At 59.6% G+C, this 115,343-nt stretch carries 101 protein-coding genes, 1 pseudogene and 2 riboswitches (2 of these 104 running past the window's edge); of the genes and pseudogenes, 25 read left to right on the top strand and 77 right to left on the bottom strand.

What is annotated here, in order from left to right:
- Positions 1–454 carry the 5' portion of a TonB-dependent receptor gene (locus ACSQ84_RS04000; RefSeq protein ID WP_436210328.1) on the bottom strand. Its footprint begins 1,910 nt before the window's first position, so 454 of the gene's 2,364 nt are visible here — the first part of the coding sequence; its start codon is at positions 452–454; its stop codon lies beyond the left edge, outside the window.
- Between the two features lie 115 nt (positions 455–569).
- A riboswitch (cobalamin riboswitch) is annotated at positions 570–770 on the bottom strand.
- Positions 771–902: 132 nt separating this feature from the next.
- Between ACSQ84_RS04000 and ACSQ84_RS03995 the strand changes: the two are divergent.
- A pseudogene (locus ACSQ84_RS03995) lies at positions 903–1,467 on the top strand (histidine phosphatase family protein); the annotation flags it as partial.
- Positions 1,468–1,479: 12 nt separating this feature from the next.
- Here ACSQ84_RS03995 and cobT read toward each other — a convergent pair.
- The 8 genes from cobT to cbiE all read right to left on the bottom strand — a co-directional run bounded on the left by cobT (position 1,480) and on the right by cbiE (position 8,521).
- Positions 1,480–2,535 (bottom strand): nicotinate-nucleotide--dimethylbenzimidazole phosphoribosyltransferase, encoded by a 1,056-nt coding sequence (cobT, locus tag ACSQ84_RS03990; RefSeq protein ID WP_436210327.1) that lies wholly within the window; start codon positions 2,533–2,535, stop codon positions 1,480–1,482.
- A gap of 45 nt (positions 2,536–2,580) precedes the next feature.
- Positions 2,581–3,330 carry a precorrin-6A synthase (deacetylating) gene (gene cobF, locus ACSQ84_RS03985; protein WP_436210326.1) on the bottom strand — a complete coding sequence of 250 codons (750 nt, stop codon included), beginning with the start codon at positions 3,328–3,330 and terminating at the stop codon, positions 2,581–2,583.
- A 47-nt stretch (positions 3,331–3,377) separates the two neighbouring features.
- Positions 3,378–4,055, bottom strand: coding sequence for an energy-coupling factor ABC transporter permease (locus tag ACSQ84_RS03980; protein WP_436210325.1), 678 nt, complete (start codon positions 4,053–4,055; stop codon positions 3,378–3,380).
- Positions 4,056–4,157: 102 nt separating this feature from the next.
- Positions 4,158–4,889 carry a uroporphyrinogen-III C-methyltransferase gene (gene cobA / locus ACSQ84_RS03975; protein WP_436210324.1) on the bottom strand — a complete coding sequence of 244 codons (732 nt, stop codon included), beginning with the start codon at positions 4,887–4,889 and terminating at the stop codon, positions 4,158–4,160.
- Positions 4,886–6,196, bottom strand: a complete 1,311-nt coding sequence (locus ACSQ84_RS03970; protein WP_436210323.1) for a cobyrinate a,c-diamide synthase — start codon at positions 6,194–6,196, stop codon at positions 4,886–4,888. The genes cobA and ACSQ84_RS03970 overlap by 4 nt, the downstream gene beginning before the upstream one ends.
- A complete protein-coding gene (gene cobM / locus ACSQ84_RS03965) occupies positions 6,196–6,978 on the bottom strand; it encodes a precorrin-4 C(11)-methyltransferase (protein ID WP_436210322.1) in 783 nt (260 codons plus the stop codon). The genes ACSQ84_RS03970 and cobM overlap by 1 nt, the downstream gene beginning before the upstream one ends.
- Positions 6,975–7,343 carry a cobalamin biosynthesis protein gene (locus ACSQ84_RS03960; RefSeq protein ID WP_436210321.1) on the bottom strand — a complete coding sequence of 123 codons (369 nt, stop codon included), beginning with the start codon at positions 7,341–7,343 and terminating at the stop codon, positions 6,975–6,977. The genes cobM and ACSQ84_RS03960 overlap by 4 nt, the downstream gene beginning before the upstream one ends.
- Positions 7,340–8,521 carry a precorrin-6y C5,15-methyltransferase (decarboxylating) subunit CbiE gene (cbiE, locus tag ACSQ84_RS03955; RefSeq protein ID WP_436210320.1) on the bottom strand — a complete coding sequence of 394 codons (1,182 nt, stop codon included), beginning with the start codon at positions 8,519–8,521 and terminating at the stop codon, positions 7,340–7,342. Before cbiE ends, ACSQ84_RS03960 begins: the two co-directional genes overlap by 4 nt.
- Between cbiE and ACSQ84_RS03950 the strand changes: the two genes are divergently transcribed.
- Complete coding sequence (locus tag ACSQ84_RS03950) at positions 8,520–9,266, top strand: cobalt-precorrin-6A reductase (RefSeq protein WP_436211173.1); 747 nt, start codon at positions 8,520–8,522, stop codon at positions 9,264–9,266. The two genes, cbiE and ACSQ84_RS03950, sit on opposite strands and share 2 nt — an antisense overlap.
- Here the strand turns inward: ACSQ84_RS03950 and cobJ are convergent.
- From cobJ to ACSQ84_RS03915, 7 genes are read right to left on the bottom strand one after another with little or no spacing between them, the layout of a single operon-like run.
- Complete coding sequence (gene cobJ, locus ACSQ84_RS03945; RefSeq protein WP_436210319.1) at positions 9,242–9,976, bottom strand: precorrin-3B C(17)-methyltransferase; 735 nt, start codon at positions 9,974–9,976, stop codon at positions 9,242–9,244. The two genes, ACSQ84_RS03950 and cobJ, sit on opposite strands and share 25 nt — an antisense overlap.
- On the bottom strand, positions 9,973–10,704 hold the full coding sequence (locus ACSQ84_RS03940; protein WP_436210318.1) for a precorrin-2 C(20)-methyltransferase: 732 nt from the start codon (positions 10,702–10,704) through the stop codon (positions 9,973–9,975). The genes cobJ and ACSQ84_RS03940 overlap by 4 nt, the downstream gene beginning before the upstream one ends.
- 2 nt (positions 10,705–10,706) lie before the next feature.
- Positions 10,707–11,336 carry a precorrin-8X methylmutase gene (locus tag ACSQ84_RS03935; RefSeq protein WP_436210317.1) on the bottom strand — a complete coding sequence of 210 codons (630 nt, stop codon included), beginning with the start codon at positions 11,334–11,336 and terminating at the stop codon, positions 10,707–10,709.
- The gene (gene cobG, locus ACSQ84_RS03930) at positions 11,336–12,499 is read right to left on the bottom strand and encodes a precorrin-3B synthase (protein WP_436211172.1); all 1,164 of its coding nucleotides are present in this window, start codon (positions 12,497–12,499) and stop codon (positions 11,336–11,338) included. Before cobG ends, ACSQ84_RS03935 begins: the two co-directional genes overlap by 1 nt.
- Positions 12,496–15,738, bottom strand: coding sequence for a cobaltochelatase subunit CobN (cobN, locus tag ACSQ84_RS03925; protein ID WP_436210316.1), 3,243 nt, complete (start codon positions 15,736–15,738; stop codon positions 12,496–12,498). Before cobN ends, cobG begins: the two co-directional genes overlap by 4 nt.
- Positions 15,738–16,817 carry a cobalamin biosynthesis protein CobW gene (gene cobW, locus ACSQ84_RS03920; RefSeq protein ID WP_436210315.1) on the bottom strand — a complete coding sequence of 360 codons (1,080 nt, stop codon included), beginning with the start codon at positions 16,815–16,817 and terminating at the stop codon, positions 15,738–15,740. Before cobW ends, cobN begins: the two co-directional genes overlap by 1 nt.
- Entirely contained in the window at positions 16,814–17,188 is a 375-nt protein-coding gene (locus ACSQ84_RS03915; RefSeq protein WP_334419655.1) for a DUF1636 domain-containing protein, read from the bottom strand. Before ACSQ84_RS03915 ends, cobW begins: the two co-directional genes overlap by 4 nt.
- 94 nt (positions 17,189–17,282) lie before the next feature.
- Positions 17,283–17,499: riboswitch (cobalamin riboswitch) on the bottom strand.
- A gap of 43 nt (positions 17,500–17,542) precedes the next feature.
- On the opposite strand from ACSQ84_RS03915, the gene cobO reads away from it, so the two are divergent.
- Positions 17,543–18,196 carry a cob(I)yrinic acid a,c-diamide adenosyltransferase gene (cobO, locus tag ACSQ84_RS03910; RefSeq protein ID WP_436211171.1) on the top strand — a complete coding sequence of 218 codons (654 nt, stop codon included), beginning with the start codon at positions 17,543–17,545 and terminating at the stop codon, positions 18,194–18,196.
- A 10-nt stretch (positions 18,197–18,206) separates the two neighbouring features.
- Positions 18,207–19,655: a cobyric acid synthase gene (locus tag ACSQ84_RS03905; RefSeq protein ID WP_436210314.1), complete on the top strand. Its 1,449-nt coding sequence runs from the start codon at positions 18,207–18,209 to the stop codon at positions 19,653–19,655.
- A gap of 4 nt (positions 19,656–19,659) precedes the next feature.
- On the opposite strand, the gene cobD is transcribed toward ACSQ84_RS03905, so the two are convergent.
- Both cobD and cbiB read right to left on the bottom strand, forming a co-directional pair.
- On the bottom strand, positions 19,660–20,625 hold the full coding sequence (gene cobD / locus ACSQ84_RS03900) for a threonine-phosphate decarboxylase CobD (protein WP_436211170.1): 966 nt from the start codon (positions 20,623–20,625) through the stop codon (positions 19,660–19,662).
- Positions 20,626–20,636: 11 nt separating this feature from the next.
- On the bottom strand, positions 20,637–21,578 hold the full coding sequence (gene cbiB / locus ACSQ84_RS03895; protein WP_436210313.1) for an adenosylcobinamide-phosphate synthase CbiB: 942 nt from the start codon (positions 21,576–21,578) through the stop codon (positions 20,637–20,639).
- Positions 21,579–21,704: 126 nt separating this feature from the next.
- Between cbiB and cobU the strand changes: the two genes are divergently transcribed.
- From cobU to bluB, 3 genes are read left to right on the top strand one after another with little or no spacing between them, the layout of a single operon-like run.
- A complete protein-coding gene (gene cobU / locus ACSQ84_RS03890; RefSeq protein ID WP_436210312.1) occupies positions 21,705–22,208 on the top strand; it encodes a bifunctional adenosylcobinamide kinase/adenosylcobinamide-phosphate guanylyltransferase in 504 nt (167 codons plus the stop codon).
- Positions 22,208–22,996, top strand: a complete 789-nt coding sequence (cobS, locus tag ACSQ84_RS03885) for an adenosylcobinamide-GDP ribazoletransferase (RefSeq protein ID WP_436210311.1) — start codon at positions 22,208–22,210, stop codon at positions 22,994–22,996. Before cobU ends, cobS begins: the two co-directional genes overlap by 1 nt.
- A complete protein-coding gene (gene bluB / locus ACSQ84_RS03880; RefSeq protein ID WP_436210310.1) occupies positions 22,996–23,628 on the top strand; it encodes a 5,6-dimethylbenzimidazole synthase in 633 nt (210 codons plus the stop codon). Before cobS ends, bluB begins: the two co-directional genes overlap by 1 nt.
- 1,125 nt (positions 23,629–24,753) lie before the next feature.
- Here bluB and ACSQ84_RS03875 read toward each other — a convergent pair.
- The 7 genes from ACSQ84_RS03875 to ACSQ84_RS03845 form a co-directional block, all read right to left on the bottom strand.
- Positions 24,754–25,059 carry a hypothetical protein gene (locus tag ACSQ84_RS03875; RefSeq protein ID WP_436210309.1) on the bottom strand — a complete coding sequence of 102 codons (306 nt, stop codon included), beginning with the start codon at positions 25,057–25,059 and terminating at the stop codon, positions 24,754–24,756.
- An 11-nt stretch (positions 25,060–25,070) separates the two neighbouring features.
- Positions 25,071–26,354 carry a hypothetical protein gene (locus ACSQ84_RS03870; RefSeq protein WP_436210308.1) on the bottom strand — a complete coding sequence of 428 codons (1,284 nt, stop codon included), beginning with the start codon at positions 26,352–26,354 and terminating at the stop codon, positions 25,071–25,073.
- Between the two features lie 136 nt (positions 26,355–26,490).
- Entirely contained in the window at positions 26,491–26,769 is a 279-nt protein-coding gene (locus ACSQ84_RS03865) for a hypothetical protein (protein ID WP_436210307.1), read from the bottom strand.
- A gap of 253 nt (positions 26,770–27,022) precedes the next feature.
- Positions 27,023–27,262, bottom strand: coding sequence for a hypothetical protein (locus ACSQ84_RS03860; protein ID WP_436210306.1), 240 nt, complete (start codon positions 27,260–27,262; stop codon positions 27,023–27,025).
- A gap of 83 nt (positions 27,263–27,345) precedes the next feature.
- Positions 27,346–28,077, bottom strand: coding sequence for a sulfite exporter TauE/SafE family protein (locus ACSQ84_RS03855; RefSeq protein ID WP_436211169.1), 732 nt, complete (start codon positions 28,075–28,077; stop codon positions 27,346–27,348).
- Between the two features lie 565 nt (positions 28,078–28,642).
- Complete coding sequence (locus ACSQ84_RS03850; RefSeq protein WP_436210305.1) at positions 28,643–30,418, bottom strand: hybrid sensor histidine kinase/response regulator; 1,776 nt, start codon at positions 30,416–30,418, stop codon at positions 28,643–28,645.
- Between the two features lie 56 nt (positions 30,419–30,474).
- On the bottom strand, positions 30,475–31,125 hold the full coding sequence (locus ACSQ84_RS03845) for a response regulator (protein ID WP_436210304.1): 651 nt from the start codon (positions 31,123–31,125) through the stop codon (positions 30,475–30,477).
- Positions 31,126–31,842: 717 nt separating this feature from the next.
- On the opposite strand from ACSQ84_RS03845, the gene ACSQ84_RS03840 reads away from it, so the two are divergent.
- Positions 31,843–32,937 carry a site-specific integrase gene (locus tag ACSQ84_RS03840; protein WP_436210303.1) on the top strand — a complete coding sequence of 365 codons (1,095 nt, stop codon included), beginning with the start codon at positions 31,843–31,845 and terminating at the stop codon, positions 32,935–32,937.
- A gap of 329 nt (positions 32,938–33,266) precedes the next feature.
- Here the strand turns inward: ACSQ84_RS03840 and ACSQ84_RS03835 are convergent, their stop codons facing one another.
- The 3 genes from ACSQ84_RS03835 to ACSQ84_RS03825 all read right to left on the bottom strand — a co-directional run bounded on the left by ACSQ84_RS03835 (position 33,267) and on the right by ACSQ84_RS03825 (position 39,669).
- Entirely contained in the window at positions 33,267–35,759 is a 2,493-nt protein-coding gene (locus tag ACSQ84_RS03835) for a phosphotransferase (protein ID WP_436210302.1), read from the bottom strand.
- Between the two features lie 66 nt (positions 35,760–35,825).
- Entirely contained in the window at positions 35,826–36,530 is a 705-nt protein-coding gene (locus ACSQ84_RS03830; protein WP_436210301.1) for a hypothetical protein, read from the bottom strand.
- Between the two features lie 574 nt (positions 36,531–37,104).
- Positions 37,105–39,669: an MBL fold metallo-hydrolase gene (locus ACSQ84_RS03825; RefSeq protein WP_436210300.1), complete on the bottom strand. Its 2,565-nt coding sequence runs from the start codon at positions 39,667–39,669 to the stop codon at positions 37,105–37,107.
- Positions 39,670–40,079: 410 nt separating this feature from the next.
- On the opposite strand from ACSQ84_RS03825, the gene ACSQ84_RS03820 reads away from it, so the two are divergent.
- The 8 genes from ACSQ84_RS03820 (at position 40,080) to ACSQ84_RS03785 (ending at position 57,241) form a co-directional block, all read left to right on the top strand.
- On the top strand, positions 40,080–41,240 hold the full coding sequence (locus tag ACSQ84_RS03820; protein WP_436210299.1) for a hypothetical protein: 1,161 nt from the start codon (positions 40,080–40,082) through the stop codon (positions 41,238–41,240).
- Complete coding sequence (locus ACSQ84_RS03815) at positions 41,237–43,480, top strand: ThiF family adenylyltransferase (protein ID WP_436210298.1); 2,244 nt, start codon at positions 41,237–41,239, stop codon at positions 43,478–43,480. The genes ACSQ84_RS03820 and ACSQ84_RS03815 overlap by 4 nt, the downstream gene beginning before the upstream one ends.
- Positions 43,455–44,675, top strand: coding sequence for a patatin-like phospholipase family protein (locus ACSQ84_RS03810; protein ID WP_436210297.1), 1,221 nt, complete (start codon positions 43,455–43,457; stop codon positions 44,673–44,675). Before ACSQ84_RS03815 ends, ACSQ84_RS03810 begins: the two co-directional genes overlap by 26 nt.
- Entirely contained in the window at positions 44,672–48,352 is a 3,681-nt protein-coding gene (locus ACSQ84_RS03805; protein ID WP_436210296.1) for a hypothetical protein, read from the top strand. The genes ACSQ84_RS03810 and ACSQ84_RS03805 overlap by 4 nt, the downstream gene beginning before the upstream one ends.
- 176 nt (positions 48,353–48,528) lie before the next feature.
- Entirely contained in the window at positions 48,529–48,741 is a 213-nt protein-coding gene (locus ACSQ84_RS03800; RefSeq protein WP_436210295.1) for a hypothetical protein, read from the top strand.
- Positions 48,742–49,220: 479 nt separating this feature from the next.
- Positions 49,221–53,312 (top strand): HigA family addiction module antitoxin, encoded by a 4,092-nt coding sequence (locus ACSQ84_RS03795; protein ID WP_436210294.1) that lies wholly within the window; start codon positions 49,221–49,223, stop codon positions 53,310–53,312.
- 74 nt (positions 53,313–53,386) lie between these two features.
- Complete coding sequence (locus ACSQ84_RS03790) at positions 53,387–56,392, top strand: GTP pyrophosphokinase (protein WP_436210293.1); 3,006 nt, start codon at positions 53,387–53,389, stop codon at positions 56,390–56,392.
- Between the two features lie 39 nt (positions 56,393–56,431).
- Positions 56,432–57,241, top strand: coding sequence for a hypothetical protein (locus ACSQ84_RS03785; protein ID WP_436210292.1), 810 nt, complete (start codon positions 56,432–56,434; stop codon positions 57,239–57,241).
- Between the two features lie 79 nt (positions 57,242–57,320).
- Here ACSQ84_RS03785 and ACSQ84_RS03780 read toward each other — a convergent pair whose 3' ends face one another.
- Positions 57,321–57,545 (bottom strand): helix-turn-helix domain-containing protein, encoded by a 225-nt coding sequence (locus tag ACSQ84_RS03780; RefSeq protein ID WP_436210291.1) that lies wholly within the window; start codon positions 57,543–57,545, stop codon positions 57,321–57,323.
- A 49-nt stretch (positions 57,546–57,594) separates the two neighbouring features.
- Between ACSQ84_RS03780 and ACSQ84_RS03775 the strand changes: the two genes are divergently transcribed.
- Positions 57,595–58,029, top strand: a complete 435-nt coding sequence (locus ACSQ84_RS03775; protein WP_436210290.1) for a hypothetical protein — start codon at positions 57,595–57,597, stop codon at positions 58,027–58,029.
- 10 nt (positions 58,030–58,039) lie between these two features.
- Here ACSQ84_RS03775 and ACSQ84_RS03770 read toward each other — a convergent pair whose 3' ends face one another.
- The 19 genes from ACSQ84_RS03770 to ACSQ84_RS03680 form a co-directional block, all read right to left on the bottom strand.
- Positions 58,040–58,270, bottom strand: coding sequence for a DUF2274 domain-containing protein (locus ACSQ84_RS03770; protein ID WP_436210289.1), 231 nt, complete (start codon positions 58,268–58,270; stop codon positions 58,040–58,042).
- 4 nt (positions 58,271–58,274) lie between these two features.
- Positions 58,275–59,543: a TrbI/VirB10 family protein gene (locus tag ACSQ84_RS03765; protein WP_436210288.1), complete on the bottom strand. Its 1,269-nt coding sequence runs from the start codon at positions 59,541–59,543 to the stop codon at positions 58,275–58,277.
- Positions 59,540–60,565 carry a P-type conjugative transfer protein TrbG gene (gene trbG / locus ACSQ84_RS03760; RefSeq protein ID WP_436210287.1) on the bottom strand — a complete coding sequence of 342 codons (1,026 nt, stop codon included), beginning with the start codon at positions 60,563–60,565 and terminating at the stop codon, positions 59,540–59,542. Before trbG ends, ACSQ84_RS03765 begins: the two co-directional genes overlap by 4 nt.
- The gene (trbF, locus tag ACSQ84_RS03755; RefSeq protein ID WP_436210286.1) at positions 60,562–61,266 is read right to left on the bottom strand and encodes a conjugal transfer protein TrbF; all 705 of its coding nucleotides are present in this window, start codon (positions 61,264–61,266) and stop codon (positions 60,562–60,564) included. The genes trbG and trbF overlap by 4 nt, the downstream gene beginning before the upstream one ends.
- A 1-nt stretch (position 61,267) precedes the next feature.
- Positions 61,268–62,464 (bottom strand): P-type conjugative transfer protein TrbL, encoded by a 1,197-nt coding sequence (gene trbL, locus ACSQ84_RS03750; protein WP_436210285.1) that lies wholly within the window; start codon positions 62,462–62,464, stop codon positions 61,268–61,270.
- 9 nt (positions 62,465–62,473) lie between these two features.
- Entirely contained in the window at positions 62,474–63,229 is a 756-nt protein-coding gene (gene trbJ / locus ACSQ84_RS03745; RefSeq protein ID WP_436210284.1) for a P-type conjugative transfer protein TrbJ, read from the bottom strand.
- 29 nt (positions 63,230–63,258) lie between these two features.
- Complete coding sequence (gene trbE, locus ACSQ84_RS03740; protein ID WP_436210283.1) at positions 63,259–65,859, bottom strand: conjugal transfer protein TrbE; 2,601 nt, start codon at positions 65,857–65,859, stop codon at positions 63,259–63,261.
- Entirely contained in the window at positions 65,853–66,110 is a 258-nt protein-coding gene (locus ACSQ84_RS03735; RefSeq protein WP_436210282.1) for a VirB3 family type IV secretion system protein, read from the bottom strand. Before ACSQ84_RS03735 ends, trbE begins: the two co-directional genes overlap by 7 nt.
- Complete coding sequence (locus ACSQ84_RS03730; protein ID WP_436211168.1) at positions 66,110–66,385, bottom strand: TrbC/VirB2 family protein; 276 nt, start codon at positions 66,383–66,385, stop codon at positions 66,110–66,112. Before ACSQ84_RS03730 ends, ACSQ84_RS03735 begins: the two co-directional genes overlap by 1 nt.
- 110 nt (positions 66,386–66,495) lie before the next feature.
- Positions 66,496–67,479, bottom strand: coding sequence for a P-type conjugative transfer ATPase TrbB (gene trbB, locus ACSQ84_RS03725; RefSeq protein WP_436210281.1), 984 nt, complete (start codon positions 67,477–67,479; stop codon positions 66,496–66,498).
- Complete coding sequence (locus tag ACSQ84_RS03720; RefSeq protein ID WP_436210280.1) at positions 67,472–68,020, bottom strand: CopG family transcriptional regulator; 549 nt, start codon at positions 68,018–68,020, stop codon at positions 67,472–67,474. Before ACSQ84_RS03720 ends, trbB begins: the two co-directional genes overlap by 8 nt.
- A gap of 11 nt (positions 68,021–68,031) precedes the next feature.
- The gene (locus ACSQ84_RS03715) at positions 68,032–70,062 is read right to left on the bottom strand and encodes a conjugal transfer protein TraG (protein WP_436210279.1); all 2,031 of its coding nucleotides are present in this window, start codon (positions 70,060–70,062) and stop codon (positions 68,032–68,034) included.
- 609 nt (positions 70,063–70,671) lie between these two features.
- Positions 70,672–71,820, bottom strand: coding sequence for a nucleotidyltransferase family protein (locus ACSQ84_RS03710; protein WP_436210278.1), 1,149 nt, complete (start codon positions 71,818–71,820; stop codon positions 70,672–70,674).
- Between the two features lie 132 nt (positions 71,821–71,952).
- The gene (gene rlxS, locus ACSQ84_RS03705) at positions 71,953–73,920 is read right to left on the bottom strand and encodes a relaxase/mobilization nuclease RlxS (RefSeq protein ID WP_436210277.1); all 1,968 of its coding nucleotides are present in this window, start codon (positions 73,918–73,920) and stop codon (positions 71,953–71,955) included.
- Between the two features lie 341 nt (positions 73,921–74,261).
- Positions 74,262–75,218 carry a hypothetical protein gene (locus ACSQ84_RS03700; protein WP_436210276.1) on the bottom strand — a complete coding sequence of 319 codons (957 nt, stop codon included), beginning with the start codon at positions 75,216–75,218 and terminating at the stop codon, positions 74,262–74,264.
- Between the two features lie 121 nt (positions 75,219–75,339).
- On the bottom strand, positions 75,340–75,879 hold the full coding sequence (locus ACSQ84_RS03695; protein WP_436210275.1) for a S26 family signal peptidase: 540 nt from the start codon (positions 75,877–75,879) through the stop codon (positions 75,340–75,342).
- Positions 75,869–76,087: a helix-turn-helix domain-containing protein gene (locus ACSQ84_RS03690; protein WP_436210274.1), complete on the bottom strand. Its 219-nt coding sequence runs from the start codon at positions 76,085–76,087 to the stop codon at positions 75,869–75,871. The genes ACSQ84_RS03695 and ACSQ84_RS03690 overlap by 11 nt, the downstream gene beginning before the upstream one ends.
- Before the next feature lie 154 nt (positions 76,088–76,241).
- The gene (locus tag ACSQ84_RS03685; RefSeq protein WP_436210273.1) at positions 76,242–77,087 is read right to left on the bottom strand and encodes a DNA -binding domain-containing protein; all 846 of its coding nucleotides are present in this window, start codon (positions 77,085–77,087) and stop codon (positions 76,242–76,244) included.
- 82 nt (positions 77,088–77,169) lie between these two features.
- On the bottom strand, positions 77,170–77,493 hold the full coding sequence (locus tag ACSQ84_RS03680; RefSeq protein WP_436210272.1) for a DUF736 domain-containing protein: 324 nt from the start codon (positions 77,491–77,493) through the stop codon (positions 77,170–77,172).
- Between the two features lie 296 nt (positions 77,494–77,789).
- Between ACSQ84_RS03680 and ACSQ84_RS03675 the strand changes: the two genes are divergently transcribed.
- A complete protein-coding gene (locus ACSQ84_RS03675) occupies positions 77,790–78,074 on the top strand; it encodes a DUF736 family protein (protein WP_436211167.1) in 285 nt (94 codons plus the stop codon).
- A gap of 293 nt (positions 78,075–78,367) precedes the next feature.
- On the opposite strand, the gene ACSQ84_RS03670 is transcribed toward ACSQ84_RS03675, so the two are convergent.
- The 8 genes from ACSQ84_RS03670 to ACSQ84_RS03635 form a co-directional block, all read right to left on the bottom strand.
- Entirely contained in the window at positions 78,368–78,520 is a 153-nt protein-coding gene (locus ACSQ84_RS03670; protein ID WP_436210271.1) for a hypothetical protein, read from the bottom strand.
- Between the two features lie 76 nt (positions 78,521–78,596).
- Entirely contained in the window at positions 78,597–78,746 is a 150-nt protein-coding gene (locus tag ACSQ84_RS03665; RefSeq protein WP_436210270.1) for a hypothetical protein, read from the bottom strand.
- A gap of 167 nt (positions 78,747–78,913) precedes the next feature.
- Complete coding sequence (locus tag ACSQ84_RS03660) at positions 78,914–80,665, bottom strand: ParB/RepB/Spo0J family partition protein (protein WP_436210269.1); 1,752 nt, start codon at positions 80,663–80,665, stop codon at positions 78,914–78,916.
- Positions 80,666–80,682: 17 nt separating this feature from the next.
- Positions 80,683–80,895 carry a hypothetical protein gene (locus ACSQ84_RS03655; protein WP_436210268.1) on the bottom strand — a complete coding sequence of 71 codons (213 nt, stop codon included), beginning with the start codon at positions 80,893–80,895 and terminating at the stop codon, positions 80,683–80,685.
- Positions 80,892–81,887 carry an ArdC family protein gene (locus ACSQ84_RS03650; RefSeq protein WP_436210267.1) on the bottom strand — a complete coding sequence of 332 codons (996 nt, stop codon included), beginning with the start codon at positions 81,885–81,887 and terminating at the stop codon, positions 80,892–80,894. Before ACSQ84_RS03650 ends, ACSQ84_RS03655 begins: the two co-directional genes overlap by 4 nt.
- Positions 81,888–82,356: 469 nt before the next feature.
- Entirely contained in the window at positions 82,357–82,893 is a 537-nt protein-coding gene (locus tag ACSQ84_RS03645; RefSeq protein WP_436210266.1) for a hypothetical protein, read from the bottom strand.
- A gap of 58 nt (positions 82,894–82,951) precedes the next feature.
- Positions 82,952–83,590 (bottom strand): acyl-homoserine-lactone synthase, encoded by a 639-nt coding sequence (locus ACSQ84_RS03640; protein WP_436210265.1) that lies wholly within the window; start codon positions 83,588–83,590, stop codon positions 82,952–82,954.
- Between the two features lie 208 nt (positions 83,591–83,798).
- Positions 83,799–84,620, bottom strand: a complete 822-nt coding sequence (locus tag ACSQ84_RS03635; protein WP_436210264.1) for an autoinducer binding domain-containing protein — start codon at positions 84,618–84,620, stop codon at positions 83,799–83,801.
- Positions 84,621–85,169: 549 nt separating this feature from the next.
- Between ACSQ84_RS03635 and ACSQ84_RS03630 the strand changes: the two genes are divergently transcribed.
- The 3 genes from ACSQ84_RS03630 to ACSQ84_RS03620 all read left to right on the top strand — a co-directional run bounded on the left by ACSQ84_RS03630 (position 85,170) and on the right by ACSQ84_RS03620 (position 88,297).
- Positions 85,170–86,048 carry a LysR family transcriptional regulator gene (locus ACSQ84_RS03630; protein WP_436210263.1) on the top strand — a complete coding sequence of 293 codons (879 nt, stop codon included), beginning with the start codon at positions 85,170–85,172 and terminating at the stop codon, positions 86,046–86,048.
- 89 nt (positions 86,049–86,137) lie between these two features.
- Positions 86,138–87,667: a histidine ammonia-lyase gene (hutH, locus tag ACSQ84_RS03625; RefSeq protein ID WP_436211166.1), complete on the top strand. Its 1,530-nt coding sequence runs from the start codon at positions 86,138–86,140 to the stop codon at positions 87,665–87,667.
- 21 nt (positions 87,668–87,688) lie between these two features.
- Entirely contained in the window at positions 87,689–88,297 is a 609-nt protein-coding gene (locus ACSQ84_RS03620; RefSeq protein ID WP_436210262.1) for a flavin reductase family protein, read from the top strand.
- Positions 88,298–88,624: 327 nt separating this feature from the next.
- Here the strand turns inward: ACSQ84_RS03620 and ACSQ84_RS03615 are convergent, their stop codons facing one another.
- From ACSQ84_RS03615 to ACSQ84_RS03525, 19 genes are all read right to left on the bottom strand, one after another.
- Positions 88,625–89,389 carry an ABC transporter ATP-binding protein gene (locus ACSQ84_RS03615; protein ID WP_436211165.1) on the bottom strand — a complete coding sequence of 255 codons (765 nt, stop codon included), beginning with the start codon at positions 89,387–89,389 and terminating at the stop codon, positions 88,625–88,627.
- Between the two features lie 2 nt (positions 89,390–89,391).
- A complete protein-coding gene (locus tag ACSQ84_RS03610; RefSeq protein ID WP_436210261.1) occupies positions 89,392–91,167 on the bottom strand; it encodes a branched-chain amino acid ABC transporter ATP-binding protein/permease in 1,776 nt (591 codons plus the stop codon).
- Complete coding sequence (locus ACSQ84_RS03605; protein ID WP_436210260.1) at positions 91,164–92,207, bottom strand: branched-chain amino acid ABC transporter permease; 1,044 nt, start codon at positions 92,205–92,207, stop codon at positions 91,164–91,166. The genes ACSQ84_RS03610 and ACSQ84_RS03605 overlap by 4 nt, the downstream gene beginning before the upstream one ends.
- Positions 92,208–92,289: 82 nt before the next feature.
- Positions 92,290–93,399, bottom strand: coding sequence for an ABC transporter substrate-binding protein (locus ACSQ84_RS03600; protein ID WP_436210259.1), 1,110 nt, complete (start codon positions 93,397–93,399; stop codon positions 92,290–92,292).
- 108 nt (positions 93,400–93,507) lie between these two features.
- The gene (locus ACSQ84_RS03595) at positions 93,508–94,806 is read right to left on the bottom strand and encodes an FAD-dependent oxidoreductase (RefSeq protein WP_436210258.1); all 1,299 of its coding nucleotides are present in this window, start codon (positions 94,804–94,806) and stop codon (positions 93,508–93,510) included.
- A complete protein-coding gene (locus tag ACSQ84_RS03590; protein ID WP_436210257.1) occupies positions 94,803–95,369 on the bottom strand; it encodes a flavodoxin domain-containing protein in 567 nt (188 codons plus the stop codon). Before ACSQ84_RS03590 ends, ACSQ84_RS03595 begins: the two co-directional genes overlap by 4 nt.
- Positions 95,354–95,920, bottom strand: a complete 567-nt coding sequence (locus ACSQ84_RS03585; RefSeq protein WP_436210256.1) for a CoxG family protein — start codon at positions 95,918–95,920, stop codon at positions 95,354–95,356. The genes ACSQ84_RS03590 and ACSQ84_RS03585 overlap by 16 nt, the downstream gene beginning before the upstream one ends.
- A 2-nt stretch (positions 95,921–95,922) precedes the next feature.
- Positions 95,923–98,316 (bottom strand): xanthine dehydrogenase family protein molybdopterin-binding subunit, encoded by a 2,394-nt coding sequence (locus ACSQ84_RS03580; RefSeq protein WP_436210255.1) that lies wholly within the window; start codon positions 98,314–98,316, stop codon positions 95,923–95,925.
- Positions 98,309–98,818 (bottom strand): (2Fe-2S)-binding protein, encoded by a 510-nt coding sequence (locus ACSQ84_RS03575; RefSeq protein WP_436210254.1) that lies wholly within the window; start codon positions 98,816–98,818, stop codon positions 98,309–98,311. The genes ACSQ84_RS03580 and ACSQ84_RS03575 overlap by 8 nt, the downstream gene beginning before the upstream one ends.
- Entirely contained in the window at positions 98,815–99,693 is an 879-nt protein-coding gene (locus tag ACSQ84_RS03570; RefSeq protein WP_436210253.1) for an FAD binding domain-containing protein, read from the bottom strand. The genes ACSQ84_RS03575 and ACSQ84_RS03570 overlap by 4 nt, the downstream gene beginning before the upstream one ends.
- Positions 99,694–99,713: 20 nt before the next feature.
- Positions 99,714–100,751, bottom strand: a complete 1,038-nt coding sequence (locus ACSQ84_RS03565; protein WP_436210252.1) for a hypothetical protein — start codon at positions 100,749–100,751, stop codon at positions 99,714–99,716.
- A complete protein-coding gene (locus ACSQ84_RS03560) occupies positions 100,751–101,911 on the bottom strand; it encodes an aromatic ring-hydroxylating oxygenase subunit alpha (protein ID WP_436210251.1) in 1,161 nt (386 codons plus the stop codon). Before ACSQ84_RS03560 ends, ACSQ84_RS03565 begins: the two co-directional genes overlap by 1 nt.
- A 134-nt stretch (positions 101,912–102,045) precedes the next feature.
- Entirely contained in the window at positions 102,046–103,281 is a 1,236-nt protein-coding gene (locus ACSQ84_RS03555; protein WP_436210250.1) for an ABC transporter substrate-binding protein, read from the bottom strand.
- On the bottom strand, positions 103,278–104,057 hold the full coding sequence (locus ACSQ84_RS03550) for an ABC transporter ATP-binding protein (protein WP_436210249.1): 780 nt from the start codon (positions 104,055–104,057) through the stop codon (positions 103,278–103,280). Before ACSQ84_RS03550 ends, ACSQ84_RS03555 begins: the two co-directional genes overlap by 4 nt.
- Positions 104,054–104,839: an ABC transporter ATP-binding protein gene (locus ACSQ84_RS03545; RefSeq protein WP_436210248.1), complete on the bottom strand. Its 786-nt coding sequence runs from the start codon at positions 104,837–104,839 to the stop codon at positions 104,054–104,056. Before ACSQ84_RS03545 ends, ACSQ84_RS03550 begins: the two co-directional genes overlap by 4 nt.
- Positions 104,839–105,834 (bottom strand): branched-chain amino acid ABC transporter permease, encoded by a 996-nt coding sequence (locus ACSQ84_RS03540; RefSeq protein WP_436210247.1) that lies wholly within the window; start codon positions 105,832–105,834, stop codon positions 104,839–104,841. The genes ACSQ84_RS03545 and ACSQ84_RS03540 overlap by 1 nt, the downstream gene beginning before the upstream one ends.
- A gap of 37 nt (positions 105,835–105,871) precedes the next feature.
- The gene (locus tag ACSQ84_RS03535) at positions 105,872–106,744 is read right to left on the bottom strand and encodes a branched-chain amino acid ABC transporter permease (RefSeq protein ID WP_436210246.1); all 873 of its coding nucleotides are present in this window, start codon (positions 106,742–106,744) and stop codon (positions 105,872–105,874) included.
- 216 nt (positions 106,745–106,960) lie between these two features.
- Positions 106,961–107,830: an NAD(P)-dependent oxidoreductase gene (locus ACSQ84_RS03530; protein WP_436210245.1), complete on the bottom strand. Its 870-nt coding sequence runs from the start codon at positions 107,828–107,830 to the stop codon at positions 106,961–106,963.
- A gap of 20 nt (positions 107,831–107,850) precedes the next feature.
- A complete protein-coding gene (locus ACSQ84_RS03525; RefSeq protein ID WP_436210244.1) occupies positions 107,851–108,786 on the bottom strand; it encodes an IclR family transcriptional regulator in 936 nt (311 codons plus the stop codon).
- Between the two features lie 130 nt (positions 108,787–108,916).
- Here ACSQ84_RS03525 and ACSQ84_RS03520 point away from each other — a divergent pair, with 130 nt between their 5' ends.
- Genes ACSQ84_RS03520 through ACSQ84_RS03505 form a run of 4 tightly spaced genes read left to right on the top strand, consistent with a single transcriptional unit; the run spans position 108,917 to position 112,896 of the window.
- A complete protein-coding gene (locus tag ACSQ84_RS03520; protein WP_436210243.1) occupies positions 108,917–110,362 on the top strand; it encodes an amidase in 1,446 nt (481 codons plus the stop codon).
- 43 nt (positions 110,363–110,405) lie between these two features.
- A complete protein-coding gene (locus ACSQ84_RS03515) occupies positions 110,406–111,158 on the top strand; it encodes a maleate cis-trans isomerase family protein (RefSeq protein WP_436210242.1) in 753 nt (250 codons plus the stop codon).
- Positions 111,159–111,183: 25 nt separating this feature from the next.
- Positions 111,184–112,467, top strand: a complete 1,284-nt coding sequence (locus ACSQ84_RS03510; RefSeq protein ID WP_436210241.1) for an amidase — start codon at positions 111,184–111,186, stop codon at positions 112,465–112,467.
- Positions 112,468–112,485: 18 nt separating this feature from the next.
- On the top strand, positions 112,486–112,896 hold the full coding sequence (locus tag ACSQ84_RS03505; RefSeq protein WP_436210240.1) for a Fur family transcriptional regulator: 411 nt from the start codon (positions 112,486–112,488) through the stop codon (positions 112,894–112,896).
- On the opposite strand, the gene ACSQ84_RS03500 is transcribed toward ACSQ84_RS03505, so the two are convergent.
- Positions 112,887–114,416 (bottom strand): malonate--CoA ligase, encoded by a 1,530-nt coding sequence (locus ACSQ84_RS03500; RefSeq protein WP_436210239.1) that lies wholly within the window; start codon positions 114,414–114,416, stop codon positions 112,887–112,889. The genes ACSQ84_RS03505 and ACSQ84_RS03500 overlap by 10 nt on opposite strands.
- Positions 114,417–114,429: 13 nt before the next feature.
- A protein-coding gene (locus tag ACSQ84_RS03495; protein ID WP_436210238.1) for a malonyl-CoA decarboxylase crosses the window boundary here: on the bottom strand, positions 114,430–115,343 show its 3' portion. The gene runs 445 nt beyond the window's last position; 914 of the gene's 1,359 nt are visible here — the last part of the coding sequence; the start codon falls outside the window, past its right edge; the stop codon is at positions 114,430–114,432.

Genomic DNA, 115,343 nt, shown 5'->3' with positions numbered 1-115,343 from the left:
AGGGCTCGGCCGGATTGTCGCCGGAGGTCACGCCGACTGCGCCTTGCGCGACGTCAGACACTGTCCGATAGCCCTGCTCGCGGATCGTCTCGGCCGAGATCACCTCCACGGTCGCAGGCACTTCACGCACAGCCAGGCCGAGGCGTGACGCGCTTCCGGCGATGGCGTTCGTGTTGAGCGGTGTCTGCGTCGTATCCCCGGTCGGCTTCGGTGCTGTCGCTGGCGAAGCAGCTCTATTTGCCGCCACGCGACGCGCGCCCCGTTCATCGCGGGCAGACGGCTTGGCCCGCTTGCGCTTCTGGTCGGTGGGCGGAGAGATTTCGATCGGCGGCAACGGCTCGCGGGAGCCCGCCTGTTGCGCGCAGACCGCGGAGATGTCGAAGGCAGCAAAGGAAGAGAGAACGCCGGACGCGAGCAGGAACTTGCGCGGCCGCGCGGCACGAAGACAGGACATGGCTGAAACCTCGGTATGACGTCAGTGGCACGTCACAGCGAACCGGGTCTCAACCTTCGGCCTGTAAAGCCTCAGCTGAAGCCGAATGTCTGTACTCCCCGACCGACATTTTCGCGTGTGACCACGGCTGACGGCAGGTCTCCTGGCTTGCGGGTCGTTACCTTGCGTCGCCTTCCCGGGACCGAGATGCCCAGTGGCGCGTGACGCGAGATTCTCCGCTCACAGTTGCGGGGGCAGCTACGGCATTGAGGAAGTTTCCTCGCACCGCATTCCCTTTTCATCCCCGTAAGGGGAAACCGTCAAAACCATCTAGGATTAAGTCGAACGCAGAGTCAATGTGCAGTCGCTGCCGCGACGTTCGTATCGGAGCGACCACCTGCATTGACAACGGCGCGGACAAAGGTGCTATCGCAAGCATCGCTTGTTCAGGCTTCCCTGGAGACGTGGAATGGAAGGACAAACCTTCCTCTGGCTGGTCCGGTACGCCGTCGTCGACGGCATCGCGGGAACGATCCATGCCTCAGACGCTCCAGCTGATCTCAGCGACCGGTCGCAACTGGACGCGCCGCGACAGCATCTCCCGCAGGGCGCCGCGAGCTACGCAAGCCCGGCGCGGCGGCGCACGGTCGACACGGCGCACGCGCTGGGACTCGATCCGATTCTGGCGAGCGAATTCCGCGAGCAGGATTTTGGCGATTGAACCGGACGGCGCCACGACGTCCTCGCAGCCGCCGGCGGCGAAGGCTATACGAAATTTTGGAGTGACCCCACCCGCTCACGGCCGTCGGGAGAGCTTTGAAGATCAGATCGCAAGAGTCCGGCGCGGACTCGGTCAGATTAAGACAGGTTCGACAACGCTTGTGGTCCACTCCGGCACCATCCGCGCTACGCTCTGCATCGCGCTCGACCTCACGCCAGAGTCCGCCTTGCGCTTCGTGATCCACCCGCTGTCCCTCACTCGGATCGATCGGCTGTCGAAGGGTTGGCGGGTGGTGTCGGTCAAACAGCGGGTTGCTAAACCGCCGTCATCCGGCTGGACGATCCGGCACATTGGCCTGTGCAAAAGTCGCCATGCCGTTGTGCAGGGCGCATGCCAACCGCACCAGCGGCAATGCGATCGCGGCACCCGATCCCTCGCCGAGCCTGAGATCCAGACTGACCAGCGGATGCACATTCAGGGCCCGGAGCACCAGGCGATGCCCCTGCTCCGCCGATTGATGCGAGGGTAGCAGAAACGGCTGACACGACGGATTGAGCCGCGCCGCCGCCAAGGCCGCCACCGAGACGATGAAGCCGTCGATCAGGGTCGGAATGCGACGCTGCGCGGCCGCAATGATTGCACCGCATATGGCTGCGATCTCCAGACCGCCGGCCGTACACAGGACTCTTTCGGCAGAGGCCCCCGTGAGCCCGTGGAGCGCCAGCGCGGCATCGATCAAACGCGCCTTGCGGGCCCGGCCGGCGGCATCGACGCCGGTTCCGCTGCCCGCAAGCTCCTCCGCGCTCACGCCGAGCAAGGCCGAGGCGATCGCGGCCGATGTCGTGGTATTGCCGATACCCATCTCGCCGAGGATGAGAAGATCAGGCCGACCGGCCTCCGCGCGCAACACGGCCCGCCTCCCGCATTCGAACGCAAAGGCCAACTCCGCCGGCTCAAGCGCCGCCTCCACGCTGAAATCGCGGCTGCCGCAGCGCGGCTTGTCGGTGATGATGCCCGCCAGCGGCGATCCCGCCAGCGTGCCGGCGTCGACGACCTCGAGACTCGAACCCAATTCGCGCGCCAGAACCGAGATCGCCGCGCCGCCCGCGGCGAAGTTCGCCAGCATTGCGATGGTCACCTCCTGCGGGTAGGCGGAGACACCTTGCGCCACGATGCCGTGATCACCGGCAAAGATGATGATCGGAACGCGCCCCGCGCGCGGCTGCTCCGTCCGCTGCAAGCCCGCGAGCTCGACCGCAACGTGCTCAAGCCGGCCGAGCGCGCCGGTCGGTTTCGTCAGCTGCGCCTGGCGGGCCAACGCCGCCTCACGATGGACGGCCGAGACGTCGGGGCATTCCTGGTAAACCCACTCGGGGAGCATGCTATGTCGCCTTGGAATGATGTCGTGGCCTCGGCGTCAGCCGTGTCACGATCTGCGTTTGAGAATGTAGCTATCCATGATCCAGCCATGCCGCTCGCGCGCCTCTTGTCGCGCGGCGACGATGCGAGGCCCCACCTCGGCGAGTTCACCGGACATGATGATTTGATCGGGCATGCCGAGATAGGCGCCCCACCAGATGTGCAGTCCCTTCGGCTCCAGCGACTGAAAGGCCGCGCCGCCGTCGAGCATCACGATCACGGTGTCGGTGCCATCAGGCCAGCCGCCTTCGCGCAACCGCCGGCCCGTCGTGACCAGGAAGGGCTCGCCGATGTCATTGAGCGGCAGCGCATGCGCTGCACACAGCGTCTGGATCGACGTGATGCCCGGAACGACTTCGATCGTCGGCAATGGATCGAGCCGACGCGCGATGCGCAGGCTGGAATCGTAGAGCGACGGGTCGCCCCAGATCAGCAGCGCAACGCGCCCCCTGCTACCGAGATGGTTTGCGATCGCGCGCGACCAGGTTGCGGCGACGGCATCGTGCCAGTCGTCGACGCCCTTGCGATAATCCGTCCCGCCGGCGTCGCGCACAGGCAGGTCAAACTCCGCGATGCGCGTCTTGTCGCCGGTCAGCACGTCGGCGCAAATCGTCCGCCGCAATTCCGCAAGATCTGACTTTGCGGTCCCCTTGCGCGGAATCAGGACGAGATCGGCAGCATTGATCGCGCGGATCGCGGCAAGCGTGAGCTGCGCGGGATCGCCGCAGCCGATGCCTATCAGGGAAAGCGTCAGCATGGCTTCAGCGAAGGGCGGCCGTAAAACGACCGCCCCTCACATCGTCTCTATGCAGCGTTGTACAGGCGCGGCGTAACGAAGCCGTCGGCCGTAACGCCGCGCAGTGACTTTGCCAGCGCGAGCACGGCCAGATCCGCCAACGGCTCGATCACGATGACCAGCGCGTAGGACCCCGCGAAGGTCGCAATGCTGGCGAGGTTGGTAGCGCCAAAGCCCGAACCGTAGAGCGCCCAGAACGCGACCCATGCCACGATGCCGGACTGATAGGCGGTGGAAAGCGCCAGCGCCTGGCGATACTGGAGATCAACATAGGCGGTGTTGCGGGGAATGACGCGCTGGGCCAGCGCCTGGATCGCGAACAGCGGCACCAGCACCGTCGTCACGTTCATGCCGTATTGTGGCAGGTCCGTCGGTGCGAAGAACAGGCCTTGCAGCAGAAGACCGAGCGCCAGCCCAAACGCGGCGGGTGCGGCACCGAACAGCAGGAACAGGGTGGAGCCGAGGATGAAGTGCACCTCGGAGACCCCGACCCGGAAGTGCGGAAGGATCTCGAAAAATGAGAACACCAGCGCGATCGTCGCAATCGTACGCACAACGAACGAAGCGACGCCCTGCTCGCGCACGGCATCGACCGCAAGCTTGAGCGCAACGCCGCCCGCGGCAATTCCCGTCGCATAGCTCAGCACGAGTTTTGCGCCTGTCACGATTTCCGGTTCGATATGCATGGCCTTACGTCCTTCCTGCCGTCACATCGGACGGCGTTGGTGAAAAAATTTGCCCCTTCGGAAGAGCATGCGTCAAGGGGCGAGCGAGGTTCGGCAACGGCGTCATGACGGAGACTCTCCCGCCAAGGCACCGAACAGAATGACGGCGGCCGTGGTCGCGGCGCCTCCTCTTGCAAGCTGGTACGCAAGCTCTGCGATCGTCGTGCGGACGAACCGCTCATCGGCGCGGCCCAGGGATTCCGCCAACAGCGCCGGCGTGTTCGGCGCAAGGCCATGCTCGATCAGCTTGGCGGCCAAAGCCGGAAATGTGCGCCGGCCCATATAGACCACCGTCGTCGCGTCCGGATCGGCGAGCGCCGCCCAGTTCAGGTTCGCGGGCAACTCGCCGGTGACATCGGCGCCGGTCACGAACTGCACCCGGCGTGACGTGTGACGCCGGGTCAGGGGAATGCCGGCCCGTGCCGCGGCGACGCAGGCCGAGGTGACGCCGGGGATGATCTCGTAGTCGATGCCCGCCGCGCCGAGTGCGTCGATCTCCTCTTCCAGGCGGCCGAAGATGCCTGCGTCGCCCGATTTCAGCCGCACTACGCGTGCGCCGGTTCCGGCATAGTCGATCAGCAGCCGGTTGACGTGCTGCTGCTTGGTCGAGGGGCGACCGGCGCGTTTGCCGACCGCGATCAGGTTGGCGCCGGGACGAGCAAGATCGAGGATCGCACCGGAAGCCAGATCGTCATAGAGCACGACGTCCGCCTCGCGCAGCCGAGCGGCCCCTTTCATCGTCAGAAGCTCGGGATCGCCGGGACCGGCGGAAATGAAGGACACGAACCCGCTCACCGGTCCTCCGCGATCAGATGGAAGAACGTACCGGAGGTGTTATCGCGCCGCGAGCCCGTCTCTGCGACCACCGCGCCTGTCGCATCGCGCACGACCGCGAGCGGCGCATCGGGCTGCGCAATGATCGTCGAATAGTGAAACTCATGGCCGCGCAGGCGTGCACCGACCCTGTGCCCGGGTATCGGCGCAGCAAGCTCCGCAAGCCGGTAGCCGAGATGCATGCGACGCTTGGCAAAACTCGTCTCAAGGCCAAGCAAGCCGACCATCTCGTGACATGTCCCCTCGGCATCAGTCAGAACGGTGCCCAGCGCCATATAGCCTCCGCACTCGCCATGCACGGGGCGCGTCTTCGCGAAGGCGCGCAATGCACCGCGAAACCGCGCGTTGGCCGCGAGCCGGCCGGCGTGCAGCTCGGGATAGCCGCCGGGCAACCAGCACACGTCGGCGCGCGCATCGGGCCCTTCATCAGCCAGCGGGGAGAAGGGCGAGATCTCCGCGCCCGCGGCGCGCCAGGCTTCCAGCATGTGCGGATAGACGAAGGAGAACGCCGCATCGCGCGCGAGCGCAATGCGCTGCCCCGGCGGAGAGACTTTCAACTCGCGTGCCGGTGTCGGCGGCGACCAGGCAACGGCCGATCGCAGCACGGCATCGAGATCGACATGCTCGCTGACGAAGCGCGCGGCCTCGGCGATCAGGCCATCCACCTCCGCCTGCTCTTCCGCCTGCACCAGCCCTAGATGCCGCTTCGGCAATGCAATTTCAGCGTGGCGGGGCAGCGCACCGAACACCGCAATGCCGGCGTCCATCATCGCGCGCCGCACGAGGTCCTCATGCCGCGGGCTCGCGACGCGATTGAGGACCACGCCCGCAAGCCGGACGCCTGCGCGGAAATCGCGCAGTCCGGCAGCGACCGCCGCGGCCGTCTGCGCCTGGCCGGACGGATCGATCACGAGCAGCACCGGCCAATCCATCATCTCCGCAATGTCGGCCGTTGCACCGGTGCCCGTGACACCGCGTGCAGCGACACCATCGAACAGGCCCATCGAGCCCTCGGCGAGCACGATATCCGCATCCGCGCCGCGGCCGACCAGGCGCGCGATCGTCTCACGATCCATGGCCCAGCTATCGACGTTGACGGAGGCGCGGCCGGTTGCCGCCGCGTGGAAGGCCGGATCGATATAGTCGGGGCCGCTCTTGAAGCACTGCACCGTCAGCCCGCGGTCGCGCCAGGCGCGCGCGAGCGCCAGCGTCAGCGTCGTCTTGCCGACGCCGGATGCGGGCGCCGAAATGAGGAGGCCCGCGGCCATCACGACGCCTCCGGAAAGCGCGGTGCCGGCCCGACCGGCCGGTAGCGGCGGTCGTAGTCGACAGCATAGAGGCGGCTCTCGGCGAACTGCTCTGCGCCCAGCGTCTTGCCGACCAGAATGAGCGCGGTCCGCTCGAGCTCGCTGCCGATGGCCGCATCGATCGTTGCAAGCGTGGCGCGCACGATGCGCTGATCCGGCCAGCTGGCGCGCCAGACGATTGCGACCGCGCAATCTGCGCCATAGTACGGCGTCAGCTCGGCAATGACCTTGTCGAGCAGATGGATCGACAGATGGATCGCGAGCACGGCACCGGTTGCGGCGAAAGCGGCGAGCTTCTCGCCTTCCGGCATCGCGCTCGCCCGGCCCGGCGTGCGTGTCAGCACAACGGACTGGGCAAGTCCCGGTAGCGTGAGCTCGGCCTCAAGCGCTGCGGCCGCGGCCGAGAAAGCCGGCACGCCGGGTGTGACAGTGTAGGGAATGCCAAGCGCGCGCAGGCGGCGCAATTGCTCGCCCATCGCCGACCAGATCGATAGATCGCCGGAGTGCAGCCGCGCGACGTCCTTGCCTTCCGCATGCGCGGCAGCGATCTCGGCGATGATTTCGTCGAGCGAGAGCGGTGCCGTGTTGACGATCCGTGCACCGGGCGGGCAATGCGCAAGCACGCCCTCGGGCACGAGCGACCCGGCATAGAGACACACCTGACAAGCCGCGGTCAGGTCACGTCCGCGCAGGGTGAGCAGATCTGCGGCACCTGGGCCGGCGCCAATGAAATGTACCGTCATTCGCCGTCTCCTTCGGCAATCGCCGCGGTGGCCGTTCGATCCCGCGAAACCGCTCGTGTCGAAATCAGGCGCGCGCGGCGCCCGGCGGCCGCAAGCGCTGCGGCTTCCGCGACCGATCCGGTGCCAAACTTCTCCTTGACGAGCTCCGATTGGGTCGACGTCGCAAAACCAACCAGCAGCTCAGCCGGAACGGACTTGATGGGCACGCCGAGTTCACGCGCCAGGTGTTTCAGCGCATCCGATTCCGCCTTGTCGCTCACCGTGGCGACCGCAGCGATGCCCTTGCGGCCACCGGCAGCGACGAGCGCCTCGCGCAGCGAGGCAAGCGTCACGTCGCGCCTGAATCCCAAACCCGCCACCCTCATCTGACCGCACTCCATTGTACGACCGACCGCGCCGACTCCCAGGAGCGGTACCGACCCAGTGGAGCGGCATGCGCGATCTCGACCCGCATCAGCTCGCCGCCGTGGCGTTGATGAAGGTCCGCGAGAAGCGCCTCGGTCTCCAGTGTCACGGCATGCACTACCAACCGCGTGCCTGTCTCCAGGCGCGACCAGACGGCATCGAACAACGTCGTGTTGAGGCCGCCGCCGATGAACACGGCATCGGGCGTGTCCAGGCCCGAGAGGATGTCCGGCGCCGTTCCCGCCATGACGGTGATCCGGTGCGTCAGGCCGAAAGCTGATGCATTGCTACGAATGTTCGCAGCGCGATCTTCGCGAGCCTCAACCGCAACGGCCGTTCCCCCGCTCAAGGCCCATTCGACGGAGATCGAGCCGGAGCCTGCGCCGATGTCCCACAATCGCTCGCCGGGCCGTGGCGCCAGCGCCGACAGCGCCAGCGCGCGCATCGGCCGTTTGGTGATCTGGCCGTCGTGAACAAAGAGATCATCGGCGAGACCAGCGCTGTGCGCGATGCCTTGCGATCCCCTCGCCTCCAGCGCAACCGCGACGTGACCGTCGCCGGACTCGGCCGCGTAACTATCGGCGCGATGCTGCCTGATGGATTCCCGCGAGCCGCCAAGCGCCGAGAGGCTCCAGATCGTTGACTGGCCCCAACCGTGATCCGTCAGCCATTTTGCGAGCTCACCGCCCGCCTTGCCGTCGCGCACGAGGCAAATGACCCGCGCGCCACGCGTCAGATGCGACACCAGCCGTTCGAACGGCGCGGCGTGGAGTCCGAGACAGATGGCGGATTCGAGGCGCCAGCCCAGCCGCGCCGCGGCGAGCGAAAATGTGGAGGGTGCGGAATGGGCGATCCACTCGCCCACCTCCAGCTTCTCCGCAAGAGTTCCGCCGACGCCATGCCAGAACGGATCGCCCGACGCGAGTACCGCGGTCGGCCGACCGCGACAGCTCAGCACGCCGTTCGCATTGAACGGCGCTGGCCACCGGCGGCCGCGATCGGCAACGCCTGCGAGCGCGAGATGGCGTTCGCCGCCAAAGACGGTTTCAGCGTCGGCAAGCGCCTTTCGACTTGCCTCGGACAGCCCGGCAAGGCCATCTTCGCCGATGCCAATGATCGTCAACCAGGGATTAGCCATGATACGCGCCCTCATTCTGGGCGGAACCGCCGATGCCAATCTGCTCGCGGACAACGTGTCGCGCGCAGGACTCGACGCGATCTACTCCTACGGCGGTCGCACTCGTGCACCCGCGAACCAGCCGCTGCCGACCCGTGTCGGCGGCTTTGGCGGCGCGAGTGGCCTTGCCGATTACATCCGTCGCGAGCGCATTACACATGTGATCGACGCGACCCATCCGTTCGCGGCCGAGATGAGCCGCAATGCGGTTGCGGCGTGCGCAGACTCCGGAACGCCGCTGATCGTGCTCGAACGCGCTCCATGGGCCCGAACGTCCGGCGACAACTGGATCGAGGTTGCCGATATCGCCTCGGCCGTGGCGGCTTTGCCAGAACACCGCGCCCGGGTGTTTCTCGCCATCGGCCGGCAGCATATCGCGCCCTTCGCTGCGAGGCCGCAGCACGCCTACACATTGCGGTTCGTTGATCCGCCCGAGGGTCCGTTGCCGTTTGATGCCGACGTCATTGTGTCGCGCGGCCCCTTCACCCTCGAGGACGAGCTGGAGATGATGCAATCTCGCGGCATCGAATGGATCGTCGCCCGCAATTCCGGAGGAGACGGCGCGCGCGCCAAGATCGACGCCGCGCGCACGCTTGGCCTTCCCGTGATCATGCTCGCGCGTCCGCAACTGCCGGACGGGCCGCGGGCGGAAAGCGTCACCGAGGTGATGCAATGGCTCGGTCATCCTGCCTGCCTCGGTGCATAGACCCAAGGGCCGACGCGGCGTGTCGCCGAATTGCCGACGATCACGAGCGTCCGCATGTCGGCCATCTCGGGCTTGGCGTCACGCAGCCTGACTGTCTCGATCCGCTCGCCTGGCATGCTGACCGCTCGCGCGAAGACCACGATGCGCTCGCCGCAACCTGCTTCGTTCAAAATGTCCAGCGCGCGCCCAAAACCCTCGGGACGGCTCGCCGAGCGCGGATTGTACAGCGCGATCGCAAAGTCGGCCTCGGCGGCAAGCCGCAGGCGCTTCTCGATGATCGCCCACGGCTTGAGATTGTCGGAGAGGTTGATCGCGCAAAAATCATGGCCGAGCGGGGCACCGGCGCGTGCGGCCGCAGCCAGCATCGCGGTCACGCCGGGCAGAACGCGGATGGAAAGACCCTGCCATTTCGGCTGTTCTTCGAGCGCCTCGAACACGGCAGACGCCATGGCAAAAACGCCGGGATCGCCGGACGACACCACGACGACATGATGGCCTTCGGATGCGAGCCGCAAGGCTTCGCTCGCACGCTGCAACTCGACGCGATTATCGGACGGGTGCAGCGTCAGCCCGTCACGCGGGCGTACGCGCGCGACATAGGGCGCATAGCCCACGATATCGGTGGCAGCCGCAAGCGCGGCAGTGACGTCCGGCGTGACCAGTGCGTCGTCGCCCGGTCCAAGTCCAGCTATGGTCAGCGTGCCCGTCATTCGGCTGATACCATGCGCCGCCCGTGCCCGTGCACCAGCACGATCGCGAAGTAGGGACAGTCGGCTTCATCGACATCGATCAGCCGCGCGACACGCTCACCCGGCATCGTCCCGCGCTCGACCAGCCACGCGCCCGCCAGACGGCCGGCGGATGTAAGCGCGCGGCGCACCTTTGTCAGGTTGCGCCCGGTCTTCATGATGACGAGAGCATCGGAATTGCGCATCCGCCGCTCCAGTTCATCCTCAGCCAGCGTACCCATCAGGACCGTCGTCACGTCGTCGCCAAGCGCGATCGGGTGGCCGACCGAATTCCAGCAGCCGGCCATGCCGGGAATGCCTGCGATCACCTCGATTTCGACGCGCCCCCGCAAGCGCGCGTGCAGATGCATGAAGGAGCCGTAGAAATAGGGATCGCCCTCGCAGAGCACGACGACATCGACGGCGCGCGCAAGCCGCGCCAGACGTTCCGCCCATTCATCATAGAAGCCCGAGAGCAGACGGACATAATCCGGACTATCGAAGGCGATCTCCGTCGTGACCGGATATTCCATCGGATATTCCGCTACATCCGCGGCCAACATCCCCTCGACGATGCGGCGCGCCTGGCCGGGCCGGCCCTTCTTGCGGAAGTAGGCGACGTGCTTTGCCGCGCGCACCTCGCGATCGGCACGCACGCTCATCAAGTCCGGATCGCCTGGCCCGAGGCCGCAACAGATGATACGCCCCATCGCTATTCGCTCCGGCTCGCCAGCGCATTCACGGCGGCAACTGTGATCGCAGAGCCACCGAGGCGCCCCTCGACCGTCAGCGCCGGCACTGGCGGATCGGCCATCAATGCGGCCTTTGATTCGGCCGCGCCCACGAAACCAACTGGACAACCGACGATCGCCGCCGGCCTCGGGCAATCGCGGTCCTCAAGCATGTTGAGGAGATGAAACAGCGCGGTCGGCGCATTGCCAATCGCGACGATCGCGCCTTCAAGGTGAGGCCGCCACAGCTCCAGCGCCGCGGCGGAACGAGTATTGCGCATAGACTGCGCGAGCGCGGGAACGGTGGCATCGCCGAGCGTGCAGATGACCGCGTTGCTGGCCGGCAGTCGCGCACGCGTAATTCCCTCCGATACCATCCGCGCATCGCAAAGAATGGGCGCTCCCTTCTGCAGGGCCGCGCGCGCGATAGTCACCATGCCGGGCGTGAAACGGATATGCATTTCGAGACCCACCATGCCCGCAGCGTGGATCATGCGCACGGCCACCGCCTCCTCGTCGGGCGTGAAGCGGCCAACATCTGCCTCTGCCCGAATGGTGGCAAAGGATTGCCGGTAGATCGCCGCGCCGTCGGTCTCATAGACGTGCGGCATCAGTGTGCTCCCACTACGATCGAGGGGTCTTTGACGATGCTCGCACTGCGCAGGCCGCGCCTGATCGGCGTATCGCGCGTGGACCCGTCACGGACGAGATCAAATCCTTCGCTGGTCGCAGCCAGCGTGATCGACGCCGGACCGGAATGGGCGCAGCCCTTGGTGCAACCGGAGACATGAAGCCGCGCACCCGCGGCGATGTGCGGCGCGAGTGCAGCCGCAAGCTCGCGCGTATCGGCATGCGCCTCCCGACACCTCGGAGCACCGCTGCAAGCGATCACGCGAAGCGCCGGGTCGTCGGCCTGTGTGATGACATCATCGCAGCGGGGCATCTCGTGCAAACCCTCGACCAGCATCATCCGCCACGGCGTCATGCGAAGCGCCTGCCCGTAACCGGCCAGATGACGAAGCGCCGAATGGGTCAGTTGTCCGAACGTCGCGCCGACCAGTGCACCCTGCGGATAAAGGCCGGGCAGCGGCGCGACCGTCACGGATGTGGGTCTGGCATGGCCGCGCAGCGCCTCGGGCAGCCGCGTCCCGGCGCGGATATGGGCCATCATCCGCCCTCGCCCGCCCTTGGCTCCGCCCGACGTCACGAACCATCCGGCGAGTGCCAGCGCGACATCGACCACGTCCGTCCGCGCAACGGAGCGACCGAGTTCTGCACCGTCGGCGCGCACGATGAGTCCGCCCGCGGGATCGCGCTCGATGCGCACATCAGCCGACGCTGTCGTGAGCGCACGCTCCTTCCCGTCATCAACCGCAAAGCCAAACTTGGTCGGAAGATCGAGAGAGCTGTTGGCGAGAGCGCGCTCGAGTTCGATGGCAAGCGAACATGTATCATCGCCGGCACGCCAGAACGGCGTCACCAGAACGTTGCGCCGCGATTCGGTCTCTGCATCAGGATCGAGCAACCCCAAGAGCGTGAGCCCGTCGAGCAGCGGCAAATGACCGTCATGACTCACGCCACGGATCTGGAGGTTGGCACGGCTGGTCAGGTCGATCAGGCCGTTGCCGTAGCACTCGGCCAGATCAGCAAGGCCGGCCGCCTGCCCAGCATCCAGCCGCCCGCCAAAGGGGCGCACGCGAACCATCAGCCCGTCGCCCGATAGCATCGGCCGCAAGGCGCCAGGGCACCAGCCCTTGACGGCAACCGCACTCATGACGCCTCCCGCAGCGCGGCCGCAATCGAATTGCGCCGCGTCTTCCACAGCGATGCCTCATGCAGGCGGGTGAAGCAGGTCTCCATCGCAGCGAGCGCCGCCGGATTCTCGCGCGCCATGAAGGCGCGAACATCGTCGTTGCCCAGCGTCGCGTCGTAGTAGAGGTCGAAGAGATGCGGCGGCACGGCACCGGCAAGATGCGCAAAGGCGGCCATATGCTCGAGCGTCGCCGTGATCTCGGCTGCGCCACGAAAGCCATGGCGCATCATGCCCCCGATCCAGGCCGGGTTGGCGGCGCGCACGCGCACCACGCGCGATATCTCCTCGGTCAATTTGCGGGCCCGCGGCTGATCAGGACGCGTAGCATCGAGATGGTAGAGCGCCACCGCCGTGCCTAATCGCGCCGCGGCAGCTGCAACGCCCGCCTCATGCGCCGCATAATCAGCGGCGAGCAGCAGGTCTGTCTCCGGCAGGTCCTGCGTATGGACGAAGGCATCGGCGGCAGAGAGCCGCGCCTCGATACCCGCGCGGTCCGGCTGCATCGCGCCATCGGACGAGAAGGCCCAGGACGATGCCGACAGCCAGGCCTCGCCGGCCGCATCGCGCGATTCCTGCGTGAAGACGTCAGGAATCGACGACAAGCCGACGCCATACTGCCCGGGAGACGGTCCGAACACGCGTGACGCGCGATGACGATATGGATTTTCCTCGCCCTCGTCCTCGCGCCCCGAGAGCGCCTCGGCGGCGGCCTCGAACAATTGCGCCAGACCGGCAAAAACGTCGCGGAACAGGCCGGATACGCGCAGCGTGACGTCGATGCGGGGACGGCCGAGCTCGGCTGGCGCGATGATGTCGTAACCCGTCACGCGGCCCGATCCGTGATCCCAGCACGGTACGACGCCGGCCAGATGCAGGGCCATCGCAAAATCCTCGCCCGCGGTACGCATGGTCGAGGAGCCCCAGAGATCGATGACGAGTCCCTTCGGCCAGTCGCCGTGATCCTGCAAGTGACGGCGCAGCAACTCCTCGGCGAGCTTGATGCCTTGCGCATACGCCGACGGCGTGGGTACGGCGCGAGGGTCGACGGCAAACAGATTGCGGCCCGTGGGCAACACGTCCTGGCGCCCGCGATATGGCGAGCCCGCCGGCCCCGGCGCAACGCGCCTGCCGGCAAGTGCCGCGAGCAGCGCCGCCTTCTCCGCCGCGCCGCAAGCGCCGCGGCCGAATATATGCAGTCCCTCGCCGTACTGGCTTTCCTTGAGATCGCAGACGAAGCGATCGATCAACGGAATGGCCTCGGCCGGCGCAGCCGAAGCATTAAGCCCCAAATCATCTTCCAGCCCGGCGGCACAAGCTTCATCACGGATGGCCGCAATCAGCCGCTGTCGGCGCGCCGGATCAAGGCCCTCGGCCGTCGAATATTCGTCGAGCAGTCGCTCGAGCCGGCGCAGGCCTTCAGGCACCGCAGTCTTGGCCAAAGGCGGCGGCAGATGGCCGATCGTGACCGCGCCAATCCGCCGCTTGGCCTGTGCCGCCTCGCCCGGATCGTTGACGATGAACGGATAGATCACCGGCAGGTCGCCAATCAGCGCGTCCGGCCAGCATGCGGGCGATAGCGCAACGGACTTGCCTGGCAGCCATTCGAGCGTGCCATGCGCGCCCATGTGGATGACGGCGTCGATGCCTTGCTGCCTAAGCCACAGATAGAACGCAACATAGGCGTGGCCTGGCGTGCGCGAGAGATCATGATAGTTGGCATCGCGCTGACCGACCTCGCCGCGCTCGGGCTGAACCGCGATGACGGCCTTGCCGCAGCGGATCGCCGCGAAGTGAAACGCACCGCCGTGGCAGCTCGGATCGTCCTCTGGTGCGCCCCAGGCGCGCGCGAGCTCATCCTGTAACTGGCGTGACAGGCCTGACAGCGCCACACGGTACTCGGCGACGCTCCAGGTCAATTGCTCCCGCAACATAACGTCGCCAAGCACCTCCGCCGCCTCGACATCGAAACCGACATCGCCGAGATCGGAAATCAGCGCTTCGACTGACGCGAGAGCGTCGAGCCCGACCGCATGGGCGATCTGGTGCGGGCGCCCCGGATAGTTCGAGAGCACGATCGCCAGCCGTTTTTCGTTGACCGGCTTGCTCGCGAGCCGATGCCAAGCCGCGACCCGCGCAGCGACGGCGCTCACGCGCTCATCGTCCGCTCCGTGCGCGAGACGGGCGAACTGCAGATCGCGATCGCGCTCGCCCGGTGCTTTGAAGCTCACGACACCGGCGAACAACCGGCCATCGACCTCCGGCAAGACTACATGCATCGCGAGGTCACCTGGCGCCAGGCCGCGAAGCGATTCCGCCCAATCCTCGCGCCGGGCCGTGGACAAGGCGACCTGGAACACCGGACACGCAGCAGTATCGAACGGTGTCGTGCCGTCGTCACCGATTGCCGAGAACGCGGTCGCGTTGACGATGGCCGCTGGAGGATGCTGCGCGAAATGCGCACGCAACCAATCCGCGACGCCCATAGCTTTCAGCGAGGTGACGAACAGGCCGTATGCGTCAAAGCCCTTGTGCCGCAGCGCTGCGATCAGCGCGTCGACCGGACCTGTGTCGGCGGCGGTGAGATAGGAGCGATAGAACGTGACCAGCGCGCGCGGCCGTCCATCGCCTGTCGGCTCTGCCACGACACCGCGAGCGAGGTCATAGAAACCGATCTCGGGAATATCGGTCTCCCCGACAACAGGTCCAGCATAAAGGCCCGACGCCAGTGCAAGTTGCGCAATCGCCGCTTGCGCCGCGACCGGGCCGCCCTTGTCACAGAGAACCTTGAGCCGCCCAAGCGTCGAGACCGGCAGTGTGGAGAAAGCATCCAGCCGTTCATCATCGCGACCGTCCGCCGGCAGCACCGCTAGTGCGATGTTGCGGTCCTTTGCCAACCGGTGCAGGGCAGCCAGCCCGTACGGCCAATAAGACTCTCCCCCGATCAGGCGGACCAGAATGCCCCGCGCCCGCGACAGCGTACGCTCGACATAGGTGTCAACCGATAGCGGGTGACGCAGCTCGGCAAGATTGGCAAGCCTCAGCGACGGCAGGCTGGCGCGCCCGCGCCGCCAGCCCGACGCGAAGGCTGCGAGATCGCTGTCCGAGAACGAGAGCACCACGAGATCGGCCGGATCCTGGCCGATATCCCTTGGCGTCGCGGCCTCATCAAGGCCGCGGCTCTCCCGAAAGACGACGTGCATCAGATGCCAAGCCTCGCAATACCAAGTCGCGTACTAGCAAGTCCCGTAATATCAAGTCCTGCCCTGATCGCGGCTTCATCGATATCGCCGTGTTCACCGATCACAACCAGCTTTGATTGCCTCGGCCGCGTGCCCCAGGGCCCGTCGAACTGATGTCGCACCCGCTCCCCGACCGATTGCAGCAGCAGCCGCATCGGCTTGCCTTCGATCGCGATATATCCCTTGACGCGCAGCACATTCTGCTCGCGCGCCAGCCGCCGGACCGACGCAACCAGCGCATCAATATCCGTGACTTCCGGAAGATCGATGACGACGGAGGCAAAATCATTGTGCTCGTGCCCGTCCTCGCCGTCATGGTGCGAGGGACGCGCGGCAAGATCGTCCTCGGCGGCGGCTTCGAGACCGAGGATCACGCGGGCATCGACGACGCCATCGACGACCGACAGCATCGGCACACGGCGCGGCATCTCGGCCTCGATCGCAGCCTTTGCCGCTTCGAGCCCGACCGAGCCGGCAAGATCCACCTTGGTGAGCAGCACGATATCGGCGCAGGCGATCTGGTCCTCGAACACTTCCGACAGCGGCGTCTCGTGATCGAGACTGTCATCGGCCGCACGCTGCGCTTCCACGGCGCCCGGATTCGGCGCGAAGCGACCGGCAGCTACGGCCTCGGCATCGGCCAGCGCGATCACGCCGTCAACCGTGATCCGCGACCGGATCTCCGGCCAGTCGAACGCCTTGAGCAATGGTTTTGGCAAAGCCAGCCCTGATGTCTCGATCAGGATATGATCGGGCCTCACCTTGCGCGCGAGCAGCTGCTCCATGGCCGGAATGAAATCGTCGGCAACGGTGCAGCAGATGCAGCCATTGGCGAGCTCGACGATATTTTCCGCCGGACAATTGGCATCGGCGCAGGACTTCAGGATCTCGCCATCGACGCCTTCGCTGCCGAACTCGTTGACGAGCACCGCGAGCTTCCTGCCGTTGGCGTTGGTGATCAGATGCCGGATCAGCGTCGTCTTGCCCGATCCGAGAAAGCCGGTGACGACGGTGACGGGGACCTTGGTGAGGGAGTTCATTCAGCGGCCTCCGGGACGACGGCAATGGGCGGAATGCGAGCAAGCGATTGCTTGCGGAAAATTTCGGGGCGGCTGCGCCACGGCACGATGCCATCGGGCGCCGTCGCATAGGCCGATGCGCCGGCAATCACATCGCGCGCGTTGGCATCCGACAGGCGGCCGTAGACATAGGACCATCGTCCCGGCGCGCTGAGCGCGACCGAACAGCCCTGGCTGCACGCGGACAGACATTCGACGGGAACCACGCTGACACCTTCGGGCACGCCGGCGTCGAGAATGGCGGCGTGCAGGCGCTTGCCGGGCGCGGTCTCGCCCTCGGCCAGCGTCTGTCCGGCACGGCAGGTAATGCAGACGTGAAGTGTGACAGTCATCGCCCCTTCCAGGATAGACAGCGGGAGGCGATGAGGCGCGCGAACCCATCCGAAGGAAGGCTCACTTCCCCGTCGCGGAACACCCCGTCCGCCGGTCTCTAACGTTGCGTTGGCAGGTCTCCCGGCTTGCGGAGCAGGATTTTGTCCTTCGATCCCCGCCTTCCCGACCCTGTTGGGGCAGTGGCTTTGGGCATCTCTCCGGTCACGGTCGCGGGGGCGGCTGCTTTTCGAACCCAAACCTCTCGATTTGAGCCCTATCGCATTCCCTCTTCGCCTGTCGTAGGACAGGAACCAACGCAGGCCCACCATTTGCTTTGGGCCGCGACTTGTCAAGCCGAAGGACCACGCCAAATGATGTCTGAACAGGATGCCGCCGAGGACGAGGACGTCGTCGCCTCCGAGGCGTCAGTCGACACCCGCCATGCGGTGAAAATGGCGAAGAAAAAGGTCGCCCGCGACAAGATCATGGCGACCAAGAGTGGCGAAAAGGGGCTGATCATCGTTCACACCGGTGCGGGAAAGGGAAAATCATCCTCCGCCTTCGGCATGATCGTGCGCTGTGTCGCGCATGGCTTCCCCTGCGCGGTCGTGCAGTTCATCAAGGGCGCCTGGGATACCGGTGAGCGCCGCGTGCTCACCGGTCACTTCGGCGAGCTCTGCCAGTTTCATGCGATGGGCGAAGGCTTTACCTGGGAAACGCAGGACCGCGCCCGCGACGTCGCCGCCGCAAAGGCGGGATGGGAGAAGGCCAAGCAGCTGATTCTGGATCCCGGCTTGCGCATGGTCGTGCTTGACGAGATCAACATCGCGCTCCGCTACGACTATCTGGAGATCGCCGAGGTCGTCGAATTTCTGAAAGCCTCGAAGCCACCGATGACACACGTCGTTCTCACCGGCCGTAACGCCAAGGACGAGTTGATCGAAATTGCCGACCTCGTCACCGAGATGACGCTGGTAAAACATCCCTTCCGCTCCGGCATCAAGGCGCAGCCGGGCGTCGAGTTCTGAAGACAATTCGATGGCGCGCGCGTTGATGATTCAGGGAGCAGGCTCGGACGTGGGCAAATCGCTCATCGTCGCAGGCCTCGCGCGCGCCGCGCGGCGCCGTGGCTTGCGCGTGCTCCCGTTCAAGCCGCAGAACATGTCGAATAATGCGGCGGTGACGGTGGACGGCGGCGAGATCGGCCGCGCGCAGGCCTTGCAGGCCTTGGCTGCCGGCGTCGAGCCGCACACCGACATGAATCCGGTCCTGCTGAAGCCGGAGACCGATGTCGGCGCACAGGTCATCGTGCAGGGCAAGCGCATCGCAACGGCGCGGGCACGCGAATATGCTTCCTTGAAGCCATCGCTCATGGGCGCGGTGCTCGAGAGTTTTGGGCGGCTGAAGGAGCGCGCCGATCTCGTGCTCGTCGAAGGCGCCGGCAGCCCGGCCGAGGTCAATCTGCGCAAGTCCGACATCGCCAATATGGGCTTCGCCCGAAAGGCCGACGTTCCGGTCGTGCTGATCGGCGACATCGATCGCGGTGGTGTCATTGCGCAGCTCGTCGGCATCAAGACCGTGATCGACGCAGAAGACGCTGCGATGATCCAGGGGTTCGTCATCAACAAGTTCCGCGGCGACCCCACGCTGTTTGACGACGGCTACCGCCTGATCGAAGCCAGGACATCCTGGCGCGGCTTCGGGGTGCTGCCCTATTTCACCCGCGCGACCGAGCTTCCGGCCGAGGATGCGCTGGGGCTCGGCGAGGCCCGCAAGCCCGGCCAATGCAAGATCGCGTTTCTTGCATTGTCGCGGATCGCCAATTTCGACGATCTCGATCCGCTCAAGCTCGAGCCAGGTGTCGACCTCGTGATGGTCCGTCCCGGAGAAGCCGTTCCCGGCGACGCCAGGCTGGTGATTATTCCCGGCTCGAAATCGACGCGCGGCGATCTCGCCTTCCTGCGCGCGCAGGGCTGGGACATTGATCTGCTCGCCCATCACCGCCGCGGCGGTCACGTGCTCGGTGTCTGCGGCGGGTACCAGATGCTCGGGGGCAGCGTGGCCGATCCCGAGGGGATTGAGGGGCCGGCGGGCCAAACGGCCGGGCTCGCGCTGCTGGATGTAACGACGGTGATGACCGGGGAGAAGACGCTCGCCCTCGTCACCGCGCAGCACGTCGCGACCAGGCAACCGATCGCTGCCTATGAAATCCACATCGGGCGAACCGATGGGCCCGATCGCGCGCGCCCGTTCGCCATGCTCGATGGCGCGCCGGAAGGAGCGATCTCACGTGACGGCCGCGTGTACGGCAGCTATCTGCACGGACTGTTTGCGTCCGACGATTTCCGCAGCTCGTTTCTCAGGCAATTGGACATTCCAGTCACGGATCAGCAGTACCGCGGAAGAGTAGAGAGCGCGCTCGATGCGCTCGCCGATCACATCGAGGCTCATCTCGACGTCGAAGGGTTGCTCGCGCTCGCGCGTTGAGGGATCAGCGCACGAGAGCGCCGGCCAGGCGCGCCCATTCGGCCTCGTTGCCCGGCAAGCCCAACCGCAGCCATCCCGGTTGTTGCCCGAAGATGCGCGACCAGATGTGCGCACCGGCGAGCCGCTCCTGCGCAGCGGTCGCGTCCGTTGTCTCATAGAGACGGAACAGCGGCGCGCCGCCGAGAAGACGCCATCCTCGCGATTTCACTTCGGCATCGAGCCGCAGGCAATCGCCGTCGAGACGAGTCGCAGTCGCCTTGGCCCAATCACGATCGAGCAAGGCGCGCCGTCCGACCGCAATCGCGGCGCCGGAAACCGGCCATGGGCCCGCCATCACAGATAGCGCCGCGATGTCCCCTTCCCCGCCGAGCACGAAGCCAAGACGTAAGCCCGCGAGACCATAGAATTTTCCGAACGAGCGCAGAATCAGGAGGCCGGGTCGTCCCGCCTCCGCTGCCAGCGACAATTCGGGCGTGGCGTCGGCGAAACTTTCGTCGATGACAAGACGACCGACGCGCGGCAACAGCGCGAGCAGCTCAGCCTTGTCATAGCGTCGGCCGTCGGGGTTGTTGGGATTGACGACCACGGCGAGGTCGGCTCCGGCCAGCGCATCGAATGTGGAGACTTCGACAACGTCCCAGCCTGCGACCGACAAGGCCGCAACGTATTCGTTGTAAGTCGGCGCGAGAACGCGGGCTCGGCCACATGGCGCAAGCCGCGGTAAGAGCTGGATGGCCGCTTGCGCACCGGCCAAAGCCAGAATTGGCGCACCGGTTGCATAGGCCTGCCGCGCGGCTTCGTGCAGGGATTCGATATCGGAATGCGACGGCAGCGCGCTCCAGTGCCGCTGCCCGATCTCGCCGACCGGATACGGCTGTCGATTGATGCCCGTCGACAGATCGATCCAGTCCTGCACGCGTCCGCCGAAACGCTGCACCGCCTGATCGAGATTGCCGCCATGCTCGCGCATCGCTAGCCTCGTCATGCCAAAGCCAAGGCCACGAGCGAAGCACCGAGCAACGCCATCGCGCGGATGTAGAGCCGCAGGCCCTGCGGGATATCGGCAGCAAGGGGATCGCGCGCACGCTCGTTCAGCCAAGGTTCTTCGCTCATGCCGCCATGATAGCCGCGCGGCCCACTCAACCGTACGCCGAGCGCACCTGCCATGGCGGCCTCCGGCCAGCCGGCATTGATCGAACGATGGCGGTTCGCGTCCCGCACCATGCAGGACAGCGCCGCCGAGAAGCGCGCGGAGACCAGCCCGAAGAGAAAGCCTGTCAAACGCGCAGGGACGAAGTTGGCAACATCATCGATGCGCGCAGCCGCCCAGCCGAAATACAGATGACGTTCGGAACGGTGACCAATCATGGAATCCAGCGTATTAATGGCCTTGTAGCCCAAAATTCCCGGCAGGCCGAACAGCGCGCCCCAGAACACCGGCGCTACGATGCCATCGGAGGCGTTTTCGGCGAGACTCTCGATGGCTGCCCGCGCGATTCCCGCTTCATCAAGCGTTGCCGGGTCGCGCCCCACGATCTGCGCGACCGCGAGACGCGCGGCATCGATATCGCCCGATTGCAGCGGCTGCGCCACCGCGTCGACGTGATCATAAAGCGAGCGGAGCGCAACCATGGGCCATGCGAGGATTCCGAGGATCATGACGCCGCCCCATCTCGGAGACAGCACAGCCTGCACAATCCAGCCCAATGCAACGCATAGCCCGATCACCAGAAGCGCTGCGGCAAGGCCTGCGATGCGGCGGATCGCCGGCGCGTCGGCGGATCGGTTCCAGCTGCGGTCGAGAAGGCTGATCAGCCGGCCAAGCCAGGTCACGGGGTGGCCGATGCGCGAGAACAGCCCGCCCGGCCACCCTACCAAGGCGTCCACCGTCATCGCCACTGCCATTGCCCCGGCAAAACCCACGCATCGATTCCTGTTACGCCCGCCCTGATGTGCAAGAATTGCACCGGAGCACAAGCCCCGAGGGGAGAATTCGGCTTTGTCTTTGCCGACAATTGATGGTTAGTGCGGGTCCGAACGGAGAATTCAATGGCGATTGTGCTGGTCACGGGAGGCGCACGTTCCGGGAAAAGCCGGCGCGCCGAGTCGCGCGCCCGCGCCTGTCCCGGCCGGCCCGTCTACATCGCAACCGCCGAAGCGCTCGATGCCGAGATGGAGGAGCGGATCGCCGGTCACCGCGCGCGCCGGGGCAACGACTGGATCGAGCGCGAGGCCCCGCTGGATCTCGTGCAGGCGCTGACCGACACGGATGGCGGCGGTGCCCGGCTCGTCGATTGCCTCACGCTGTGGCTGTCAAACCTCCTTCACGCCGGACGCAATTGGCCGGACGAAGCCGCCATGCTCACGGCTGTACTCGGCCAACAACAGAGTCCGGTGATCCTCGTAACCAACGAAGTCGGCCTCGGGATCGTGCCCGACAATGCGCTGGCGCGCAGCTTTCGCGATGCCGCCGGTCTGTTGAACCAGAACATCGCCGCAGTCGCCGATGAGGTCGAGTTCGTGGTGGCGGGATTGGTGATGAAGGCCAAGTGATGTCCTGGATCGGGCGCCTCCGAGCGATCGTCACCGACTTGAGGATCGGCGCTTCCTTCACTACGATTCTTCCCTTCGGTTCGCCCAAAACCATGGACGATGGCGCGCTTACGCGCACAAGCTGGTCGTTTCCCATTGCGGGATTGCTGGTGGGCCTGGTGGGATCGACCGTCTACGCCATCGCTCAAACACTTGGCCTGGCGCCGAGCCCGGCCGCAATGCTTGCACTTGCAAGCACGGTCATCGTGACCGGCGCCCTGCACGAGGATGGCCTGGCCGACACCGCGGACGGTCTCGGCGGCGGCCCGACGCGTGAGCGGAAACTCGAGATCATGCGTGACAGCCGGATCGGCACTTATGGCGTGTGCGCACTCCTGATATCACTCGTCCTGCGCTGGAGCGCGCTGACGGCGATCGCCACGCCGCGGTCGATCGCAATCGCGCTCCTACTCGCGCACGCAGCCGCGCGCGCGGGGCTTCCGATATTCATGGCGCTTGTGCCGCCGGCGCGGACGGACGGGCTCTCGGCCGGCGCCGGGCGGCCGGCCGGGCCGAACGCCGCCATCGCGCTCGGCCTTGGCGCCATGGTGCTCGTGGTCGGCTTCGGTCCGGGCAAGGCAATCCTGGCCGTGATCCTGCTGGCGTTCATTGGGCTGATGACGGCCTGGCTTGCCATCAAACAGATCGGAGGGCAAACGGGTGATATTCTCGGAACGTTCGAGCAGCTCGGAGAGACCGCCATCCTGTTGATGGCCGCCGTTCTCCTTTATCCGGGTATGCCATCCTGATGGTCTCCTTCGACGACGAGTTTCGCAGACAATTGCGCGAGCTGTTGGTCTGGCGGCGCGACGTGCGGCGTTTCCGCAGCGATCCGCTACCCGAGGGTACGCTGGAGCGGCTCATCGACCTCGCCTGCCTGTCACCATCGGTCGGCCTCAGCCAGCCGTGGCGCTTTGTGATCGTTGAGGACAAGGCGCGGCGGTATGCAATCGTTGAAGACTTCAAGGCCTGCAACGCCGATGCGCTGCGTGCCTATTCTGGTGAGCGGGCCGCGCGATACGCAAGCCTGAAGCTTGCCGGCCTTGAAGAGGCGCCGGGCCATCTCGCGGTCTTCGCGGAGAGAGCCTGCGAGACCGGGCATGGGCTTGGGCGTGCGACGATGCCGGAAACCATCGACTATTCCGTCGTCGCGGCCATCTGCTCGATATGGCTCGCAGCGCGCGCGGAATGCATCGGGCTTGGCTGGGTATCGATCCTCAATCCGCTCCGCATCGGCGCCATTCTCGACGTACCGGAGACCTGGAAATTCATCGGCTATCTCTGCGTGGGTTACGCCCAGGCTGAGCTCGATCGCCCCGAACTCGAGAGGGCCGAATGGGAATATCGGCGGCGGTCGGAGGATTTCACCATCCGCCGCTAGCCCGTGGCGCCGAAGCGATCGGGCAATTCGAGACATTTCAGGGATTGATGGAGGATCGTAGCACGGAGGAGCGACTCGAATCGTCATTCGGATTCTTTGTTCGCACGCTCAACCAGCGGCTCCCTAAGGCGTTCCCGATTTCCGAAGATCGCATTCAGCTTTTTGGAAACACGGAAGTGCTCCGCGCTAGCCAAGCTATCCGCCCGCGTCGCCAGCACTTGCGCCGACGTCCTCGTCACGCCTTCGAACAACGGCTCAGATTTGCCATCATTAGATTTTTCTTGATCTCCCGGTGCACACGTCGTGCACACGCCACCCTGCAACCGATTGAAAATATTGAACTCTCGGTCCAATCCATCATGGGCGCAACGCAGAATCGATGCGATAACATATTGATGTTATTTCGCTTTATCGTCTGATCCGGAATAGCTGATTTTTGGGCCGACACAAATTCAAAGCCGACTATTGGGGCATTTTCCCTTCGTTTCAAGTGCTTAAGCCGGTCGCCTTTCGTCCCGTGATGATGCCGTGCTTTCTCCGGTACGGCATTCCAGTACCGAATGAGCTCATGCTGTACCGGGCTGGTTCCGACCCTCCTACCAGTCCCGGGCAAAGTAACGTGCCGCTCTGGCCACGCCTAGGATAGAACAAGCGCCATCGTAGATTTGGCGGCGACAGAGCAAGGAAACCTGCGGGCGGCGATCCCGAAGTTAGCGTTTGCGCTATCGGAACCGCAGGCTTGCGAAAGCTTCGTCCCAAATTGGACTCGAACAACAAGCGTTGCTCTCGGAAGGCAAAGGTCACACGTTCGAATCGTGTCGGGTGCGCCAAATTCCGCCACTTGAGATTAAAACAGCGAACTGTCGCTTAGTTGTTTGATGGCGACCGATGGTGCGAAGTGGACGTTTGATACGAGCGGCTTCTCGAGCAGGTTGCCAAATGGTCTCCGGCAATCCCGGGACGGCTCAGACCTGGCCGGCCGTCAGAGAGTTCGTCTCAGTCTATCGCCAAGCGCAAGAAGCCCTGGATAGGCCGGGGCTTTTGAAATGTTCTGTCTTGTTGATCAGAGCTTCGCGACCAACGGACCGCCGAAGCGGTAGTTGACGCGGACGGTGACGGACCTAGCTAGGGCGAAGGCGGGGACGCGCGGGTTCTGAAGTTGCCGCGCTGGCTAAATTCAAACCGGTTGACGTCGAAATTCTTCGGATACGTGTTATCCAATTGTGGCGGTATCGGAAGGTTGTAGCCGATCTTCAACTGGTTCATCAGGACGCCGCGTAACCGCATCGATCCGGCAAGGCCGGCAGTTACGCAGGTGCCTGCCACATTCTCGAGTCCGGGGGCGCATGCGGCTGCGGCAATCGAACCGGTAAGGACACTGACTCCAAAAGCAATCGTGACGATAAGGCCGGTGTTGAAACGTTTTGACATGTCGGCCTCTCTCAAAAATTCACGGTTGCGCCGCCGGCGACGACCCAGGCGTCGCCGGACATGAACGGCACTAACGGCGCGAAGGCCGGCGGTCCCGGATTCTCGTTCTCCCGAATCCAGACCCGCTCGACCCTGCCATTGATGTTGATCTTGTTGGTGACATTGTAGTTGGCGACTCCACCTGCCGCCCAGCGGGTCTTCGCCGGGACGAAGCTGAACGTCGCAGCAGCATAGCCATCGTGGTCGCGATAGAGATAACCCACGGTGGGGCCGACGGTGAAGCCGTTGGCAAACCTGTAGTTCAATCCGGCATTGACCCTATACAGGTTGCTGTTGGAATTGAATCCTTCCTGAATCAAGGCCAACCCGCCAGGATCAAGAATCTCATTCTTGTCGGTATGGGTCCAGAAACCATCGCTGTAGATCGACCACCTTTGATCAAAGGCATAAGATGCACTGCCGGAAATCGTCGTGCGCGGCCCGACCCTGTACTTGTCATAGCCTAGTATGCCGAACTGGCCGGATTGCGAGGTGCCGTCCCAGGAATAGGACCCGGAGCTCTGCAGCGAGAGCGGCCCATTGGAATATCCAAGCGCGGCGGTCACCGTTGCCTCGTCGCCGTTCTTGACACTGATGGTATCGGTGGTCAGGCCGGTAATCAGGTTGAGAGATTCCTTGTTGAACGAGTTGCGCTGGGTATAGCCACCCGACAGGGTAAAAATCAGCGTCTGCGACAGCGGAATATTGACGCCCGCGGTCGGTCCGAAATTCCAGCCTTCGCCGTAGGTGCCCTGGTCGACGAGATCGCCGTCCATGCGCGCGAAGCGCGAGTTGCCGTAAAGCGCGGACTTCCCGGTCGGGGCGTTGATCAGCATCGCGACAAAGGGCTGGAAGCCGGTGAAGCCATTGTAAGTGACGGTGCCCGAGAATTGCGAATCGACCGGCGTATCAACCGAGCCGCGCTCGCCGGATGTTGATTGCGACGACGAGACAAAGCCACCCCGCAGCACGAATTCGAGTTTCCAATTGGGGTTGGGATTGCCTGTCAACGACAGCGACATCGGCGTGTAAAGCTGCGTACCGTGACCGGTGCCGGTCAGCGGTGCCGCATTGGTGGGAAAGCCTCGGGTGTTCTGCCAGCTGAAATAGCGGACTTCGGTGTTGTAGCTGATGTTCCACGCCTGATCGATCGATTGCGCGACGGCCTTGACCGGCACATCGGCTGCAAGCGCCTGGCCCGCACCACCTCCGCACGCAGCCGCCACCACCGCTGCACCGGCAATTAATCGTCGCATAAAATTTCCCCGCCGCCCAACTTCCAGAACGCATTTCACAGCATTACGGGAAACTTTCAAAGTCAGTAATGCTCGCCAAACAGGGCTGGCCTGTGGGGAATGATGCACCGGTTACGGAGGAGCCGCGGCTGGTCTGCTATTTTCCAATATACTTCAGACCGATATAGGGGCCGCTGGCGCCGAAGTTGGTGTTGTTACCGTTGCGGATCGTCGAACCGGAAGAAGGCGAACCGGAAAAGTAGTTTGAGGGCAGCTTGGTCTGTTGGCCAGCGAGATTTGGCGCGCCGTTTTTCATCGTGTATGAAGGCCGCTGGCCAAGCCCGCCCTGACTTTCGGCGAGCGCACCACCTGATGCGGCCAAGTAGGCACCCAACACCAAGACAAAGCCAACTACGGCAATTTGCTTCATGAACATGTTAGATATCCCCTTTGTGACATCCACTCGAAAGTAAGCATTCTGAGGCTGCGACAGCCTGTATTCAGCAAGATATACCCTTCCAGTGCGAAACCGCGCAGACTGGTCGCCGTACCGCCCCTCGTGGCGGTTTTACCGGACAAACACCGAATGGTAGGCGCAGGGAAGAGGTCCGCCAACCGCCGCATCCCAGTCCTGGCGGTCAATCGATTGACGTGCACTAGCCAGAGAAACTCGCTAGCCTGCATGCTGCTCACCACTTGTATAGTACGACAGGTTTAGCGCTGGTGCCGTTGCGGATCCTCGAACCGGAAATAACGTTTGAGGGCGGTTGGGCCTGCGGACGGGCAGGATTTAGCGTGCCGTTATTGACTGTCTGCGAGGGGCGCTGGCCAAGCCCACCCTGACCTGCGGCGAGCGCGTCGTCTGAGGCGGCCATGTAGCCGCCCAACACCAAGACAGCACCAAATACGGAAATTTGTTTAATGATCATGCTAGATATCTCCTTTGTGACATCCACTTGAAAGTAAGCATTCAGCTTTAACGTCCAGTCCCCCGTTTCCACGAAGCCCCCTTCTAGAGCAAAAGGCAAAGTCCCGAAAACAGCAACAAGCCCAGGACAATTCGTTTGAAGGCTGATTCGTTGATCCGTCCGAACAGGACGATACCCACAGCAGTTCCGGCAGCCAGGGCGGGCAGAGCAATGCCGAAGTCGACCAAAACCTTCAACGAGAGGCTGTGGTGCGAAAGCATGAGAGCGAGAGCAAAAAGTTGCATGACCCCGATGTAGGGCTGAACCAGGCCGCGCTGCTGAGTTTTCGGGAAACCATGGATGTCGCACCAGATCGCAGGAAGTGCGCCGGGCATCGCTGTCAACCCGCCGACCAACCCGCCGCCAAACCCGACCAGCGCGTTCCTGCCCTGGCTCTGCATCTGACGCGCGTAGGCAGGCGCTGGCCGGAACAGGGCATATGTCGCGTAAAGGACCACGAGAGCTCCAAACCCCAGTCTGAAGGTCCTGGTATCCACGTTCTGCAGGAGATAGATCGCGATCGGAATGCCCAATAGTCCGCCACCGATGAAAACGAGGCTGGTTTTCCATTGCATGCTCTTGCGTAGCGCAAACAGATTGGCCGCTTGTACGGTGATGCTGCAAGCCATCATCAATGGCACGGCTTCCATGGGCGGATAGACGTGTAGCAGGATAGCGCCGGCAACCGCCGAGAACGCAAAGCCGGAAAGGCCGGAAACGAACGCGCCCGCAAAAACCGCCGCGCTCAGCACCAGATAAACCGCTATGTCTGACATGGCATCGCTTCCTGAAAAATGATGAACGCCGTCAATAGCCGGACGGCGTGGGGTCATCCGAACTCACTCGAGTGACAGCAGCCAATCCATCTAGTCGCCGTCGATCGCCGTTGTTGCCGTTTGGATGGGTCGGATACTCGGCGCGTGATGCAGCATGTATCCTCCGACGACGTGAAAAATGCCGAAGCCAGCGAGGACAGCGATTGTCCACGCCTTGAAAGGTGGCGATGGTCGCCGGGCGAGGGAGCTATCGGTAATTGCCATATCCAAATTACTTTCTTGTATGCGTTCGAAGAAAGCTGCTCGTCTTGATCGCCCCCGTCGGTGGCACGCTCCTGCTCCAACTGCCGATTCAAGATCGGCTGCTGTTCAAGCGCGTCCAGTCGGGATGAAAGATATCGCTGGGTTGATTCGCGAACGATACGGCAGATGTCGTATTTCGTCGTCAGGGGTTAATGTCGAAACACTTTCTACAATCATAGATTGTATCGACGCAGGAGCGAGCGCCGCGACACGATCTCAACCGTGGCCGGTGATCCGCAAGCTGGGGCAGCTACACATCAATTCAGCAACCGCTATTGACCTTGCGGTCAACACAGGCTGCAATGATCGCTTCGTGCAATTCCTCGCCGGTGATCGGCTTGTGCAGAATACGATGACCGCTGGCGGTGGCTTCCTTGATGCGCGACGGCGAGGTATCGCCGGTCACGATAACGGCAGGGACCGAGCGGCCGACATAGGCGCAAAGAGCCTCGATTGCGTCGAGGCCCGTTGCACCATCTCCGAGGCGGTAGTCGGCGATGATCAGATCGACCGGTGCATCGCCGGCGGCGAGCGCCGCTGCATGAATCTGTTGCACCTCGGCGGCAGATCGGCCGGCATAGACCCGGTGCCCCTGCAGCGTCAGCAACTGCACCATGACATCGAGAACATCCCGTTCGTCTTCCACCACCATGATGCTGACGGCGATGCCCGCCGGTGATGTCCTGTTATCGGGCAGCGAAGTTTCCACCGCGCTGGCTTTCGGAACCGTAACGGAAAACATCGAACCGCGGCCGGTGACGGAGACCAATTTCAGCGGATGTTGCAGCAGTGCGGCGGTGCGGCGAACGATGGCGAGACCGAGGCCAAGGCCTTGCGCACGATCCCTCGCCGGGTTCTGCAATTGCACGAATTCCTCGAAGACCATTGCTTGCTGATCTGCGGGGATGCCGGGGCCGGTGTCCCATACCTGGATCTCCACCGACGCGCCGCGCCGGCGGCAGCCGAGCAGAACGCCGCCGGATCTCGTGTATCGAAAGGCGTTCGACAGCAGATTGTCCAACACCCGTTTCAGCATCATGGGATCGCTGTCCACCAGCAGACGGCTTTCAACAACACGCCAATCAAGGCCGCGATCTTTCGCCACTGCAGCGAATTCGTTGCTGAGATGGTCGAAAAGCTGGAACAGATTCACCGTCTCCCTCGCAACGGTAACGACGCCGGCATCAAGCCGGGAGATGTCGAGCAGTCCATTCAGAAGCGCGCTGAGGTTTCCGACAATGGATTTTGCCTTGCCGGCCAGGTCGCGTGCATCGCCGGACTGGACAGCGCCGCGCTGACCCAGCATCGCGAGCGTAGCGATCAGCAGACTCAAGGCATGGATCGGCTGGCGCAGATCATGACTGGCGGCCGCAAGGAAACGCGTTTTCGCACGATCGGCCGCTTGCGCGCGGTCGCGTTCTTCCTGCAGGTGGCCGACCAGCTCGACATTTTCCAGGCGCAACCTGATGGTCTCACGCAGCATGCGGTGCGTCGTGCGGCAGTAGTAGAAATTGATGGCCACAAGCCCCGTAAGCAGGGCGAGATATGCGCCGGAGGTATCACCTCCATTGATAAAGGAGCGCGCCATGACCGGCAGCACCGTTGCGATGATCGAGCCGACGAGAGCCGGCGGAAAGGCCGAGAGCGACGGAACTGTGCCGCAGACCAGACCGGTCAAGGCAACAGCGGTGAATAAAAAAGGAACGGGCTGTTCAGGAACGAACCCAACCCAGCCGAGCAATCCCCACAGCAGGCCCGACACGCAGGAAAAAGAAGCCGCGAGCCACGCCCATCGCAACACGGACGCTGGTTCTCGATTCCGGCTGAAGAACCGGCGCGCCGCCAGGACGCGTATGGCGGTGAGCAGATACAGCGCACCGAGCCATCCGACCAACCAGCTCGCCGGTACGGTGTTCCTCAGGACGTACGCCGCCGCCAGGGAGATCAGGACGTTGGAGGCCACCACGCCATAGGAATTGCGATACAAGAGCTCGACGAGTGCCTCGCGTATCCTCTCTTCTTGCATCTTTTCTTGCATCGAAACCTCTCCCCGCGCCGATGGGTGCGGCGGCTTCGTTCGCCGTTGCTGTTGCGCTAGCCCGCTGAAAGGCCGAGACGAATGGCGTAGGCTGTCAATTCGGCACCACTGTGCAGATCAAGCTTCCGCATCAGATTCTCGCGATGTTTCCGGGCGGTAAGCGGGCTGATGCCGAGACGGTTGGCGATGTCGCGGCTGGTGGCACCATGCGGGATCATCCCCAGGATTTGCCGCTCGCGCCTTGTAAGCGTGACCGGAGATATGACCGCAGCGCTGGGCTCCGGGGTCTGGTTCGGACCGTCATGCTGGTCCACCGCAAAGCGAACCTCCTCCGCCGCATAGGTATTGCCTTTTCTGATGGCATCGATTGCGGCGATGAGTTCGGATGGATCGCCGCCCTTGGTCAAATAGCCGTTTGCGCCTGCGGAAAAAGCGGCCCGAACCGAACGTGGCTCAACATTGGCGGTGAGGACAAGAACCCGCAGCTCCGGCCATTCCGTTCTCAGGTTAGCTATGAACTGAAACCCACTGACACCCGGCATGCCGAGATCGAGTATGAGAAGATCGGCGGAGCCTTCGTTCAGCAACCGGTGAACGGCTTCACCGTCGGCCGCTTCTCCACTGACTGTAAGCTCGTCCACGGTCGACAGAAGCTGTTTGAGACCTTCCCGAATGAAGGCATGATCGTCAGCTATGATCGTTCGCACGAGTCCACACCTTTATCGCCCGGCCTGCAACGGTATTAGGATATCAACCAACTCCAATCAAGGATTTGGAGCCACAAACCATTTGCCAGATGAGCTTGATGCGAAATACACCAACTGCCGTATTTTTACTCGTGGTCGCCCAAGGTAATTTTGTGCTGGTTGTCTGAATGCGCCGTCGCGTGTTGCGCGGCTGGCGCCGAGTGGACGCTGACCCTGGTCGATCCACCGGCGGATTTGAATCTTTATGCGACAGCTGACACCCGCGTTCTGATTTTCCGTGAGCGGGCCCGTGACCACCTCGACACCGGTTATCACCTCGATAAACGAAACAGACCGCCGCCTTCGTTTGAGGGGAGCACAATCGCGCAGATCAGCGTAGTACGCTGCGCTGCGCCCAAGTGACCCAATGCACGCCAAATTGCGACATCACTCGCCTGCGCACGCCTCCAAACCAGATCGGTACTGCATTTGGTACTGCACGCTTCGTTCGACTGCCGCTAAGTGCTGACGATACTTCGCTTTTCTGAAAAGTCGGTCCAATCCATCATGGGTGCCACGGAAAAGCGATAGTCTTGATATTTCAACAGTTTATCTTACTCTCTCAATGGGATGAACAGCGAACGTGTGCACTCCAAACTAGACGAAATTGCACACGTTTGTACCCCTTTTGACCTCTCGGTGCACACATAGTGCACACGAAAGCCGGAGTGCACACGCGTGGCAACCTTTACTCAATTGGTTTCCGGAAACTGGCGCGTCCAGGTCCGCCGCAAGACCCGTTATGTGGCCGAGACGTTCCGGCGGCGCAAGGACGGCGAAGAATGGGCGCTCGAGATGGAGCGCAACATCGACCGCAAAGGATCGTCCAAACCACGCGCGGCGCGCAACGTTCGCACGTTTGGCGATCTGATCGACTTGCACGATGAAGACATGCACGAGGTTGGAAAGCCCCCTCGCCGGTCAAAAGCTGCCGTGATGGCATCGCTCAAGACTGCGCTCGGCAGCGTGAAGCTTCCCGCGCTCAATCGAGAACGGCTGATCGAGTTCGGAAGGAAGCGCGCCAAGGAAGGCGCTGGCCCCGCAACGTTGGCCATCGACTTATCTTTCATCCGGACAATCATAACTCATGCCGCCGCGGTGCACGGTATCGAGGTTTCGGCCGAGGAAGCCCGCCTCGCGCGCGTCGCGTTAAGTCACCTCAACTTGGTGGGAAAAAGCAATGAGCGTGACCGACGACCTACACAGGACGAACTCGACGAACTAATCGAATACTTTGAGACGAACCGTCGGCAATTCATACCGATGGGACGGATCGTCAGATACGCCGTGGCGACGACTTTGCGCCAAGAAGAAATATGCAAACCCGAGTGGCAGCTGGTCGATATGAAGAAGCGATTGGTGGTCATCAAAGACAGGAAGGATCCGAGGAATAAGGAAGGTAATGACCAGAAAGTACCGCTGCTGAACCTAACAGGTTATGACGCATGGGAGGTCGTGCTTCAGCAACGGATAGTGACACGCGGTTATGGCAGGATTTTCCCGCATAATCACAAATCGGTCAGTGCTGCATTCACGAGAGCATGCGATGAGCTCAAGATCGACGACCTGCATTTTCACGACCTACGCCACGAGGGAACAAGCCGTCTGTTCGAGGCTGGACTTCCAATCGAAAAGGTAGCGCTGGTGACAGGCCACAAGGATTGGCGACAGCTCCAGCGCTACACAAATCTCAAGGTTGAAGATCTTCTCAAACTGCAATACGCGCAGCAGCCAACGATGGAAGAATTCATGGAGACGTTAGCTGCATCTTAGCGGACCTCCGAGCGCGGGGCGGCCAACCGCGGAAAGAGGCACCCGCAGGAGGGTCAGCATAGCGCCGACGCGGTACGCGGCGGGACCCGGGACCGAGTGCCGTCGCGAGACCGGTTAACAAGGCACCCGAGCGAAGGGCAGTGATAGCGACGCCGGCATGAAATGAGGGCGGGCCCGAGATCGAGCGCCTCCGGCGAGCGACACCGAATAGCGCAAGGGATCGAAGCCGGACGGCCAAGACGCGAAGCGGCTCGATTCACGAGAGCCCGTTCCGCGGCCAGCGGATGCGCCCCCTCCCCACGTTAGCTATACCGACTACTAGACCAAGTTCACGCATCCTGAAATTTTCCGATCATACTTGCTAGAGCCCCTAGCGGAACATTCGTGAAACGGGCCGCTAGAAACTGTAACGCCTTCCTATAGTGAGATTTTCGATCCGAGAGCCGTCTCTGAGCGCTTGAAGAAGCAACTCTGCTATGACGACGACAGTAACCAAGGCCGAATCCACACCTAAGTGCCCAGAAAAACGAATACAGCTCTTCGGCCGAAGGTTCCGCGACTGCAATCGGCTTTCCTAGCTCGGCCATCGTGTTCAGATAGATTTGCATGAGTCCTAGACGGGTTTGAAATCCGCTTTCTGAGATTTCAATCAAGCCGTAATCATCCAGTAGTTGGGCAACCTCAAAGCATGCTGGGCGCACACCCGAAGACTCCAGGTCCAACATAAAAAGTCCGTTCGACGTTACTAGCCAGTTATCCGGGTGAGCATCCTTTTTCGGCAATAACGGCACTGACAATTGCAACGCAGAATTAGCGACCGCGCATAATTGTGTGGAACGATCTTTACTCAATTTCATGATCGCTGCCACACCCGAGATTTCCCTCGCTGCGTCGCCCATACTCATTTGGCGATCGTTCCTTTGCAATTCCCACGCATGATAAGTTGCGAGAAATCTTACTGCGATCCCAAGGGTCTCAAGTACGGCCTGATCCTGCCCATCAATGACCAGGTCTAGTAGCGCTTGCGAGAGGGTTTGACCGTCAACGCATTCCATCGCATAGATGCATGTATCGGCATCAACGTTCTTCAAAGTGATTGGGGTCGGTAGTGCATATTTCTCACCGACCCCCAAGCTTTTTAAGTACAGGCTAAACTCTGTCGTAGCGGCGACCTCTCGCCTTGCGTTAGAAATGGAGGTTGGCTTAAGAACGATCGAACCACTGATAAGTCTGTGTTGATCGCTAAGCACGAAGACGCCGGTACGACCACCTATCACTTGTCTAACAAACTCGGTGTTCTCTATTATCAATTCGACCGCCCTCTTTTTTAACTCTATAGAAAGATGTCGAGCGTCCATCGAGCCGCACTGTAGAGCCGCACTTACCCTTTGAATGGCCGCTGGTGCTAATTCACCATCAACTATCCTAGCCAGCTGAAGCAGCGGCCACGGCCACTTCGGATCCAGATCGTGGGCGCTAAGGCAGCTCGTAACCGCTTCCTCCAAACACTCCGATGAACCCTCGAGTTGGTATAGTAAAAGTAGGGCCGCGCCACAGATGCTCAATGCCTCCCTAGTCGCCTTGTAAGAAATTAGCGCGGTCCTTTTAAGCTCTAATGCTTTGCGCAAATGAAACGGTTCTCGTAGATATCGACCAAGCCGAAAGTGCGCGTCGCCCATGAGGCCAAAGACCTCTGGGGACGTTCTTCCTATTTTCTGAGCAGTTTCGAAATGTCGCAACGCCCGCCGCGCCAACGTTGCGCCGCCAACGATAGCCTGCAAGCGTAAGTAAGCTTCACCAAGACAACAATGCGCAACAGTCACACTAAAGTTTTTGCTCGATTTGCTATTTCTCGCCAAAACCACGCTTTTTCTAGTCCACTCTATCGACTCTCGAAATCGGTCTTGAGCTGAGGTCACGTCACCGTCGCGTAGCACTTCCTTGCCTATATCCAGTGCCAGACGGCCTATCGTTGACAACTTCATCGGGGACGCTTGATTTGGGTCCGCCTCCAGGACTCGCAGGTTTTGCCGTAGTGCAAGCTCCTTAAAATGGGATCCAAGCGCGAGGGACAGTTGTGCTGCATGCGCGCTGAGCGTTACAGATGACTTCGTATTCAGATTCGGTTGCTGTGAAGCTGCGTCAAGCGCTTTTGCGATTCTCTGAACCAGCTGAGAGATGTGAGTATCAGGTGGCGCATCAAGCAGTTTTTGAGCTGCATGAAACAACGGCAAAACGGCCGAGTGGGCCTGTGTTCCGTGCGAGAGGATACTTTCGCAGTTTTCTTTTATACTATTAGTATCATCGGAGATGACTGCAATTCTGAGCAAGCACTCAGCAATGTTAAGTCCGATTTGCTTTTCTAATTTCTCACGAAGAAATCGACTTCGAAGGGTCCTCGCTACCTCCATCGCGCGGCCAAGGGTCGCCAAGGCTTCATCTGGCGAGACCGCCTTTTGCATATAGGATTTGGACAATAGCGCTTGGACATACGTCGAGACATTAGGATTGTTGTGCTTGGAAATTAGTCCAAAATCACGAAGTGCATTTTCTAGATTGGTCGCTCGTCGCTCCCTTCGAAATTGATACTTCCCGAAAAACGCACAGCCTCGATAGGAGAGGAAAACATCGTCCGCTATGTCGTTGTCATACGGAATTCCCAAAGCTCTCGTAGCCGAGTCAATGATCACATCCAGCGTCGTGAGCGTTTCGTCAGAGTTTTGGTCGCGACGAATAGTTGGTAAAAGTATCCTCAGACTATTTTCGTAACCGCGACGATCACGGACTTCAGGAGGCGCGTGCTCTGGTTCGTCAATACCCATTCCGGGTCCTTTTTCGTCACATCGGGCGCGCAAAACTTAAGGAGAAAACTGCGTACGCGCTGGGCGCTATCGCGGCCCCATCAGATCGGCCACGCGAAAATTAGTCTTGCCCCACTTGGGGTGCCAAGTTTTATCGAGATTTTCCCAATATTCTCCGTTCTGTGCGTAAATCACATTCACAACGACAGGGCCGATACGGTACATCCAAATAAAAATCACATGCCCGCCCGGCAGAGTTATCGCTTGAGCAGGCAGTATTCCAACCGTTCCATCGCCCTTGCCGAACTGCAGATAAACTTCGCGGTGAAAACGGTTCGCCATGATCGCTTCCGCAAAAGGCTCGATTGGAATCGGCAATCCGCCGGCTGCTTCACAAATCATTCCGCCGAATAGCTTCAAGAAGAAGAGGTGAACGTTCAGCATCTCTTTCTGCGCATTGTACTTGAAGATCTTATCGCCACGGACCCTTCCGCCGATATGTAGCGGCATGGAACGAAATCGCAGCCACATCGACATATGCTCCCAAGCGCGGTCATGAGGCTGAGTACGCGCACTATTGCAGTCTTGGCAGATCAACGCAGGGGCCTTCAGGAGCCTGGCGTTGAGGCTTTGAACAAGCTGATTGGGTTGCTGAAGATCGCTATAATAGAATGGGAGTCCGCGGCCAAACTTGCCGAAGATCGATCGCAGGTCGCTGTGCTTGATCCTATGCTCGCGCGTTGTCGCCGCGTTCTTCTTGCAAATCCAGCATAGCGTTACATTGTCGGACACGGGTTATTGTCCTAAGCTTTGTTATCCGGCACCAACCAGAGTGCGCGATACGCTTCTCGCTCCGGCGCGGAATCCAGCTAATTCGCGTCCGACCGACAGTATGGCGGTCGTTTGGCAATAATGCTTCAACCTTAGCCGCCCGACCGCGGTTCGACCATAGATTGCAGCAAATAAATGAGAGGGGCGCTGACACAAATCGAGCGACCATGCCTATTTTGGGCCGTGCGTCGATCTTACTACTCGCCTACCATCGGCCAAAATCGAGATCGCGGGGGAAACCCTGAGTGTAGAACTGCTCAAAGTCGGGCAAACCTTCACTGGTAATCCCGAGCCAAGCCCCCGCCAGGGGGAAGGTGTAGAGACTAGACGAGCAGCACCTAAAGCAGATTGCCAAGTGAAGGGATAGTCCAGACCACGAACGCCAGATGGCGGCGGCGAAAGCCGAAGTGGTACGAAAATCCGTAGGGCCGCAAGGCCCGTGCCGGTTCGCGTCCGGCCGCCCGCACCAATCCCTTCGTAGCCAGCGCTGTGCTGGCTTTAGTTGGTAACCCACTGCTCGATGATATCCCCGACTTTACTGCAGCGTCATTTCCGCTTGCATTATGATGTGTTTATTCGCATCGCGAGTCCAAACCGTTCTTACGTCAGGACCCAATGTCTTTTCGACAAAAGCCTTTATCTCCTTGAATCGTTGCGCATTATGCGACTTGTGCCCCACATTCGAAAAAAGAATTGTGTGGGGGCGTACGGTTCGAAGAAATTTCTCTAGATCGTTCCGACCTTTCAGCGCTTCTTCTTGCGGCAACCAAAGATGGTGAGGCCATTTGAGGGTTCCTGCGCGCAGTTCGGCTGGCCCTAGGTCTGACGCAACGACTTTTGCAAAGCCGGCCGCGTCTAAATCATCACACAAGAGCCAGTGCATTCCCCGGTGACCGAGACGAACGACGAGCCCGCCCTCATTAGGCGAACGCGCGTGTGCGATATGATGAATTTCGATCTGAGTGTCAGAAATGCTTTTGAGCGTCCAGCTCTCTATACTGCCGTCATCAGACGTCCTTCTCCGGTTCGCTTGAAACAATGGGTCCACGTTAGCTTTCACATAGTGAGTGACCCCCGGAAGACCTGGCTCCTTAACGTGCGCTGGTGTTATCCCGGGAAATAACGGAGCCAAGTTATCTACAGCTTTCCCGTCGCTCATGGAACGCCCCACCAGCATCTCCTGAATCTCAAACCCTCCTTTTACAATTTCTCGGACTCCACCAATATGGTCCGCATGCGAATGCGTAATTACTAGTCTCAAGGGGGGCTTTTTTGTGGGGTAACGACGGCCAAGGAACGCCGACAGTTTTGTCAGCGTATTCTTACCGATTCCCGTATCAATCATCAAAAACGTTCCGTCTGGCAGACGGGCGACTAGGGCGTCTCCTTTCGTGTCCAGGTTCAGCGTTGTGAAGTCCAATCCGCCGGCCGACGACAGTTTTCGACTAAAATGCTTAAGCTGGGCATCTAGCGAATTAGCATCAGCAGCAAAAGCGTTCACCGAAGCTCGGCGAACCACATCGTCATAACGGGCGTACGAAACTCCAATGCTTTTAAGAATCTCTTCAGCAGCACTATTCGACGTCATAAGCGGTGAATTTTGAAAGTTGTCGGCAATAAATTTCGGCGTGATTGAGTTCACTGCGACGCGCCGGCGCTCGACCTTATCCGCACTAAGCGCTTTAACGAAACAAGCCCATCCCCCGCGGACCGATACACTGACAAACCCAGTATCAAAAAATCCCGCAGAATAGCCGCCGAGTTCGCGCATCAACTTTACGGTCGCATCCAACCTCTCCTTAGATACAGCGGCGAGCCTTACGTTTTGGGCTTGCACCATTTCTGCAAACGCCGGAGGCATACGCGACGATAGGGAGTCGTCGTTGCATTGCTGACTTATGACCCAAGGCAACTCCGGTTGACCAGAGGTCCACACATCCTCGCTGCCGGTGCTGAAAGCTGCTTGATATATTGCCTTTTCGAATGGCAATTTTTCTTTGTCTCGAAATTGATAAAACCGCGCTAGCGCGATGGGTGATGACAACGCAGCGACACGGCTGAATGAACTCAGCAAGCCTACTTCACGAGGCTCATGCTCATATGAGTTCGCAAATTGCAGAGTCTTCAGAGAATCAGCCGCTAGCTCCAGCTCAGATTTGTCGAGGGCTTTACCGCGGATCAGGGTCAGCCATTCCAGCCGATCTGATTTGCTTGGGTCTCCCTGGTCAATTTTGAAATCCTCCAGGACCAGGCGATCAAGCCGATCAGATACTGGCATCTTTACACCTTTTGCGGAAATCATTGCGCCTGAGCTGCTACCTCCAAACTCTCCCCATTCCATTTCTTGGCGTAAACTTTCAATTCGCGCCAGCCTACTACGAGGCAAATCAGGAACTTTTAGAAGGAGGACGCGAATTGCGTCGAATGCTTTCGATGCTTCCACCAGGCTGCTGTTACTCATCCAGGCTTTATATGTCGCCTCTACTTCGGAAGCGACTTGCCCCGCAATCGTCAAACCGGAAACAACCAGTCGATAAGAAAATCTAGGATCCTTAGAAGCAATATTCACCTCACTTGCAGAGGAACTGCCGGAAATGAGCAACCAAGGGTCCGCTCCCCCCACAGCCAAGCTAAGCGATCGTTCGCCCAGCAACTTCTCTCCATCGTATTGGAATACTTTCGCATCACCACTCACGCCGGTAAGGACAGTTTGCGAATCTGGCGGCTGGCGCCCCTCATCAATGCAATAGGCTGGCATTTTGAACCCAGTCTTCTGCGCGTTTGGCGGCAACGCAATCGCCGGCAAAGAAACCGCCCCAACGTAACCGCTTCCTGATGAACTACTCAAAGGGTTATTGCTTGAGCCGCCTACTCCTCCACCTCCACCTGCTGCTGATCCACCTGCTCCTGCTCCTGCTCCTCCACCTCCACCTCCACCTCCACCTCCAGCAATGAAATACACACCTACTGGAAAACGCATCTTCTGCATGAGATCGTTTGCAAAAGCATGCTCGGAGGAAACCGCGAGAAGTATTAGCCACAAAAACAACAGAACGGGTCGCGAGAGCAACATACCGAAGTATTTAATTTCGCTCATCATGACGGTCCTGCTTTGACCACCGGCAACTACCTAAACCGGTACGACGCAAAAAACAAAAACAGATGCATAGCATACCGCCACCATTCACTTCAACCAAAAGAAGTCAACAATTCGCTATACAACCGGGCGTACCATTGAATTGTCCCCGCGTGCACCGCGGTCTGCAGCACAGCAAACATTTCCAAAGCGAATCTCCCCCTAAAGTTTGATCTTCGCGGACATCTTCGGGAATTTCGCATCGAACTACCGTTGATTCCGCCGCATTCTCGGCTGCACGCTTGGCTTGCTGTTCCGACTCGGGATATACTTATTGGTTAGCACGTCAACCGGTCGTCCGAATGCGGGGCGCCCCTGCGCGGGAATTTGCTCGCAAACATGAGCTCGATGCCAGGAATGACCAGGGAGGCATGATGTTCGCAGATGTAAAAGGACCGTCTTTCATTTTGTGGCCTGTTGGCTGCGGCGACAGCACGACCATTGTTATCAGCGAGTCCGAGGTGCTCCAGCTTGATTTAAACGACAAAGTCATGGCGGAGGACGACGACAACGAGCACATCCCGTTGGTTGATGAGCTGGTGGAAAAACTTCCCCAGCGAGACGGAAAACCTTACCTGTCGTGCTTCGTGCTCACTCACCCTGATCAGGACCACTGCCGTGGCTTTGCAGATCTGCTCAAGAGAGTTGTTATCGGGGAGATATGGCATAGCCCGCACATCTTCCGGGAATACGAAGATGAAAAGGTGCTGTGCGACGATGCGGAGGCATTCCGCAAGGAAGCTCACCGTCGTTCAGCAAAAACCATTAAGATCGGCGGCGACCCTGGTTCTGGAAATCGTGTAAGAGTTATCGGGTACAGCTCCTTGTTCGAGCCTGGCGAAAAGTATCACAATCTCCCTGAGCAGTTTCACACCCGCCCCGGCTCTCCGATCACCACGCTTGACGGCGCAGAAGTCAGCGACCGATTCCACGCCTTCATCCACGGACCCTTCAAGGAGGGTGAAGCCGATGCCCGCAACGAGACCAGCGTGACGATGCGGGTTATTATTGGCTCTGATGATCGCCCGATGTACGGGCTCTTCCTGGGGGACGTCTCCTACCCGACCCTGATGCAAACCTTCCAGCAGACGCACTATCACAACAATGATCCCATGTTGAATTGGAACGTCTTGCTTGCGCCGCATCACTGCTCGAAGAAAGTCATGTACGAGGACGATGTGCTTCAGCAGGACGCGATGGACGAACTTGAGGCGCCTCAGCTCGACATCGGCTACATCGTTGCAAGCTCGCCCGAATTCCCGGCGTCGAATTCGTCTGGCGACAATCCACCGCACATTAAGGCAAGAAACCGCTACGAAGAGATTGTCAACACGGCCTTCTTGTGTACCGGCGAATACAGCACATCCGAGAATTTGCGGCCGATTATCTTCACCGTGAACGAAAACGGCGTCTTCCTCGACGATGACGATTACGCGGTCTCTGATAGTGCGCGGGAAACGTTGGCGGCTGCCGTGGCGGCAGCTCGCGGACGTGCGGCGCCCCCAACTGCCAAAGTTGGTTTCGGTCGCGAATGAAATCCGAAGGGCAGGCTTGGGCGCTCGAGCAACTTGCCGACATTGCTAAAGCCGCCATTGGAGCGCTCGAGATTGTCGAGATTGTCGAACCGACTGATGAAGGCGGAGCAGTTTCCGTCTCGTTTTCGCTTGACTGCTCCGGCTACGAGCGTAAGCCGGCTGGAATTCCGCTCAAGGCGCGGGAGCGCTTGCTCCTTAAGATTCCCTCGAATTTTCCGCTCGAATTGCCGCGCTTGAACTTCTCGCACACGCGCTATCGCGACTGCTCACACGTGCAATGGGGCAGTTATATTTGCCTTTATCAGTCGACCGACATCGAGTGGCAGCCGGAAGACGGTCTTTTCGGCTTCATGCAGCGCGTCGATGACTGGCTTCGGGCCGCTGCCGTAAATGAGTTAGATCCGGCAGGTATGCCGCTGCACCCGCCCGTCACGTATGCAGTCAGCCGTCTGAAAGTGGTCCCCACGCAAAATACACCTGTGCCGAATGCTCACTTCTGGGCCGGCTATGCCAAGATCACGCGCGAGAACGACAACCGCATCGAGCTTGGCCAATGGATACCTTACTCGGGCCCTGTCCCGGACGGCCGGTTGGCTGCTGTGGTGCTTTTGCCGACGGGGATGCCGCACGAATATCCCGACACTGTCGCAGGACTCCTAAAGGAGCTTACCGCACGTAACGTATCCATCGAAATCATTCGCCTGATGATACAGCTCGGCGTGCTCAGAAGTGAAAGCGGCAAGCCGCTCATCTTCGTTCTAGGCGCCGCTATGCGAGGCATTGTGGGTGGCGAACGCCTGCAACACTTAGCTTGCTGGCGGATCGACGCGAAGCGCGTGGACGAAATGCGCGCGGCTATCAGGGCGTCTACGGACGATAATCCGATTGATATAGCCGATTTCTATGTTTGGGCCGACAAGGCCACAATCGAATGGTGCAACGTCTTTGAGGACCGACCCGAGATTGTTACGAGACGGGACGCTGAAAGCGCATCAGCATGGTGGGCAGGCCGCCACGTCGTCATTTTCGGTTGCGGAGCGATCGGTAGCGCGGTCGCCATGCTGCTTGCCCGGTCAGGCGTCGGCAAGCTTCAGCTATATGATAAGAATTGGGTCAAGCCAGGCATTTTGGTCAGGCAGCTGTTTGACCGGCACCAGATTGGCGCCAACAAGGCGGAGGCAACCGCCGAAAACGTCCGTTTTGCGAACCCCGCTGTTGAGGCCCTTCAGTCAACCGCGGATGTCGTCAAGATACTGGAAATTCCTGAACGGCGTGCAGACGTCCTGGCAGCCGATGTGATTATCAACGCCACCGCGTCGACAATGGTCGCGACTGCGCTGGAGAGGCAATTCAGATCGTGGCCAAAAACTCACCCGCCAATCGTCTCCATGGCACTCGGACACAACGCTGACCAAGCATTGATGACGATGGCCGTGCAGGCTGTCCCCGGCATCACGCTCGACATTGATCGTCGCAGCAAAATCGCCATATCCAATTTAGCCCACGGAAAGCATGTCCTTGATGAGTTCTGGCCGGTAAGTCCCGACCGGACGCGTCTATTTCAGCCGGAACCTGGATGCTCCAGTCCCACTTTTCGCGGTTCTGCCGCTGACGTTATGGCGCTCACGGCGCGGATGACAAACGTTGCAAGCAGATGGCTGGCAGAGCCATCGCCTGCCGTTTCGCGCGCTCGATCCTTCGACCTGACAGGGCAGCGCACAGGTGCTCTCCGCGAGTTCGAGTTCGATTGGCCAAGCGACATTATTCTGCGAGACGGCCTCAACGGTTATCAGGTCCGCGTAAGCCAAGCGGCCCTTTCCGGAATGCGCTCTTGGATGCGCAGATCAGAACGGGTTAATGGTCGGCGCGTGGAGACAGGCGGAATCCTGTTTGGTCATACGGATGAATTCCTAAAAATCATGTGGGTTGATGAAATCAGCGGGCCGCCCGCGGACAGTATTCAGTCTGCCGCCGAGTTTGTCTGCGGCACGGCGGGTGTCGCTGACATGAATGCGGAAAAGATCAAGAGAACCAGGAAATCTGTCGCGTTTGTCGGAATGTGGCATACGCATCCGGGAGGAATGCCGCTTCCCAGCGAGACTGACTACGGCGCGATGGCGAAACTCCTCACGGGTAACGAATTTCAGGCGAAGCGTTTTTTGATGATGATCATCGGGGCCGACACGTCGCTGCCCATTATTTCGGGGACCGTCTTTGAGCGAGCCGATTACCAGCAGTAGGCCGCAGCCGAGGGGGCCGTTTATCGGGCTTGCATTGTCCGGAGGCGGAGCACGCGCAATGGCGTTCCATCTGGGATGTTTGCGCGCGCTCCACGACAGAGGCCTCCTGAACAAAGTGAAGGTACTCTCCACTGTCTCGGGTGGCAGTGTTATTGGTGCGTGTTACGCTTACAGTTCAGATGACTTCCCTACATTTGATAAGAAGCTTTTCAAACTGCTCCAAAAGGGCATCCAACGGATGATCCTAAAGGAGGTGCTGATGAGCACTCAATTAGTGAAGATTACCCTCACGTTACTCGTAAGTGGGCTGCCGACAGCCGCGCTGTGGTGCCTTTCGTCAATCCTAGGATTGCTGCGAGCCCTCACCGGCATTCCGACGCGACGTGTCGAGCGAGGTCTTACAGCTTTGCGGCAATCCCTCCCCGTCTGGGGCAGTCTCACAACTGCGTTCGAGCAGGCTTTGACCAAACTCTTTGGATCGACGACCGTCCGGGAAGTTGCGCGCACTGGATTGCACGTGGTCATAAACGCCTGTGATTTGAAGACAGGCACGGCGTTCCGTTTCGGCTCGCAAAGGTCGGGAGGTTGGCGTTATGGGCAGATCGTTGGAGCCTCTCCAACGGTCGCGAAGGCAGTGGCTGCCTCGGCTGCCTTCCCGATCATACTGCCTCCCTTGATTGAAACCTTCCAGTTCACCAAATCTGGCCGCACTAAAACGCAGACCGTCGTCCTAACCGATGGCGGGGTGTTTGATAACTTGGGCGTGTCCGTCCTGGAGCCGGGTAGAGATGGCGACATCACTGACACGTACCCGGTGACACACATCATCAGCCTCAATGCGGGACCAGGCCAACTCGATGGAGGCGATCATCCATTCTGGTGGGGCAGCCGCGTTGTAAAGTCCTTTGAAGCTGTGCATCGCAAATCACAAGACCAAGTCTACTCTCGTCTCCATCGTTATGTGGAAACCGGAGAACTGGAAGGCTTTGGAATGGTCTACCTGGGCCAGCAAGACCACCGGCTGCCCCATCGCCCTGCCGACCTTGTCACTCGCGAGGACGTGCGCCAGTACCCGACCGACTTTTCAGCAATGTCCATACGGGACCTTGAACTTTTGACAAAGAGAGGGGAGCAACTCACAGCCATCATCATCGATCGCTATATGCCGCACCTCTGTTTCGCTACGCTTAAATGACGCGCAGCACAGCCAAGCTATTGGCAGAAATGTCAGACGAAGGGCGCTTTGAGCGCCTCGCGACTGCGGTTCTGCGTGAGGCAGAGGAGCGATACTCGTCGCTCGTTCATTCCGGCGTGAACGTTGAGGGCAAGACGATCAAAGCGCCTCTGGATGGAATCACATTTGTTCCGGGCGCGCAGCCAACTCACCTTGTCGCTGTTCATCACACAACGACAAAAGCGTCAGACCTTAAATCCAAATGGCTGCACGATCCGGCAACCGTAAAGCCGCGTCGCGGGGCTCGACTGACGGCTCCGGCTGGCGATCTCGTCAAAACCGCGAACATAGTTGCTGAGGAACGCGTTCGTAATCCCAAACTTGACGCGACACTGGTATTAACGACCAACCATGAGCCTTCGGTCGAACTTGTCCGCGATCTTCACGACGCGGCAAAGAAACATGCCATCACAATAGATCTTTGGCCACGGTCGCGGCTCGCGCATTTTCTTGACAAGCCACAGGGGCAATGGCTGCGCTACGCTTTCCTTGGTATTGAGTCCGAGCACGTGTCGCGCGAGCTCCTGACCAAGCTGTCCCGCGACAGCGCACGGAATTTCAAACCCGCAGACGATAACAGTGACGCCTGGGTCGGCCGCTCTCTTGACGGTATCCTGGAGGATGCGCGGAACGACATCGTCTTTGTTGTCGCGGACTCTGGCTTTGGAAAGTCCGTCGCTTGTTATAAGAAACTGGTAAAACATATCGATCGGGGCGGTTATGGACTCTTTCTTCCGCACGAGATTCTAGAAACAGCGCTTAATCTTGATCAAGCGGTTGGTCTTGCCTTGCAGCAACTTCATCCGCAGCTGGCCCCGAATGCCGGAGACGAGGCGCGCGCCTTGTGTGAGGGTGCGCAGTCGCTGCTAATTGTCGTTGAGGACATCAATCGATCTGGACGGGCAGCTCAGCTTCTGGAACGGCTCGCGAGCTGGAGCGGGCCCATCGGAACGAGAACGGAAGTATCTGGTGCCCCTACCTCGTGGCAAGTCCTGTGTCCCGTTTGGCCTGAGGTGCTTCTTTCGCTCAAGGATCAGACCCGCAAGCGCGTTGACGGCCTTTCCGTCACCTGCGCCCCCTTGACGACTGAGGAGAGCCGGCAGGCCGTGCAACGCCGGGCCGCGCTTGATGGCCGCATCATCAGCGACATGGAAGCCGACGCAGTCTCTAACGCGCTCGGACATGATCCACTGCTAATTGCGCTTCGTGCCCCGAGCCAAACGTTCGATGCGCACCACGTTCTGGAGGACTTTATTACCTCAAGCTTGTCCCGCGCGGCCTCTGCACATCCGGAATTTACGGCGCCGGACTACCACTCATGCCTGTTAGCCCTATCCGAGGGGATGCTGACGCGGCGAGTCTTGGAACCGGGTTGGAATGAAATAACGGCATGGTTCGGACTCTCGGGCACGGTGACGAACATCCTTCGCGGGTTACTCAAGCACGGCGAGGTTGTTCGCCTGGCCACTAGCGCTCCTGATGCGCGATTGCGGTTTCGTCACGACCGCGTGAGGGGGTCTCTCTTGAGTTCTGGACTCGCCGCGATGATGCGTGGTGGAACGCTCGACGAGCCCCTCCTGTCCGACCCTTTTTTTGCTGAAATCATTGGCGGCGCGCTGACAGATCCAAGCGTTCTCCTGCCTTTTGTTGAGAAGCTAACGAGCGTCAATCCGCTTGCGCTATTTTATGCTCTTCGCCGCATTGGAAGCTCGAATGCCACGAACTACTCTGCGATATTAAAGGCGATCAACTCTTGGCTCGATCGAAAGGAAGCACACGACAGTGCTCACCAGCACCTTCGATGGCAAGCACTTTGGGTACTAGCGCAGACAGAATCTCCCGACGTCGTCGCGTTGACCAAGCGGTTTCGGGAGCGCGGCTGGAACGCTTGGTTTGCCCGGATGCGCAATGGCGATGTCCTAGGAGGTGTCGAACTGTGCGAAGCAATCGAGCCGGGATCGTCCGCGACGTGGCGGGATGTACAGATTGATCATGCTAAGATGCGATATGGGAAGAATCTGACCTTCCAGGTGGCAGGGCTTTTAGAACGAGCCGACCTTGCGGCTCGGTCACGAGCTGGCACGCTTCGGCTTGCCGGTCACATTGCTGATTCAGATTTATCAACCGCAATTGCCACTAGCTGGAGCGTGGACGCAGATCGACAAAGCCATCTTGAGGACTATCTATGGGCCGGAGCGCAATGTTGCGGCTACGACCCAGAAAGGCTTCTTGGACCGGTCTGTGATGCCTGGGCAGCCTTACCCTCGAACGATGAAGGACGCCGCCCGTCCCCCCGAGACGAATTGGCCGCCCATAACGTCAAATTCGCGTTTCGGAGATGGCCTCCCGTGCATGCTCTGAGGTATTTGATTCAGCGCGCGGAAGGAGCCGAATTGAATTGGCCGATCCAGTATCTGTTGGATGAGGTTGACCACCCGGACGCGGTCGAGTTTGTTGCCCGCGCTATGGCAGAAACGGCCTTGCGCGCAGAAGGCTCAGGCGGTTTTTCTGCGTTTTCGATGATGGACCGGTGGGGTCGTGATCGCCGTGGTGATGTCGGACCAATGTCTGCCGCGTCCAAGTCCCGACTGTTCGCTCTGTGGGCAGCGCCAGAGGCGGATAAGCACTTATGCGAGCAGGCCTTTGGCCTCTGGGCGGCATCGGAACTGGAAGGAGACTTAGAGATCCTTCGCTCCATAAATCACGAAGACAGGCTGTTCGATAAAGCTTTGTTTCAGCGGCTAAAGCGTGGTGACCATCAAGCTATCCCCGATTTACTAAAGAAGCTTAAGATTGGACGAGAAGAATTTTGGTGGCAGGCCGGCCGGTATCTCTGGTCAGATGAATTGACTGAGGCTCTCGATGAGTCGTTTGTGCGCCGCGAAAAGAAGGCCCTGCGCCGATGGGATAAACCGTGGAGTAATGCGGATTGGATGACGTCCGAGTGTTTGCTGCGGCTTCCAATAGACGTGGCTGAAGGGCTGTTAGTAAAACACTGGGACCATTTACGCTATGTCCCGAATTTCGTGCAAGCGGCGCTTTATACGGCGACTCCAAAACTCCAGTCGCTCGTTGCAACGACGATGTCGGAATGCCCTGTGCCGAAGGATTTGATGATGTACATTGATTCCCATTTTAACCTGCAAGGGCGCGTCGGTTCAGGTGTGACCCGCTTGGCGCAGGTTGAATCTCTGATCCCATACTTCAGCTTGTTCAGCGAACTTTCTATCGATCATTTTTGGAGCCATTGTAACAAACAGGGTTGGTTCGAGTTTCGACGAAAGCATCTAGATCCGCTCCTGTCCCATCCACGACATTCCGAACTGCTAGGAGGAGACGGCACGATTAAGGCTCTCGACGATTTCCTTAAGGAGAAGCGGCAACACTGGATGGATCATTGGCTCGACGATTGTATTAAAGCGGGCACGAACCTTGACCAAATTATGGGAGAGCTCTCGACTTGGCTGACTTCGAAAGCCTCGGTCGGCGCGCTGCGGGTGGTGTCGACCGCATTGGTACACGTTGGCCGCCGAAGCGATCTTCCGATTTTATGCAGCGTCGCAATCGAGCCGAGTGCTCAGGCTGATGCAATCATCCTGGATACTACCTTCGCGGTCATGCGTCGTACGCTTCATTAGGACCTGCCTCCTATGCGATACCCAAAAGCGGTATGACTTTCGGCCTTTTGGGGAATGGTCGTTCCGGAGTGTTTGGCTAAACTGACTCTACCGCTCTGCCGGCACTCACCGGCACAGGAAACGTTTTTGTCTCCCGACCGGTCTGCCGCAAGCGGCATCATCAACGGCAGAATACCATGGCTGCCAAGTCATCCTCGAAAGCCAAGAAGCCTATCCACGAAGCCTTCGTCGTCACCGGCGAAGGCGGAGCGCGTTCTGGACCAAAATCGGTGGAGTTTGGCTCACCATTTTCGTCCACCCAATACCCTACGCGTTGGCGGCAATTCGCGCTTCAACCTGTCGCGCGCCTCACACAGACCATCGATTTTATCGAGCATCCGTTGCAGTAAGGCTTCGGCCGATGCCGTGGATACGCCTGCCCTTTGGAGCTGAAGCATTTCCTTGCGCTGACGGCTTACTTGGACGCGCATGTGCTCGATTTCGGAACGAACGTGTTCTAGGTCCATTCTTCAATGCTCTCTGGATTTGGCGGTAAGGCCGTCGGCCCGGCAGTTGAGCTGGTCGTAGAGGCGAAGCCGCCTGAACAGAATCTCGATTTCCCGACCTTTCTTCATGGACGCCTCGAAAGAAGCTTACCGTGAACGAAGCACGAACATTTTTCAAGCCGCTAGGAATTGTGGCTGCCCGACGGATGACCCGCTGGTGCAGAACCCACCGAGCTACTGCCGCATCGACTGTTATCCACCGAGCAAGATGAGAGTGTAAGATACTGATATTATGACGATTATCAGAAGATTCCGTGAACGTAGGCATTGAAAGTCAGTCCACGGGTTTGATTTATATTGTGTAGCGTGACACACTACACAGCATGAAAAGGCAGCTGAGCACCACACCTTTGGTTTCTGAACATCCAGGCACTTTCGTCCGCCGGGTATTCATCCCTGCCGACGTAACGGTCAAGGAAGCTGCGGCTCGGATGAAGGTCGGGCGCCCAGCGCTCTCCAATTTCTTGAACGGCAAATCAGCCCTTTCAGCGGAGATGGCTGTTCGACTTGAAAAGACGTTTGGCGCTGATCGAGAGTACTTGGTGGCATTGCAGGCTGCCTACGATCAGCGGTCTTTGCAGGCAGATGCCCGAGCTCTTGCGGTCAGGAGTTATGCGCCGAGCTTGCTGGACATCACCGCGCGGCAGGTTGAGGCATGGGCTCTTAAGAATATTGAAGCGCGGCGGCTTTTGCCTGTGCTCTTGCGCCGCCTTATCCGTTCGACTGGCTCGAATCTCTCACTCCTCGATTTCCCCGCGTATGACAATGCCGAGCGACATGGCTGGGATGGCCAAGTCAAAACCGACACTGTCACTCCCTGGATTCCGGAAGGGGCATCTGGTTGGGAATTCGGCTGCGACCAAGATCCGCGCGCCAAAGCCCAAAAGGACTATATGGCTCGGGTTGCCGGCACGCCCAAGCAGGAACGCGACAACACCACATTTGTATTCGTGACCCCCCTTAACTGGCCGGCCAAGCATGATTGGGTCAAGGAAAGGCAGGCCGAGAAGAAATGGAAGGAAGTCCGCGCTCTCGATGCAAGTGACCTTGAGCAATGGCTGGAGCAATCCGTATCCGCGCAGGGCTGGATTGCCGAGCAAATTGGCGTTGATACGAAGGGCATCGTCTCACTTGATCACTGCTGGAATGCATGGGCCACGGTCACGGAGCCTGAGATTGGTAAGTCCCTATTCGCAGGCTCCGTCAAAGCGTATCGAAGCAAGATCGAAGACCTCCTCACGTCGGTGCCGGACAAGCCGCTTGTCATAACCGCGGACTCCAAGGAAGAGGCGTTGGCTTTTCTTGCTTGCGTGTTTGAGGAAGCTGGCGATCCTGCCGGGGCCGATTACGATCGCGTGGTTGTCCTAGAAACAGTGGAGGCTTTGGCCAATGCGCGGCGTGTTTCGTCCAACTTCATAGCGGTTGTTACGGACCCAAAAGTCGAAGCGGCCCTTGCCGGCCTGCAAAAATCTCAGCCAACGATCATCTTCCGCAGTTACGTCCGCGATGACGAAGAGCCGAAAATTGCGCTTGATTTATTGGATCATGAGACCTTCAAGAGCGCACTCGAAAAACTGGGAATCGATGAAGATCGAATATCCCAGCTTGAGCGCGCATCGGGTAAATCTCCGACAATCCTGCGGCGCCAGCTTTCCACGATCCCGGAGATTAGGGCGCCCAAGTGGGCCAAAGATAAGATTATCGCGCGTAAAGTGATTCCGCTTGGCCTGATAGGCGTTTGGAACGCCGATGTTAGGGCTGATCAGGAGAGAGTATCCTTTCTTGCCGGTGAAAACTATGACGCTATCGAACAGTTGATTTCGACGTTGTCCACCGAAGAGCAAGCGCCCGCCTGGTCGATTGGCCAATGCCGCGGCGTAGCCTCGCGGATAGATGTCCTGTACGCGACCAGTGGCTTGTTTACGCGCAAGGATATTGAGAGCTTTTTCACCGTAGCTCAGCAGGTTCTTTGCGAACACGATCCGGCGTTGGAGCTGTCCCCCGATAAGCGTTGGGCTGCTCAAATTTACGGTAAAGCTCGCGAGCATTCCTCCGTCCTGCGGGACAGTATCTGCGAAACGCTGGTGCTGCTGGCGGTGCACGGCAACAACCTCTTCCAAGCTAAAATGCAATTCGATGTTGAAGCACGCGTTGACAAGTTGATCCGGGACCTACTGACCCCCCTGGATGCCAAGACTTGGGCTTCGCAACAGGATGATCTGCCCCGTTATGCAGAGGCCGCTCCTGCGGTGTTCTTGGATATCCTGCGTCACGACCTCGCGTCTGATAATCCGCAGGTGCTTGAACTGTTGAAGCCGGTGGATAGCGGGTTCATGGGCAATTGTGCACGCTCAGGATTGCTGTGGGCGCTTGAGTTGCTGGCTTGGCACCCCGACCGGCTGTTGGAAGTCGCGTTGATCCTAGCCGCGTTATCGGAGCACAAGATTGACGACAATTGGCAGAACAAGCCGGAAAACAGCCTGCTGGCAATATTTCGCGCCTGGATGCCACAAACCGCCGCGAACCTTGCGCAGCGCACAACAGTGCTGGAAAGAATCGTAAAGAAATACCCCGACGTGGGTTGGCGGCTCTGCTTTGACCAATTCAAAGGGGGATCTCGTGTCGGGCATTATAGCTCCCGCCCTCGTTGGCGGAACGACGCGATAGGTTCAGGACAGCCACTCCGGTATCGCCGCGAAATTTTTCCTTTCATGCGCAAGGCTCTCGATATCGCCCTTGCGTGGCCAAAGCATAACGAAAATACGCTCGGTGACCTGATCGAAGACATGCAGGACTTTGAAAAGAAGGACCAGGATACAATTTGGCAGCTCGTGGTGAACTGGGCTGAATCAACGACAGATGAATTGGCCCGAGCACGCCTACGAGAGCGAGTGCGCAAATTTGCTTTTACAAGACGAGGGCTGAAAATCACGAACGACAAAACGAAGGCCGGCGCCAAAAAGGCCTACAAACTCTTGGAGCCGCGGGACGTCGTAGTGAAACACCAGTGGCTTTTTGCCGAGCATTGGGTGGAAGAGTCCCTCGAAGAAATCGAAAGTGCTGATTACGATTACACCAAGCGAGAGGAACGCATTCGCAAGCAACGGGATGCGGCTCTTGGTGAGATTTGGAAAACTTGTGGGGCGGATGGCATTGTCCGGCTGTGTCTGGGCGGGAATGCAGCTTACGTTGTGGGATCGCAGGCAGCAGATATCGTCGGCATTGAGAATGCTGAAGAGTTCCTTTTCAGGCTGATCTGCGAGGGCCATAGCCAGCCAAAAGTTGAGATTTTAAACTGTGTTGCCGGCTTCCTTGGCAGAATAGCCGACGAACTCCGGGACAATCTTATTGGCCGCCTCCTTGCTCGTTTCGAGCCACTAAAAGGTGATGGGGAGGACCACATTGTTTCGCTGCTAAGGTGTGCACCATTCGAGCAGCGAACGTGGCGGCAGCTGGCGGATCAGCCGAGAAAGCTCATTGAGCGGTATTGGTGTGAAGTTACGCCACAATGGGCCCGCCAGAGTCCTGAGGAGATGAAGAATGCGATTGATCAGCTGGTAAAGTTTAACCGGCCGCGGGCGGCTCTTCGCCTGATTCATATGGATTACAAAGAGATTGATACCCCGCGGCTGGTGCGCCTGCTGAAGGAAGTTGCAACCAACGGGTCGGAGCCTACTGGCCATTACCGGCTACAAGGCTATGAAATATCCGAGATGTTGAAGCTTTTGGATAGTCGAACCGATGTTTCGCGTGACGAACTGGCGCACCTGGAATTTCTCTACCTTGAAGCACTAGACCACGACAGGCATGGGATTCCCAATCTTCAACGTCAGTTGGCAGAATCCCCGTCGCTTTTTATGCAGGCCTTGGGACTTTGCTACAAGCGGCGCGGGCCAGGTGAAGATCCCCCCGAATGGAATGTGGAAGATAAGCCCAGCGTTGCTACGCAAGCGTACCGGTTACTGCATGCAGCCAAGCGCATACCGGGAACAAGGGAAGATGGTTCGATCGATGCCGACAAGCTAATGGCTTGGATCCGAGAGGTGCGCACCCTCTGCAAAGCGCACGGTCGGGAGAGCGTGGGGGACCAGACGATCGGAGATCTTCTAGCTAAGGCGCCTGCTGATGCTGATGGCCTTTGGCCGTGCCAAGCCGTCAGAGAGGCTATTGAAGAGATCGCGGCTCCCGAAATTGCGAGAGGAATGACAATAGGTGTCTACAACTTGCGGGGCGCTCACTGGCGAGGTGAAGGTGGGCAACAAGAGCGAGAGCTTGCGGCGAAATACCGGGGATGGTCGAAGCAGACGGCCTTTGAGTATCCGTTCGTCTCGCGGTTTCTGGAGCAAATAGCAAAGTCCTACGACCGCGATGCCGAAAGGCAAGATATTCAGGCGGACGTGAGCAGGCGCTTATGAGGTCAAGCCATGGAAATATTTGAACTCACCGTAGTAGCGCACGGCCTCCAATCAAGAGGACGGAACCCGTTCTCATGAATTTAAAGCAATATGTCGACAAGGGCCAATCCGCCTATGACGCGTTTGCCAAGACGATACGCGGCATAATGGAAATAGTGCTGGAGACAGAGCCCTCTATCGTTAAGCCTCAGCAAATTCAGACGCGAGCAAAATCAACGAGTTCGCTAGCCCGAAAACTTTCCGAACGTGGCCTCACCAAAAGCCGATCAATTGAAACAAAACTCAAGGATTTAGCGGGCGTCAGATTGATTTTCTATACAAACACTGATGTGGACAGCTTTCTTAACTCGCGCCTGCTCCAAGACAACTTCGACATCGACTACGACGAATCCAAAATCCATGAGCCTGCCGGTATCTCTTCAGAGGCCAACGGCCAATATCGCGCAATCCACTATGTCGTCACTCTGAAGCCTGAGCGTATCGCACTTCCTGAGTATGCGCGCTTTCGAGGCCTTAGGTGTGAAATCCAGATTCAAACAATCCTAAACCATGCTTGGGCCGAAACTGCTCACGACATAACCTACCACCGGCAAGAAACGGCCGGCTTCGGGACCAAACAGCTTGAACAGATTCAGAAGCAAACGACGGCCATTATGGAGAAGTATCTTCTGCCGGCGGGCTATGAGTTTCAGAAAGTACAACATGACTACAGGAGGTTGATGGAAGGGAAAGCCCTCTTCGATCGAGATACCGTTGCAGCCTTGGACTCTTGTGACAACAACAACGACCGATACGACCTACTCAAAAAGATCAGTGAAGACGTTATTCCCCAATATGACGATATCAATGCAGTAGCACAGGATCTTCGGAATGCCGCTGTCAGAGCTTTGAGCGCAGCTCGACAAACCGAGACCAGAGAGATCGAAACGACTTTCGGGGCTTATGAGGGCCATTCAGAAAAGGACGTTGCAGAGGCTGCCATCGATATCATTAGGCACTTAAGGTATACCGACATAGCTGCATCCTTTGATGCGCTGTGCTCGCTTTACCCAGACGCGAAGTCCGATGACGAGCGTAAGCTCATCTTGGATACGGTTGAAGAATTAGCAAAGCATAATGTCACTGTATGGCAGCAAGCTGGCTCCTACGTTCAGGACACTTTGGTAGGCATCATTGCTGGGCAAAGCGCTGCCGTACGTGAGCAGAACAGAACCGTGATACTTTGTGTTTGCCGCAACGTACTGACGTCCGAAATGCGCGGCGTATCTGCTACCACATACGACACCGTGTCGTTCCAGACGGGTGCAGTCACTGCCACCCGAGGCCTCGATGAGACCCGAGCCGAAGCAATTCGGATTGTTTGCGAGTTCTACGATCGGGCAACCACTGAGGCTCAGAAACTTGAATCATACGAGGCTCTGAAGCCTGCCATGGCGCTTCCGAACATGGGCAACTACGGAGATTCCCTCTGGCTACTGGTATTGCGCGACACCAAGGCCATCGTCGATTTTATGACCAACCAGAAAGCAGCCCAGCCGTACGGCCTATTACAGGACTTGGAACGGCAGTGCCTTACGAGCCGCATGCAGCATATTGGCGTTCAGAAGAATCCGCCAAAGGACGCAGCGATTGCAACCTCCTACAAGGAACTGGAATCGACGATAACAGGGTTTCGTAAACTTCTCGGGGCTGACGATACGTATCAGAAATACAAGACATTTGTTGGCTATCATCCCGTTTTTGATGAAAGTTTCAAAGGTGGACACCTTGGGTACAAACGGACGCAAGCTATTCGCGACCATCGGGTAGACACCTACGTGGCGGAGTTAGGCGAAGGCAACGAGAGTCCCTGGCTTGAACTCGTCAAAAGCCTCTCAAAAGAGAGAGATTCGACATACGTCCTTATGCAGTTTCTGACCAAGGTCGGCGGTCAGAAGCCGCAGATTGCGCTGCGCTGGCTGGCAGACACGACGCTTTCTGAACAGCGGCTGATCTTTGCTCTCCTGGATGGACTCTTATCAAGCTCTGACCAGACGGAAGCACGAGCCCTCCTGGATCGCTGGATCGATCAGGGGCAAAATCTGCTAGCGGCTTCATATGCCCTTCGTTCCGATAAACATTTCGACCCAAAGCTTTTTACCCGGTTGGGTGCCAAGATTATCGCCGCTAATGAACCTGTGGCTTTAAATGAATTGGTCTGTTGCTTTCTAACCAAGGGCTCCGCCCTGCTTCCTGTGGAAGCCATCGATTCCTTGCTGTTGCCCGCTATTGAACGATTAGCCGTGGCAAATAACTGTTGGTGGATCGTACAGAGCGGATTCGATGAAAACGCTGAAAAGCTGCTCTCTTCTCTCAATGAAGAGCAAGCCAACGCCATCCTTCGCAACCTCGTCAGGGCGCCCCAGGTTGACGTGCATTTTGAGATGGTCCTGCTTCCAATCGCCAAGACATTTGCAACATCCGTCTTGCAGTTCTTCAAGCAACGAATTGATCATGGCCCTCAAAGTAGTGAGGGTGACCGCTACGAAGCCGTTCCATTCTCCCTAAGCGAGCTTCCCAAGGCCTATGTCGGCAAGGAAGGTACTGCCGCCACGGTCATCAGGGCATGGTACAAAGTTGACGACTACTTATTTCAGTACCACGGCGGGCGCTTGCTTGCGCTGCTTTCTCCAACCTTTTCACCCGATCTCGCCTCGGCGCTCCAACTGTTGGCCTATCGGGATGATGCGGGTATCGATTTCGCCCTCGCGGTGCTGAATAACTTCGAGGGTGAACCACCTACGCACGACACGTTTAAGGTCATCGTGAACTTGCTTCCGAAGGAGGACAAACGTCTCGGGGAAATTGAACAGGCTCTAATGTCCACGGGAGTGGTCCACGGAGAGTTTGGCTTTGTGGAAGCGTACCGCGCAAAGAAAACTGAAATCCAGCCGTGGCTTTCGGATACAAGGCCGCGGGTCAAAGGGTTTGCTGAGCAGTACGTACGAAGCCTGGAGCGCGCGATTGGTGCGGGACACCGTAGAGCTGAACAAGACTTGGAGATGAGAAAACACAGGTTCGAATCTGGAAGCGAGGCTTAGCGCCACATGAGCCAAATATACTCGCTACTAGAGCAAGAAGTGATCATCTTGAAGTCGGTCTGGGATGCAATCGACGATATGGTCAATTACCGTTTCTTTCTAAAGCTGGGCAGGATCGAGGAAGCGGAGCTTCACTTCCAGGACACCGTGCACCAACAACTCTTCAATGTATTGCTGGTTGACCTACTCTCTCAACCTCGCCGGTGGCCCTTCGGATTGCCACATCCACCCGTGGGCTCGCCCAAATCCCAGCAGAACATCCTCTATCATCTAGGTCGCGTCAGCGAAGCTCCGATACTTTGTCCGGATCAAGGACAACTTCTGAAACAGCCACTCGAAGCGTTTCTGATTTGGTTGGAAGCGAATTGCACTGTGGAAGATGTGTGGCTTCCATCAATCCAGCTGAATATCAGCCTAACGCTGGAGAGAATCGCTTTCATCAAAATTTGTGGCAACATCGCCAAGCACGGCTTCACTCGGCTCGATCAAGATGTGAGCAAGATCGTGAAAATCTTGGAAGCGAACGGCAAAATGGTGGATTCCGACCTCGGCTATCTAGTAATCCCTGAATTCCAGGAGTGGTTCCACGACAACGTCTTTGGTTACCACAGTAGCGCAATCGCCGAATTCTTGAACAACATCCGCTGGGGGCTGTACAAGTACCTTCTTCCGGAGTTCAGGCGCTCCTTCACAAGGCGCGACGGGGAAATCCAATATGAGTTCAAGGTCCCCGCGGACTGCGCAACGGAAGTCGGCCGGACGATGTATTGGAACCTAATGAACGCTGTGCGCTCTGAACCATACATGCCCCAGTTCGAAGTTACCCGTTTTCTCAAAATGCGATACTGACGTGAAGAACATCAAATACTTCGCCTACGGCTCGAATAGTTGAAAAATGGACACAAGGGCTTGTGGCGCGGCAGCACAGCTACTCTGCGAGCAACTTAGTCAACGGCACAGAGAGCGCTTCGGCTATTCGCGCCATTACAAGCAAGCTTGGGTTCCGTTTGCCACGTTCAATGCCACCGACGTAGGTCAAGTCGATCTCAGCTTCGAACGCCAACTTCTCCTGAGTAATGCTCCGTTCTTGGCGGATCTTCCGCACGTTCTTGCCTACGATTTTGCGCCAATCCTGCATTGCAGGATCGAGCATGGTGGGGCATATAGTCTCTAGGGATTATAGTCCCTATCAGAGAGATTCCATGATCAAGGCGAAAGAAAACCAGAAGACATTTATCGTGTCGCAAGATGACAAGTTGCGATTGACTCCCTTTGCCAAATGTGGGGAAGCCACTTCCATAGTGGGATATCGAGATGACTCGAGCGGGAAAGTAGTGGCTTCAGTCGAGCTCCCTACGGAACTGATCGAACGTAGCATTCTCGCAAATGTCTCGATTGAGATAACCCTGTCTGGGTCTGGGGAGGTTACGTCCACGGCGAGCAATACCGCGCATGGTTCCTCATCTTCAATTAAGACTGTCTTACTTGACGACCTCGTCGATATGCTCCTGGATCGCGAGAACATCCACTTGGAAGAAACGACAGAAAGCGAATTAAGAATATTTCTCGAGACGCTTCATAAGTCCATCCGTGCTGTAGAGCGCGCGATCGCCACGCTGAACCCCGCCGCCAGCTAGCACCCGGATGCTAGGATGAGGCGATTTCCGCGGCGATTGCTGTCCTCTTAGCCCTTCGGAAATCCGCGTCACCATCCAGAAACGCCTCCAACATGAAGGGCACCAGGTCCGCAACCTCCTCCCGCGCGCCGTACGTTTCCGCATAAAAATCCGCGTAGGAACGAAGCCGCGCCGCAAGTGCAGGCGGAAGCGTGGTCGTGAGTTTTACTGGTGTCCGGTCTGGGAGTTTCGGCAGTCTCATCCACTCACCTTCCCTTGCCGGCTGCTTCTATCTCATATGGATTCATCACCAAATCCTTGGATACGATCACCCGGAGCGGCCAACCTGGCCGCACCGTGATGGTCGGCTGGACATCGAGTTCACGTTCGACAATCCGTTGGCCTGCACGGTTGGTGGTTTGCTGGACGCTCTCGCGCAACGCTTTGACGAGATCGCTTTCATTGTTTCCAATCGATAGCTGAGTTCCCACGCCCAGCAGCGTCGCCATACCAATTCCCTTGAGCAGTTGCCAGGTGTGGATATCGACCTCATCTTCCAGCCCCGCATAGCCCGCCACGTCCGTGGCCGGCAGATTGTCGATCACGATCGAGTTGCCGTTGGGCAGAATGATGCGGGTCCAGACCAGGAGCGCCCTCTTCTGCCCGTAAGCGACAACGCTATCGTATTTTCCGACCAAACGCGTTCCCTGCGGGATCAGGAGAAATTCCCCGGTGACGGTGTCGTAGACGTTCTCGGTCACTTGCGCGATTGTCGCGCCCGGCAAATCAGAATTCAAGCCGGTGATGAGACTGGCCGGAATGATCGTTCCCGCCATGACCGCATAAGGGGATGGCGCCCCTGCAAGGGAATGCGGATTGGTGGTTTCCTTGTCGGGCTTGGCGTTAACGAATGCCAGCTTGCGAGCCTGCGAAGACGGAATGATCTCGCTGGATCGGTCGCTCAACCCCTGAGACGGCTTGCCCGAGAGGTCGGCTGCGGCCGGAGCATCTGATGCCGGGCGAAACGCTGAGGGTTGCGCAGCCGTCGACGAGGGTGAGTCCGGCCGCCGCCGACGATCCTGCTTCTCGGAGAGGCGAACGAGCAGCCCAGATTCCTTGGCTTGCTGGGTAATCCTTGCCTGGCGAATCCGTTCTGCGCGCTCCGCATCCTCTTCCGGATCCGCACGGAACGGCGCATCAGAGGGCTGGACCAACTTCTTTTCATTTTCAGCAAACGCGCGGCCGATGTCGCCTGGCGACGGTGGACCAAGCCGCGGTGGAAGCTGGTCGTACGATTTCGGCAGCTTCGACAGCCCATCGGCGGTCTGTTTCCGGTCGGTATTGTACAGTTCGGACCGCTCCCCCGGCTTGAATGCCCGAGGCGGGGCCAAGGCGATGAGGGTCGCGCCCGCAATAATCAACGCGGCGACGGCGCACCCCAGCATCAGCATGCGCCGGTTGAGACGGCGGATTGGCCGCGGCCGGGCTCGAAGCTCGAGGCGTTCGGGCGGCTCCTTTTCAGCTTCCGTCATCATGAAGCGCCTCCACTGCCCGGGAGCTGAGACACCGGCCGCGCATCGGTTCGAATAATACGGACGGTACGCTGAGGATTCTCGCCAAGCCGCAGCTCCGCCGCGCCGAACATCCGGTCGACGATGTAGTATGAGCCCCGGACCCGGTAATTAACGAGGTTCGGACGGCCATCAGCACCGGCGACGAACAGCGGCGGCGCCTCACCCTGCGACAGACCCGATGGCATCTGGATGAAGACCTTGTGGCCGTCATCGAACGCACGAAGCGGCCGCCATGGCGGATCGTCACCCTCGATCCGGTACCGGAAATTCAGATTGTCCAGCCGCACGCCACGATCGGCGACTCGGGCCTCATTGTCGCGTGCAGCGTCGTTCTGTTTATGCAGGGCCACGAGGCTATCGGTCGGATAGGTCCAGGAAATCGACGCCATGTAGGTTTGTTTGGTGGAAACAAGCTCAAGGTGATAGGCGCGCCGATCCGTCAGCACCACGAGGTTGGTCTGGATATCCGGCAGCGTCGGTTTGATCAGGATATGAACCCGCCTTCCGGCTCCCTGCCCACTGATGGTGTCGCCAATCACCCAGCGGACGGTATCGCCGGTCGAGACATCGATCAGTTCTTCTCCCGGCTGCAGCGCTATGGTCGATACTTTCTCCGGGCTTGCGTACAGCCGAAACAGCGCACCCTCGGTCCACGGATAAACCTGGATGGCATTGATGTAGCCTGCCCTGGTCGGTTCAACGCGCGCTGCTTTGTTGGCCTTGGCGATGGCTTGCTCCGGCGGCAACTTCTCTTCCTTTGGGCCCCTGCCCGGCAGCGGCTTCAGCTGTCCCGGCAGCGGTAACACTTTCGGAATCTCGACGATCTCGACGGCTTTTGGCGGATCGGTTTCCGGCTTGCCCGGGGCGAACACCAGATCGTCATAAGGCGCTTCCAAATTCAGTTTCATCGCACAGGCTCCGAGCAAAAGACAAAGTCCGACTAGGCTCACAGACGCGCGAGATTTGACGACAAATGATTTCATTTCGGGTCTCCGATGAGGTCGCGCGACCAGTTGAGGGAATGCACATAGAGCCCGAGCGGATTCTTTCGCAGCGTCTCCGCGTTTGACGGTGACTTGAGAATGACGCTGACGACGCCGGTGAAGCGCTCGGTCTTGGCCACCGCACCGTTCTCGTAGGTGCTTTCTTTCCACCGGATCTCGAAACTGTCGTTCGAAGCGCGCACCACCGACGTCACCTCGGTGGTCGCCGTCCTGGCGCCGATCTTGGTAAAAGGATCGGCCTCTCGCGCATATTCGTTGAGCGCCTGCGCCCCACGATCCGTGACAAAATCATACGCTTGCAGCCAATTGCTGCGCACGATGACTGGATCGACGGACAATGAACGGACGTTCCCGATGAAACGCGCCAGGAAATGGGCGATCTGCGCGTCGGACGGTTGGTAGGCTTCAATGGCCGGCCCAACCGCACGCACCTCGCCGAGGCGATCGACCTCGACCACATAAGGCACCACAGACGATCGTCCGACGATCAGCAGCACCGTCAAGCCCAGCAAGGCCGAAAGGCTCGTGGCCAGGAGCGCCGCGAGGCGCCAATTGGCCGCCTGTACCCGGGCCGATCCGAGCCGCTCGTCCCAGACCTGCGCGGCCTTCTGGTAAGGTGTAACCGGCTCCGGCGTTTCGCCGTATCGGACGTGGGGGCGATGGAAGGGATGCGACACCATTTCAGTCCTCCCCTAGCTTCGGACCGGAAGAGTGCCCGCCCCGGTCGCCTTCCTTCAGCGAATGGCCAGCGACGTGAACGGCATCTCTGATCCGCTGCTCATGACCACGACCTCCGCTCGCGCCAACTGGACCATTTGCCGACGCACGCGATGAAGGAGCAGCGCCTGGTCCGCTTGCCTGCGAAACCGCACTGCCGGGCGCAGAACTGGAGGCTCCGAGGGAAGCAGCAGCGCTCGCGCCCGACGACCCACCCGCTCGACCCGCAAGGGAAGCTGCGGAACGAACGGCACTGACCGAGCCGCCGGCAGCGGCTCCCAAGCTGCCGGCGGCAAGTGCGGCACCACCAATCGTAACGGCTGCCGCACCCGCAACGGTGCCGGCAGCCGCACCCGCGCCAAGTTGGGGCGCTCCAGACACCAGGCCGGCAGCAATGCCGGGACCAAAGATCCCGAGTCCAAGCAGCGAAATCGCCGCAAGTAACAGACTCATGGCCGATGTGATGTCGATCGGCCGGGTCAGCGTGGTCGCCAACTCGCCGAAGATCGTCGATCCGATCCCGACGATGATCGCCAGCACCATGACCTTGATGCCCGAGGCGACCACGTTGCCGAGCGCCTTCTCGGCCAGGAACGAGGTTTTTCCCCACAGCGCAAACGGCACCAGGATGAAACTCGCCAACGTCGTCAGCTTGAACTCAATCAGGGTGACAAAGAGCTGCACGGATAACACGAAGAAGGCGAGCACGATCAGAATCCAGCACAACAGCAGGATCAGAATGGTCGGCAGATTGGTCAGGACATCGAAGCCGGAGAACTGGCTGGTCTCCTCCAGCAAGGGGTGAGCGGCGGTGAAGCCCGCAGACGCGACAAAGCCCGGCCGCATCAGGTCGGCTGCGGTCAGCGAACCGCCGCCTGCCTTCAGCCCGATAGCGGAAAACGAACTGAACACGATGTCGGCCAGAGACTTGAAGTTGCCGATGATGAAGGCGAACGCGCCGACATAGAGAACCTTCTTGGCCAGTGCCGCGACCACCTGTTCGTCGCCGCGCAGGCTCCACGCGAGCCCGGCGAGGGTAAGATCGATTGCGACCAGCGTCGAACTCAGGAACGACACCTCGCCGCCGAGGATACCAAAACCGGAGTCAATGTAACGGGAGAAGGTTTCCGTGAAACGGTCGATGACGGAAAGATCAGCCATGGTGTGCTCTCACTTTCTGCCGGAATAGGCGCGGCCATCACCGATGAAGCGGGTGAAGCGTTCGCGGGCAGCCTCCGCCGACGCTTGTTGCTCGACCGATCGCAGCGCGTCCGCCCGCGCCTGGGTCGCGACAAGGGCCTGCGCCTGCAGCGACTGCTTCACTTGCAGCGCGATCAGCTCATTGCCTGTCTGTTGGGCCTGCAGGGAGCCGACCGCGCCGGACGAACTCGTCATCAACGTCCGCAACGTCTGGCCGTCCTGGTCGAGCGCTGATGCGATAGTCGCCTGCGTCACCAGGGTTTGTTTGAGCGCCTGATAGGTATTGTCCCAGCGCGCCGTGGCGTCCTGCACCATCCGGTCTGACGAGATGGCCGCCGTATATTGACGCGGGTAGAGACGCTCAAAGTCGCTGTTGGTCTTCTGGACATCGAAAGCGATGCCTTTGGCCTGGGCGATCAGGCCATTGATCTCGTTGATCTTGGAGGTCAGCTCGCCGGCCACCGTAGTGGGTAGCCTCGTCAAGTTCTTGGCGCCGTTAAGGAGCATCTGCGCCTGATTTTCGAGGCTTCTGATCTGATTGTTGATCTGATCAAGCGCACGTGCCGCCGTCAGAATGTTCTGGCTGTAATTTGACGGATCGAACACCACGAGCTGGGCGCCAAGTCGTTTGGATCCGTTTACCGCCATCACGAGTGTGAGCGTGGCGGTGATCGCCGCGTTCGATAGTTTTCGGGAAACGGGCTTGCCAAATAGGGTTCGCAGCATCAGTTGACTCCAGGCCAGGGTTAAGGGGGTTACGCGAGGCGAGCGTGCTCAAAGGTGCGAAGCAGATTGGCAGCCCAGACGAGGTCGCATTCCCTGAGGTAGTGCTCTGCGAATTGTTGCGGGTCGAAACGCGCAAGGACGCTTTCAATCAAGCGCTGATCCTCTGGCGAGGCTGCGGCTGCGAAAGCCAACGCGACTGGACCGAGCCCAAGCTCGAACAGGCGATTCCCGGCCCGGGATTGCAGGTAGTAGTCGCGCTTCGGGAACGCCTCCGCGACAAGGCGGATCTGGGCGTCGTTCAGCCCAAAACGACGATAGATTTCTGTCTGCCCTTGCTCGAGCGCCCGGGGGTTTGGAAGAAAGATCCGCGTTGGGCAGGACTCGGCAATTGCCGGTGCGATGGAGCTGTCAGCGATATCCGCGAGCGATTGGGTCGCAAATATCACCGCCACGTTCTTCTTCCGCAGCGTCTTTAGCCATTCCCGGATGCGGCCAGCAAACAGCGGGTCATCGAGAAATACCCAGGCCTCGTCGAGCACCAGAAGTGTCGGCCGCCCATCGAACCGCGCTTCCAGCGCGTGGAAAAGATAGGTCAGGACCGGGGCCACCAGCCCCGGCAGCGCCATCAATTCCTCCATCTCAAACGTCAACACATCCGCGGTGGAGAGCGCATCGGTATCCGCATCAAGGAACCGGCCGTACGGGCCTTCCAGCGTGTAAGGCGCGAGCGCCTGGCGCAGCGCATCGCGCGCCAACAGCGCCACGAAACCGGTCATGGTGCGTTGTTTAACGGGCGCAGAGCCGAGACTTCTGAGCGCCGACCACAAGGTTTCCTTGACCTCGGGCGTAATTGCCACCCGCTCGTGAGCGAGCACACCGCAGAGCCAATCGAGCGCCCAAAGCCGCGCCCCCTCGTCATCAACGTTGCGCAATGGCTGGAACGAAAGGCCGCCCTTCACGCCAAGCTGGTACCAGGCGCCACCCAAGGCAATCGTCGCCGCCCGCGCCGAGCGGCCTTTGTCGAAATTGATAAGCTGGGCGTTCGGATAACGGCGAAACTGCAGCGCGAGAATTGCGAGCAGAACCGACTTTCCCGCTCCTGTGGGACCGACAACCAAGGTATGGCCGACGTCGCCGACATGAAGCGACAAGCGGAACGGCGTAGCGCCCTTGGTCTTGGCAATCAGAAGCGGCGGCCCGTCCAGTTGCTCGCAACGCGCAGGTCCCGCCCAGACCGCCGAAAGCGGGCACATATGGGCCAGATTGAGTGTATGCACGATTGGCTGGCGGATGTTGGCATAGACCTGCCCCGGCAAGCTTCCCAACCACGCCTCGACCGCATTGACGCTTTCGCGGATCGTGGTGAAGCCACGGGTGTTGATGGCCCGTTCCACCGCACGGATCTTCTCATCGGCCGCGTGAGAATCTTCGTCACAGACCGTCACCGTCGTCGTGACATACCCGAAGGCGACCAGATCATCGCCGAGCTCCTGCAACGCGCTATCCGCATCCAGCGCCTTGTTGTCCGCGTCGGTATCGAGCAGCGCCGCCTGCTCGTTGAACATCACCTCCTTCAAGATCGCGCCGAGCGATTTGCGCTTGGCAAACCACTGCCGGCGGTAGCGCGAGAGAACAGCGTTGGCCTGGGTACGGTCGAGCGGCAGGAATCGGGTCGTCCAACGGTACGCGACACCGAGCCGGTTGAGGTCATCGAGCACACCAGGAAAGGTGACCGACGGAAATCCGAGCACCGTCAGCGTTCGCAAATGGCTGCGGCCGAGTGCGGGCGACAAGCCCGCGGTTAGCGGTTCGTCGCACAGGTATGCGTCAAGATAGGCAGGGATTTCCGGCACGGCGACCTGATGCCGTTTGGTCGAGATGCAGCTGTGCAGATAGGTCAGTGTATCCGTATCGTCGAGGCTGGCGATTTCCGGAAGCACCGAGGAGAGCAGATCGATGGCTCGGTCGGTTTCCTGGACAAATCGCTCAAGATGTTCGCGGTAACCACCACGGTTCGCGCGCAATTCGGCAGCTTGCTGCGGTTCGCTGCCATCATCCTTGACGTCGTTTCCGTTTCGGTCTTCGTGTCCTGGCTGCAAGCCTTCGGCACGCCTCCATCCGAAGGCTCCGGGTCGGCGATGCGAACCGCTGGCGGCTTCACCGGAATTCTCGAAAAACATTCCTTCAAGCCGCGACACGCGCTCGGGCGGCGGCAGATACATCAAGGTAAGGTACGAGATACTTTCGAAATGCTCGCCGCGCGGGCGTGAGGGATCATCCCAGGCCAACGCCTCCGTCGTCCCTTCAAAGGACGCACGTCGCTCCTCGTCGACCAGCCAGGAGACCGCGTCCGGAAACTGCGATCTCGGATAGGCTGACGCAGTCACCCGGGTCGCGTCGAAAAACAATGCCCAGCCAGCGCCGAAACGCTTCAGCACATTGTTGACGCGAGAGGTCACGCTCATCAACTCGGCTTCGGTGGCACTGTCCAGGTCCGGCCCGCGATACCGAATCGTGCGCTGGAAACTGCCGTCCTTGTTCAGGACGATGCCCGGACCGACCAGACAGGCCCAAGGCAACCAGTCCGCAAGTCTCGAGGCGCCAGAACGAAATTCGCGCAGATTCAGCATGCCAACCACCCCTTGTGTTTGGTGTGCCGCACCGCGACCTCTACAAAGGCCGGGTCGCGCTTGGCCAGCCAGACCGCTACGCCGTGACCCACAATCCAGAGGGCGAGACCTACGAGCCAAAGCCGCAGGCCTAGCGCCAGCACGGCCGACAGCGTCCCTATCAAGATCGCGGCGGCGCGCGGCGCGCCGCCGATCAAAATCGGCTCCGTCAGGGAGCGATGAAGTACGAGTTCGAAACCGGCGTGCTGCATCAGATCAGCGCTCCGCCGCCAAACGAGAAGAACGACAGAAAAAAAGAGCTGGCCGCGAATGCGATCGAAAGGCCAAACACGACCTGAACCAACTTTCGGAAGCCACCGGAAGTATCGCCGAACGCCAGCGAAATGCCGGTCACGGTGATGATGAGGACGGCGACGATCTTGGCGACCGGGCCCTGCACGGATTCCAGAATGCGCTGCAGCGGTGCTTCCCACGGCATGCCGGAGCCGGCGGCCCACGCCGAGGAAGTCATGAAGAAAATCATCATCGCGCCCGACGAGATGTCGACAAGCGAGAAGCCCGCGGCATTTCGAAACCTCGGCAGGCAAACGCCGCTACGCAACCGCAGACAAACTCGTGTCATGGTCTTCTCCAGGGTCAGGTGTTGTGAGGAAGAAGTGGGAGCCCCGCCGGGGCTTTGAGGACGTACTCGCCAGATCCGTCGAGGCCTTCGACCTCGACGACGGTTTCGATACGCCGTGCCTGGCCTCGGCCCTTGATAAACACGACGAGATTGATGGCTTGCGCGATGAGACGGCGCGGAACGGTCGCAACCACCTCCTGGATCAGCTGCTCAATGCGATAAAGTGCCGATCGCGCCGAATTCGCATGCACCGTGGCGATGCCGCCGGGGTGGCCGGTGTTCCAGGCTTTCAGCATGTCGAGGGCTTCACCGCCCCTCACCTCGCCGACGATGATGCGGTCGGGCCGTAGACGAAGCGTCGAGCGGACGAGGTCCGCAAGTGTTGCGACGTTCGGTTTGGTTCGCAGGGTGACGGCGTCCCTTGCATCGCAGCGCAGTTCCCGTGTGTCCTCGATGATGACGACACGCTCGTTGAGACCGGCGACCTCCGCCAATAGAGCGTTGGCGAGCGTGGTCTTGCCCGAGCCTGTGCCGCCAGCGACCAGAATATTGCGACCGTTCGCCACGGCCTCCGCGAGAAACCGAGCGACGGCCGGGGTCGCAATCTGAGCTTTGACATAATCCTGAAGGCGGAACGTGGTGGTCGCAGGTTTGCGAATGGCAAAGCACGGCGCCAGCGACACAGGCGGCAGCAAACCCTCGAACCGTTCGCCCGTCTCGGGAAGTTCAGCCGAGACGATTGGACAAGATGCGCTCGCTTCCGCTCGCACGTGGCTAGCGACCAGCCGAATGATCCGTTCGACCTCGTGTGGCATCAGCATCACGCCGGCTTCGCTGCGGCCCGTGCCATGGCGGTCGAGCCACAGCCGGCCGTCGGGATTGACCATTACCTCAACGACGTCGGGTTCCTCGAGCGCCAACGCGATGGCCGGCCCCATCGCGGTACGCAACATGCCGCGACGTCGTTCGCGGGTCTCGGACGAGAGGAGATCAGACATTGCCGACCTCCTCTCGTCCCGCCGGGGAATGCCCCGGCAGCTGACCCTCGGTATCGACCGACGGGGTCTTTTTCTCGAGCGTCGACGGACCCAGTGGTGCGCCCTCCTCGAGATGCCGCATGAACAGATCGGGATTGGACGCGCTCACGCGGTCCATGACATCGGCGACCAGCCTTCCACCGGATGCGACGCGCTTGCCGACCTGTGCGACGAAGATTTCGAAGCGCTCGCGGCCCAGCGCCCGGGCGGCTTCCTGGTCGCCCGACGGCAGCGGTGGCGTGATGGTGAGGTAGTATCGAACGAACAGCGCGATGGTTTCCGCCATGATCGAGGAGTCGCGATCGAGCCGATCGAGCTGCCGGCTGATCCGATCAAGCCGCCGGATCAGCGCGCCGTCGCCGCTGGCGTCGCGCTCTGGATTGAGAAACCGGTCAAGGGCTGCGTCGGCAATGGCCGAACGGTTGGTGCCGGGCCGCTTTGCCGCAAGCGCAAGCCGGTCGGCAACATGATCGGACAGATAGACGGAGATCTTCGGTTTCATGATTGGGTCCATCAGAAGGCTGGAAGGAGATCGTCATCGTCGCGGGTGATGGCGTGCGCGCGCTGGATGGTGCTGCTGGCTACCCCTGCCGCTCGTTGCATCTGGCTACGGTCGGCTGCAGGATCCGGCTCGTCCTCGAACAGCTGCTCCTCGCCCAAGAGCACATCACCCCGATCGGGTGCGGCTTCAGCGAACAAGGCGAGTTGCTGTTTCAGCCCGCCATCCTCGTCCGCACTTTGCATCAGGTCGCGGAATGGAAGCGTCGATAGCCGCTGGTCAACCGGCCGGACCTGGCCATGCCAATCGTCGCTGCGCGGTTGCGGCCTGTCGGCGTATTGAACGCCGGCCAGGGACGGGGGCGCGAGCAACCGCCTGGTAAAGTTCGCATCCTGGTAATGCCGCAACTTCTTCGCGCGGACCGGCGAGAGCCCGGACACCAGGACGATGGCATCGTCCTGGGACATCTGCATCACCTCGCCTGGTGTCAGGAGCGGACGCGCGGTTTCCTGGCGGCTGACCATGACGTGGCCGAGCCATGGCGCGAGCCTGTGGCCGGCGTAGTTGCGCTGCGCCCGCAATTCGGTGGCGGTACCGAGCGCATCGGAAATCCGTTTCGCGGTACGCTCGTCGTTGGCGGCGAATGCAATACGCACATGGCAATTGTCGAGGATGGCGTTGTTCTCGCCATAAGCCTTGGCGATCTGGTTGAGCGACTGTGCGATGAGGTAGGCGCGAATCCCGTAGCCCGCCATGAATGCCAACGCGCTCTCAAAGAAGTCCAGCCGCCCCAGCGCCGGAAATTCGTCGAGCATCAGTAAAAGCGACCGTTGGCGTTGTGTCCCGCCATGTGCGCTCAAGGTCTCGGTCAGACGTCGACCGATCTGGTTGAGGATCAAACGAATGAGCGGCTTGGTCCGGCTGATGTCTGACGGCGGTACCACCAGATAGAGCGTCACCGGTTTGCCGGCATCGACCAGGTCGGCAATGCGCCAGTCGCACGCTTCAGTATTGCGGCCGATGGTCGGATCCCGGTAAAGCCCAAGGAAGCTGACGGCGGTCGAGAGCACACCGGAGCGTTCATTCTCTGATTTATTGAGTAACTCGCGTGCGGTTGCCGCGACAACGGGATGGACCTTCGGCGTTTGTTGCGTACCGAGATGGTTTGTCGCCATCATGATCCGCAGCGTCTTCTCAAAGGACTGGGCGGGATCGGCGAGGATTTCCGTGACGCGGGTCAGCGTCTTCTTTTCTTCCGCGTAGAGAACATGAAGGATCACGCCTACGAGAAGGGAATGGCTGGTCTTTTCCCAATGGGTGCGGCGCTCCAGCGCCCCTTCCGGGTCGACCAGGATATCAGCGATGTTCTGGACGTCGCGGACCTCGGAAGCGCCCTTGCGCACCTCAAGCAGCGGATTGTAACGCGCGCTTTTGGTGTCGGTCGGATCGAACAGAAGACAATGCGAGAAGCGCGAACGCCAGCCGGCGGTGAGTTGCCAGTTTTCGCCCTTGATGTCGTGGACCACTGCTGAGGAGGTCCAAGACAACAGGGTTGGCAGCACGAGACCGACTCCTTTGCCCGATCGGGTCGGCGCAAAGCACATGACATGTTCGGGGCCGTCGTGGCGCAGGTAGTTATTTTCGACGCGGCCAAGAAAAACGCCTTTGTCGCCCATCAATCCCGCGGAGGCAATTTCCTTTGCGGTAGACCACCGCGCGGAGCCGTAGGTTGTCACCAGTTGGTTCTGCCGCGCGCGCCAGACCGAGTTTAGAACTGCAAATAGCGCGCCCGCCACGCCGCCGCCGGCCGCAATCGCACCCGCCTGTTCGAAGATTTCCGGGGCGTAGGCTTCGTAGGCGTACCACCACTCAAACAGCCGCCACGGCAGATAGACCGGATAGCCCAGCAGCATAAACCAGGCTGCGCCTAGACCAGCCTGATGGCCAAGTGCGCCGGCTGCCCATTGCGTGGCACCCCACATCGTGACGCCGATAATGCCAAACACCGCGGCAATCTGGCCAACGTAGATTCTTGCCGGAAACATGCCCCACCCCACTCACCCCGCGACGACGTGGCGTGATGAAGAGGACGAGAACGATGCGCATTCAATCGAAATTAAAATCGCGCGCAGCAACGAAATCCAGTCACATCAAACGCGAAGGCAAGAGAGCAAGGCCACGTCTGAGTTGGCGCTGTTTGAGGAAACACCTCAATTGAATGTGAATGAGGTGACCAAATTGGACCACGCTTCCAGACGATTAGGACGTGTATCGCGACGCCCTGCTCTTTGATCAATTGGACCGGGGCGGCGTGATCGATTCGATGGTTTGAGTGGCCATCGATTGGGGGAGCCGATTTTAGTCCGTAATACGCAAGCTGCGAAACTAATACGCCGCTGTGCACGTTCTCGCGATGCCAAGGAACCGCGAGCCGCGATAACGACATGTCGATCCCGCCGAAAATCGTGAACATGACTGACCAGCGTGCTGGCGATCGTGATCATTGGTGACCGCGTGATCGGCGTGCCGATGCCGGTATCATCGTCAACGGCACCAGCACCGCCACCAGCAGCAGCAGCAGCAGCAGTAGCAACTACGCTGGATTGCGACGTTTGCCAGCAGTGCGGACCCGTTACCTCAGGCCCGTGCCGCCGTCATTTCGGACGGAGCTGAGAGGCTTTCTCGTCGTCGGGCTTGTCTGCAAGATCGTAATCGACAGGTTTGGAGCCAAGCTCGGTTACCCCCTTTGTAAGTTCGGTTCGCAACGAACTCTGGAAGTCGTCGTCATAGGTCGCGAGGCTTGTGCGGATCGCTGCTCTCCATTGATCGCCGCGGTCCCAGGCCTCCGTAAAGGCGGAAGCAAGATCGGCATGCTGCCGGTTCGCGATCATCGCTTCGATGATGGATCGGGCTTGAAGCCGGTCCTTCGAACTCTTTGCGGTTGCGTCACGATCCTCCTTCCGGCGCGATCCGACAATGAGTTTGTGGATCGCGTATCGCTCCGGTGAGGGGATCAGGACTGGCACGCCTGCACCGTGCAGCAACACCGCGCGGATGGGCTCGTAGATCAGGTAGTCGAGGAAGCGTAGCGGGAATGCCGCCGCCCCGCCCAACGCGGGCATCAGGACCGGCTTACCCGCCTGGTCATCGGACCACTGATTGGGCGTCAGGAATTCCACCTTGAACTTGTCTCTGGAGACGAACTGGGTGGAGACCCTGCCGTCGGCCTGGCTCGGAATCTCGCGAAAGGTCCGGTCGACCTGTCGAAGGACGTCCAGGATAGGTGGCATGGAATCCTTGATAGCCACCGAGATTTCGTGGAATTGCGCAAAGTCGGCGTCGCCGGTCTGCATGGCGACCGCATCAAGGCGTGTGCCGAGCACGGCCGAGTAACATTGGTAGGCAACAGTGCCGACGAGCACTCCCCGCAAGCGGAAGAAGCCGGCCTTCGCCAAGCCTTCCACCACCTGGCCAGTTATCGGCAGGGGGCGCGGCAGATAGGCCTCGCGCGTCAGTGTGGATACGAGACGGCGGCGTCCTTTCAGATCGGCCTTCAGATCCTTGAACGCCTCGACCCTTTTGGTGATTTCAGGATCGTCCAGAGGACCGACATAGCGGCGATCCTGAGCGCCGCCCTCGGGCTTGGGCGAATCGAAGTACCAATACTTCTTGGCCTTGACCTCGACGGCCACGAATCTGCCGTTCGAGGAGAACTCGGAGGTAAAGCTCTCGTCGAGACTGCGCTGGACCAGTTCGGAATAGAGCGTCTGGTAGGTGATATCGAGACGTTGGGCGGGAGCCATGGCAGACAATCCGTTATACTATTTCTGCGAAAATAGTATAACGAGGGGAACTCAAACACAAGGCAGCTATACTAAAATCGCAAAAATAGTATAACTTGTTATATATCAATATCTTATGAGGTATTATCTGGACTATAAGCCCAGCCCGCGCTTTTGTCCCACTGACCATGAAATCCCTTCGCCGCCGACGACGCCGATGACGGCCTGCCCCTTGGCCCGCTCGAGCACTGGCCGCCACGGCACCAGGCTGAAGTCACGCGCCCGCTCGATCAGCGCAAAGCGGCCGCTGTTAAGCGTCAGCATACGGCGATAGGTGCCGGTGATCCGATGACCCGCTTTGGTCTCGGCGTAATCAAGACCAGTCTCGCGCGTCATGCGCGCGCCTACCTCGGCTAGTTCCCGCCGTTCCAGTGTTTGAAGAAGATTGCGCGCATAAGCGATCCCTCCGCCCTGTTCGCGCGCAAGGCCTTGCTCCAGCAACCACTGGCGCCGCGAGCGAAGCGCGCTTTCGAATTCCAACCCCAGCCCTGATGAAGCGACCATCTCCGGCGATCTGGCAACGAGTTGTTTGTCGAGGAAGGTTGCACCGGACGCGCCGGGCAGTTCGTCAAGGCTCTGCCAGGATAGCACTGTGATCCGCGCCGGGCTGTGCGATCGCTGTAAGGCTTCAAACTGACCTGCGCGTTCAAGATAAGCCACACCAACGGACCAGTCGCCGCCGCTTGAGCGCTCGGCCAGGCCTTGCCGCCGCATCGCTTCCAGCCGGCGGGCATGCGTTTGAATGTATTCCCCGGACGCTTTCGGATCGAACTCTCGATGCAGCTCAGTGCTGTAGACGCCCTGATTGCGCAGAGCCACCTCCGCGATGGTCCGATCGACGTCGCGCGGGCCGACATCGCGCGCGCGAACCTCGATGATGGTATTTCGGATCAGGGGGTCGTCGGTCACTTGCCGGACCCCGAGATCGACGTAATGCGTTCGCCCATCGATCCCGTCCACGATCACGTATTGGCGGTCGTGCAGCTCGTCGGAGAGCCCTTCCGCGACCAGCCGCCCGATGACCCGCGCAGGCCCGGCCTGCCCATCGAAGATCACATGGTCACCGGCCGCGCGGTGGATACCGACGGCGGTCAGATCGCGATGCATCGTCTTGATGATGTCGCCGCGTTCACCCATCCGCCGCAACGCCGGCTCCATTTCCGGAACAACCCGCCACACGCCGGGGGCGGCCTCCTCTGCCAGGCCCATCTGCTCCAGCGTTCGTAGCCGTCCCATACGCATGGCATGCCGCGACGGATCGTGCTCAGGTTTGGCGGCAAGCCTCAAGGTTCCCTCACTCGCGTCCCGCAGGATGGCGCGATCGAGCCGGGTAAACCGCTCGGCGCCGACTTCGTTTTCAAGCTTGCGCAATGTCTCCAGTTCGCTCTCCGGCCCCAACTCGCGGGTGATGAGTTCGCTGGCGCGCGCGCGGATGCCATGGGCGATGTAATCGCGCGCGATCACGAGATCCCTGCCCTGGTCGTCCTTGCCACGCACCACGATGTGGCTGTGAGGATGACCGGTGTTGAAGTGATCGACCGCCACCCAATCCAACCGCGTGCCGAGGTCGGATTCCATCTGCCGCATGAGGTCACGCACGAACGGCTTCAGTTCTGCCAGCTCATTGCTATCCTCCGGAGCGACGATGAACCGGAATTGGTGGCGGTCTTCCGCGCCTCGTTCGACGAACATCTTTCCGTCGGCACGGTTGCTGCTGGCGTCATACAACTTGCCGGGATCGCCCTCACGGGTGACGCCGTCGCGCTGAATGTAGCGCAGATGGGCTCTTGCGGCGCCATTGTCGCCCGCCTTGATGCGGACAATGCGCGCCTTGATGACCACCCGGCGCGCACCCGCCGGACGTTGGCTCGCGGACACCGTTCCCTGGGCATGGCCGCGGCCGATCCGCGAGCCGATGAAAGCCGACTTTCTGTGCGGTCGCCCCGCGCCAGCTTTCGCGGCGATCTTGCGCACGCGTTCGACATAGCCTGCGGTCTTTCGTCCGCGGCGATTACCGATCCGCCCCAACCTGACCCGGAATTCATCGTCGGTGTCTGACATCGCCGCTCTCCGCGCTCAGCGCCGGAGTATGTGCGTGCTGTTCTGCCTTGCTGCAAGACGGAGACGTGTTTCGTCAATCGCGCCAGGGCGCTGCTGCCTCTTTGGCGACAATGCCGGTACGGCAGGCGACAAATCTTGGATGTGCAGACAACGACTTAGGCGCAACGGAGCGCCAGTGCTTTTATCTTGCCCTCCCGCTTTCTCATCCGATCGATGGGCTCATTCTGGATGGTAGGATCGTTTGACCGGTGCCCCATTCGCGTAGGGAAACCTGATCGCAAGCCTGAGATGGCACGCAGCGGTTGGCAGGATAGCCGCTCTCGCCGGCTCTCCCGGGTGCTCTAGCCCACCCCCTGGCTCTGCCTTTCGATCATCTCGCGGGTGACCACTTTCGTGTGGTCGCGCTCCCGAAATCGGCTCGCGAACTCTTCGTCGCTGAGCTCGTCATCGCCATAATCGGTGTAGTCGAGATGATTCCAGGAACCTTCCTGCGACCTTTCCATACCGTACAGAGGGCCCACAAATCCGCTCCGCGGGATGATATAGGAACGGACAAACGGATTGTTCTCGTAAGGCCGTTTCACGAACTGGGCGCCATGTGTGTTTTCGATGAACCAGGGTTGCCCGCCGAAATATCCGAACTGCTTTGCGATAATTGCGTTCAACCGATGCAAGGCCGCCAGAGCGTCCTCGCGCAACGAATGATAGGTTTCCGGATTGAAATGAATCGAACGATTCCGAAGGTCGCCGAGAGCAAGGAACTCTGGCCCAACGCCGTCCGCCAGGACCTTCCAGTCCGCGAGGACTGAGACCGCAAACGGCCATTTGTCGAAGGATTCTTTGCGATAGACATTCTTGTAGTGTTCGGACGACTTGAAACTATCGCGCAGGTCAAGCACGAGATGGTTCAAGATGCGCTCACCTAACGCACATGCCGCAACCAGCGCCGGATAGTACGTGGCCGCAATGAATGACCGGCGCGCCTGCTCGTGCAGCGTATTGTGATAAGCGAGCAGAGACATCGACTTTGGACCGAGGTCGGCCGCGTTCTTGACGACGTCCTCGATATGGAGCGCGCCATATTGCAGCTCGAGCCGCTTGATCTGCCGCGCGCGGTTCTCAAGATGAAGCTGCTTAACCTGCTCGTCCCAATGCTCCTCGGGCTCCGCGAGGCTTAGGGGTGTCGAGTCAAAATCGAACGAAAAAGGATGATAGCGGCGAGCATGGCGATCGGCGAGATTGGCATGCCCGCTATAATCATAGACCCCATGGGTCAAGTCGGTGATTGTTTTTCGCATACGACACACTGGCCTCGGTAGTTTGCGAGAGATTAAAGTATCGGCTTAGCCCGCCTTAAGGCAAGCTGGGACCAATCTGTGCAAGCGCCGATCTGCCAGGTTCATATTTAAGAGTAGGCGCCTAGCCGTCCGGATTCCAGGTCCACAGCGGGCGCGCGACACCGAGAAGATCGCACCTTAAAACCGGGCCGAAATACCTTGAGTCAAATGAATTCGGGTGCGGCTGCAGCAAGAAGAATTCGCCTTCTATCAATTTCATGCAGCCTTCCCAGGCTGGCAGCGGACGCCCCCGCGGGTCCTTTTCGGAGGTCTCGGCCACGATCTTTCCGTTGACCGAGATAACGCCGCCTGAGTCCTTGGAACGACAGACTTCGTCGCCCCCGATAGCCCCGATCTGCTTGAGGAGCGGCACGGCGGGCGGCAGGATTTCGCGGGCGACGATCATCAGCTCGATCAAGGGCGGTGGCTGGACCACCGCCAGTTCATCGTGGATCGGCAGCCGGTTCTCCAGATAATAAAAGCCCAGCGGCGCGCTGCCCGAGGCATTGTAGATGACGAGCGGCGGACGACGTTCAAAGGTGACGAGCATCGAAACGACGGCCGTCGAAATCGCCGCGAGGAGAGCGATTTGCGGACGCAAACGGGCACGATCAATCCGCATCGGAGGTCGACCTCCGCTTGTTGGCTTGTGAATAATCGACGAGGTCTTCGATGTGATACCGGACGTATCGTCCATGCTTGCGGTAGAGCGGGCCCCTGCCCTGCACCCGCATCTTTTCCAGGGTGTTCTTGGTGAGCCGCAGCCAGGCGGCCGCTTCCACCGTATTGAGAAAAGGCGGTTCGGGCTCTTTCTTCTCGTCGTCCGTCATGCCCAACGCTCCCTGTCCCGCGGCTCGTCAAGATGCGAGTGCGTGAACAAGCGTCGTCAAATTGTAGAGCGAGCGGGAGTGGCGAAGATGAGGGGACGCGAATTCGCCACCCCATGTCGGCAAAGGTGGTCAAACCGGCAAACCGCCGAGACGGCTAGGAGAGCAGATCGCGGTAACCGCCCTTCATCAACTCGGTGCCCTTGGCAACCAGCCGCCTTGTGCGGTCTTTCAGGAACTGGCTCGGCCCTTGCCATTCCTCGGCTACTTTCTTCTCGCCGAAGATCGTGATGGCGATCTGCCGATAGGTCTTGCCCGAGAGGCTTTCATCGAGAGCGATCAGCGCATGATGCAGGCGTTCGTCGATGGCAAATGCCTGCCGATTGGTGGCGGACGGCGCCTGTTCCGTCAACCGATGGAGGCGTTTGAGTAATTCGGTTTGCGCGTTCAGGTCGGCAAAACCGTCGATCTCGAAGATCGGCGCAAACTCATTGGTCAGTACCGCGACATCGTGGATTTCGACCGCGACGTGGACACCTGGTCCCTTCAGCAGCACGAACGGAACGTTATCGACGCCGATCGCCGCGGTACGGTCGGCCTTGAACCTCGACAGTGTGAGCGGAGTGAGGCCTTCACGGTGTGTTGCCGGCGCGGCCCGGAGGCGGACCACCTGCTTCAGCGCGGCCATATGCCAGAAAACCGGGGCTTGGCGGGCCGCGACCGAGGGATCGGCGAAGGCATAAAGTCCCCATCCTTCGGCGCGGGGAAAGCGCCGCCGCAGCCGCAACAGCCGGGTGCCGTCCTTCAGGGTAACATGCGGCAGGCGCCGGGGCACGGAGCTACGCCAGTCCGCGCCGTAGTCCGGATTTCGACGCAGAAATTCCCACGCCCAATCGCTTGGATCGTAGGACGCTGGACCACAGGAAATAGCTGTATCGCGCGGAAGACCGCGCGATTGATCGGCGAGGTCGCGGTTCAGGAGAAGCCCCAGGCATTCAGACAAGCGATCAAACGAACCATGATCGTCGAAACAAAATGCGGCGAGAGAACGGCCCCCGCGTTGATTGCGCGGGGGCCGGACTTGCCTAGTCTGCCGGGTTCCAGATCAGGGCGAAGACGCTGTCATCGTCCTGGCCGGCGGCGCGGCCGAGATTGGCGTAGAGCTTGCGCGGTCCGAACTCGGGTGCGGCGAGCGACAAGCTCACATAGTCCTTGCCACTGTTCTCGCCGCGCCGGATCCAGCCTGCCCCGATCTCGACGCCTTGGGTAACGACCCGAAAGTCGGGGTGGGTCTCCGCGCTCTTGTCGCGGTTCGGGATGATGTCGATGTCGGCCCGGATCGAGACGGTCTTGAGCTGGCCCTTGTAGCCGCCGTTGTCGTTCTTGGTGACGTATCCGATTGCAGGCATGGTCTGTCCTCCTGTTGTTCGCGAGGGGCCGATCCCCTGCGATGGCGAGACCGTGATGGGGAGCGCACCACCGATGAACCGGCTTCGGGCGCAGCGCAGCGGAGCACCTGAGCGGGCACCTTTTTTGGAGCGAAGCGGGCGCGAGGAGCCGGAGCCGTTTGGTCCGGCGGGGAAAAAAGGAGACCGCGATGGTTTCATCAGGGGGGCGATTCCCATAGGTCGTCACGCCAAGGAGCAGGAGATCGGAGCCACCGACATCAGTAGGACGGGTCTTGCGCACGTGATGGCGCCGGACGATACGGTGCTACAGCCAGCCCAAGACCGCCTCGATCGGGGCCGCCGTCGATAGCATCCCGAACCGCGACAAGAATGCGGAGACCCACCCGGGCTTCAGGTTCGTCAAGCAAGGTGTCGTAATCGGCGCTGGCAGGGTACGGCGTGACGAGAACAGCCGCATGGACCAGGTGAGCCTGTCGCTGGCGGCGCCCGAGTTCGGGCCGCGCAACCGCTCAACCAATCGTTCCCGCGCGGCCGGCGAGGACGACAGCGTCTTCGCCGTGATCTGGAATCCGGCGGACTAAGCCAAGTCCGGTCCTCGCGCGATCAGCGCGGGGACCCCCGCTCGCCGCGTTTTGCTTTTGGCGCTATCGCGTTGGAGTGACGGCGCTCCATGCGGCGGAGCGGCGAGACGCGACGATGCGCGCCTCCGTATCTATTTTACGATTGTCGTGTAGACTTCATGTTGTGCATGCCGATTCTCGGCCGGCACTTTCGTTAGTCCCGTTTTCAAATTGATGGAGGGCATCATGGCCAAGAAAGCGAAGAAGGCAAAGAAGGCTGCAAAGAAGAAGACCGCCAAGAAGAAGAAGTAACTTCAGCCGAGCCTCTTTAGCTTCCTGACATCGTCGCGATCGCCTGAAGGATTCTGCGCAAGCGGGTCGAGGGCGTTGTCGATGGTATCGGTAGCGCTCACTAGAAGCCGGACCTTGGTGCAGCTGATCGCTGCATCAAGGTCCGGTTTTTTCATGTGGTATTCGACAGTGGGGCGCCTCACTGCTGCGAGGCTAAGCTTCAGCGGTCAGCCGGGCAGAGCGGCATTAACTCTACGGAAAGCCGTGCAGCAGCGGCGGCAATACCTGCACCAAGAGCACCGCTGTGGAGGCCAGTGCCGACAGGCCGACCATCACCTGGCTCAGGCAGGTCCGCTTCAACGTCGCTTCGGTGGTGCTTATTGCGTCGGTTGAATTCGGCATCGGTTTGCTCGCTCTGGTGCACTGCAGGATGGAACCTGCTTTGAGCTATAGGCTGAGTCGCGGGCGGCGCCGTCGATCACATTTCGCCTGACACGATTGACTCTTTTGCGACTCGGCGACTCCCGAATTCGGGCGCGGAGCAGGCCTCAGCGCCCGAATCGCTAGCCTCAATCGCTGGTAAACAAAGGCTTAATAGCCTCCCAATCCGTCGCAATTTGCAGGGTTTTATTCGGGTCATAATGGCGAGGCGGAAACGCCATGTAGCGCGGCACCCAGCCTTCGGTGCGTTCACGTCCTTCCCCGGTCAGGCAGTCGTGCACGATCTTCCTTTGCACCTTTGCGGTCTCCGAGACATTGGCGTCCGCGACCGCCTTCCCGGCCACTTCGCCGAGCATTGCGTTGACGGCCACGCGATCGCGCACGAGATCGAGGAAGGTATCGTCTGCCGTCCACCACCGGACCACGTCCGGTTTGACGACCACGCCCGCGGCTTCCACCAAGGCAGATCCAGCCGCGAGGGTCTCGGCCATGACCACGGTCAGAACCTTCAGCACCGCCTCATCCGGTAACGCCAGCAGCCGCGCGAAGACTGTCGCGCCCCAATGGGGATCACCATTGCCGCGCGTCACCGTCCCCTGATAGCTCGCCTCCATGTCGAGCAACTGCAGGATGGCATTGCGCGCGGCCTCGAAGGCGGTCTGGGCCTTGCTTGCCGTGATGCTGGCCGCGATCTCTTCTTTGTAAGCCCGTTGTGGATCGGGCTTGACGCTCCACAGCGGCGATCCGGCGACCATGTGGGCGACGGCGAGCCGCAAGGCGACGCCGGGCCGGGCGAGCAGTTCGGCACGGACGATGGCATGGCGGTGGAGTGCAAGATAGTTCTCGGCCGCCTTGGTGAGTTCGGGCTTTGCCGCCTTGTCGGCAGCCTCCTCCCCCTCGCCTTCGGCATTGCCGCCGTTGCGGCGCGGGCGTTCGTCGCGGGCGAGATAGCCTTCATGGACCTCGACCTCCCCGGTGTCGCGGATTTCGATGAAGGCGCTACCGCCGTCCTCCTTTGGCGTTTCGACGTGCTGCCATGTCTGGAACCGCTGCCCTTTCTCGAGCACCGACACCTTCCAGCCCTTTGAGACGAGTTCGTCCCTTAAGCCAGCGATGGCGACATTCTGCAGCGCCCAGAAGGCGTCGCGGTCGGCAAAACAACTGACATCGCCGAACAGGTCGGTGATGACCTCACCCTTGTAGTCCTCGATCGCAAACAGCGCCGCGCCAGTCGCGATCTGCTCAACGCCGAACAGCCACTGCTTCAGCTGGTAACCGCGCGGCGCGCCTTCCGCCTCCTCGTTTTCCGGGTCACTTTCCTGCTCAAAGGCCGCGATCCATTCCTTTTGCTGGCGGCGGGTGGCGGAGGCGAGAAGCTGGAGGTCCTCCGGCCTGATATCGCCATCGCGGTAGGCATCCTTGATCCTTGAGTGCAGCGTAGCCAGCGCGAACCGTTGCTTCACATACAGTTCGGTCACGCCGAACGTCAGGGCGATGTCGGCAACGCCGCGCCCCTGCTTCAGGAGCTTGGCGAATGCCTCGAATTCCTCAAGCTCGTTCATCGGCGCGCGGGCGACATTCTCGATCAGGGATGCCTCCACCGCGCCGGCATCGTCGCCCGGTTCGGTGACGGCACAGGGCAGCAACACCTCGGTAGCGGCAACGCCCTGCTCTTCGGCGACCCTGGAGGCCGCGAAATAACGCCGCCGTCCGGCGACGATTTCGAAACCCTCGCCGTTCGGCCGGACCAGCAGTGGCTGCAATACGCCTCGTGCGCGGATCGACGGCAGGATGTCGGAGACATCCGGCGGCTTGCGGCCGTGGCGAACATTGACGTTCGCGATCTTCAGATTGCTGAGCGGAATATGTTGCAAGTCCATGGTCTTTCTCCTTTGGTTTAGAACAGGCTCAACTGGTTGCGTGCGATCTCATCGAAGAGCCCGATGTCGAGAGGCTTTTGGGGTTTGCGGGGAAGAAGCGGCTGCGCCATCAGATGGTCGAGCCGCTGGCGTACCGAGACCGGCGTCACAAAGGGTGCGAGCAACTGCTCACCCGCCTCCGTCCGTTCGGTCACGATGTTCGCTGGTGCAAGTGCCGGGATTTGGGTCACCGCGCCGCCTCGTCGTCCGGCAAGGCGGCTTCGGAGTTCCTGAACGCGAGCAGGAAGTCGGCGGCCTTCGAGGCCTTGCTGGCGGCGCGAAAGATGGCGCGATTGTCCGAACGCAGGACGCTCAGCCAGTTGCCGAGATAATCGGCGTGGCGCACGGTCGGCTGGATCGATAGCGCGGCGCAGACAAAGGCGGCCGTGATCTCGGCGACCAACTCCTCGTTGGCGTAAGCCTTCGATCCGAAGGAGCCGGTGAGATCGCGGCCCAATCGGCTCGAATGCCCGGTCCAGTGCCCCAGTTCATGAAACAGGGTCCGGTAGTAATTGATCTGATCGAAGAAAGCGGGTTGCGGCGGAATGTGGACCGCGTCTTCCGAAGGCCTATAGAAGGCGTGCGCCCCGCCGGTGCGGATATCGGCCAGTGTCCCTTTCGCAAGCGCCTCGGCCTGCGGTACGATCTGGCGTTCAGGCAAGGCGGGCGCGGAACCAAGACAATGGTCCGGGAGGTTATCGCATTGCGCGACGTTAAAGACGGTATAGCGCCGCAGGAACGGCACCGCCTCGCCCTCGCGGTTTCCGTCATCCTGGCCTGATGAGGCTTCGCCGCCCGCGCCGCCTCCCCGATCACGCTTGGGAATGAACTTGTCGGCGTAGCAGACGGTGACCCCGTGTTCGCCCTTGCGCACGCTTCCCCCAAGGCTGAGGGCTTGACGAAAGGTGAGCCAGCTTTGCGAGGCGAAACCCTGATCGAACAACCGACCCCAGAGGATCAGCACATTTATACCGGAATAGGATTTCCCGGTTGCGGCATTGCGCGGCAATCCGAGCGCGGCGTTCCCCGGGCTAGCGCCCCAAGGCTGCGCCCAAGGGAAAGTGCCGATTTCCAGATCGGCGATAATCTGTGCTGTGATCTCCTCGTAAAGACTTGCCTTGGGAGCTTCCTTGGGGCCTTCCTTAGGCCTCTCCGCGCGTTCCCGTAGTGAATGGTTGGTCATGGCACTCTCCGCTCGCTCTCTTCTTCTTCCGCGTCCTGCCCCCGGAAGGCGGGGTGGGCGGCGAAGAGCGACCGGACAGCCCCGAACGCAGAGGCGGGCTGCACCTGTAAGGCCGGAGCGTCAGCGGAGGACCGCGAGCCGAACGCAATCGTCATTTCGAAATTTGATGGCTCGCGGTTGCGGCACGCCGGTTCGGGGCTATACGGAAGCGCCGCCCACCCCGTCTTCTGGGGGCCACTAAAAACCGGCCGGCCGTTCAGGCCGGCTCCGCAGATCTGTCTGCGTCAGCTAGCGTGCGTGCCTGATGGTGTGGCGATGCAGGCGCAAACTCCTGTCGCCAACAGACCATCCCGCCATGCCTCGCTATGTCTGCGCCAGGGATCGAAGCCGAAGGCCGAGACCGCGTCAGCGGGCTCGGTTCACGAGAGCCCGACCCGCATGCGAAGCATGCCCTGCGGGTGGCGCCCTGCTACGACAAGAGCTGCCGGACTTTCTGTTTCAGGATCGGATCATCCGTGCATACCGCCCATTCCAGCAAAGTCTGCCGGACCGTCGTGGCCAGCACGCCGTGAAGCGCCAAGCGGTCCAGAACAAGTGATCGGTCGGTCTCAATTCGCGGGACCGAGAGGTCCGCTAGCACACGTACGTCGTAGCCGAGGCTGACCCCTTCCAGGGCCGCCACGAAAACCTCCTCCTCGAGCCAGGCACCGCCTAGAAATACGATGCCAACATTCGCCGCCGCGAGTGAGTCCATAATCTCTTGGTCGTGCCACAAGGCGAGACAGTCGATACTGGTCGGTACGATCGAATGAGCGAGCCCATCCGGAATTTGATTGCGTTCATATTCGCCGATGGCAAGCTGAGTGACGCCGAAGACATCTTGACACACCGGAAGTAACGCCAGACTTGCACGGCGACGCGCCGCGAACTCGACCGGCATACTGGCCTGTTCGCCGCGCGTCAGATTGATCAATACAACTCGGCTGCGCCGCGGATCTGCCAGCATTTGGATTCTCTATACGATCCGCCCGTGGCGCCACTTACCGAGGGTGAAACCGTCATCACTACGCAGCCGCCGGAATTAAATCGGGTGCAAGCAGGATCGGGCCCTCGACGTCCGCGTTTCGATACATCGCCGCGAGCGCTTGGTCGGAGGCATGGAGGTAGCCGGCCAGTGCCATGGTTTGCCCAAGCCGCTGTGGAGGTGCGATGCGCTCAAGCGGCCAGCCTGCGCGACGGAGAATGCGCTCCATCCGCGTATCTGTGACCGTTACGATCGATTCGGCGTTGGCGGCCCGCGCACCTTCGATCATGGCAGCAAACAGCATGAAGGTTGCTCGATTGAGGCCATTCTCTGCAAGTTCGGACGCGAGCTTGGTATCAACGCAAAAACGCGAACTCTCGAGGACTCTTTCGCTGCGCGGCGCTGGCTGCCCGCCAAGCAAAACGGGAAAGGTGTCCGCGAGCATGGTTGGTCCCGTGGTCGGAAGCAGACGCACGCCGCCGACGAGATTGTCCTCAGCTGACATGACAAGGAGATAGGTGGGATTCAGTGCGTCATAGACATCCAGCTCCAGGTCACCGGAGACGGAGACGGTCCAGTCAAGACGATCTTTGAAGACTCGGCGACGAAGCCGATACATCTCCGTGAGCAAATCGAGATGTTGACCAAAATGACGATTGTCGAGTGCGACGGCGTACATGGTGACCTCCGGTTGAAGAGAGAGGTCACAACAACAGATACGGAAGTGAGCCGCGCCTGCACTTTTTTACAGGTAGGTCTCGCTATTTGGAAAAGTGAAGAAGTTTCCGCAAACGAAAACTGATCTTTAATCAGCGTAAAATCAATCCCACCTCGTCAGCGAAGCAGATTGATTCGTGTCCGAAAGGATGCAGAAAATGTCAGCTTGCTCAGGGCAATAGCCGGCGACGCAGTGCTTCCGCAACACATTGCGCAATCGATGTCGCTCTCAACTTGCGTCGTGCGTTTTCAAGATGGAAAACAACAGTACGCGGCGCGATGCCGACAAGGACGGCCGTGTCAGCCACCGTCTTGCCTCGCGCGGCCCACGCCAGGCACTGACACTCGCGCTGGGTCAAGACGGCGTCGCCAGCCGACTGATCGCATTCAGCACCCAGCCGCGCCGCTACGTGTGTATGGAAATACAGCCCCACAAGCTGAACGACATTTTTCGACTTGGCGACGAGCTGTTCTGGCCGCATGGCCCAATCGTCCGTCGCCAAGGTAAACGCGGCCACTCGTCCGAAGCCGCCTCTTATCGGCACGGTAATGCCGGACTCGATGCCAAAGGTGGTCGCCTCTTCGAAGAATTTTCGTTGCTCACGATTACCCGTCGGGGCTGATGCGCCCGAACCCCAACTGAACAGATCATGCTCAACCCGCGCACGCCGAACGACGGGGTCGAGTTGCTCGTAGTGCAGGTCAAAATACCGGCTGGTCCAGGATTTGGGATAAGAGGAAATTAGTTTCGGCGCGTCCTCAACAATTCGTAGATAAGCAAAATATCGAAAGCCAAGACGCTGCGTCACGCGTGTTGCCACCCGCTCGAAACTGTCGTCATCGTGGGCTGTTTGAATAGCATCAATAAACTCCTGAAACGAGTGTTCTATCGAGTTCATATTTGCCGCCAGATTTGCGTTGTTGACGAGGTCACCCGCATGGCAGGCGTCGACTACGAAACCATTTCGACGTCCGGCAATCCCACCCGCCACGGGTTCTTGGTGCGAGTGAACACGCACACGATGGTCCAGCGATAGGCATCACAAACTCTCCGACTTGCTAGGACCAGCAGCGGCAGACCAACGTAATTCGCAACAAGCGCTACAGACACCAAGTTCGATTCTGAGCCGAGCATCAGCTATCGCGGGAACCGAATTATCCTCGCAATAGCGCTTGAGGCCGCGCGGCTTGCCTACTTTCTACTGCAACAAGCCTGGTTCCAGTTTGCATCACGACAGTGAGGCTGCGAACGCCATACGAGGAGACGCGAATATCCGAAAGCAACCACCCGCGACCCCATCCTACTGAACTTCGACCATTCCGCAATGAAAAACCTATTGCGTATAGCGTAATGATAGCCCAATTTCACTAGAAGCCGGCCAAATCCACGCCTTTCCGGCATCGTCCCGCGATGACGTAGGCCGTCATGCAGGGGTTTGGGGTCCAAGTGTCGGGCACTTTGGGTGGTCCGGGAATTGCGCATGGAATGCCGGCTCTACGAACATCGCTCAGAAAATCTGAATAGCCGGAGGGCTTTGTCTATGGATATTCGTCTCATTCGCTCATTCGTGGAGGTGATCGATCGCAAGCACTTTGGCCGAGCGGCCGAGGCGCTTCATACAACGCAACCGGCCATCAGCCAACATGTGAAGAAACTGGAGGAGCGGCTTGGATGTAGTCTCCTTGAGCGCAGCGCAAATGGGATGCGTTTAACACCGGCCGGAGGCGTGTTTCTTGCCCATGCGAAGTGTCTCCTCGCGCTTGCTCATCGAATGGACGAGGACACCCGTGCGGTGGCGAGCGGGGGCGCAGGATCTCTAAGCATTGGCCTGTCGACGGCAGTCCTCGCTTGCGCGGTCTCGACAAAACTGCGGGCCATTCGCGAGCAAAATCCTCTTTTGAAGCTAAGCATTGCCGTTCACCCTGGTGATCTACTCGAGGATAGGTTGCTCAAGGGCGAGGTCGACCTTGCGATCACCACCCTGAATTCCAAAACCGCGCCGGTTGCATCGGTTACATTGTTCGATATGCCTCTCGGCATTGCCATGCCTGGCGACCATCCGGCCGCACAGACCGAAAAGGTATCATTGGAGGTACTCGACAAGGCGCCCTTGATACTTTTCCCGCGGGAAGCCGCGCCTGCAGTATTCGATTCTATTATCGCAAGCTGCCATTCCGCGGGCCTGGTTCCCGAAATCGTGGAGCGAACCATCTCCTTTTCGACCGTGATGGCGCTTGTTGCATCAGGCGCCGGGTTCGGATTTATCCCGGTTGCGTTGGCTGGGTCGGCTCCAGAAGGCGTTGTCATAAGGCCGATTGACATCGCCTCTCCGCCCGCATTCAGCGTCCAGGCCCAATGGCTGCGATCCAGGAAAAACGCCCTGAACGGCAAGGTGCTCGATGTTTTATGCGGCTCATAACGAAACGTAATCGGGAACCAATCCAGTATTATTGGACGACTAACCTCCCGCAAAGCTAGATTCCGTTCTCGATACGCAGAAAGAGACCAATCGTGAAAATTATTCTGGATATTGAGAATACCACCCTCGACACATGGCGACGACTTTACGACTCGACATGCACCGTAGAACTCTCGGCAGCGGCTCGTGGTTCAATCGAAAGGTCGGCGGCAGCCGTCGCGAACATTGTCAAGGAAGGCAAGGCAGTCTATGGCGTGACCACCGGGTTCGGCAGCCTTGCCGACCAAGTGATCGCTCCTGACAAGCTCTCCGAGCTTCAGCACAACCTTATCCTGGCTACCACTGTCGGCGTGGGAGACCCGCTTCCGGACGCCGTCGTGCGGCTGTGCCTGGCCTTGAAAGTCGCCACGCTAGCCCGCGGCTATTCCGGCGTCCGACCAGTTATCGCTGACGGCTTCCTCACCCTCCTCAACAGTGGCTGGCTGCCGGTCGTCCCGTCTCAAGGTTCCGTTGGTGCGTCTGGCGACCTCGCCCCCCTGGCTCACATGGCCGCCGTGCTCTTGGGTTTCGGTCGCCTGCGGCGCGGTGCGGAAATCGTGTCTGCCGGCGACCTCCTGCCGCGGCTGGGTCTCCAACCTCTCGTGCTGCAAGCGAAAGAGGGACTCGCACTGGTCAACGGCACCCAGGTTTCGACCGCCCTGGCACTTGCCGGACTGTTCGAGACGGAGAAGCTGTTGAGATCGGCTATTGTCATCGGAGCACTCGCGACGGAGGCCGTGGCGGGGAAATCTGAGGCGTTCGATGCGCGAATTCACGAAGTGCGCCGGCAGCCGGGACAGATCGCGGTCGCTTCGGCTTATCGCCAACTTCTTGTGCCGAGCGGTTTCAGGGACGCTTCCCACACTTCCGGCAGGCGACAAGATCCCTACTGCATTCGCTGCCAACCTCAGATTCTTGGAGCTGCGCTCGACTTGCTCAGGCACTGCTCGGGCGTGCTCGCGAGAGAAGGCGATGCCGTGACCGACAATCCCATCGTCTTTCCCGATACCGGCGAGATCCTCTCGGGCGGCAACTTCCACGCTGAACCAATCGCGTTCGCTGCTGACATTCTGGCGCTCGCGTTGTCGGAGATCGCAACCCTCTCCGAGCGGCGCATCGCCATGATGGTCGATGCAAACCTTTCTGGACTTCCACCTTTTCTCACCTCCGAGCCGGGGCTTCATTCCGGCTTCATGTGCGCCCAGATATCCGCAGCCGCACTCGTTGCCGACACGCGCCAGCGCGCGCACCCTGCGAGCATCGACAATGTTCCAACGGTGGCCAACATGGAAGACCACGTGTCCATGGCGACGCATGGAGCTCGCCGACTTCTGGGAATGGCGGAAAACGTCACAGCGATCTTGGCAATCGAAATGCTGGCGGCTGCCGAAGGCTGCGATCACCGCGGATTGAGACACGGAAAGCGATTGGGGGCACTTCACGACCTGGTCCGCGCGTCGATCCCGTCACTTGCACGCGATCGCTGGTTCGAACCCGCCATCCAGGATGCAATTGCACTTGTAGGCGCAGGAAAGGCCGCATCATTCTTGGACGAGAACGACCTCGCACTGCTTGCATAACTTGAAACAGGGCTCTCATTCATGGATATTCCTAGCGCGACTCTGTCACCTCAAGCGGCGTATCGTTTGCTGGTCGGAGCTGTCGTCCCGCGACCTATCGCTTGGGTTACGAGCCTGTCAGAGACGGGTGTACTTAACGCAGCGCCCTTTAGCTGCTTTACCTTTGTCTGCTATTCCCCACCTATGATCGCCATCAGCGTTGGCCGCAAGGGACACCAACTCAAGGACACATCCCGAAATATCGCAGCCAGGAGGGAGTTTGTCGTCAATATCGCTAGCGATGACATAGCCGATGTCGTCCATCAGACATCATGTGAATTGCCGCCGGAAGAAAGTGAAATCGCGGCTCTTGGATTGCAGGTCGACCCCTCCCAACTAGTTGAGGTCCCTCGTATCCGCATCGCGCCGGTATCAATGGAGTGTCGGTTGCACAGCACGATCGAGTTTGGAAGCTTGCGGACCGAACTCATCGTCGGAGAGATTCTCCTGTTTCACGTCAAGGATGAATACTACTCGGACGGCAAGATCGACTCAATGCGACTGCGTCCACTTGCACGGCTCGGCGGCCCTCGTTACATGCGCTCCGGCGCGGAAATTCGGTCCAATCCCATACCGGCCACCTTCGGCTAGCGGCTTCCCAAACCCTTACTGGGTCGGAGACTTAATGAGGCGGCACAACATACTTGAGGTTCTCGTTCAGAAAATGAACAATGGACAGATACCAACGTTTCAGAATCGCTTTTGGACGCCGTCTGCCGTTCATCGCTGGATCTCCTTGAACGATCAGTGAGCCAGGCAGACGATGCCTATGAATAATGCGTTCACGAGCAATGCGAGTAAGGCCATTGGCGAAATCCAGGCATCGGTGATTCCAGGATCATTGGAATGTGGGGGACAATATAGAGGATGCATTTTCCAGGCCCTCCAGTGATCGGCTTCAGATTCCCAAACTTCGATTTATCCAGCAGTGGCAACGATGGCCGCACGTGGTTGCCGCCGGTCTTGCTCCGCGCGAAATTGGCCGAGATATCGTTCCACGATTGTAGGATCGGCAGCCAGCACGTTGCTCGGTCCGCTGAGGGCAATTTCGCCGTTCTCGAGCAACATTCCGCGCTCGGATGTCTGCAAGGCGGCACGCGCATTCTGCTCGACCAGGAGGATGGACACGCCGCTATCGCGCAGCTGCCTTATCATCTGAAAGATTTCCCGAACAATGAGCGGTGCCAGTCCGAGGCTGGGCTCGTCCAGCATCAGAAGCTTCGGCCGTCCCATTAGCGCGCGCCCCATGGCCAGCATCTGACGCTCGCCGCCCGATAGCGTACCGGCCTGCTGCGAACGCCGTTCACACATACGCGGAAACAGTTCGTAGACCTCCGCAAGCCAAGAATTCGCAATTTTGCGGTTGCGCCCCGGCGCTCTGAAACTGCCCAACAACAGGTTGTCCTCGACGGACATCGATCCGAACAACTCCCGCCGTTCAGCAACCAGCCCCAGGCCCAGCCCGACACGCACTTCTGGTGGTAGTCCGGTCAAAGGCTGTCCTTCGAAACGGATGCTTCCTCTCGAAGGGAGCAATCCCATAACGGCATTGAGCAGCGTCGATTTTCCGGCGCCGTTGGCGCCGATGATTGTCGTAATGCTGTGGGTATCGACGACAAATGATACTCCTTTCACCGCATCGACGCCGCGATATCCGACGCGAAGGTCCTCAACTTCCAGCATGCTCACGCGGCGCTCCCAAGATAGGCTTCGATGACGGGTTGACTGCCCCTGATTTCCGCGGGCCTTCCCTCCTCCAGCTTCGATCCAAAGTTCATCACCACCAGGCGGTCCGCTAGACCCATGACAAAGTCCATGTCGTGCTCGACTAGAAGAATCGTAATCCCCTCGCCCCGCAACTTGACCAGCAAGTCCCGAAGCGCCTCTTTTTCAAACTGCCGCAGACCCGCCGCAGGCTCGTCCAGCATGAGAAGGACCGGATCGAGACAAAGCGCGCGGGCGATTTCGATGATGCGTTGTTGTCCAAGAGCAAGACTGATTGCCGGCTTGTCACAATGCTCGGCAAGACCCACCCTTTCGAGCTGCCGGTATGCCTCGCCGAACAACTGCCGGTCCTCGTTGCGATCCATGCGTGCTATGCCTCGAAGCGCGCCGGCGCTGCCCCGTAGATGGGCGCCCAACGCAACGTTCTCAATGACGGACATCCGGGAGGCCAGTTTGACATGCTGGAACGTTCGCGCGACTCCAAGCGGCGCAATCTGGCGCGACAACAGCCCTACAGTTGGTTTTCCGTTGAAGTGGATTGTTCCAGCGGTCGGATGAAGGACGCCCGTAATCAGGTTGAACGTGGTGCTCTTGCCTGCACCGTTCGGACCGATGAGGCCGACAATCTCCCCGCCCTTCAAGCTGAACGAGAGTCTATCGACGGCAACGAGTCCTCCGAATGCCTTCGATAACGAGTTAACCACCAGAAGTCGATGATCGATCACACGCGTTGGCCGGCGGATCAAATCCTCAGCTGTCCCGTAACTCTGGGCAGGCTTGGCCGAGATTCGATCAAGCAGGCGGGCGACGTGAGGCCAAAGGCCGTCCGGCGCCTTCTGCAATACAACAAGAAGGATCAAGCCGAATGCAATGGCCTCAAAGTTTCCTCCGATGTCAAGAATGTGAGGAAGGACATTCTGAATCTGGTCCTTGAGAATGGTAACGACGCCGGCGCCCAACAACGCTCCCCACAGAGAGCCAGCGCCACCTACGACCATCATCAGAAGAAATTCAATGCTTGCATTGAGACTGAACGGGCTCGGATTGATTGCTCGCTGCATGTGCGCATACAACCAGCCGGCCAGCCCGGCCAACACGCCGGCATAGATGAAGGCGACTATTTTGGCTCCGCCGGTGTCAACCCCGAAGGCTTCCGCCGCCAAGGCTCCTCCTCGAAGTGAACGAATGGCCCGCCCGATCCGGGAGTCGAGCAGGTTCCGTGTCAACAGCAACGACAGCCCCACAAGGGCCCAAATGACGTAGAAGATGCTGCGGCTATCGAGCAGTTCGATTGTACCGATCCGCAGCGGCGGAATGCCGGCAATTCCATCGTACCGTCCGAAATAATCCAACGATCCCAGCAAGAAGAAGAAGCTGACATTCCAGGCGATCGTTGCCAAAGCTAGATAGTGACCGGCGAGACGCAACGTAATCACACCCACAAGCCACGCAGCGACGCCGGAGACCAACAATGACGCCGGCAACGTAAGCCATGGTGAAATACCGAACTTAGTGGAAAGTATCGCCGTTGCGTAGGCACCTACTCCCATGAACATCGCCTGGCCGAACGACGTCATTCCACCGACGCCGGTAAGCACGACCAGCCCGATCCCGATGATCGCGTAGATCCCGATGTAGTCCAGCAAGGTGATCCAGAATGACGAAATCACTCCCAGCTGCGGAACGAGCGCCAGAACAGCTGCGCTGACCAGCAATAACGCGTGCGTGCGTGTCATTCTTCTTCCTCCGCTTCGACGAAGGTCTGATGCATCGATCTCCAGAGCAGGACGGGGATGATCGTCATGAACACGATGACTTCCTTTAACTGACTGGACCAGAACGACGAGAACGCCTCGACGATGCCAACCCCAATCGCGGCGATGGCCGCGAGCGGAAAGCTCACGAGCCCGCCAATAATTGCGGCAACGAAGCCCTTCAGTCCGATAATGAAGCCGGTATCATAGTAAATCGTCGTGATCGGTCCTATCAGGATGCCCGATAACGCTCCGATGAACGCGGCCAGCGAAAACGCGACCCGGCCAGAGAGCGTCGGCGCAATTCCGGACAATTGGGCGCCGATGCGATTCAATGCCGTGGCACGCAGTGCTTTTCCAAGAAGTGTCTTCTCAAAGAAAGTGAAGAGCGCAGCCACGATGAGGATTGTCACCAGTGCGATTGCCATAGCTTGACCGGTCACTGTGAGACCAGCCAGCGAAAACGAATCTTCGAACATTCCGACTGTACGGAAGCCTTCGGCGCCAAAAAAGAAGAGACCGAGGCCGGTCAACACGAGATGCACGCTGACGGCTGCAATGAGAAGCAGCAATGCGCTAGCGTCTGCTATGGGTTGAAACGCGATACGGTAGATGTTGCTTCCCATCGGCGTTATGATCGCCAGCGCAAGCAACATCTGGATAACTGGATGCGGCTTACCTGGAGCCAGGGCAATCGTGGTCAGCAAAATCAGCACCGGCAGCACGACTGCTTCAAGTGCGAGACGGCTCAGTCTGACAAAGCTCGCCTCCCCCCGCTCGGACCACGCACTGACGCCCAGCGCCATCAATCCCAGAACGACACTGAAATATGCAGTGCTGGGGACTATACCTTGCTGCAGGAAGGCGAGGCTGAGCGCTCCATAAGTGACGAATTCGCCTTGCGGCACGTAGATTACCCGCGTGACCGCGAAAACGATCGTCAGAGAAAGGGCCAGCAGCGCGTAGATCGCACCGTTGGTTACCCCATCCTGAACAAGTGCCGTTAGAATGCCTAAGTCCATGTTACGTCCGATCGCGCCTGAAGGCCGCTCTCCCGCGGAGCACGTTTTCTCGCGGGAGATCGCACCTGGTCTTGTCCAACAGTTACTCTACGAGCTTCCACTTGCCGTCCTTGACCGTGACCATGACGCGCGCGCGCTCGTCCTGCCCGGTATGGTCGGTAGCCGTCATGTTGTAGACCGCGTGAGTTCCCGCGACCTCCTTCACCTGTTCGATGGCATCACGAAGGGCGCTCCGGAATTCGGGGGTACCCGGTTTTGCCGTCTTGAGGGCAGACGGAATGGCCTTTTGCAGAATCAGGAATGCATCGTAGACATACCCACCGAAGGCATTCGCCGTGCCTTCGCCATAGACCGCGTCGTATTTCTTTCCGTATTCGATACCGGGCTTCTTGGTCAGCGCTGAATCCGGCAGTTGGTCGGCGACCAGGATCGGTCCAGAAGGCATGAAGATTCCTTCGACATCCTTGCCGCCGACGCGGATAAAATCATTGTTGGCGGCGCCATGGCCGACATAGAGCTTGCCCTTATATCCACGTTCGCGAAGGGCTTTTGCCGGCAGGGCCGCCGGCGTTCCGGATGCTCCGATCACGACAGCATCGGGATTTGCAGCCGCAATCTTCAGGGCTTGGCCGGTGACGCTAGTATCGTTGCGCGTGTAGCGCTCGGCCGCCACCATTTCAATGCCGCGCGCCTTGAAGCCTTCCGTGAACTCCGCGAACCAGCCGTCGCCGTAGGCATCGTTGAAACCGATGAATGCTGCCTTCTTGACGCCCGCCTTCGCCAGGTGCCGTACAATTGCGGCGGCCATCAGTGAATCGCTCTGCGGTGTCTTGAAGACCCAGCGGCGCTTCTCATCGACGGGATCCGTGATCTTCTGCGAACCGCCGAGCGAGATCATGGGAATCTTCAGTTCGCTAACGGTTTCGACGGCTGCCAGCGAGACCGGGGTCGTTGTTGGCCCGATGATCAGATCCGCCTTCTCATCGGTTGCAAGCTTGCGAATATTGGCGACACCTTTCGTCGTGTCCGTGCCGTCGTCGAGCACGATCCAGTTGACGGTGACGCCAGCAATTTCCTTCGGCAAAATCTTGAACGTATTGCCTTCCGGAATTCCCAGTGAGGCCGCGGGGCCCGTCATGGAAAGGCTCGAGCCAACGACCAATTGCTGGGCTGACGCCGCAGCAGAAATCATTGCAAGTCCGAACACAGTACCAGCCAAATATCCTGCTCTTTGCACGTTCAACTCCTCTGTTTAAGCAACACCTGTTGTTTGCAATTTTCATCTAAAGGTTACTCAGCTCTACGACGCCGGTTCTCTGATCGACGTCGCGAGTTTATGTTGATGCGACGATTGGATTATCGCGTCGGCGCACTCGGAAGCGGTTTGATACTTGTGACGGATCTTTCCACTCATCCGACCGAGCTCAATTTCGCTCCTGTCGATACGCTGCCACGCATCCCACGAGACATAGCGAACCACTCTGGCGTTCAATATTCTCTCAAGGGAGGCTTCGCGTTCAGATCCGCTAGGCTTGCATGCTGCTGCAGCGACGAGCTGGGCCACGGCCTGCGCGCTTCCGCGGCTTTCCGGTATCGTGCCTCTGCCCGCGCCCATCGCCCACCCCACTGCGAAGGTGGACTCCCTTCCCGAAACCACACCGTTGGAGTGCTCGATGCCTTCCCGGGCATCGCCACCGCCGATGCCCGGCAATCCCCCGGCATGCTGTCCGACGGCGTGAATGACGAGGTCGGCGGCGAGCTTCCGCGGCTTTCCAGAGAAAAGCACATGCAGGGCGCCCCTCTCGTATCGGGAAATCACGCAGCCAAAATGAAATCTTATCGGACGTGCATCGCGGACCGGCGCCACGGAAAATCGACGCAGCACCTCCAGCGCACCGTTGTTACGGGTTTCGCCGCATTCCAGCAGGTCCAGCTGTTCGGGAAGAGGTTGAAAATATTCAAGCTGAGCGAGTTCTCCCAGCTCCGCGACGGAAAACCGCGTCTCTCCAGCCCTGCCTCGACCGATGATGTCGATCTGTTCCAGGGCGTTGGACTGCAGCCATTGAACTCCCTCGGTCGAGAGATCGAGCCTCGCCAGTACATTAGCGGGCTTCGCCAACAGCCGGACCATATCAAGCGCGACATTTCCGTTGCCAATGATCGCAACTGAACGCAAGGGCTTGCGGGAAAACGGGGGAAGACCCGGATAGCCATTCAACCACCGCGCAAGATCGAAGGCGCAGACGCTCTCGCAATCATCTTCTGCCGGAAATTCGACCGTCCGTCCGCGGCTGGCGCCAGTGGCGAGCACCACCGCGTCATAGATCTGATCGAGCTCGGCAAGCGACAGATCGCGCCCAATCTCCACGCCACCGTAATATCTGACGTTTGGCCTGCGCATGGCGCGCGCCAGGATCTGAGTAACACTCTTGGTACCCTGGTGGTCGGCCGCCACGCCGTACCGAACCAGCCCGTATGGAAACGGCAGTCGCTCGAGCACATCGATACGTGCCGACGGATCGAGTCTGGACATCGCATCCGCAAAATAGATTCCCGCCGGACCGGCCCCGACGACCGCGATTTTTTTGGTCGTGGTCACTGGCTTACTTCCCTGGCCGTGGCGCGCTGTCCTTCGATCAGGCGCAACCAATTCCCTGCCCATCGCAGTGCCAGCTCAGACTTGTCCGCTGGATCGGAGGCGTCGATCACCAGCAGATCGCCGACGCGTGTTGCGCCGCGTTCGGTCAACAGACCATCCCAAAGCCGTCCGCCATTCGCGAACGTCTTGGGATAGGTCACATTGTCCCCGAGCGTAACGGCGCCATACACAAGACCGGAGAGGTCCGGCCTGCTCTCCCGGACAAGGTTGAAGAATGGGATGGTTGGTTCGGGCACTTCGCCTTCGCCATAGGTACTGCTGACGACCAGCGCAGTGCGCGCGCCGGCAAGCTGTTCCAGCGTTGCCTTTTCCAGCGCCTGGAACGCGAATTCATGACGGTCGCAATGAGCGGCGGCGATGTCTTCCGCAATCATTTCCGCCGTCCCTGTCATCGTCGCCACCAGAACCAGTATCTTTGCCATTGACTTGGCCTCTATCAGAGCCGGCTTTCGCACGGCGATCGCGCCCGCTGTTGGATCGCCGGACGCTACTTCCACAACCATGCTGCGAGAATTCCGGCCGCCAGTACGGCCACTGCCAGCGCCGCGCCGGTGGTCTTGGTGACGAAGCCTGTCGCCGAGGCATCGGTGGCCGGTAAGAGCACGGGGTTCGCTTCCGCCGCTAGAAGATCGGAAAATTTTCCGAAAAATTCCTTCGCGACCTTCTTCGCCGTTCCCTCGATCATTCGGCCACCGATCTGGGCCAGCTTCCCTCCAACTTGCGCGGAGACGACATACTTGACCAACGTGCCAGCGCCATCGGGGACAAGGTTGACCCGCGCCTGTCCTTTGGCGAAATCCGCGGTGCCGCCTTTGCCCTCGCCGACGATCACGTATGAATTGGGAGGATCGATCTCCCGTAACGTCACCGCGCCGGCAAACCGCGCGCGGATCGGTCCGACGGCAATACGCACTTTCGCCTCGAAATTGTCGGGTCCGCGCGAAACCATGGCTTCGCAGCCTGGAATCGCCTGCATCAAGATTTGCGGATCATTCAACGCCCGCCAGACCTCCTCGCGGGACGCGTTGATGCGATGCTCACCACTGATTTCCACGGTCAGGTACTGCCTTTTATATCGGAAGCGCGGGCGGCCCGGATCAAGCCGGTCAGGCGGGATGGCCGCAGCGGGATGCTGTTGATGTTTACGCCCAGCGGTGCGAGCGCGTCGGCGATTGCGTTGGCGATCGATGGAACTGCTCCGATGACGCCACCTTCGCCGACACCCTTGAAACCGCCGACCGCGTCGATGCTCGGGGATTCGATGTGGTCGGGCTTGCAGTCGGGTACGTCCAGTACCGTGGGAAGCAGATAGTCGAGGAGGCTCGCGTTGAGCATCTGGCCCTGGTCGTCGTAGACCACCTCCTCCATCAGGACCTCGCCGATCCCCTGCGCTATCCCGCCCTGGATCTGGCCATCGACGATCATGGGGTTGATCAACCGCCCGCAATCGTGAACGACGACGTATTTTTCAAGTTCAACCGATCCATCGTCCGGATCGACAGCGACCTGCACCATGTGAACCGCGTTCGCCATCGTCGCGAGAGGCGGATCGTAAAAGTCTGTAGCTTCGAGACCGAAATCTTCTCCCGGCGGCAATGACGACGAGTTCATGGAATATGCTGTCTCGGCGACCATCTTGAGCGGCACACCGAGCCCGGTGCCCTGAACCTCAGCCCGGCCGTTGCGCAGGATGACGTCGCCGGAATCGCACTCGAGAAGGTGCCCGGCGATCCTCCTGATCTTTGCAGCTACCTTCTCGGAGGCACGGATGATTGCGCCACCGCCGGTTACCGCGCTGCGGCTGGCAAAGGTGTTGCTGCCGTAGGGAGAGCTTGCCGTATCCCCTTCGATGACCGTCACGTCTTCGATTGGGACGCCGAGTTCGTCGGCGAGAATCTGCGCAAAGGTCGTCAGATGCCCTTGTCCGGCCGAGGCATGGCTGACGAATACCATCATCTTCCCGCTTGGATCGACGCGCACCAGCGCGCTGTCAAAGCCCGGAATTTTGACAATGCCGCGGGCGCGCCATCCCGGCGCACCGGTGCCGGAAATCTCGGTAAAGCAACAGATTCCGATGCCGCGATACTTTCCATTCATCAACCGATTGGACGGCTGCCGGGAACGGAACTCCTCGTATCCGATTAGCTCCATCGCCCGTCGCAAGCATTCTTCGTAGCTTCCGGTGTCGTAGCGGACGCCAACCGCATTGACGTAGGGAAGCTCGCGCGTCGGGATGATATTGCGAAGCCGCACTTCAGCTGGATCAATGCCGAGACGACGGCCGATACGGTCCATCATCCCCTCGATTGAAAAGAAGCATGACGGCTGCGCAACGCCACGATAGGCGCCTGATGGACAGGTATGGGTCGCAACGGCATAGGCCTGATAGGCATAATTCTTGATCTTGTAGGGGCCGACAATCATCCGCACTCCGCCGGTCGGCTCCAAGGTGCAGCCGAACGGGTAGCTCGAATAGGCGCCGGCATTGGTCGTCAGTTGGACCTTCAGCGCCTTGATGAGGCCGTCTTTCGAAACCGCGGCTTCCAACTCGTAAAGGTGATCGCGCGCGTGGATATTCGTAAGGAGCTCTTCGCGGCGATCCTGAATCCATTTCACGGGCCGGCGATATTTTCTGGCGAGTGCCGGAACAATGAGTTCTTCGGGATAGAATTGAGCCTTGGTCCCGAACCCACCCCCGACTTCGGGAATGACAACACGTATCCGCGCCTCAGGCATGCCAAGATGATACGCAACGCCAGTTCGGACCAAATGAGGGATCTGTGACGACGTGTATAAGGTGAAGCTGTCCCCGACATGATCGGGGATCGCCAGGCAACCTCTGGGCTCAAGGGGCACGCCGGCGACCCGCCCGGTCCGGAAGCGTTCCCGGATCACCATGTCGCCCGAACCAAATGCCTTTTCGAACTCAGGCGTTGAAAAGCTGATGTTCAGGATCGTGTTGCGGTCGATATGATCGTGAACCAGGGCGGCGTCCGGATTGCGTGCGGTCTCAAGGTCAGCTGTCGCAGGGAGCTGTTCATACTCAACTGCAACCAACTCGATCGCATCGCGCGCCGTATACGCGTCTTCGCAGAGAACGACTGCGACGTGCTCACCGACGAAACGGACCCGGTCTCTTGCGATAACGTCGCGCGTGTTCGAGATGTATCCCGCCATTCCGATCTCGGTCAGCATCGGCTTGACGAGCTTGGCCAGGTCCTCGCCTGTCAGAACCGCGACCACGCCTTCAAGCTTGAGAGCCTCTGTTACGTCGATCGACTTGATTAAGGCGTGTGCGTGCGGACTGAGGACAAAGCCGAGATGAATGAGGTCCTTCGGTTCCGGAAGGTCATCAACGAACTGGCCCAATCCCCTCAGGAGGTAATCGTCTTCCCGGCGGGGGACATTGGTACCGACATACTTGGCGCCCGTGTTGCCGCTGCTAACCATGCTCGGCCTCCTTCTCTGCGGAGACCCCGGCCTTTATCTTCTCAACTGCAGCGACTACGGACTTGACGATGTTCGAATAGCCAGTGCACCTGCAAATATTGTTGGTTAGAGCCTCGCGTATCTCCGTTTCGGAAGGGTTGGGACTGCTTCTCAACAGCTCCGTCGCTGTCATCAGGAAGCCAGGCGTACAGAACCCGCATTGCAGGCCGTGATTCTCGTGAAACGCCGTCTGAAGCGCGTTCAGCTCATCGCCTTTAGAAAGCCCTTCGACAGTGGTGATTTCGCTGCCCTGGACCGCAATAGCAAAGTGCAGACAGCTCCTGGCCGTAGCTCCATCGATAAGTATGGTGCAGGCGCCGCACACTCCATGTTCGCACCCGATATGCGTGCCCTTCAGACCCGCTTCGTGCCGCAGAAAATCCGCAAGGAGATAGCGCGGCTGCACTCTACGCCTGAATTTTCGCCCGTTCACGGTCAGTATTACTTCCACCTTGTCCGTCATGGCCGCCCCCCGCCTTCATCGGCGATGATCTCGTTTACTGCGCGCGAAAGCAGCGTTCTCGCCAAATGCTTCCGATGCGCCGCGTCGGCATGGATGTCGGACGGTGGATCGACATCGCGGTAAGCCATCTCCGCCGCTTCGGCAATAATTTCGGGCCCCAGTTTTTTGCCTTCCAATGTTTCTTCCACATTGCGCAAGCGAAGTGCCACAGCGCCGGCACCAAGCGCGGCAATCCGTGCTCCAATGCATGTTTTGTCATCATCAAAATTCAATTGTACCGCGAGCCCCGCTACCGCAAACCCGTGACGCCGGTTTCCCAGCTCCAGAAACGCCGCACGCTCTCCTGCGCTTCGCTTGGGGAAACGTACGGCCTCGAGCATCTCACCAGGCTCTATGCAGGTGCTTAGTTCGGAGACAAAGAAGTCGGCCGCGGCAACGTCGCGTCGGCCGCTTTGCCCGTTGACCACGAACGTCGCATCCAGCGCCAGCGCGACCGCGGGCAGCTCAGCGAGCGGATCTGCATGCGCGAGACTGCCACAGACAGTTCCCCGGTTGCGGTTCGCCATTCCCCCGATCAACCTCGCGGCTTTCGCCAAAAGCGGGACCTCGCGTTGCACGAGTTCCGACTGCTCGACCTCAATCTGTCTTGTCAGCGCTCCGCACACGATTGCCGTGGAACTTTCCCTGATGTAGGAGAGCTCGGTACAATCGTTGATGCTGATGAGCACGGCAGGCTGCAACATCCGTAGGTTCAGGAGCGGAACCAGGCTCTGACCCCCGGCGAGGATCCGGCAGTCTTCACCGTGGTTGCCGAGCAGCGCCAATACGTTGTCGAGACTTCGTGGGGCGAAGAAGTCAAAGGATGCCGGTTTCAAAATGAATAACTCCCTTGACCTCAGTGAGGCAGCGGTACCAGCCCTTTTGCCGCCTCGATGAGATCCTCGGCTATTGGCAATCCGTCGCGGACCAGCTGTTCGCCGTCAATCCAGATCGACTGCTTGCTGAGCACTGCGTCCGGATGGTTCTCTCCACCGCCAGGCATCCACCACGGCAGGCCCATACCGACGGCGTTATTTCCCATGACCCGCGAGTCTTCGATGAATGAATGACCCGTCGCCCGAGCCCCTGGGTTCATGCCGTAGGTAAAGTGGATAACGAAACCGTACTCGCCCCCACCTGCCCGGCGCAAGGCACGATCCAGAAGCAGGCGGTCCGCTCCGCCGCCCTCGATTTCCCTGATTTTTCCGTCGACATGAACCGTTAGCGGCTCACTCAATGTCGTGAAGTATTCATGGAAAATGGCAGTGAACTTCAGCGTACCTTTCACTGACTCCAGTTCCGGAAACATCGTGCACGAGCCAGGAACGAGAAAGGTTCCCGCTTTGTCGGCACGTCTTGGCTTGCCGAATGGCGGGTCGGCCAGCTTGAAGGTGACGTCGCTGCCTAGCCTGTCCGTAATCCTGACGTCATGCCCTTTCAGACTGGTCAGCGCCTTCTCGAACGGGCGAAGCAGTTCGAAGTATTTGTCGAGATCGACCGCGCCGAACAACCGGAACAAGCCCGCGCTGCCCATGTCACCGCCCAGAAGATACTTCGCCGAGCCCTCACGGGTGGCCTCGTCGTGAACATGGCAGCCCGCCATATAGGGGAACGTCAAATCGATCCAAACGTCGCAATTCTTTACCGCCGGTCCAACCGCCGGCGGAACGAATGGATCGGCCAGCGCTCCCTGAAAGGGAAGTCGCGGCATCGTCAGGATTACCGCCCTCGCCTGCGCGGCCTGAACCCGCCGGAAAATCGCGTCGATTGCCCGCGCGTCCGTGTCCGTGTCGACGGTGATCACGACCGAATCGCCAGCCTTGGTGCTCATATAGTCGACCAGTGCGTCGGCAGCCCGGTCAAGATCTGGCGTGGATGCGAAGTTCGCTGACATTATCCGACATCCTTGCCGACCGTGCCAAAGATGCGGTCGATATGCGCGTTCAGGTAATGATGGAGCGGCTTCTCGAGTGTCGACATTCTCCCCGGAACATACGCTCGAGACCCCATCGCCTTCTGCATGGACTCAACCATCTGCTGATCTTCACCCAGCACTTTGCGCTGATAGTCTTGGTAGATTTTCAGCTTCTCCTGAATATCCGGCCGCTCGAAGACCTTTTCCGGGAAAAGATGATAGACCCAAATCTCGCACTCGTTCTCGGAGATCGGCCACACGATCGTGGGGCGAACACAGTCGACCCTTCCGAAGATCGTAAAGTTCGGCGCCATGAACCCCGTGCAGGCAAAGCTCTTATCCTGGTCTTCCATCCACGGCATCTTGCCAAGGAGAAGCTCGCCGCCCGGCGTAGGTGGACCCGCCTTGTAGAAGATCGTCAGGCCGCCCTTGTCCTTCAGTACGACGTCATCGTTGGTCCAGGTGAAATTCGCACCGAACGTACCGACGTGAAGAACATTGACGTGATAGAAGTCCATCAGATTTTCGGGGACAAACTTCCAATTGCACTTCAACGGAATCACGATCTTGTTGCCGAGGCGACAGTTTTCCATTTGAAGGAAGCCGAAGTCCTTTTCGAACTCCGCAACGAATTCCATCAATGGCGGAGCGGAAGGATTGAACGTGATGAAGATATTGCGTCGCCAGGTATCGATCCGGATCGGACGCAGCCGGCAATTGGCCGGATTGAAGCCGGCGCTCTCCTTCATGTGACCCGCGCCGGTAAGCTTGCCTTCGAGATCGTAGACCCAGCCGTGGTACGGGCACTTGAACGCGCGCGTGTTGCCGTCGCCTTCGGCCACTTCCACGCCGCGATGAGCGCACATGTTGTAGTAGGCGTGTAGCGACCGGTCCTTGTTCCGGGCGATGATGATCGGCTCCCCCACGATGCGACGCGTCATGAAATCGCCGGGCTTCTCCAATTCCTCCTCGCGGCCCATGTAGAGCCAGTCCTTCATGAAGTAGCCATCGATCTCGCGCTGGAACGCCTCCGGCGAACTGTAGATGTAGCCCGGGGCATGAGCCGCCTCCGGCAGCGCTTGGCGCGGCCCGCGAAAATCCATGACGCTTCCAAGTGAGCTTCCGTTTCCGCCAGTCATCAAAGCACTCCTTCGTTTCGCAAACCCGGAACCGGTTCAAAATGGCCGGATCCGCCCTTCTATAGATCATCTTATTCTGTATTGCGCAACACGTTTTGCAATACGACATACACAAAAAATGCCGTGCGGTCGCCTTATCTGCGCGGGTATGGATGCAAGGGGTCGGAAACCCTGAGGTCTGGCGGATAAACCAGAACAGGTTTTCCTTTTTGAAATTGCGCCGGATAAACTACACCCCTGCGATTCAGGCCGTCGTGATCGAATTTGGTCTGGGAAAAGAAGGTTTCTCCATCGTAGTTTCGTAGCCGTTCCCGAAGTCCCTCCGTCGTCGGCAAGGATGCTGCGGAACTCAGGACGTTGGCCAGAACGACGAGATTATTGGCGCCGCAGGCTGCTACAAAATCCGGCGGAGCCTCATTGAATTTGGCCAGATAGGCAGCGGCAAATTCGCGAGATGTTCCGATATAGCTGTCCCTCGTTTTGTCGAGAGTCGGATCCCAGAACGTCGGAACAAACGCGCCGTTGATGGCGTCACCAATGCTTTCATGAAGTTTGGTCGGCGCCTCAACCACGATCATCGGAGGAAAGAAATTTACCGCCTGCATTTCCTTGAAGATCGCGATGATCTCGGGCGTGTAGCAATTGATGACCAGCATGTCCGGATTCAGGCGCGAGACCCGCTCCAGGGCGCCCCCGAAGTCCTGCGACTTGGGCGCAAAGAATTCGGTTCCAACAAGCTCCAGCCCTGCTTTTGCCACGTCTGCGGGGAGATAGTCCTTAGCCGTAAAAACTCCGAGCTCGTCGCTCGGAGTGATCATTGCGACGCGCCGAATTTTTGGGTTGGTGAAGTTGGCGCCCATCTGGCTGATCAAAGTGTAGTATCTGCTGAATGGCGGCATCGCGCCGAACAGGAACGGGTTGCCGGCTTGCGATGCAAATACGCCGTCAACCTGCGCCCAAAGGGCAAGCATCGGCACGCGCAGGCGTTGAGCCACCGGGATGATCGTGCGGGCGATCACGCTTCCGACGCCGCCGATGACGAATTGGGCGTTATCGCTGGTTACAGCTTTCTCGACGAGCTTTGCGCAGGTCGACCCATCGGTCTTGTCGTCGTACATCTCGACGTTGAAGGTAAATGTCTTGTCACCTACCTTGACGCCTTTTGCGTTGATTCTCTCCAGCGCAATATCCATGCCGCGCTGAAGCTCCTGCCCATAACGGGCAAAGCCGCCACTAAGGCTGTTGACACAGGCGATACTGAACTTCTCCGGCTTCTGTTGGCCCAATGCCGCCACCGGATGAAGCGCTGTGGAGGCGATACCAATTCCACCCAGCTTGATTGCGTTGCGACGCGTTATTCCTCGTTTCATACCACTCCTCCAAGATAGCTCTTCACGACGTGCTCACTCTCGAGCAAATGCTCGGAGTATCCCTGCAGGACGATCTGCCCCTGTTGTATGACGATAGCGCGATCGGAGAAGCCCAACGCGACACCGACGTCCTGCTCAACCAACATGATGGTCGTGCCCGCCTGATGGATCCCCTGGAGTGTGAGCAGCAGCTCTTCAACTATGATCGGGGCGAGCCCCAACGACAGTTCGTCGACGATCAGCAGTCTCGGGAGCGCCATCAGCGCCCTGCCAAGCGCGCACATCTGCTGTTCGCCACCCGACAGGGTGCCGGCCAATTGCCTTCGTCGCTCGCGCAGCCGCGGAAAATAGCCGTATACATTCTCCAGGCGTTCCCCGAGAGCTGGCGATCCCGTCCGCCGGCTGAAAGCTCCAAGCCGCAAATTTTCGTCAACCGTGAGACCGGCAAAGCAGCGTCGGCCCTCGGGCGATTGGCTGATGCCGTGTCTTACGATATCCGCAGCATTGCAGCCCGCAATATCAGTTCCTTCGAAGTTGATTGATCCGCTCATTGGCGCAATCAGTCCGGAAATGGTGCGCAAGAGCGTGGATTTGCCGGCTCCGTTGGTTCCGACGATGGCAAAAATCTCGCCCCGACTCACGCTGAAGGTCACGTCGCGGAGCACATGGATGTGTTGGTAACCCGCATTTAATCCAACGATACCAAGAATGGTTTCGTCGGGAGTCTCGGGCTCGACGGGTATTTTCCCGACTGCTGAATGACCCAGAGCGTTCATCGCCGCTCCGCGTTAGCTTGTGTGAGACGGGATCGGGATCGGCGGACCGCGCCGGCCTCGACGTTGCCCAGATACGACCTCTTGACCTCGTCGTCGTTAAGGATCGTCTCGGGAGAACCCTCGGCTAATTTCCGACCATTGGCCAAGACGATGACGCGGTCGCTGACCGCCATAACGGCCGGCACGATGTGCTCGATGAAGATGATCGAGATTCCCTTTGCTCTGACCTCCCTTACGAGATCGAGCGCAGCCCGCGCCTCCGTGGTATTCAGCCCACCAAGTGGCTCGTCGAGCAGCAGCACTGACGGATCCGCAGCCAAAGCACGCGCGATCTCAAGCCTCTTGAGCGCCGCGGTCGTAAGCGTGGCGGTTGCGTGGTCGCGAACCGCACGAAGCCCAACGTCGGTGAGGATCTCGTCGGCCAGCAGACCTGCTTCGTGTGTGTTCCGGGCCGGTGCGGATCCGAACAGTCGACCAATCATGACGTTCTCGCGCACCGTCAGGTCGGTAAAGGGCTCCGGCACCTGGAAGGTTCGCACAATTCCCATTGCGCATCTGGAATAGGGTGGAGATGAGGTGACGTCCCGCCCCCGGTAGCGAATGTTGCCGGCGCTGGGGTGCAGTTCCCCGGCAAGCAAATTGACGAGGGTCGTCTTTCCGGCACCATTTGCTCCAATCAAGCCGACGATCTCGCCGGCGCCGATTTCAAGATCAATTCCGTCCACCGCGAAAAGGCCGCCGAATCTTTTCGTCAGACCGCTGACCTGGAGAATTGAGTTCATTACCGCACCCGATAGCGCATAAGATTCTGTTGCAGGCTTTTTGGGGACAATGTCGCCCAGCCGCCCCGGAATACTTTCGCGAGGCCATCCGGTTGAAAGAGGACCACTACAATCACGATGGCGCCGGAGACGATCTGGCTAATCTCGGCGAATCTGACGCCTAGCCATTCGTTGAGGAGGAGTATCAAAATTACGCCCACGATCGGACCCACGACCGTACCGCGTCCGCCAAGCAGCACCATGACGATGACCTCAAACGTCAGCGCCAGGCTGAATGCCTCGTTGGCCTCGACCGACCCCTGCCAACAGGCCCACACGCTACCGACGGCAGCCGTCAGGAAGGCACTCAGCAGGAACACTCCGGCTTTCAGGTTCGGAGCAGAGATACCCAGCGCAGACGCGGCGCGCTCGCTGTCTCTGACCGCTCGCAAGGCAAGCCCCCAGCGCGAGTATTCAAAGCACAGCGAGACTGCGACCGAGACGAGCGCACAGCCCGCCATTATGTAGAAGAATATCCGGTTGTAGGCATCGGCCGAGTAGGCTGACAAGCCAACATGGGAGATGATGTTGACAGCTATCCCGCCGTTGAACTTGAACGCATTGAGATTGATCACGAGATTCCGGATCGCCTCGGTGGCAAGCAATGTCGCGACGACGAAGTAATGCCCGCGTAATCTTAGGGTGGGTATGCCTACGATTACTGCGATCAAGACAGAGGCTCCGATAGCCGCCGCCACCGACAGACCGAGAGAAACGCCGTTAATCAGGAAGATGGCAGTCAGGATCGCGCCGGTGCCGAAGAAGGCGGCATGCGCGAGCGACATTAGCCCAGCATATCCCCCGATCAGATTCCAGGCTTGAGCCAACGCGACGAACATGAAAACGGTTGTTGCGACGCGCAGACCGTAGGGACCCACGACCATCGGAATGACGACTAGGGCGACGCCGGCCGTCAGCGCAGCGATGGCAAGCAATTGGGCTTCGTTCTTGTGCATCCGTTACTGTCCCAGCGCCGGAGGCGCCTTGCATTTCTCAGGCTTCGTAGAAGCGCCGACCGAGAATTCCGTTCGGGAAAAGTATGAGTGCGACCCATACCAGCGCCATACCAACGAGCATGCTGTAGGTCGCACCAAATACGTTCGCGACCGCGCTGGACGCGAAGCCGACTATCAGCGCGCCGATCAACGGCCCGATCAAACTGCCCAATCCGCCCAGCACCGTGACGACAAGGATCTGCAGCAGATAGTGGTCCCCCATACCGGGAAAAGCGCTGTAAACGAGGGTAATCAATGCGCCCATTGCACCGGCAAGCGCGCCTGATATCCCGGCTGTAAGATTGAAGATCGATCCTATGCGAATACCCACCAGCTTGGCGGCCTCGGGATCCAACCGCGTCGCACGAATTGCGGCCCCGAGTTCCGTCCGGTCCACGAAAACCCAGACCGCCGCCGTCAATGTGAGGGCAATCAGGAATGTCGCGATGCGGGCATAAGTGAGCTTCGCTCCAAACACGACGGCATAGCCACGAAGGTAGTCGGGAAGGTTGATGCTGCGGTACTCCGCTGACAGGAAATAGAGCACCAATCCGACCAGCAGCAGGTTTAGCCCGTAGCTCAGGGAAATCCCGAGCGACGCAGGCCCGCCTAACACGTACTTGAACAGCAACTCCTGGGTCGCATATCCGACCGCGAAGAGAACCGACATGACGATCGGGATGGTCACCAGCGGATCGATCCCCGCCTTCCAAAGAAAATAACTTAGATAGCCGCCGAGCATTATGAACGCGGCATAGGCGATGTTCAGCACATTCAGCACGCCCCAAATAAGAGCGAAGCCGAGCGCGCCGATCGCGTAGATCCCCGCGAGCAAAAGTGCATCGAGAAGAATTTGAAGTGCGGTCGCCATGGCTGATATTTTCCTGGCCGCAAAAAGTCATATTTGATTAATTACGCATAGTGAAATGCATTTCGCAATATGATTCTTGCATTGCGCTGCAGCACCGGCCCGGCTGAGTTTGACCGCTTTGGGTTATCTGTTCGGGATGTCCAGCGGATAAATCCGGTCGGCAGGCATGCCGGCCGCGGCCTTTGCGGGACCTCGACCTATGAGGCGCTCCGCTATTTAGCGCTGTGTCAACCGCGTAGGTTGCTCGATTAGAAAGCGCACCAATTCGGCGACATCCCGATCGTGAAGGCCGGCGGACAACGCCGCCGATACGCTTTCGGTTGTGACAGCAGTCGCAGGCGCGGAGCAGCCGAGTTCGCGCGCAGCAGCCAGGATTTGGCCGAGATCCTTGAACGCTCCGGCAAGATCAAAACCGACCTCGCCGGCCGCTCCCAATATCACCGGCGCCTTTGCTGCGACCAGCGGCAAACCGGCAGCGCTATCTCCGACGACGTCGAGCATCTTTTCGACGGAAAGTCCGCCCGCCTTCCCCATTGCCAGTGCCTCGCCCAGTCCCTGCCAGTAGACGAGCAGCAACGAATTCACGACGAGCTTCATCAAGGAGGCGGTTCCGGCCTCCCCCAGGAAATGGCACTTCCTTCCCAGGGCAGTAAATACTGAACCTGCGGCATCGAAAGTACTGCGCTCGCCTCCTACCATAAACAGCAACGAACCGCTGCGCGCAGGACCCACGGTGCCCGACACCGGCGCGTCCAGAAAGCGTGCGCCGTGACGTTTCAGACTGGCGGCGACATCTCGTGCTGTCGGGGGGCGAACAGTCCCCATATGGACAACGATCTTGTGCTCAATCGGAAGCAAGCAAAGCTGATTGGTCACGTCAACCAGCGCATCGTCGTCGCGCACGACGACCAGTATGCAGTCCGAGTCCTGCACCACAGCGGCGATCGATTGAACAACAGCCGTGGACAACCTACCCACCTCCGGCAACGGCGTTCGGTTCCAGGCCCGGAGGCCAAAACCACAATCGAGCAGCCGCTCGCCGATCGCGCGTCCAAGTCGGCCGAGGCCGATCAAGCCGATACGCATTGGTTCAGACACAGAGGCTGTCAACGTTTGCTGCGCGCAGCTTTTGGAACAGGCAAAAGCAATGCTGGCGGGTCCCCGCGCGGCGTGGTCGATTCGTCGCGATCGAGCCATTCGGCTAGCGATCCACCGGGTGCTTCGGCATTGAAGCCGAGGCGCCGGGAAACTTCCTGCGTCTTGCGCAGGAGGACCTCTCCATCGCTTCCGGGACCCTTCACCTGCAAGGTGCCGGGAAGACCAACCATGCCCATCACTGCCAGGATCCGTCCCTGATGGTCAAATATCGGGGCGCCGAGTGCGCTGAGGCCAGGCACCAGGAGTTCTTCGGTATGACTGAGGCCGGCCCGCTGTATTTCGCGGATCAATCGACCGGCATCTCTCTCCGTGCGTATGCGCAGTTTGCTTTGGACAAACTCGTTCTTGAGTTCGATGGAAAGCAGCGATTGGGTGGTCCCACGCGGCAGGTACGAAAGGAATAGCCGCCCGCTGACGCTGCGCAAGATAGGCAGGATAGAGCCCACATTGAGATTGCAGATCAAGGTCTCTGTGCTGTCGTACCAGGCAATAATGATGGGGCCCCGCTCGCTCCAGATTGTCAGCAAGACGGTACGGTCCATCTCCTGATTAAGGTCGATCAGCGCCGTGGTGGCGATTCTAATTCCATCTTGACGGTTCAGCGTCGTTAGTCCGATGCGCAGCGCCATTTTTCCAAGATCATAACGGCCAGTCGTACTGTCCTGTTCGACAAGGCCGCAACGCAGGAGGCTAACAAGGTATCGCCTCGCCTTGCTTGCTGACATGCCGGCAGCACTGGCGAGCGCCCCGAGATACAAGGGCCCCGCCGAGCCGGCTAGCGCATCCAGAAGTTGAGAACCAACTTCTATCGACTGGACGCCGTTGCGCCTGTCTAAATCACGTCGGGCAGCAGTGGGCTTCTTCATATTGAGTGTCCGCACCATGGTGCGCATCCCCTAGATCAGATTTTGGACCGGCGCAATCAAATCGGCCCAAAGCGACTGCCCAAACCCGGGGAGCCCATTGAATTGGAATTGGGTATGCCTCATTGCATAATACGTTTTGCAATGGTAAATGTCACGCGAAATTTCCAAGTGGAGCGTGGCTGTGGCAGCAACTGACGAAATAGCCTTCATGACCGCAAGCGAGATTGTCCGTCGATATGCCGACGGCAGCTTGTCGCCGGTGGAAGCATGCAAGGCAGCAATTTCACGGATTGAGACGCATAACGAAAAGATCAACGCGTTCACCCTTTTGGATAGCGAGCGTGCGCTGCGGTCGGCTGCTGAATCCGAAGCGAGATGGCGACGCAAGGAGCCGCTCGGCCGGATCGACGGTGTGCCCCTGTCCGTCAAGGACACGCTCATGGTGAAGGGTTACCCCTTCCGTCGAGGTTCGCGTGCCACGAGCACCGACCCCGTCAGGGAAAGCGCTCCGATCGTCGATAGAGCCCTCGAGGCCGGTGGGATCATGCTCGGAATCACGACGACGCCAGAATTTGGCGCGGGACCAATCACCATCAGCCCCCTGACTGGCACCACGAGAAATCCATGGGACCTCAGCAAGAACTCGGGGGGATCAAGCGGCGGCGCGGCAGCTTCAATCGCGGCGGGGATGGGTCAGATTGCTCTGGCGACCGATGCCGGCGGCTCGATCCGCATTCCCTCCGCGCTATGCGGCGTCGTCGGAATGAAGGTTACCGGCGGCCGCCTGTCGACCTATCCTCCGAACGTGGCCGGCACGCTGTCGTCGCCGGGGCCGATCACGCGCTCAGTCGAGGATAGCGCCTTGGCGCTTTCAGTCATTTCCAGTCCGGACATACGCGACGTTGATGCGCTGCCGCCGGATCCAGACCCGGACTATGTGCACAGCATGTCCGGAGGCATCAAAGGACTTCGCGTCGCTTTTACGACGACGTTGGGATACGCACCCAAGGTTCATCCCGAGATAACTGCAGCCGTGCGACGTGCGGCCAAACAGTTCGAAGGATTGGGAGCCACCGTAGAAGAAGCTCACCCCGATGTTAAAAATCCAATCGGCTTCTTTCTGACGCTATTTCGTTCCGGCTTCGCCTACTCGTTGCGCAATTTCTCTGCGCACCAATTTGCCCTCATCGGAGAGCAGCTCCGCGACGTCGTGGAGAATGGCCGCAATGTTACTGCATTGGAGTACCTCGCGGCACAAGACGAACGCCGCGCCTTGGCTCGCGCCTTCCAATCGTTCTTCCAGGATTTTGACTTGCTGCTCAGCCCTACATGCGCTGTGCCGGCTTTTGCCGCCGACAGATGGACGCCGGAAGACTTCGCTGAGTTCGAGGATACCCGCGCTTGGACACCATTCGGCTATCCCTTCAATATGACCCAGCAGCCCGCGATCAGCGTTCCCTGCGGGTTTACCGAGGAGGGACTCCCCATTGGACTGCAGATCATTGGTCCGCGCTTCGCGGATCGCCTGATCCTTCGCGCGGCAAGAGCCTATGAGGCCCATAGCCCTTCGCAAGGGATCCGCATCCCCTTCTAAGGCAAGTTCAACCGTTCACCCTAATTTCGCAGAAAGATCCAAGATGCCACGCGCATTCCGTATCGGCCAGATCGTGCCAAGTTCGAACATCACCATGGAAACGGAGATTCCAGCCATGCTGCTCGCAAGGCACGAAGTCGCGCCGGAGCGCTTCACCTTCCATTCGAGCCGAATGCGCTTGACAAAGGTCACCAAGGAGCAGCTTGAAGCCATGGACAGGGACTCCGACCGCTGTGCGGCAGAGTTGTCCGACGCGCGTGTCGATGTGATGGGCTACGCGTGTCTCGTGGCCATCATGAGCATGGGCCGCGGCTACCATCGTGCTTCCGAAAAGCGCCTGCAGGATGTTGCCCGCCTGAACCATCCCCCAACGCACGTGGTCAGCAGCGCCGGTGCGCTGGTCGAGGGATTGTCGGCGTTGAAGGCCAAGCGGATTGCGATCATCACTCCTTACATGAAGCCATTGACGCAGCTCGTTAAGGACTACATCGAAAGCGAAGGCTTCGAGGTGCTCGATGCCATGTCTCTTGAGATCGCCGATAACATCGTGGTTGGCGAACGCGATCCAAATGCCCTGATTGAACTCTACCCGAAGCTGAATTCATCCGGTGCCGATACAATCATTGTTTCTGCCTGTGTCCAGATGCCGTCGCTGCAGGCAATTCCTGCGGTGGAAGCATTGAGCGGCAGGCCGGTCATCTCGGCGGCCGCTTGTACCGTTTATGCGATGCTCAAGAAACTTAACCTGCCGACCCGTGTTCCGAACGCCGGAGCGCTTCTGTCGGGAAATTATTGAGAATCCTGCAATCCATAGCAACCAGATGCGTGCAAACCTACTGACGGCCACCGAGGCATCGGCGAAATTCGCGCAGAAGCAGCTGACCTCGCGAGAACTGCTGGATTCGTGCCTCAATCAGATCGCGTCGCGCGAGCCGATCGTTCAGGCCTGGCAATTTCTCGATCGAAAACGCGCCGCCGATCGCGCCGCAGAGGCCGATTGGGGCATGTTGGAGGGCCTTCTCACGGGGATTCCCCTCGGTATCAAGGACATTATCGACACTGCTGACATGCCGACCACCTACGGCTCGAAATTGTTCGACGGCAACATGCCCACGGCAGACGCCGTATGCGTGAACAAGCTCCGCGAAGCAGGAATGATCACGCTGGGCAAGACAGTCAGTACCGAGTTTGCCTACCTGCAGCCTTCAAAGACGGCCAATCCCAGCCATCCCGCCTACAGCCCGGGTGGCTCCTCGAGCGGATCCGCGGCGGCCGTCGCCGCCTGCATGGTACCCGTTGCACTTGCCACGCAAACGGCCGGATCCTGTATCCGGCCGTCGTCATACTGCGGTGTCTTTGGCTACAAACCAACCTTCGGCTTGTTTGACACCACGGGTGTGATGCGGCTCGCCCAGTCGCTGGACACGCTCTGTCTCATAGCGCGAAGCGTCAAGGACATCGCGCTCGTTGGTGGTCAGTTATCGAATCGGATTGAACCTCTTGCGACGCTTCCCGGTCCACCGCCGGCCCGGATCGGTTTTGCGATCCTGTCCGAAGAATGGAGCGTGGATTATCCCGAGGCATTCGCGGTCTATAATCCAATCAAGCGCAAGCTCGCTGACGCCGGTATTTCTTTCGTCGACGTCGACCTGAGTAAGGCTGTCAGAGGACTACACGGACTGCATGGAGACATTCTGAGCTTCGAGGCGGCCTGTAACTTCGGAGCGCTTTATGACATGCGCGATGGAGATATCTCTGCACCGGTCGCGGAGCTTGTCGGCAAGGGGCGAGCTATCTCAGGCAGTGACTTCCAGCAGAAGCTTTCCGAGGCCGAGAGGCACCGTTCGTTGATGGATCGCCTGCTTGAGGATTTCGACATCGTCATAACACCGAGCGCACCAGGGGGTGCTCCCAGGAGAGACGCCGGGACCGGGCTGCCGATCTTCAACAGCTTCTGGACACTGCTTCATGTGCCCTGCATTACGATTCCAGCGCTGAAGACGGCGAGTGGTCTGCCGCTCGGCATCCAGCTCACCTCCAGGAGGGATTCAGATCAGGCCTTGCTGGCCCATTCTGAAACCCTTGCTGAAGTGTTGGGTGCTTGATTCCGGGAGCCTGAAATCGTGAACCATTTCGAACAAGCGATGGTAAAATGCGTCTTGCGGAGAACAGGGCAACGTAAAGACTTGTATCACCTGATGCATAAGATTCGTCCGAAGCATTTTACAGCTGGTCAGCTCCACGCTTCGGCCCTCGAACACGGCATCAGGGTGAGCCTTGCGACGGTCTATAACACCATCAAGACATTCGAGCTGGCGGGGCTCGTGCGGAACATAGCCATCCACGACCACTTATCGGTGTATGATACCGAGATTGAACCTCACGCGCACCTGTACAATGAGACAACTGGCGAGATTGAGGACCTGGATCCGGCTTTACTCCAAGAGCTCAGCATCGAGGTGCCCGACGAGTACGAGATATCGGGATTGCATCTCGTATTCAGGCTAAGGGCCATGAAGGTGGCTCAGGCTTGATCGGCCGATGTTTGATAAACATCCTTGAGAGCGCCGCGAATAATCTCCTTCTGCACCTTGCCCATCGCATTGCGTGGCAGCTCGGTCATGAAAACCAGATGCTTTGGAACCTTGAACTTGGCCAGGCGCCCGCGCAAATGGTGCAGGATTGCCTCCGCTCCCAGTAGCGCGCCTTGTTTCGGAACTACCACTGCTACAACACCCTCGCCGAAATCAGGATGAGGAACCCCAACGACGGCGCTTTCCCTGACGCCGGGCAGCGCGTTGATGGCTTCCTCGACTTCCTTGGGATAGACATTGAATCCGCCCGTTATGATCAGGTCCTTTCCGCGACCGACAATCCGGACATAACCTTGCTCGTCAATCCTGCCGAGGTCTCCGGTTACAAAATACCCGTCCGGCTTGAACTCCGCAGCGGTTTTTATAGGATCCCGCCAATACCCGGTGAAGAGACCCGGACTTTTCACTTCGATGGTGCCGATACTGTCTAGGCCGCACTCCCCGCCGGTGCGTTGATCAACAATGCGCAAACTGACACCGGGCAACGGCTGGCCGACGCTACCGGCCAACCGCAAACCATCGCATGGATTGGAGGTGATCATATTTGTTTCGGTCATCCCGTAGCGTTCCAGTATCTGATGTCCCGTACGGAGTTGCCACAAGCGGTGGGTATCCGGCTCGAGTGGGGCTGAGCCGGAGATAAACAATCGCATCTTGCCCGTGAGCTCTCGCGTAAGGCCCTGGTGTTGCAGCAAGCGCACATAGAAAGTTGGAACACCCATCAACATCGTCGCGCGAGACATCAACCGAATGATCTCCCCGCTGTCAAAGTTGGGAAGAAAAATCATGGTGGCTCCGGCCGCAACCATCACGTTGATCGCGACGAATAACCCGTGAGTATGGAAAATGGGGAGAGCGTGCAACAGTCGGTCGCTTGGAGTCACCCGCCAGGATTCCCTTAACGTCAACGCGTTTGACAGCAGGCAGCCGTGAGAAAGCATCGCTCCCTTAGGCCGCCCAGTGGTCCCGGATGTGTACAGGATTGCCGCGAGATCTGTGCTGGTTCGTACGGTGTTGACGAAAGTCTCCTTCTGACACCTAGCCAGGTCAGCAAGCGTTCCATCGCCTGATGCCCCGAGCGTTTCAAGGCTTGCGCCCAACCGTTCGGCCAGAGCCCGTATTTCCGAAGAGCGTTCCGGGGCGCACACAAACATTGCTGGTTCCGCGTCACCGATCACATGATCCAGCTCCGCGGCAGTGTATGCAGTATTCAGGGGAAGAAAGATGGCTCCGACCCGTAAACAGGCGAGATACAGCATCACCGCCTCGGGACTCTTGTTTACCTGGACCGCTACGCGATCGTTGGGCTTGACACCTTTAATGATCAAGGCGTTCGCGAAGCGTGACGATTCTGAGATAGCTTCCCCGTAACAGATGACGCTACCGTCGGCCATTTCGAACAATGGTTTGCTCGCCGCCGTGCCAGTGGCAAAAAGGCCGGAGAAAAGATAAGAGCTCATGAAAATTCCAAGTTCAAGCGAAGGGAAACGAGCCGGGCGGTGAAACCAGGCAGGTCACACTTGCGGAAGCGGCGATGGTGCCCGAACTCGAGAATTCTTCGTGATTTCGCTCGATCTGGTCCGGCTCATAGAGATAGTTGACCATGAGGCCGTGAGACTGTTGCAGTCCCTTTTCGGAGCAGTCTCCAAGGAAATTTATACGCTCCAGTCTGGCACCGTTTCCGAGATGAAAGCGTGCCACCGGGTCCTTCGGACGCCCTTTGTCGTCCTTGGCCGCAAGGAAATAGTAGGCAGCCGCGACAGTCAGTTCGTCGCGAACCATCGACGCCTTCTTCCCATCCAGATGCCATCCAGCCTCGTCCAGTGGGGCCAGGCGCTGAAGCTGATCCGGCCGCAGGACGCCCGTCGTCTTTCCAGAGCGCACCGCTGCCAGCCAGCGGGCAAATCCCACAACCGGTGACAATGTGACAAATCGCTTGACGTTCGGAAGATCTCGCTTGAGATCATCCACTACCTGCTTGATCAGAAAATTTCCGAAACTGACGCCAGCAAGCCCGCGCTGGGTGTTCGAAATCGAATAGAAGACGGCGGTGGTCGCTTTTTCCGGCGCTGTAGGGGCGCGTCCACCCTCCAGGAGCGCCGCAATTGAGGACGGAATATCATCGGTGATAGCTACTTCCACAAAGATGAGCGGATCATCTCCGAGTTGTGGATGAAAGAACGCAAAGCAGCGGCGATCCGCCGGTTCCAGGCGGCCTCTGAGATCATCCCAGTCTTTGATTGCGTGAACCGCTTCGTATCTTATGATCTTGCTGAGAATGTGAGCAGGCGTCGTCCAACTTATTGGTCTCAGGACCAGGAAGCCCCTGTTGAACCACGACGAAAACAGGTGCAGCAAGTCCCGGTCGACGAACTCGAAGTCGAGTG

Source organism: Bradyrhizobium sp. LjRoot220 (assembly GCF_964252915.1).
Classification (GTDB): domain Bacteria; phylum Pseudomonadota; class Alphaproteobacteria; order Rhizobiales; family Xanthobacteraceae; genus Bradyrhizobium.
The sequence above is the reverse complement of the archived record's forward strand: the minus strand, read 5'-3'. Positions and strand labels throughout refer to the sequence as shown.

Excerpts from the sequence above, each read along its gene's own strand:
- ACSQ84_RS03700 (WP_436210276.1), bottom strand. The coding sequence starts at position 75,218 with ATGCGAAAAACAATCACCGACTTGACCCATGGGGTCTATGATTATAGC.
- ACSQ84_RS03545 (WP_436210248.1), bottom strand. The coding sequence starts at position 104,839 with ATGAACTCAATTCTCCAGGTCAGCGGTCTGACGAAAAGATTCGGCGGC.
- ACSQ84_RS03670 (WP_436210271.1), bottom strand. The coding sequence starts at position 78,520 with ATGAAAAAACCGGACCTTGATGCAGCGATCAGCTGCACCAAGGTCCGG.
- ACSQ84_RS03720 (WP_436210280.1), bottom strand. The coding sequence starts at position 68,020 with ATGAAACCGAAGATCTCCGTCTATCTGTCCGATCATGTTGCCGACCGG.
- ACSQ84_RS03620 (WP_436210262.1), top strand. The coding sequence starts at position 87,689 with ATGGATATTCCTAGCGCGACTCTGTCACCTCAAGCGGCGTATCGTTTG.
- ACSQ84_RS03680 (WP_436210272.1), bottom strand. The coding sequence starts at position 77,493 with ATGCCTGCAATCGGATACGTCACCAAGAACGACAACGGCGGCTACAAG.
- ACSQ84_RS03915 (WP_334419655.1), bottom strand. The coding sequence starts at position 17,188 with ATGACTGTCACACTTCACGTCTGCATTACCTGCCGTGCCGGACAGACG.
- trbL (WP_436210285.1), bottom strand. The coding sequence starts at position 62,464 with ATGGCTGATCTTTCCGTCATCGACCGTTTCACGGAAACCTTCTCCCGT.
- ACSQ84_RS03860 (WP_436210306.1), bottom strand. The coding sequence starts at position 27,262 with ATGATCATTAAACAAATTTCCGTATTTGGTGCTGTCTTGGTGTTGGGC.
- ACSQ84_RS03865 (WP_436210307.1), bottom strand. The coding sequence starts at position 26,769 with ATGTTCATGAAGCAAATTGCCGTAGTTGGCTTTGTCTTGGTGTTGGGT.
- ACSQ84_RS03735 (WP_436210282.1), bottom strand. The coding sequence starts at position 66,110 with ATGCAGCACGCCGGTTTCGAACTCGTACTTCATCGCTCCCTGACGGAG.
- ACSQ84_RS03795 (WP_436210294.1), top strand. The coding sequence starts at position 49,221 with ATGAAAAGGCAGCTGAGCACCACACCTTTGGTTTCTGAACATCCAGGC.
- ACSQ84_RS03590 (WP_436210257.1), bottom strand. The coding sequence starts at position 95,369 with ATGGTTGTGGAAGTAGCGTCCGGCGATCCAACAGCGGGCGCGATCGCC.
- ACSQ84_RS03820 (WP_436210299.1), top strand. The coding sequence starts at position 40,080 with ATGTTCGCAGATGTAAAAGGACCGTCTTTCATTTTGTGGCCTGTTGGC.
- trbG (WP_436210287.1), bottom strand. The coding sequence starts at position 60,565 with ATGAAATCATTTGTCGTCAAATCTCGCGCGTCTGTGAGCCTAGTCGGA.
- ACSQ84_RS03540 (WP_436210247.1), bottom strand. The coding sequence starts at position 105,834 with ATGCACAAGAACGAAGCCCAATTGCTTGCCATCGCTGCGCTGACGGCC.
- ACSQ84_RS03950 (WP_436211173.1), top strand. The coding sequence starts at position 8,520 with ATGATACGCGCCCTCATTCTGGGCGGAACCGCCGATGCCAATCTGCTC.
- bluB (WP_436210310.1), top strand. The coding sequence starts at position 22,996 with ATGGTCTCCTTCGACGACGAGTTTCGCAGACAATTGCGCGAGCTGTTG.
- ACSQ84_RS03980 (WP_436210325.1), bottom strand. The coding sequence starts at position 4,055 with ATGCATATCGAACCGGAAATCGTGACAGGCGCAAAACTCGTGCTGAGC.
- ACSQ84_RS03715 (WP_436210279.1), bottom strand. The coding sequence starts at position 70,062 with ATGTTTCCGGCAAGAATCTACGTTGGCCAGATTGCCGCGGTGTTTGGC.
- ACSQ84_RS03560 (WP_436210251.1), bottom strand. The coding sequence starts at position 101,911 with ATGACTGGCGGAAACGGAAGCTCACTTGGAAGCGTCATGGATTTTCGC.
- ACSQ84_RS03530 (WP_436210245.1), bottom strand. The coding sequence starts at position 107,830 with ATGCGTATCGGCTTGATCGGCCTCGGCCGACTTGGACGCGCGATCGGC.
- ACSQ84_RS03940 (WP_436210318.1), bottom strand. The coding sequence starts at position 10,704 with ATGGGGCGTATCATCTGTTGCGGCCTCGGGCCAGGCGATCCGGACTTG.
- ACSQ84_RS03835 (WP_436210302.1), bottom strand. The coding sequence starts at position 35,759 with ATGGGTATTGACGAACCAGAGCACGCGCCTCCTGAAGTCCGTGATCGT.
- ACSQ84_RS03610 (WP_436210261.1), bottom strand. The coding sequence starts at position 91,167 with ATGACACGCACGCACGCGTTATTGCTGGTCAGCGCAGCTGTTCTGGCG.
- ACSQ84_RS03825 (WP_436210300.1), bottom strand. The coding sequence starts at position 39,669 with ATGATGAGCGAAATTAAATACTTCGGTATGTTGCTCTCGCGACCCGTT.
- ACSQ84_RS03515 (WP_436210242.1), top strand. The coding sequence starts at position 110,406 with ATGCCACGCGCATTCCGTATCGGCCAGATCGTGCCAAGTTCGAACATC.
- ACSQ84_RS03665 (WP_436210270.1), bottom strand. The coding sequence starts at position 78,746 with ATGCCGAATTCAACCGACGCAATAAGCACCACCGAAGCGACGTTGAAG.
- ACSQ84_RS03855 (WP_436211169.1), bottom strand. The coding sequence starts at position 28,077 with ATGTCAGACATAGCGGTTTATCTGGTGCTGAGCGCGGCGGTTTTTGCG.
- ACSQ84_RS03690 (WP_436210274.1), bottom strand. The coding sequence starts at position 76,087 with ATGACGGACGACGAGAAGAAAGAGCCCGAACCGCCTTTTCTCAATACG.
- ACSQ84_RS03630 (WP_436210263.1), top strand. The coding sequence starts at position 85,170 with ATGGATATTCGTCTCATTCGCTCATTCGTGGAGGTGATCGATCGCAAG.
- ACSQ84_RS03535 (WP_436210246.1), bottom strand. The coding sequence starts at position 106,744 with ATGGCGACCGCACTTCAAATTCTTCTCGATGCACTTTTGCTCGCGGGG.
- ACSQ84_RS03650 (WP_436210267.1), bottom strand. The coding sequence starts at position 81,887 with ATGACCAACCATTCACTACGGGAACGCGCGGAGAGGCCTAAGGAAGGC.
- ACSQ84_RS03565 (WP_436210252.1), bottom strand. The coding sequence starts at position 100,751 with ATGTCAGCGAACTTCGCATCCACGCCAGATCTTGACCGGGCTGCCGAC.
- cbiE (WP_436210320.1), bottom strand. The coding sequence starts at position 8,521 with ATGGCTAATCCCTGGTTGACGATCATTGGCATCGGCGAAGATGGCCTT.
- ACSQ84_RS03960 (WP_436210321.1), bottom strand. The coding sequence starts at position 7,343 with ATGAGGGTGGCGGGTTTGGGATTCAGGCGCGACGTGACGCTTGCCTCG.
- cobF (WP_436210326.1), bottom strand. The coding sequence starts at position 3,330 with ATGCTGACGCTTTCCCTGATAGGCATCGGCTGCGGCGATCCCGCGCAG.
- ACSQ84_RS03550 (WP_436210249.1), bottom strand. The coding sequence starts at position 104,057 with ATGAACGCTCTGGGTCATTCAGCAGTCGGGAAAATACCCGTCGAGCCC.
- cobG (WP_436211172.1), bottom strand. The coding sequence starts at position 12,499 with ATGAGTGCGGTTGCCGTCAAGGGCTGGTGCCCTGGCGCCTTGCGGCCG.
- rlxS (WP_436210277.1), bottom strand. The coding sequence starts at position 73,920 with ATGTCAGACACCGACGATGAATTCCGGGTCAGGTTGGGGCGGATCGGT.
- ACSQ84_RS03775 (WP_436210290.1), top strand. The coding sequence starts at position 57,595 with ATGATCAAGGCGAAAGAAAACCAGAAGACATTTATCGTGTCGCAAGAT.
- cobS (WP_436210311.1), top strand. The coding sequence starts at position 22,208 with ATGTCCTGGATCGGGCGCCTCCGAGCGATCGTCACCGACTTGAGGATC.
- ACSQ84_RS03580 (WP_436210255.1), bottom strand. The coding sequence starts at position 98,316 with ATGGTTAGCAGCGGCAACACGGGCGCCAAGTATGTCGGTACCAATGTC.
- ACSQ84_RS03555 (WP_436210250.1), bottom strand. The coding sequence starts at position 103,281 with ATGAAACGAGGAATAACGCGTCGCAACGCAATCAAGCTGGGTGGAATT.
- trbF (WP_436210286.1), bottom strand. The coding sequence starts at position 61,266 with ATGGTGTCGCATCCCTTCCATCGCCCCCACGTCCGATACGGCGAAACG.
- ACSQ84_RS03970 (WP_436210323.1), bottom strand. The coding sequence starts at position 6,196 with ATGGCCGCGGGCCTCCTCATTTCGGCGCCCGCATCCGGCGTCGGCAAG.
- trbE (WP_436210283.1), bottom strand. The coding sequence starts at position 65,859 with ATGCTGAATCTGCGCGAATTTCGTTCTGGCGCCTCGAGACTTGCGGAC.
- ACSQ84_RS03850 (WP_436210305.1), bottom strand. The coding sequence starts at position 30,418 with ATGCAAGAAAAGATGCAAGAAGAGAGGATACGCGAGGCACTCGTCGAG.
- ACSQ84_RS03875 (WP_436210309.1), bottom strand. The coding sequence starts at position 25,059 with ATGTCAAAACGTTTCAACACCGGCCTTATCGTCACGATTGCTTTTGGA.
- cobN (WP_436210316.1), bottom strand. The coding sequence starts at position 15,738 with ATGCACGTCGTCTTTCGGGAGAGCCGCGGCCTTGATGAGGCCGCGACG.
- ACSQ84_RS03770 (WP_436210289.1), bottom strand. The coding sequence starts at position 58,270 with ATGAGACTGCCGAAACTCCCAGACCGGACACCAGTAAAACTCACGACC.
- ACSQ84_RS03800 (WP_436210295.1), top strand. The coding sequence starts at position 48,529 with ATGGCTGCCAAGTCATCCTCGAAAGCCAAGAAGCCTATCCACGAAGCC.
- cobD (WP_436211170.1), bottom strand. The coding sequence starts at position 20,625 with ATGCGCGAGCATGGCGGCAATCTCGATCAGGCGGTGCAGCGTTTCGGC.
- ACSQ84_RS03805 (WP_436210296.1), top strand. The coding sequence starts at position 44,672 with ATGACGCGCAGCACAGCCAAGCTATTGGCAGAAATGTCAGACGAAGGG.
- ACSQ84_RS03660 (WP_436210269.1), bottom strand. The coding sequence starts at position 80,665 with ATGGACTTGCAACATATTCCGCTCAGCAATCTGAAGATCGCGAACGTC.
- ACSQ84_RS03575 (WP_436210254.1), bottom strand. The coding sequence starts at position 98,818 with ATGACGGACAAGGTGGAAGTAATACTGACCGTGAACGGGCGAAAATTC.
- ACSQ84_RS03710 (WP_436210278.1), bottom strand. The coding sequence starts at position 71,820 with ATGGCTCCCGCCCAACGTCTCGATATCACCTACCAGACGCTCTATTCC.
- cobM (WP_436210322.1), bottom strand. The coding sequence starts at position 6,978 with ATGACGGTACATTTCATTGGCGCCGGCCCAGGTGCCGCAGATCTGCTC.
- trbJ (WP_436210284.1), bottom strand. The coding sequence starts at position 63,229 with ATGCTGCGAACCCTATTTGGCAAGCCCGTTTCCCGAAAACTATCGAAC.
- cobJ (WP_436210319.1), bottom strand. The coding sequence starts at position 9,976 with ATGACGGGCACGCTGACCATAGCTGGACTTGGACCGGGCGACGACGCA.
- ACSQ84_RS03730 (WP_436211168.1), bottom strand. The coding sequence starts at position 66,385 with ATGATGATTTTCTTCATGACTTCCTCGGCGTGGGCCGCCGGCTCCGGC.
- ACSQ84_RS03520 (WP_436210243.1), top strand. The coding sequence starts at position 108,917 with ATGTCACGCGAAATTTCCAAGTGGAGCGTGGCTGTGGCAGCAACTGAC.
- ACSQ84_RS03605 (WP_436210260.1), bottom strand. The coding sequence starts at position 92,207 with ATGGACTTAGGCATTCTAACGGCACTTGTTCAGGATGGGGTAACCAAC.
- ACSQ84_RS03790 (WP_436210293.1), top strand. The coding sequence starts at position 53,387 with ATGAATTTAAAGCAATATGTCGACAAGGGCCAATCCGCCTATGACGCG.
- ACSQ84_RS03765 (WP_436210288.1), bottom strand. The coding sequence starts at position 59,543 with ATGATGACGGAAGCTGAAAAGGAGCCGCCCGAACGCCTCGAGCTTCGA.
- cobW (WP_436210315.1), bottom strand. The coding sequence starts at position 16,817 with ATGAACTCCCTCACCAAGGTCCCCGTCACCGTCGTCACCGGCTTTCTC.
- ACSQ84_RS03815 (WP_436210298.1), top strand. The coding sequence starts at position 41,237 with ATGAAATCCGAAGGGCAGGCTTGGGCGCTCGAGCAACTTGCCGACATT.
- cobO (WP_436211171.1), top strand. The coding sequence starts at position 17,543 with ATGTCTGAACAGGATGCCGCCGAGGACGAGGACGTCGTCGCCTCCGAG.
- ACSQ84_RS03600 (WP_436210259.1), bottom strand. The coding sequence starts at position 93,399 with ATGATTTCTGCTGCGGCGTCAGCCCAGCAATTGGTCGTTGGCTCGAGC.
- ACSQ84_RS03525 (WP_436210244.1), bottom strand. The coding sequence starts at position 108,786 with ATGGTGCGGACACTCAATATGAAGAAGCCCACTGCTGCCCGACGTGAT.
- ACSQ84_RS03500 (WP_436210239.1), bottom strand. The coding sequence starts at position 114,416 with ATGAGCTCTTATCTTTTCTCCGGCCTTTTTGCCACTGGCACGGCGGCG.
- ACSQ84_RS03510 (WP_436210241.1), top strand. The coding sequence starts at position 111,184 with ATGCGTGCAAACCTACTGACGGCCACCGAGGCATCGGCGAAATTCGCG.
- ACSQ84_RS03780 (WP_436210291.1), bottom strand. The coding sequence starts at position 57,545 with ATGCTCGATCCTGCAATGCAGGATTGGCGCAAAATCGTAGGCAAGAAC.
- cobT (WP_436210327.1), bottom strand. The coding sequence starts at position 2,535 with ATGCTCCCCGAGTGGGTTTACCAGGAATGCCCCGACGTCTCGGCCGTC.
- ACSQ84_RS03870 (WP_436210308.1), bottom strand. The coding sequence starts at position 26,354 with ATGCGACGATTAATTGCCGGTGCAGCGGTGGTGGCGGCTGCGTGCGGA.
- ACSQ84_RS03640 (WP_436210265.1), bottom strand. The coding sequence starts at position 83,590 with ATGTACGCCGTCGCACTCGACAATCGTCATTTTGGTCAACATCTCGAT.
- ACSQ84_RS03645 (WP_436210266.1), bottom strand. The coding sequence starts at position 82,893 with ATGCTGGCAGATCCGCGGCGCAGCCGAGTTGTATTGATCAATCTGACG.
- ACSQ84_RS03695 (WP_436210275.1), bottom strand. The coding sequence starts at position 75,879 with ATGCGGATTGATCGTGCCCGTTTGCGTCCGCAAATCGCTCTCCTCGCG.
- ACSQ84_RS03615 (WP_436211165.1), bottom strand. The coding sequence starts at position 89,389 with ATGCTGGAAGTTGAGGACCTTCGCGTCGGATATCGCGGCGTCGATGCG.
- trbB (WP_436210281.1), bottom strand. The coding sequence starts at position 67,479 with ATGTCTGATCTCCTCTCGTCCGAGACCCGCGAACGACGTCGCGGCATG.
- cobU (WP_436210312.1), top strand. The coding sequence starts at position 21,705 with ATGGCGATTGTGCTGGTCACGGGAGGCGCACGTTCCGGGAAAAGCCGG.
- ACSQ84_RS03905 (WP_436210314.1), top strand. The coding sequence starts at position 18,207 with ATGGCGCGCGCGTTGATGATTCAGGGAGCAGGCTCGGACGTGGGCAAA.
- ACSQ84_RS03935 (WP_436210317.1), bottom strand. The coding sequence starts at position 11,336 with ATGCCGCACGTCTATGAGACCGACGGCGCGGCGATCTACCGGCAATCC.